We start from the raw sequence: 115343 nt of genomic DNA, 5'->3' as shown, positions 1-115343 counted from the left end.
CATAGAAAACTCTCTCCTCTTTGCTGATTCAATCTCGCAAGAAGAAAGGTGACGATCTTTCAATTGTTAGCATGAAAAAACCCTTATGCATTAAAAAGCACAAGGGAGAAAGGTATGACGAATAAGCGTCAATCTAAACTATTTTTTGAGCACTATTTTAAAAGCCATACAAAAAAAGCGCTCGGTCATAGTTCATTTCATAACAATGAATGACGATCGTACCTCCATCTTCTCCCATCCAGACTGTAACTGTCGGCCTTGGAATTTCACCAAGTCAGCCATGCAAATAAATTTGCACAGGTCGCGGGCTAAAGAGTTTTGCCTAAACCATTCGAGTTAATGAATAAACATTAACGGTTTACCACTCTATTACCGCCGGTCGGGATTTTCACCCTGCCCCGAAGATGAATCACTATTATTTTATACTACAGTTTTACTATAAAGAATTATCAACAAAAAGTAAATAGGTCTGCTCAAAAAAACCTATTAGATTTGTATGTTTTGTTTTAAAAAAAAATGGAGCATCCTCACCGAACAGGAATGCTCCATTTCTTACTTTTATTTTCTTTGACTAAGGCATGTATTGTTTATTTGGCCCTACAGGCTTTGGTAAATACGTTTTTAAATCAAAGCCTTCCCAGCTTCCTTGGACCACATTATTTAGGCGTAATTGTTGGTCAAAGCTAGCAGCCGTTAACATCATGGCCTCAATCAGTTGTGTGGCACGAATCGGTTCCATTGATGTTAAATCAAGTGGAAGATCAAATGCAACGACTACGCCCTCTGCTTCCTCTGTGACCGTATATGTTACGTTTTCAGGAACAACCGACACATAGACATCATTATTTTTATTTTTCATCAGTGTGAGCGCCTCTGTGACATTTGCAAATGTTTGACGGAAATCTGGTGATAAATATTCTGCACCTGTACCATCTTGGTATAAATAATAATTATAATGCTTGGCGTTCGTTAAAGACATAGGTGGACTTGGCTCACCTTCTTGAGAAAACTCATAAGGTGTTCCATCTTCATTTTGAATCTCAACTTCCGTATATTCAGAATCAGAGAATGTATCCTCCAAAGTTCCTTTGTACTCATTGACAGTAGCAGAAGCAACATCATAGCTATTGTCCTTTGGCAGTACATGGACAAGCTTATCGTCCTTCTCCTTCAGCTCACCTTTGTAAGGATGGTAATCAGTAAATCCTTTAGCTTTCTCATCTATTTGAGGCGCGTATTTTTCATACATCTGTAAAGTAGAAGGTTTTTCTGTTCCAAAATCCGTTGCTACTCGCTCATTTGGTATCACATACGTCATTGGTACACTTTCCGCATCTCGCCCTGCTAAGCCAATACGGAAAACGACAGCATCTTTCACATCTTCCTCATAGACAGATGACCGTAAAGATAACATGCGCTCATGCTCTGCTACGATAGGAGATTGGAGTGCTTCGTCTTGCGTAGCAGCCTCCTTTGGAGAAAGATCTTCCTGTACAGTAGAATAGGCAGCCGTATCGGTAGTACTAGCTTGATCTTTATGTCCAACATCATTATTCATGACCATTGAGCCTACAAGTATCGTTAACACAAAAACTGCTGCAACGCTCATAAAAATTGGCATTTTACGAAGCTTAGATCGTGTTGTTCGTTCTTCTTGGATGGAGGAATTACTTTGCTTTTGTTCATCCTCTTTTGGTTGTTGTATCGCTTCTTGAAGGTAACTGTTATCCTGCAAGCGAGCATCTGCCATTAACCGATTTAATATGTCCTCTTTTGAACGGTGGTCAGAAAGCTTAGGGGCATTGTTCAATACATGTTCAAGCTGCTCATCATCAAATGGCTTATGCGTCATTGCCGTTTCGCCTCCTGTTCTCTAATCGGCTGTAGCTGTTGCCTTAAAAATTTTATGGCTCGATGCTGGGTTGTTTTTACCTTAGCTTCTGTCCAATCTAATATTTGAGCAGTTTCTGCAATCGATAAATCCTGAAAATAGCGCATAATAATGACCATTTTTTGGTCCCCTGTACAGTTTTCCAGTGCTGATGCTACTTGCATAAATTCATCACTGGCCTGTAGCATATCTTCCGGTGATGGTGTGGTTGAATGGAGCTGTTCCGTTTCCCAGTCAAAGAAATCAAGTGAATGCTTCTGGCGTACAGCCTGCTTTCTAAAATGATCAATCGCTACATTTTTGGCAATAGCAAAAAGCCATGTTTTCTCACTACTATTACCTGCAAATTGATCATATGAGCGCAATACTCGTACGTAAACTTCATGTGCTAAATCTTCAGCCAATGTACGGTTTTTTACTAAATATATTAAAAACTGGAACACGTCTTGGTGATATGCATCGTATAGTCGATGGAACACGGAGTCATTCAAAGCACTCCACCCCCGTTCTATAATATTTGTCGTCTTACATTCGTGAAAGTTACAGCCAATTAATAGCAATACATGTTATTAATCGAACGGTAAATAAAACGTAAAGGTCGTACCTTCTTTCAGCACACTGTCTACCATAATATTACCTGAGTGTGCCTTCACAATATTTCTCGCAATGGCTAAGCCGAGACCCGTACCACCTTTGGAACGGGTACGTGCCTTATCTGCTTTATAAAAACGTTCAAAGACATAAGGTAAGTCATCATGAGGAATGCCGTGCCCTGTATCTTGAACAGATATTTTAGCGAATGTTGGTTCCTGCTCAACTTTTACAGTGACTGCACCTTCATCCGTATGTCTAAGTGCATTATCTACTAGATTGGTGAGCACTTGTTCAATACGATCCTCATCGATATTAATCATGGCATCGTCATTAAATTCACTTTCAAACAATAGACGAACGTGTTTTTCCTTTGCAACCTGTGCAAATTTTTGAGTAATACGTTCGAATGTAGAATTAATCGGTAATTCATCTTTATACAGCGTCATATGTCCCGACTCCATGCGTGCTAAATCTAATAAATCTGTTACAAGACGCCCCATACGCTTCGATTCATCATAAATGATTTTAGTAATCTCATTACGTTCTTCCTGATCCTGAATAAAATCATCATCCATTAATGCTTCAGAATATCCTTGCAGCATGGCAATTGGTGTCCGTAGCTCATGAGAGACATTGGCGATAAAATCGGATCGTAGTTTTTCTAAGCGATGTTGCTCGGTCATATCACGAATAACAGCCACAGCACCACGTATCATGTCACCACTATAAAGAGGGCTAATAGTAAATGTATAGTAGTTACCATCCATTTCAATTTCCTCTTCTAGTTTATCCTCAAACATTAGCACATGATCAAGCATATGATACAGCTCTGGAGGAATAGGTTTAGCACTTTGTGAGCCTTTATTGACAAACCATTTTTGCATAAGACGTTCAGCTGGTGGATTACTTAATAATATTGTAAGGTCACGGTTAAATGTAATAACTGCATCTGTCATAGATGTCAAAATATTTGAAAGTTGTTCATTTTCTTGATTGATGACCTCTAAGTTATGCTTTAATTGACGACCCATTTGATTGAAGGCAACAGCAAGTTGACCAATTTCATCATTTTGAGTTGTTGGCATTTTCGCTTCAAAATTACCCTTCGCAATTTCAAAAGCCAACTCTCGCATTTTTCTAAGTGGTGACGTAATACGTGAGGAAAGGAAAAACGCGAAGAATGTCGTCAGCACAAATGCAATGAAAGCCGCCAAAAAAACAATTTTCGTTGTTTCCTTAGACGTTTTATGTAGTGCATCTGGGCTTTGATAGATGAAGACAGCTCCGTGTACTGCATTTTCAACATTTAATGGGAAACCTAGCACGACATAAGATTCCATTTTTTCTTGATCTGTCGAAGAAGGCATCATCATTTCTTTCGTAATAGGCTCATCTGATTGAAATACTTCTCGAAACGATTTATTGGCTAAAATAGTCTCTTGTATTTCTTTTTTGTTGACACCCTCCTGCATGGCAAAGGATACTTCAACATGATTGATTGCAATTAATGCATTGGTTCCTGTAGGTAAGATATCTTTTAATAATTCCGAAGTAGATTCCGCTGTTTCATTGTCATCCACTATACTTGCTACCGTTGCAGCTGTTTGCCGTAAAGATATTTCGGCTTGCTGCATATGATAGTTTTGAAGAAATTCAAGCATCAATACCGTGAAAACAAATAATACAAATGAAACGAGAAGCAATATGGTTACCCATAGCTTCCCGACAACACTATTCCATATTCTATTCATTGACAACCTCAAATTTGTATCCAACGCCCCAAACCGTCACAATCATTTTAGCAGCGTTTTCAGAAACTCGGTTGAGCTTTTCACGTAAACGTTTTACGTGTGTGTCAACTGTACGTAAATCACCAAAGAAGTCATAATGCCAAACCTCTTTTAGTAATTGTTCACGGTCAAATACTTTGTCTGGCGATTTTGCTAAAAAGTATAGTAATTCATACTCTTTCGGTGTTAAATTAACTTCAATGCCCTCTGCCGTTACACGGTGTGCATCATGATCGATCATTAAATGCTGGAACACTACTAAATCTTTTGAAGAAGAGGCATTTGTCGTTGGTGAGAAAGCCTGTGAACGACGTAAAATAGCCTTCACACGTAACACAACCTCACGAGGACTAAATGGCTTTACAATATAGTCATCTGCGCCAAGCTCAAAGCCTTGTACACGATTCGCTTCCTCGCCCTTTGCAGTTAATAAAATAATCGGCGTTGCTGCGCGTTCTCGAATTTCCGCACACACTTCTAGCCCGTCTTTTTCAGGCATCATAATATCAAGTAAAATACAGTGGTACTCTTTTTCTAAAGATTTTTCGATCGCTTGTTCACCATTTTCTGCCTCGTCAACAAGGTATCCTTCTCGCTCTAGGTACATTTTTAATAATCGGCGAATACGATCCTCATCGTCTACTACTAATACTGAAATATTTTCTGACACTTTCACGATCCCTCTCTTCCAATCTTTCTCTAACTTCTATTGTACATGGTGTGACACATATTGAAAAGAAAAGAAAGCCTCTTCGCCACAGCGAAAAGGCTTGTTATTTTACAAGTTACGCGTAAGAGTGTAAACCTGCAAGAATTAAGTTAACAGCAATTAGGTTAAATAAAATAATTCCGAAACCAATTAATGCCAACCAAGCAGATTTTCGACCTTCCCAGCCTTTTGATAGACGTAAATGTAGGAATGCTGCATAGAATAACCATGTAATAAGAGCCCATACTTCTTTTGGATCCCAACCCCAGAAACGACTCCAAGCAATTTGTGCCCAAATCATCGCAAAAATTAAAGCACCTAGGGTAAATACAGGGAATCCTATCAGCACCGAACGATAACCAACTTCATCTAATAATTGCAAATTAACGCGTTTAACAAGTGGTTGGAAAATGGCACTAATTCGACGACGAGCGATTAAACGAATTAATAAATACAAGATTGACCCTACCAATAATGACCAAAAAACAGTTGTTAATTTTTTGGCATTAATTAATGCAGGCATTTCTACTAGCGGTGACATGCCATGTTCTTCAACTGCTTCATACTCATTCATACCGAAAATTGGCGGTAAATTGTAAATAATTTTACGAGTAGTTCCTTCTTTATCCACATAATTATAGCTAGACTCATAATCCATAGCACCGAATGTAGATGTCACTGCGACAAAACCAACCACTACTACAAGACAGTACATCACGGCTTCTAACCAAAAACGTTGTTTAGAAGGCTTTGTTAAATCGACTACTTTTAATAAATAAATGAGCCCTGCTACAGCACTAATGGCTAAAATAGATTGTCCTAATGCTGCTGTGATAACGTGAATCGTTAGCCAATGACTTTGTAACGATGGTACTAACGGACTTACTTCTTTCGGGAACATTGCTGCATATGAGATGATTAATAATGCAACAGGCAATGCAACTAGCCCTAGTGCAGTCAAACGATAAATAAAATAAATTAAAATAAACGCGCCAACAATGAACATACCAAAGGCAGTCGTAAATTCAAACATATTACTTACTGGTGCATGTCCTGTATAAATCCAACGCGTAATAAAATAGCCTAGCTGTGATAAGAAACCAATAATGGTTACCACAATGGCAAGCTTGCCCCATTTGCCAGTATTTTTACCAGTAGCATTTGCTTGCTTAATTGAACCACCAAATAATAATGTCGCAACTAGATAAGCAATAAAAGCTACAAATAATAGGTTTCCACTTATGTCAATCAAACTCATAAGGTGTTGTCACCTTCCTTTTCATTAATGCCACCATTCGTGGACTCTTCGCCAACCTCATCTTTCTCTAACTGATCTTGATACGGAGGCAATGCAGCAAATGTTGTAACAGCATCTAAATCCTTTTTCATGCTGAACATATTTTTGTTAACATGGGCAGCCATTAACACACGGCCATCTGGTTCCACTTGAATCCATAAACGTCTGTGATTCCAGTAAGAACCAATAACTACACCAATCATAAAGATGACGCCCCCAACAAATAAGATAGGAATTGTACGATCTTTACGTACTGTAATGCCTGACATATCACGCATTTCTGCTGCTGCAAATTTCATTCTGTATTTATTTTCACCAAGTGGCTCTAAAGGAGGTTGCATAATTTCAACAAAGCTCACTTCGCCTTCAGGTGTTTCTGGTGTTGTCATTTTAAATAAGAATGCTGGGTTATTTGGAATGGATGTTTTTGTTTGTGGCTCCCCATTTTCAAATCCATCAAAGTCGGGTGTATAGACAAGAATTTGAACGGAAGAACCATTACCTAAATCATATTTCTTCTTTGGGTTTGTTAAATCAATTTCCACCGTACCAAGTGATTGTTCAGTCGTTTTATTGATTAATTCGAAATTCATTTGCTTTAATTCATTTAAACGATAATCCATTTGGTAAAGCGCAAAGCCATCTTCCTTTAAAGGATGGTTTACACGAATGGAATAGTCTTTTACTTTTTCTAGATTATCTGTGTCACCTGGCAAAGCATCTTTAGGCTGCTTATACAGTGTAATATCTGTTTGGAAATTTTTCGCAACAACATTTACAGCCTGCTTTACTTGCTCACCCTGTGGTTCATTATCATGTGTCTCTAAAACAAAATCATTGTTTTCAATGAAATAACCGTCCATGCCAGTAATCGCACGTGTCTCGCCCTCACGTACCCAGATTGATTCATCAACATAGAAACCTGGCACCAGACGTAGCATGACCCCACCTAAAAAGATAATGAGACCGACATGGTTTATGTACGGACCGTAACGAGAAAAGCGTCCTTTTTCAGCTAAGAGAGCGCTACCATCTCGACGAACAGAATATCTCATCTCAGACATTTTTTGTGCCACTTTATCAAGCGTTTCCTCTGCGCCTGCTGTCACTTGTCCTTCTGCAACAATGCGCTGACGCTTCATAAAGCTTTCATGTCTTTTCACACGTTGATTCTTCAATGATTTATAAAGTGGTATTCCTCGGTCAAGACTTGCCACAATAATGGATACAGCAAGCATACCAACTAAAATTTGGAACCACCATGAGCTATATAAATCTGAAAGGCCTAACGTATAATAAATTTTACCGAATGTACCATAAACGTCTGCGTAATAAGCTCCCTTCTCCAAATCAGAAGCTTTCACGTAAAACTCTTGTGGTAGTAATGTTCCGATTGAAGCAGCAATTAATGTGATAATAATTAAGGATATACCGACTTTAACACTTGAGAAGAAATTCCATATTTTATCAATAAATGACTTGTTATATGTTTTAGAGCGAATGGCCATACCATCGTAGCGCATATCAACTACTTTATTTTGCTGTTCTTCTTCGGTTAAAGGACGACCACATTTCTCACAAAGCTTCGTGCCGTATGGGTTACTATGACCGCAAGCACAAATGATTTTTTCCATCGTCATATACTCCTTATTCCGGCTTCACTAATTCCATGTACGAAGCGATATTTTCCTCCGTCATTTCACCTGTAATAATCTTAGTCACTTTGCCTTCAGGATCAATTAATACTGTAGCAGGTAATTGACCTACATTATAAGCAGTCATAACACTTTTCGTTTTGTCGATCACTACTGGGAATGATAAACCATACCGATCAACAAAATTCTGCACTTCAAAATCAGTTTGAGCGATATTGACCGCTAAAGTTTGTACACCTTGATCTTTAAATTCTTGATACTGATTGTCCATCGCAGGCATTTCCTTCTCACAAGGCTTACACCAAGTTCCCCAGAAGTTTAAAAATACCCCTTGTCCTTTATAATCCGACAATTTATGTTTTTCACCGTTTAAATCTACTAACGTGAAGTCAGGTGCTTCAGAGCCTACTGCCACTAACTCTACTTTTTCCTTTGTCGCTGTTCCATATACTGTGTACCCGATTGCCAACGCTAGCAGTGCTAAGATGACCGTTCGCAGTACGAGACGCTTTTTCTTTTTCTCCAAGTTAATAAACCCCCTATCCATTACGGCCTAGCGTAAAGTTTGTAAACGCGAAGCTTTTACCTAATGCAGACCCAATGAATTTTTTCATTTTATATACGTCTTTAATTATGTAAAAACTTCTTTCAAATTGACGTCAACAATACCAGATTGTATGTGTAACAGTTCTTTTGAACAAACTGTTACTAGGTGTACTATTCTCACCTATTATAGCAAAATGATACAAAAACACTTAGCTATTAATTATGAATGATTTATGAACGAATTCACCATAAAGAAAGTGTAAACACCCAAATAATAGCTATTGTGGTATCTACTTTCTTTTGGCAAATGTTCTTTAATCAAGCTTTCCAGTCTCCGCTAAGACACGTAATTGCTTGACTTCATGCTTTGATAATTCACGGTATTCTCCTGGTGTAAGGCCGAATAAATCTAAGAATGCAAAGCGTTCACGTTTTAATTTGACAACAGGTGTCCCAATGGCTTCAAACATACGACGAACTTGGCGATTGCGTCCTTCATGAATCGTAATTTCACAAATCGCTTTGCCCGCTTTTTCGTCAAAGGATGTCATACTAACCTTAGCTGGAGCTGTTTTCCCATCCTCTAATTTAATCCCTCTTTGAAGTTTTTTAAGCCCTTCAATTGTTGGAATACCTTTGACACGCGCGATATAGGTTTTATCAATTTTAAACTTCGGATGTGTCAACATATAGGAGAATTCCCCATCATTTGTCAATAGCAATAATCCAGATGTATCATAATCAAGACGACCAACTGGGAAAATACGTTGCGGAATATGGTGAAATAAATCTGTGACAGTTTTGCGTCCTTTATCATCCGTCACAGCCGAAATTGTTCCACGTGGTTTGTAAAGTAAATAATAAACCTTATCTTCCTTTTCCAATTTCACACCTTCTACTTCAATTGTATCGGAATTAGAAACCTTCGTTCCTAACTCACGAACAACTACACCATTTACTTTTACTTTGCCTTCTACTATCAATTGCTCTGCCTTGCGCCTTGAAGCAACTCCTGCATAGGCAATGACCTTTTGTAATCTTTCCATTTTTTCACCTCTAGTTTTCTTTCACATTGACACTTTCGTCATCATTCGATTTCGCTCTTATGAATAGGGTTATCTTTCCCGCTAATCTGTGAAAATTATGTCATACTTTTAAGCATTATTAAAGAAAAACAAATTTCACATTTTTTAATTGAGTATTCCAAATTATTTCTCATTCACAAATTTCTTATCATTTGACCTACATTTTACGTTCCTCATAATCAGTATACTCATTTGGCAAAAAAGCGAATCGACTTAAAAATCTTTATTTTAACAGACAAGAAAGCTATCATTTTGTTAGTGTTTGCTCAATTGTTGAAACATTTTGTAGCACAAAAATTTTTTATCATGTATTGTTACGTCAGCTTTTTCTAGATTGATTTACTCACCTTCCTTCCAAGCAGTTAGTTGTCTAGTAATGCAGATTATAGGAGCACGAAAGAACGGCTCAAAATAAAAGCATATTGCACTGAATCACTTGGCTGTTTATGCTATAGTCATCCGTCATTTAGCAGAGATTCCATACTAAAAAAATCAGCAAATCGTTTTTAACGATCTGCTGATTCAACTTTTACTGGAGTTGCATAAATACGCTCTTCACCAATAAAGATCGACAAGACAGCTTCTTGACGTTTTCTTGATACATGTAAAACTTGCCGCACCTGCTCTTTTTCTTCTTTATTTAATTGTAGGCGAACGGGCTCTTCTAATCGAATAGCTAACTTTTTGTTGACGTTGTATTTGCCCTTCTTCACTACGGTTTCAAGGCTATAGTCTTGCCATACTCTATTAGATAAACCTCGATGTACATTCCAATCATCGGATTCATTTAAAGTGACAACAATGCAGATTTGCCCGTCCTTTTGAAAGGCTGTTGCTAATGTACGTCCAGCAACCTTTGTAAAGCCGGTTTTTCCAGCGAACGCAGTGCCAGTCGCTGATTTTAAAGAACTAACAGGCTGCTCCGTTTCATCATCTATATCTGCAGCCATCCCTGAACCTTCTCTTAATAATCGGTGTTTATTTTCCCAAAGCATTCCGTTTACCGTATTCGCCCGATAAAGAATCGTTGAAGCAATTTTCTCAAATGTTTTATTTTGCAAAGCAAGTCTTAACATCTCAGCAGTATCTCTTGCTGACGATAAATGCTCATCATGATGAAGACCAGATGGGTTCATAAAAACGGTGTTAGTCAGACCTGCAATTAGAGCTCTTTCATTCATTAATTTGACAAAGCCCTCCACAGAACCCCCTACGTGTTCTGCTAAAGCGGTCGCAGCATCATTGCCTGAACGCAGCATTAAACCGTACAATAACGTTTCGACTGTAACTGTTTCGCCAGCCTGTAAATAAATAGAACTCCCCTCAGCCATAGCGGCATTCGGTGATATCACAACTTCATCTTGCAGGTCACTATTTTCGATTGCGACAAGTGCTGTCCAAATTTTTGTTAGGCTAGCAATAGGTAAGCGTTCATCGCTATTAGACCCTATTAAAACGCGGCCTGTAGCGCCATCTAAGACAGCATAGCCACTTCCCCCTCTGGCAAAGCTAGTTTGAGGAAGCATTACCATTAATATCATGAGCATGAACAGTGTTAAACGAAATAACCGAAGCAACGAGCCACTCCTTATTTAATGTGATAGGAAAATATAGATTCATATTTATGTTGAAGGCTACGCATTATACCTAATCATTATTTTGCACTGCTAAATGTCTCTTGGAACTTTGTCATAAATAAATCTGTTTCTTGTTCTGTTTCAACAAGATCCTCTTCAGGTAGAGGCGGCATTTCTTCAATAGTATTTAAGCCAAAATAATGTAAAAATTCTTTTGTCGTTCCATATAGTATGGCACGTCCAGTTCCTTCTGAACGCCCTACCTCTTTAATTAATCCTCGTGATACTAATGTTTGAATTGGTCGTTCACACTTTACACCGCGCAAATCTTCTATTGCTACACGTGTAATGGGCTGTTTGTAAGCCACTATCGCCAGCACCTCCAAGGAGGCTTGGGATAGGGATTGTGCCGTTGGATTCTCTACTAATCTTTGAATCGTATCAGCAAACTCAGATTTTGTAATGAGCTGATAAACGCCTGCAATTTCCTTCACAGTAATGCCTCTTGCTACATTTTCGTCAAAAGCTTCTCTCAATGCACTCATCGCCTGAACAATCAGCTCTTCCTGTTCTCCTAAAAGTTGTGATAGCTGTTTAATCGTTAAGCCATCATCTCCAACAACGAATAATAAGGCTTCAATTCTACTCTGTAACATCAAAGTTTTCGTCATCTTCCCATTCCTCCTTCTGCAAGGTAACCGTTAATTCTTCAAAGTTACCATCTTGTTCTACGACGACGACCTGACGTTTCATCAGTTCTAGAAGGGAAACAAACGTCAGAATAAGTGTCGGCTTATCTTCATAGGGAAAAAGCTCGAAAAATGATGCACGTCCACCTGTTAAGCGTAAAGAATCAACAACAGAACGCATTTGATCTTTTACTGATCTTTCCTGCCTCGCTACTGTCGTTTTTAGTGGTTTCTTTAATTTTTTGCGACGCATCAATTTTTGAAATGCTCCAAGCATGTCATAGATGTTCACATTTAAATCAAACAAAGCCATTTGTTCATCCGAGGCCAGCCCTGTTAAATCAGCTGGAGGCCTTGTAAATACTTGTGATCGGTCCGTTTCAAGCTCTTGCAAATTACTGGCTGCTTCCTTATATTTTTTATATTCAATTAAGCGTTGCACCAGTTCTTCACGAGGGTCAGGGCCGTCCACTTCTAATTCTGCGTCTTCCATTTCACCTTCATGAATCGGCAATAGCATGCGGCTTTTAATTGCCAGCAATGTTGCTGCCATTACTAAATATTCACTTGCTTCATTTAATTCCAGTACTTGCATTGCATGTATATGGTCGATATATTGTTGTGTAATTTCAGCCATTGGGATATCATAGATATCAATTTCCAATCTGTGAATTAAATGCAATAATAAATCAAGAGGCCCTGAAAAGGCTTCTAATTTTACTTCATAAGACATTATTTTACCACCCTGAGATTCTATGTTCTTTTAGTATAGTGGAAAGGAGTCCAAAATGCATCCACAGCATCATACTTTATTTATAGATTACTGTGCTTATTTTAATGGCAATCAAGATTTTTTTGAATGCCATGAAGTGCTGGAGGAATATTGGAAGGAAATTGCACCTGGTGATAAAATGCATCCGCTTGTTGGCTATGTGCAGCTTGCAACAGGTTTCTATCATTGGCGACGTGGTAACAATACTGGCGCTATACGAATTTTAGAAAAGGCACTTCATAATTTCCAAGAAAATGAAGGCCATATTTTTTTCCAGGAAATTGATTATCAGCAACTCCTAACACAAGTAACAACGACCCTTATTTCGTTGAAAACGGGCAATTCCTTTCAAGCTATCCAGCTCCCTCTCTCCCCCAATTTGCTGGAGTTAACGATTGCACGTATACAGCTCTTGCCTTCTAGTAGTTCAAACTATCTTCTTCATAAACATATGCTACGAGATCGCTCACATATTCTTGCAGAGCGGCAAGAAAGCAAACAAAGAAAAAGCAGACGGTGTTAATCGTCTGCTTTTTCATCTTTACAATGGATACATTTTTGAACCAAGCTCCGTGTTGCATCGGTAGCACGTACACTTTCATATTGGCCAAGTTCTGCCACTTCTTGAAGCATTTCCGTTGCTACGCCTTCACCCCTATAGGAAGGGATCACCGATACATGCTGGATGGTAGCTGTATTATGCTCATCAATGACAAGCCCAACAATGCCAACATATTCATCATTCTTTTTCCATAAATATAAAACCCAATTATCGTCATTTTCATAGGAGTGGATGGTCTCTGTAAGCTTTTTTACGTCTTTTTCATTAGGCATAAATGAAAGTAGCCCCATTGCTATTTTCTCTAAAGCTTTCTTATATCGAATTAACATATTTGTCTATTCCCTCTTTTTCTAGCTGTACATAATCTTTGACTATCCTACACGATTTGTACTTTTACCGCAAGCCAATTTCTGTCTTACGAACCAGGTCCGAGAATACCTTTAGACGCCAACACCCAATAGATAACGCCCCACAACAAAATAAAAGTTGAAATGGACGCTAGTAATACCCACTTATTTTTCCTCAAATTTACTCACCCTTTTTTAAAGTTAGCGGGAGATCGTTTTGCACAATATCTTCATAACTTTCGCGGCGAATAGCTAGTTGATGCTGTCCATTTTCTACAAATACAACAGCAGGTCTTGGCACACGGTTATAGTTACTAGCCATCGAATAACCATACGCACCTGTACAGAATATGGCTAACACATCGCCTGAAGCAGCATCTTGTAGTTTCGCATCAATAATTAATTTATCGCCAGATTCACATAATTTACCAGCCACTGTATAGAGTTCATTTTTCGGCTCATTCGCTTTACTTGCAATGACTGCCTCATACTTAGCATCGTATAATGCTGGACGGATGTTATCACTCATCCCACCATCAACCGCAATATATTTGCGCACATCTGGCACTGTTTTTTGTGAACCGATTGTATAAAGAGATGTTCCTGCATCACCTACAAGTGATCGACCTGGTTCAATCCAAATTTCTGGCATCTTCAGTCCAAGCACAGTTGCTTTATTTTTCACAACTGTTATCATATCCTCTACATAAACTTGTGGTTCCAGCGGTGCATCTTCTTCAGTATAACGAATACCAAAGCCCCCACCTAAGTTTAACACAGTACACGTAAATTCGTGAGTCTTGTTCCAATCAGAAATTTTGTCAATCAATTTTTCTCCAGCTAAGCCAAAGCCAGCAGTATCAAAAATTTGTGAGCCAATATGACAATGTAAGCCAAGTAGCTCTAGGAATTCATGGTTAAATGTTTGTTGGAATGCTTCATCCGCTTGACCATTGTTTAAGTCAAAGCCGAATTTTGAATCTGCTTGACCTGTCGTGATGAAATCATGCGTATGTGCTTCCACACCTGGTGTAACACGTAATAAAATACGCATTTTTTGCTGACGGCGCTCCGAAATTTCTTTTAAAAGCTGTATTTCATAGAAATTATCTACAACCATACATCCAATCTTGGAGTCAAAAGCTAGCTCTATTTCAGCAATGCTTTTATTATTACCATGGAAATGAATGCGCTCTGCTGGGAAGCCTGCCTTTAAGGCAGTAAATAACTCCCCACCAGATACAACATCCAAGGATAAATTTTCTTCTGCTGCTAATTGATACACCGCTACACATGCAAATGCTTTTGAAGCATAAGCTACTTCTGCTTTTACGCCTAATTTTTTAAACGTATCGATAAAGCCGCGTGCACGCTTACGAATAAGTGCAGTATCATACACGAAAAGTGGTGTACCATACTCTTTTGCTAGCTCTAGTGTGTCTACCTGTCCAATTGTTAAATGACCATCTTCAGAAATCGCTTGTGTTCCATATAAATGCATGTGCATCTCTCCCTTTTCACATCGTTCCATCTTGTTATTTTCACACTTTGTGGAGGCTTTCGTGGCATCCCATTAAGTAATTATTTCCATAATAAAAACATTAAAAGAAAAATGTATATACCTTACTTTTTCTTGAATGAAAATAATTTTTGCAAAAATCACAAAATACTATATGTGAACTTTATCACATGAAAAAAACGAGTGCAACGGCTCCTATGATCTTTTTCGCTGTTTGGAAGCGACTACATAAGGTCTTAATGCATCGGAAGTCATTGGGAAACGAATGATGACACGAAGCATTGCCGTTGGGAAGAATGGAACAAGCGGCCATAAATAAGGTGCCTGCATAGGTCGTAATGAACATAAATACGTAAACAATAAAAATAAGCCAATAAATAAGCCATTGACACCCCAGAGACCCGTTATAATTAATAACAGCAACCTAAAAATTTTGATCGAGATACTGAGTTCATATGATGGAATGATAAAAATAAGAATAGCTGCTACTGCTGTATACAGAACTACCTCCGCAGAAAATAGTCCTACATCAATTGCAATTTGACCAATGATTACCCCCGCAACCAATCCCATCGCAGTCGATAATGGTGACGGAGTATGAATGGCGGCCATCCTTAAAAATTCAATACCTATATCTGCAATCAATATTTGCAATAATAATGGTACATGTGATTTCTCTTCGGTGCCTAAAAAGGATAAGGCATCCGGCAGTAAGGATTCATTTGTCGCAAATACATACCACAATGGTAATAAAAGTAAACCCATGACAGAACCAAAATACCTCATAAATCGCACAAACGTACCAACTGTTGGCGCCTGTCGATATTCCTCCGCATGCTGTAATAAATGAAATATAGTAACAGGTACTAAAATCACGGATGGAGAGGTATCGACCAATATCGCTATATGCCCTTCAAGCAGATGCGCTGCTGCAATATCAGGTCGTTCCGTATAACGTACAAATGGCACTGGATGGAATTTTTGCTTAAAAAGCCATTCTTCTAATGATTTATCGGCCATCGTCAAGCCATCGTGGTTAATTTGTCCAAGGCGTTGTCGTAAATTTTCGAGCATATCTTCATTGGCAATATCCTTCATAAACGCGATCGCCACGTCGGTTTGGCCGATTTTGGATATTTTATGTAGCTCGAAACGTAAATTACTATTGCGAATTCGCCTACGTATTAAAGCCGTATTTTGAGAAATTCCTTCTGTAAAGCCATCCCGCGAACCACGAATTACCTTTTCATTATCTGGCTCTTCTGGAGAGCGTCCTGGATAATTTCTCAGCTCTGCAACGTAGCAATAGCCACTTTTAGTAATAAAGGTGACTTGTCCACTTAACATGGCTAATAAATAGGCTTTACGCTCTGTTTCCTCTGAACGCCCATGGAAATTAAAATAGGACTCAAAATATTCCTTCTCATCCTCCACATCAATGTCAATGTCTTCATTTGGAAGCATGCTAGAGAGTAACTGTGTTAAAGCTTCTCCGTCCACAAGCCCGCTAATATATGCACAAAGGACCGGCAAATCCTTGACAAATAAGTGTTTAATACCAACGTCAAATGATTCGCCGTCACCAAAATGTTCAATAAGAAAATCTTCGGCTTCTTCTAAGCTGTTAAATAATTTATTTGTCATGCTGTCACCATTTTCTTAGATGTCTTTTTTTATAGCTTCCTGCTCCACGGTAGCGCTTGTAGCCATCCAACTTTTCAGCTGGGCAAGGATTTTTTTCTCTAAACGAGACACTTGTACTTGTGATATCCCTAACCTATTCGCAATTTCTGTTTGCGTGCAATCTGAAAAATAGCGTAAATAAATAATAGACTGCTCTCTCGGTTCAAGTCTCGTGAGTACTTCCTTCAATGGGATATAATCAAATGGTTGCTCAGATTTTTCATCTTTCATTTGATCCATCAATGTAATGGAATCCCCTTCACTTTCATACAATTGCTCATGAAGAGATGCTGGATCTCTCAGCGCATCGGATGCTGTGACAATTTCCTCCGTTGTCACACCAAGTACCTGAGCAAGTTCTTGAATGGTTGGTGGATGTTCATTTTTCTTAATAAATTCATCTGTAGCATGACGAATTTTAAAATTTAGCTCACGAATAGAGCGACTCACCTTCACCATGCCATCATCCCTCAAAAAGCGTTGAATTTCACCAATGATCATAGGGACTGCATAGGTTGAAAACTTCACATCATAGGTTAAATCGAATTTATCTACAGATTTCATCAGCCCTATGCAGCCAATCTGGAATAAATCCTCAAGCTCAACACCTCTCGTTGTAAAACGTTGAACAATGGACCACACAAGTCTCGTATTGCCTTCTACCATTCGTTTACGAGCCTCATGATCGCCCTGCTGTGCGCGTGCAATTAAATCACGCATTTCCTCCTGAGACAATAGCTTATCGGACGACTGTTCTAGCGGCTTCACTGTCTCAACCTCACATTACCGCTGTGCGAACTGTGTAAAATTTCTTCGTAAACGTTACAGTTGTTCCTTCTTGCCATTTAGACATTACTGTTAGCTGATCTGAAAAGCTATCCATAATGGTGAAGCCCATACCCGAACGCTCCATCGCACTTTTCGTTGTAAATAATGGCTCCATCGCTCGACTAACGTCCTCAATTCCTATTCCTTTATCCATGACAGATACCGTTACAATGTCATCCTCACGTTTTGCATGAACTGTAACAACACCCTTACCATTTTCTTCATAGCCATGAATAATGGCATTGGAAACCGCTTCAGAGACAACTGTTTTAAACTCTGATAGCTCATCAATAGTTGGGTCTAATTGTGCAATAAAGCCTGTAACAGCCACACGGGCTAAGGCTTCATTTTCACTAAGTGCTAAAAATGTTAATGTCATTTCGTTATCCATTTACAATCCCCCTTACGCGATCAATCGCTTGTTCCTCTGTTGCATCCATCATCCATGGCCCTAATCCTGAAAATTGAAATACTTTTCGCATTGTTGGCGATGGATTCAATAAAATAGTTCGCCCAGCAACTGCTTCTAACTCACGCATTCGACCAAGCACTAAGCCAACGCCTGAACTATCCATAAAGGAAAGCCCTTCTAAGTTCCAAATGATGGTCGTCACAGTGCCTTGAAAAATTGCTGTAGAAATTTTCGCTCGAATTTGTTCTACTGCATGGTGATCGAGCTCCCCAAACAAACGTATAACGACAGTCTCTCTTGTGACCATTTCTAATTGATAATGCATGAACATCGCCTCCTCCTCGTGCAATTCCACATTCAATGCAATAAATCCTTGCCGCTGACAGAACTAGTGCAAAGTCTTCCGAAATAGTGTCTAATCGACATACTTATAGCTTTTTAGGTTAAGTGCAGTATGGGATAAATCTACATTTTCTAAACGCCATTGCTAGCTAAAGTTTAATGATCCTTAGAACGCAAAAAAGCGAGAGCTCACTTAAAGTGAGAGCCCTCGCTAACGAATCTTTATGCAATTGTATAAGCTTGCTGTATTTTATTGATTGTCTCTTCAACAATTGGTTGATTGGCATATAAATAAGCAATCGTGTCACCATGATTGACATGGTCACCTTTTTTAGCAATCAGCTGAATGCCTGCATCATAATCAAGTACCGATTCCTTTGTTAATCGTCCAGCACCTAGACTGACACTCGCTTCACCTACTAATAAGGCATTAATGGTTTCCACAGTGCCCTCTGCAACAGCTGTCACTGCTACTTTATGAGCGGTTTCATTTTGGACAATATCAGAAACTACGCCACCTTGTGCAACAATGAACTCTTCAAATTTTGCAGCAGCAGAACCATCAGCAAGCACGCGCTTAACCGCAGCAGTCGCTTCCGCTTCATTCACGCCAGCGGCAACTTGGTACATTAAGGAAGAAATAACTATACATTCATCCAACAAATCTTCATGCGTTTCTTCCAAGCGTCCGCTTAATAAGGCATACGCCTCTACAACTTCAAGCTTATTCCCAATCATTTTTCCTAAAGGATTATCCATATCACTAATATGTGCAACAACTTTACGCCCAAGCTTTTCTCCAATGGCCGTCATTGTATCCGCTAAAATCTGCGCTTCTTCTTGCGTCTTCATAAACGCACCTGAGCCGCATTTTACGTCAAGTACAATACCGTCTGCGCCACTTGCAATTTTTTTACTCATAATCGACGCAGCAATTAATGGAATAGAATCGACAGTACCTGTCACATCACGTAATGCATATAATTTTTTGTCGGCTGGTACAAGATTCCCTGTTTGTCCGGCAACTGCAATTTTATGCTGATTGACATTGTCAATAAACTCCTGTGATGAAAGCTCTGTTTTGAAGCCTTCAATGGATTCAAGTTTATCGATTGTTCCACCTGTAATGCCTAAACCCTTACCGCTAAATTTCGCCACAGGGATTCCTAAAGAAGCGATAATTGGTGTGACAACAAGTGTGACTTTATCACCAACTCCTCCTGTAGAGTGTTTATCGATTTTAAAGCCATCAATAGATGTTAAATCAATAACATCCCCTGATTCGATCATGGCCTTTGTTAAATAAAATGTTTCGTCATCAGACATACCTAGTAAGCGTATGGCCATTAAAAGTGAACTTGCTTGATAATCTGGAATGGAACCCGTCGTATAGCCTTCAACAAAATACTGAATTTCAGCTTGAGATAGCTCTATTCCTTGTTTTTTCTTTTCAAACAATTGAACCATATTCATACGAAAAACCCCCTTATTTCAAATCATGTAAGAAACTTTTGCCGAATGGTGGTGCTTCTACATTAAAGTTTTCAGCAACTGTCGCTGCAATATCCGCAAAAGTTTCACGCAAAGCTAGTTCTGCTCCACCATTGAAACGTGGTGAATAGACAATTAACGGTACATATTCACGTGTATGATCTGTCCCATGGAAGGTTGGATCATTTCCGTGATCGGCAGTAATGATTAATAAATCATCCTCTGACATCGCTTCTGTAATTTCTGGTAGGCGTGCATCAAATTCTTGTAGTGCCTGTCCATAGCCTAATGGATCACGACGATGACCAAAGTTGGCGTCAAAGTCCACTAAATTTAAGAAGCTCATCCCACGGAAATCACGGCGGACAACCTCTGCAAATTGATCCATACCATCCATATTATTTTTTGTGCGTACCGAATCAGTGACACCTTCACCATTGAATATATCTGAGATTTTTCCAATGGCAATGACATCTAAGCCTGCGTCCTTTAAAACATTCATCGTTGTACGACCAAATGGCTTCAATGCATAGTCATGACGATTGGCTGTACGTGTGAAGTTGCCTGGCGTACCAACAAATGGTCTTGCAATGACACGTCCTACTAAATATTCAGGCTGTAATGTTAATTCACGCGCCATTTCGCAAATTTTATATAATTCTTCTAATGGAATGATTTCCTCGTGAGCAGCAATCTGTAAAACAGGATCAGCTGATGTATAAACAATAATCGCACCTGTTTCCATATGTTCCTTACCGAAATCTTCAATTACTTGTGTACCGCTTGCTGGTTGATTGCACAGTACTTTACGACCTGTACGTTGCTCTAACTCAGCAATAAGCTCCGCTGGAAATCCTTCTGGATACACCTTAAATGGTTTATCGATATTTAACCCCATGATTTCCCAATGACCTGTCATCGTGTCTTTGCCGACAGATGCTTCTTGCATTTTACCGTAGTATGCTTTTGGCTCTGTAGCCACGTGCATACCTTGCAATGATTCAATATTTGCTAAACCAAAGGACTCCATCACTGGCATTGTAAGCCCATTCATTTTTTCAGCGATATGTCCTAATGTATGTGCACCAACATCACCAAAATTTGCTGCGTCTGGCGCTTCACCTATACCTACTGAGTCCATGACAACAACATGGATTTTGTTAAACGGTTTATTCATAATGGTTGCCTCCTAATCTCATGACTCTATTTTACCAAAAAAATGCGAAAAATAAAGGTCAGACATCCGACTAAAATATAATTTTTACTTATTGAAGAGTTTTAAGCACGTGGATGGAATTGCTTATAGACCTCAGATAATCTTGTTTTACTAATATGTGTATAAATCTGCGTTGTAGAAATATCTGCATGACCAAGCATCTCCTGCACCGCTCGTAAATCAGCGCCATTTTCGACCAAATGAGTAGCAAAGGAATGACGCAATGTATGTGGGGTTAATTCATGTTGGATGCCTGCCTTTAAAGCATGCTCCTTCATTAATTTCCAACACCCCTGCCTTGTTAAACGTTTCCCTCTTTGATTAATAAAAAACGCATCTGTTTTTGGGTGCTTTCCTTGCAACTGACCACGAGCACCGTTTAAATAAGCATTAATCGCCGAAAGGGCATTTTTTCCAAGTGGAATAATTCGTTCCTTCCCACCCTTCCCAAAGACACGGACAAAACCCATCGTTAAATGAATATCGGCTAAATCCAGTGCAATGAGCTCACTGATGCGCATGCCAGATCCATATAGTAACTCTAGCATGGCAAGATCACGTATACCTTGTGGCTTACTTCGATTCGGAGCTGTTAGTAACGCTTCGATTTCTTCGATAGATAGGATATTCGGTAGCTTTTGCTCAATAGTTGGCATTTCTAAATGAACAGTTGGATCTGTTTCTGCACGCTTTTCTCGCAGTAAAAATTGATGGAAGCTCCGGATAGAAGAAATATGACGGGCAACGGTACGGCTTGTCTTCCCCTGTGCTCGCAATTGCTCTAAATGCCGCAAAATAGTTGTTCGTTCCACACGGCTAAAATCAGCCATCCCCTCTGCTTCCTGCAAAAAATGCACATAGCTTTCTAAATCACGGCGATAGGATGCTAATGTATTAACAGATAACTGCCTTTCCACCTGAATAAAATGGATATAGTCCTCTACTGCATATTGAAATTCATTCATCATAACGCCCCCTCACTGTCAATTATTCTCTATTTTATCATGGCCTTAAGAAATGTGCTAAAGCCCCCTCTATTCGACATAATCCAACCATATTGTCGTTACATTATATTTAATCCAAGGCCACTCTATTTAAATGTGTCCAAGTTATTAATAACTCTTTCATTAAGCTCGCCCGAGGAAACTTCTGTTCTTACACTTCGCTTTCGGAACAAAAACATTTGCTGCCTCAAAAAAAAACAAAAAACTGCCCGATTCAATCTATACTTAAGATTAAAACAGACAGCTTTTTGTTATTTTTCTTCATTCGATTCGTCGTTTTTATCATGACAGCGCCAGCATATGCCGTGGAAAGTTAGTCGGTGATCTTTTATAATAAAGTTCCAACGTTTTTCAACAACGGCTTCCACATCTTCAAGTAAATCTTCTTGAATTTCATCAACAGCACCACATTCGATACAAACAAGATGATGGTGGAAATGGGCAGCTCCCTCTTGGCGTAGGTCATAGCGCGATACGCCATCGCCAAAGTTGATTTTGTCGACAATTTTGAGCTCAGTTAATAATTCTAACGTTCTATAAACAGTAGCTAGACCAATCTCTGGTGCTTTTTCTTTTACTAAAAGATAAACATCCTCAGCACTTAGGTGGTCCTCTTCGTGCTCAAGCAAGACAGCAACTGTCGCTTCTCGCTGCGGCGTCAGCTTGTAACTAGCACTATGCAGCTGTTTTTTTATACGATCAATTCGGCTCTCCATGTGACGCCCCCCTAAACTCTTTCCATTATACCAAAGGAGTAAATCCTATTACAAGATAGTGAATAGATTTCTAACATGCTTCTATTTTTTATCTGATCACAATTTCTGTCCATTCAATCCTTCATTTTAACACATAAGCAATAACAATAAACTCAGCAACTATTATGATGAAAAATGCGATAAAATTCAACAAAATTGTTCGACCAGATACTTGTTTCCCGATTTTTCGCTTGGACCAAGCGGGTACAAGTAAATTGCATAGGACTAGCAACAATATACAATAGATGAGCTGAAATGGAAACCACCAAATCGTATAAAGCCAAAAAGCTTCAAGTTTTTGTAATAAAAAAACAGAACTAAAGCCAAAAAAAGTGGCACGTATGGCTACTGTCACACGCACTAAAACTTTTAATACGCTATGTGTTGCTAGTAATAATACAAGACCTATAGAAATAGTGACAGGCAGTACTAAACGAAAAATGGAGTGCCTGTCCCCATCTGCTAAACGAGGCTCTATAAATAATATAAATGGTTCCGCTTTCGGTCCACCAATAATATGAAAGAAAATAACGCCGCAAACAAAACTTACTGCAATGATGGAAGCGTGATAAAAAATAGACACCGTACGAGACATAAACATGCTCCTTTTCTATCAAGGTTTGTACAGCTTATGCTCGTCCGTCTCTATTATGCTAAAAGATTATTTTCTAAATTTGCAGCCAGCCAGAGTACTGCAAATGCCGTTTTAGCATCATATATACGCTGATCTGCCACCATTATTTGTGCTTCTTCCAACGAAACTTCTAATAATTCGACAAATTCATCCTCATCTAAATCTGCTTTATTATCTATTGTATATAATTCCCTCGCTACAAACAAATGAATAACTTCATCCGCAAAGCCTGGTGATGTTGCAAATGTTTGTAAAAAAGTCAGTTTATGCGCTCCATAGCCTGTCTCTTCCTCTAATTCACGACGTGCTGTCACCACTGGCTCCTCACCAGGTTCCAGCTTCCCTGCCGGAATTTCAATGATTGAACGTTCAAGCGCTTTACGATATTGTTCTACCAACACTAGTTTCCCCTCGTCCGTAACGGCAATAACTGCTACGGCACCGGGATGCTTTATGATTTCACGTTTCGCAACCTGTCCATTTGGTAAAGTTACCTCATCAATTTGTAGTTTTATTATTCTTCCGTCATAGATTGGTGTTGTTGTCGTTGTTTTTTCCTCAAACTTTTTCACTGACGATAACCTCGCTTGTTCTTCAGATATGTTCATTGTACCATTACAAGTAGAGAAATCGAAGGAGGACGATCATATGAAAAAAAGACAGCTTGGCATAAGTGAATTGTTTATTTCAGAGATTAGTTTAGGAGGCATGTCTCTTTCGACAGATAAAAAGCAAGCAGCTGCCATTGTCGATATGGCATTAGATGCCGGGATTAATTATATCGACACAGCGGATTTATATGATTTTGGTGCAAACGAAGAAATCATTGGTACAACGTTAGGTAAACGTCGTCATGATGTCATCTTAGCAACAAAGGTAGGAAACCGTTGGACAGAAGGCATCGATGGTTGGCATTGGGACGCATCCCCAGACTATATTAAAGAAGCTGCCCATGCTAGCTTACGACGACTAGGTACAGACTATATTGATGTCTATCAATTACATGGCGGCACAATCGAAGATGATTGGGATGGAATTATTGACACATTTGAAGGACTTAAAAAAGAAGGGCTCATTCGTGAATATGGCATTTCTTCTATTCGTCCAAATGTATTGCAGCGATTTTTACCTGCAAGCTCAGCTAAAAGCGTTATGATGCAATACAGTGCTCTAGATCGTCGCCCTGAAGAATGGTTTGAGTTTATTGCAAATCAAGGTGCATCTGTTGTAACACGTGGCACAGTGGCAAAGGGCTTATTAACAAATAGCTGGCAACAACGTCTACAACAGGTCAATGGTTTTAACGGCTATACGGCAGAGGAATTAACAGCATCGTTAACAGACTTAGCTTTACAATATGATGATTTACATGCGCTGGCCATCGCCTTTAATTTGAAAGAGCCTACGATCGCTTCAACGGTTATTGGCGCAAGCTCACAACAACAGCTAGCACAAACGCTAGCTGCCTATGAAAAAATCAATGTAATCACAGATTTTAATGCAGCCAATAAACTGACTAAAAATGAGCAGTATCAAGAACACCGATGAAAAAATGGCTGGTCTTCATCATCTGTCTTGTCATATTAGTAATTTCCTCTAGTATGACCTATGAGCAACAGAGTATCCTACCAGAATTAGAAGATCTACTTGCCAATAAACCTTTTGAAAAACAATTATCTGTTTTAAAAATTCCCTATTGGGGAACCATCGTTTCCGTTGAAGAACGTGGTTATTTTCCATTTGTAGAGTTTTTAATTCGTAAATTGACACATTTTATTGGGTTTGGATGCATTGCACTTGGTTTGTATTTTGCTTGGGGAAAAAGACGTTTTGCAGCAAGTATTGCCATTGCAGGAACAGCTACAATTGCTATCAGTGATGAATTTCGTCAAAGCTTTACACCAGGTCGCACAATGAGCTTCCAAGATGTCTTGGTCGATACAGCTGGAGCCATTGTTTTTGTTAGTCTCGTTGTTGCACTGAGAAAGATACTTAAAAATAAAAGACAAAAGGCATTACCGTAGCCTTTTGTCTTTATAGTGTTGAATAACAAAATATCCATAGAATTTAAAGTAAAAAAGGTTTGCCGCTCCACAAAAGAGTTCTCTTTTTTACAAAGGTTTCACAAATAAAATGAAGGTGTTCACTACTTTATTGATGGTAGTGGTGATTAATCCCGTCTCCACTCTCTAAAAATAGAAATATTTTATTCACTACTGCTACTGACACTTTTACAGAATGGTTAATGTGGAGTGGAGCCAGCGTCACAGAGAAGACCCTGGAGCGAACGTAAGTGAGGGAAGCAGATCATCGGACGCCCCCTGAAAAGGACGCTGGCGGAACGGAACTCCTCGCCTTGCTAAAAAATCTTTTTTGTGACATTACCATTTTTCACCAAAATAAAGACAAAAGGCACAATTATAGTCTTTTGTCTTAGCCATTTTTTTAAAGTTGGAATCTCCAAAAATAGAGGGAGTTTGTTTCTTTATACAAGGCAGCTCCTGCTTTTTCTAAAACTCGATGGGATGCCACATTATCTTTTTCGGTATCTGCAATAACGTATTTTACATTTAGCTGATGAAGTAACCAGTTTTGAAGAGCTATGATTGATTCTGTCATATAGCCCTGCCCCTGATAAGGAGGAAAAGTATAATACCCAATCACAACTTCCTCTTGGTCATTTGGCATACCTTTTAGCATTATGCCACCAACAGCACAATTTTCCTCTTTTAACACAAGTAACCAGTTCGTATGCCAAAGATAGTTTTGCTCATCTTCTACGACTTTGGAAAGTCTAAAATACAATGCTTGTTTAAGCTCACAATCTAAACGCCCCTCACCCATACTTAATGACAACTGCTTGGCCATTTGTTTCTCATGCTCTATTAGTAATTTTAGATACTCGGCGTTTAAAGGAATTAATCTTATTCTTTCTGTCTGTAATTCTACCATGTTGTTCTCCTAACATAATTTAATTGATACTAAACTACAATTAGGTATATGTTATTGGCAGCGTCTCCCGTTCCATTAAATTCAAAAATCTCTCTTTGTATATCGACTATAACGACATAATTTAAATGCTATAAAAGACAAAACAGTGAACCCACCTATGTGAATTCACTGTTTTTTTCTTAAAATTTAGAGCCTTTATCACCGTATTCGTTTAGTAATTCTTCAAACGATTTATTTTTTTCACGCTGTTTGCGTTCAAACGCTAATTTTGCTTGACGTTCTTCCTCTGCCACCTGCTCTTTTGCTGTTAAATCTTGCTTCGCCGCTTTTAATTTTGCGAGCACATCGCCACCAAGCTGGTCCGCTAATGTGACCGCCTCTTGCTTAGGTAGGCTAGCTGTCGTGCTATTGTCAGTACGTTGCTGCTGTTTTCGTTTCTTTCCCATTACATTCACCTTCTTATTGATATCAAGGGCGCTTTACAACAGTCGCTACGCCTTGACCACCGCCAATACATAATGTGGCTAAGCCCGTTTTTGCGTCACGCTTTTCCATTTCATGTAATAGCGTCACTAAAATACGAGCACCACTTGCACCGATTGGATGACCAAGAGCAATAGCACCCCCGTTAACGTTTAGTTTATCATGATTAAAGCTTAATTCACGATCTACAGCAATTGATTGTGCTGCAAATGCTTCATTTGCTTCAATTAAATCGATACCGTCTAAAGTTGTCTCTGCTTTTGTTAGTGCTTTTTGGACGGCTTTTACAGGACCTGTCCCCATAATAGCTGGATCGACACCTGCGCTGGCATTCGCTGTAATAATCGCCATTGGTTGAATGCCTAGCTTTTGTGCTTTTTCCTTTGACATCACCACAACTGCTGCTGCACCATCATTAATACCCGATGCGTTCGCTGCGGTAACTGAGCCATCCTTTTTAAATGCTGGTCGTAGCTTTGCTAAAGCCTCTGCTGTCACACCTGCTCGTGGAAATTCATCCTTATTGAAAAGAATAGGGTCTCCCTTCCGCTGCGGAATCTCTACAGTAACGATTTCTTTTGCAAACTTCCCTGCCGCAATAGCTGCCTCGGCACGTTGCTGCGAGCGAGCAGCAAAGGCATCCTGCTCTTCTCGTGAAATATCATACACATCACATAAATTTTCAGCAGTAATCCCCATATGGTAATCATTAAAAGCACACCATAGACCATCATGAATCATTGTATCTACTACCTTTTGATCGCCCATTCGGAAGCCTTCTCGTGCATTTTTTAAGACGTAAGGTGCTTGACTCATATTTTCAAAGCCCCCCGCAACAATAATTTCAGCATCTCCCGCTACAATTGCCTGTGTGGCTAAATGAACAGCCTTTAAACCTGATCCACATACTTTATTAATGGTTAAAGCAGAAACCTCATGTGGTAAGCCTGCCTTGATTGCGGCTTGGCGAGCTGGATTTTGTCCAAGGCCAGCTGATAAGACATTCCCCATAATGACCTCATCTACTTGTTCTCCTGCTACACCTGCACGTGCTAACGCCTCTTTAATAACAATGCTACCTAATGTTGTTGCTGGTACGTCTTTTAATGTCCCCTGAAATGAGCCTATCGCTGTACGCACAGCACTCACGATTACTACCTCGTTTGTCATAATCATTCTCCCCTTTTCCCCGTTCAAAAATCAACACTGCATGCATATGCTACTAGCAGATATGTATATTTTAACAAATATTTTGACGATTTTCGATAATAGAAATAATCGCAGTTTTGCCAAAGATATTGTAAAATGTTGACGTGTTTTAAACAATCTTAGTTGGGAACATTACAAATAAGAAACAGCATGTGGAGGTGTTTTATGATGAAAAAGAAGATGCTTTTATTCTCTGGTATTACAACAACGCTAGCCGCAGCTGCAACAGGTCTGTTCGGCTTCGCGCTTTCCAATAAATTAATGTATATTCAACAAAAAGACCCGGAGTTTGTTCGGGAACGAGAAACGACTGCCAAGCGCTTTGATGAAGCTTGGTACAATAATAACTTGAAATGTGAACTCAATATTGATTCACCTAATGGCTACTCAATTCGAGGCATTATGTTTCAGCCTTTGCAAACTAATAACACCATCATCATTTGTCACGGTGTCACTGAAAATAAAATAAATTCCGTAAAATATGCTCGATTATTTGAAAGACTTGGCTATAATTCAGTTATTTTTGACCATCGTCGTCATGGTGAATCTGGGGGCAAAACAACGAGTTATGGCTACTATGAAAAAAATGATCTTGATGCAGTAGTAAAGACAGTGAAAGCCATGATTGGTGAAGACGCTATCCTTGGGATTCACGGTGAATCCATGGGGGCAGCAACTATGCTACTTTATGCTGGAACAGTGGAAGATGGTGCTGATTTCTATATTTCAGACTGTGCGTTCTCCGATTTTTCCATGTTGTTGAAGCAAATCGCCAAAACCGAATTTAAATATGGCTCGATTATTCCCATTCGCTTTGCCGATTTCTTTGTTCGCCTCAGAGATGGCTACTCCTTCAAAAGTGTAACACCTGCTGAAGCCGTGACACATATTGAAAAACCAGTACTCTTTATTCACAGTATTCCTGATACATTTATCCCAGCGTCGATGTCACTAGATCTCTACAATAAAAAAGCAGGTCCCAAAAAATTAAAACTTTTTGACACTGGGGCACATGCACAGTCCTTTAATGAAAATATGGATGAATATGAGGATTTAATTCATGATTTTTTAGAAAGTTTTATTTACCAAAAAATCAATCCCGATTCTTCCTCCTCCAATGTCATTCCATTCCATTTTTAGCACACATGAAAAAAGATCATGTCAAAGGCAGAAAAAGCAACTTTGCAAGGTGAGAGGTTGATTTCCGTTCCGCCAGCGCCCTTTCCAGGGGGCGTCCGATGAGCCGCTTCACTCACTTACGCTCGCTCCAGGGTCTCATCTGTGACGCTAATCCCCTAGGAGTGACGCTGGCTCCACTCCAATCAACCATTCTGCAAAGTGTCTTTACTTTTTTTCATAGTAATATAGCGATTAAATAGCCCATTATTTTTAGAGGGAATAAGCTCTTATTTTCAATGTGGGGAAGTGATGTGTGACAACACCTCTCCATAAAGAGTAGTGAAGACCTTCGCCTTATTTGAAAACCTTTGCTAAAAAGGTAATACTCTTGTAGGTTGGAGTGGAGGCTACTTGACTCCCGTGGGATAACGAGACAGGCGAGCCTCTAAACGGAGCGATAGCGGAGGAAGCGGCTCGGGACGCTCGCCCACAGGAAAGCAAGTAGCCTGCAAGGGAAATCCATTTCTCCCTTTCAATTGACTGTTTTGTTTTTCAACACTAAGAAAACCTTGCGGAATTATCTCCGCAAGGTTTTATAAATGATTATTCTCCAAAAACGATATGCCATTCATCTCGTTTTGCTAAAAATTCTTCAGCTAATGATTGTGCACCTTCCAAGCTATGGCTAGCAGCCCAGCCACACTGCACCTCATTGCATGCAGGAACAGCTGTTGCTTTTGTCACATCAATAAATGTTTTCTCTAAAATAGTTAATAATTCCTCATAATCATTATGATTAATCAGTGATACATAGAAGCCTGTTTGGCAACCCATTGGACTAAAATCAACAATGTGATCAGAGTAGTTACGAATAATGTCAGCAGATAAATGCTCTAAAGAATGTAAGGCAGGCATATCCATATGCTCTTTGTTTGGCTGTTTAAAGCGAATATCATATTTGTACACTTCGTCGCCATTTTGGCCCGTTTTAACACCAGCTAAACGAACATAAGGTGCCTTTACTTTTGTATGATCCAGATCAAAGCTTTCTACATTTGTCTTTTCTTTTTGCAAAATACATAACCCCTTTCCGTATGGTAATTCCATTATACATAGTTTCCCGATAGAATTATATGATTTTCAAGAATTTTTTAAATACTGTAAAAAATATAAAAAAACAACTAGTTAAGTTTGAACTAGTTGCTCTCATCATTCCGATTACTTTTGGAATTTATTCATTTGTGCCATCATTTGACGTACTTGCTTTTCAGACGGCGTACGACCCATTTGTGCCATCATCATACGAATCATTTGCTCATTAATAGGTGGGTTTTCTTTTAAATATTTCATCATAGCTTGACGAGCGAAATAGAAACCAAGTGCCGCTCCCGCTGCTAATGCGATAATTACGATAATAATCCAGCCCCATGTAGGCATACAACCAACCTCCTCCACTACAATATACCGAGAAAAACTCTCCACGCACCATTATACACCAAATGATAGCGTGTTACTATATATTGTAGTGAATTTTCCTAGTGCATTGTATACTTCATCGGCTTTAACCACCCACACTCATTATCCTGTTTATTAAAAGCAATAAACCGTTCACTCATTTTGGCAAGCATTTGAAATAAATCTAAATCTAACATTCGCGAACCTTCACAATAAACACAAATTTTACGATCGACCAAATAAATAGCCATTTTGCCTTTTATCGGATGTTCTAAAAACAAAGCATTGCGGGCTCTTTCTAAATGTGCATATTTGGAATCAAGTTGATGTTCCAACATCGCTGCAATTTCTTCAAAACGAACAGATTCACATATATATGCAAGCTCTTTTAAGGATTTCTCGTTGGCGTCTTCACAGCCTTGCATCATCTCTAACAACTTACGCTCTCTGCCAAAAATAAATGTTAAATGCTCTTCTTTTATCTTATATATAGAATAGGTTCTCACCAGAAATCCTCCTTCGCTCAGTTTCTTTTCCATAAGTATAGCTCATCCAACCTTGTTAATTTGTCAAACGAAGGAAGGATCTATCTTCTATTTTTGTCGAAAAAATTCTAGTTTCGCATCTATAAATGACTTTATGACAAATAGTATTTTTTGATAAAACAAAATAGTTATTTTCCAAAAACAAGAAAAAACAGCTCGTTTTATACGCCAAAAACCCACTTTCGTTACAGCTTAGATGGTTCTCAGCCTCAAGACCTAGATCAAAATCAATTTCAAGTCCGTTTTAGACAATCTTGTAAATAGGTAACATAAAGGTACAAACGAAAGGAGCTAAAACAAATGAAAAAATTTCTTTTATTAACTGGAGGCGTCATCGCAGCATGTGTTGCACTTGCCTTAATAGGACCACTGGCAGGTTTACTATTCTCCGGATTATTTGTAGCACTAGGCATGCATTTCTACATTGCAAGCAAATCAACATTCGGTAAAATTTTCTGGTTTACAGTTGGTCTAATCGGTGTTCTATCAGCAGTGTCTAACATTCCAGCAATGATCGGTCTTGCAGCTATCGCTATTATCTACGTCATCTATAAAAAATGGAATGGCGAAGATGTAAAAATCCCTACAATCGAAGGGAAAAAAGAAGAAGATCCGTTTACAAACTTTGAAAAAGAATGGTCAAACTTAACAAAATAAAAAAGGAGCGAAATTAAATGAATTTATTTCAACGTTTTAGATATACAGTAGAGGCAGACTTACATCAAATATTTGATAAAAAGGAACAAAAAAATCCGATTACAATGTTAAATCAATACATTCGTGAGGCAGAAAAACAAACAGAACAAACAGGTAAATTATTAGAACGACAAGGGCAATTAAAAGAAAAGCTAGAGCAAGAATATAAGCAAAATGCTGAATTACTAGCTAAACGTGAAGCCCAACTAACATTGGCAACAACTAGTGGTGAACAGGATTTAATTGATTTCGCTACAGATGAAGTAACGGCTTACACAGCTCGTAATCATACACTACAAGCGAGCATTGAATCGAGTACACGTGAATACTTCGAGCTAGAGCGTAAATTCGAAACAATGAAGCATAAAATTAAAGATATGAAAGTACGTCAATTACAGCTGATGGGAAAAGAAAATGTAACACGTGCCCACCATCAAATGGACGGCATGATTGCCAAAAACAATAAAACAAATTTTGAAGATTTAGAAGCCTATATCGATAAATTAGCTTACCAAATCGATAAAGATCATGAGGTAACAACTTTCGAGGCAAGACTGGCAGATTTAGAAAAAAAAGCAGCAGAAGATCACTCACCACTGCTAATTGAAAATAAATAACATGTTATAATGAAAGCAATGCGCCAACTTTATAAGGCGCATTCTTTCACGTTTAAAAATAGAGGGTCCCATTCCCTCTCTTATACTATTAGTAAAAGGAAGGGTGACCCTCTTGCAAAATTTCACAACAAATAAGCTCACATTTTGGGTACTATGCTTCTTTTTACTCGTCTTTGTAGAGCTTACTATTTTTAATAATGGCGGAGCCTTCTGTTTATTGATTGGGGCAGTACTTCTTTATTTAAGTTTTTCCAAAAAAGTTCGTTTTTTTAAATGGACAGGAATTTTCTTCATTGCTATTGCTTTGTTTACCATGTGGAGCCTACGTTTATTCGTCGTCATCATGCTCTTATATATGCTTTATCAATACCTACAACGAGAAAACGAACCAAAGGTAGTCGGTGCAGAGCTTTTTGAAAAGCTTCCTACAACTAAAAATGACTTGATTGGCACAATGCCAGCACCTACAGAAGCGTACAAATGGCAAGATGTACAAATTCAACGCCTTGCAGGAGATATTACGATTGATACAACACAAACAATCTTACCTGCTGGCACTAGTCTCATTACAATTCGACAAGGGATCGGGAAAGTTCAAATCTATATCCCCTATGAAATCCCTTTCCGTTTACAGTATACGACGTTATTTGGTGAGCTTATCTGCTTACATAAGGGGCCACAACGCATCTTAAATGAAAGTATTACTTTCGCTGACGGCAACCCTGAGGATGCTAAACGCGTTTTAATTATTCATGTCGCAACCTGGCTGGGAGATTTGGAGGTGCTACGAAAATGATTGCCTTTATCTCAAGATTGTTTACGCTATTTTTCATTTTAATGAGTGCTGTTTTCGGTCTGCTTGTGGCGGTATGGGGCAATCCGGATGAAAAAACATGGGAGCCATTGTGGCAGCAGACGTACGATAATATTCCGCTAGGAGGCATCATCGTAGTTAGCCTGTTTGTACTTAGCTTCCTGTTTGCTAGCTGGATCAGCATGACTGCTCGGGCACGAGAAGCTCAAGCAACACGCATTGTGAAGCAATTAATCGAGCCTGATTTTATTTTCCCTAAAAAACAAGCACTTCCGAAATCATTAAAAAAGGCAATAGTTCAAACAAGTGAATTAATCGATACACAGCGAAAAAGCTTACAGCGACTCTCCAATGAACGAGCAGAAGCAAATGATAAAATTATTCAAGAGCGTATTATTGCTGAACGCCAACGACTTGCTAGGGAATTGCATGATTCCGTATCACAGCAATTATTTGCGGCCTCTATGTTACTCTCAGCATTAACTGAAAATGACGAAAATGCTACTAGCTTAAAACAGGTGGAAAAAATTGTTCAGCAGGCACAGCTAGAAATGCGCGCATTGCTGCTCCACTTACGACCTGTAGCTCTACACAATAAAACGCTAGCACAAGGCTTAGAGGAATTGATTATTGAACTTCAGCAAAAAGTTTATTTCCATATTGAATATGAGCTAGAGGAAATGGCCTTAACAAAAGCAGAAGAAGACCATTTATTCCGTATTGCACAGGAAGCCCTCTCTAACACGCTCCGTCATGCCAAAGCAAGTGAAGTGGAATTACTGCTTGTTGCACGAGATGACTTAGCCATTTTACGAATTCAGGATAATGGGTTAGGCTTTGATGTGGAGGCCGATAAATCAACTTCGTATGGCTTACAAAATATAGCTGAACGAGCTGTTGAAATTGGCTGCACATACAAAATTGTGTCCGTACCTGAAGAAGGAACGATTGTAGAGGTTAAAATTCCGCTACAGAAGGAGGAGGTTCATATCGATGATACAAGTGCTCATAGTGGATGATCATGAAATGGTACGGATTGGCGTTTCAGCCTATCTTTCAGCACAACCAGATATTACAGTTGTAGGTGAGGCTGAAAACGGCAAAGAGGCTGTGGAGCGTGCCCTTGCCCTAAGACCTGATATTATTTTAATGGATAATGTCATGCCCATCATGACAGGAGCAGAGGCAACAGCGGAAATTTTAACGGCATGGCCAGAGGCAAAAATCATGATGGTGACTAGTTTTTTAGATGACGATAAAGTCTACCCTGCTTTAGAGGCTGGTGCGGTAAGCTATATTTTAAAAACTTCTAATGCTAAACAAATTGCCGATGCTATTCGTAAAACTATAGGTGGCGAAACAGTATTAGAGCCAGAAGTCACATCCAAAATGATGCACCGCATGCGCCACGGTAATAATACGCCCCTTTACGAACAGCTCACTGACCGTGAAATGGAAGTATTATTGCTCATGGCAAAGGGTAAAGCCAATCAGGAAATCGCTGACGAACTATACATTGCCTTAAAGACCGTAAAAACACATGTTAGCAATATTTTAGCAAAGCTCGAAGTGCAAGATCGTACACAGGCTGTTGTCTATGCTTTTCAAAATGGCCTTGCCAAATAACACCTACATAAAAAACTGCATGTCAGCATGCAGTTTTTTCATGTATTTAGAGATACTTGATTAGATCCGCAATATACCTTTCCTAATTCTGGTCGTAATCCATAACCATATGTCACACCGATAGCATCAAAATCATTTTCACGAGCCCCAATCATGATAAATTGTTCCTTTGGATACTTGGCAAAATGATGCAGCACCTCTGCAATAATCTCATTTTTATCATAATAAAAAAGTACCGCAACACTCAGTCGATGTTTAAGTTCGCTGAGTGTTGCGGTATTTTAATGTAAATTATAGTGCTTTTACTTTCGCTACGACAGTTTCTACAGTGAATCCGTATTTTTCCATTACTAATTCACCTGGAGCTGATGCACCGAACTTGTCGATTGCAAGAACGTCACCTTCAAAGCCAGTATATTTATGCCAGCCAAATGATGCACCCATTTCAATCGCAAGACGTTTTGTCACAGCTTTTGGTAGGACAGATTCTTTATAAGCTGCGTCTTGTTTTTCAAAGCGATCCATAGACGGCATGGAAACAACTGCCACATCCACACCTTCTGCTTTTAATGCTTTCTGTGCTTCAACAGCAAGTGAAACCTCAGAGCCTGTTGCGATTAAAATAGCATCTGCTACCTCTTTTGTAGCAGGAGATACTGTGTATGCACCTTTCGTAACACCCTCACGAACTGTTTCAATAGAAGCGTCAAGCACAGGTAAGTTTTGACGAGATAATACTAAAACAGTTGGCGTTTTTTCTGATGCTACGGCAAGCTCCCAAGCTACCGCTGATTCATTTGCATCCGCAGGACGAATAACAGATAGATTTGGCATCGCACGTAGTGATGCAAGGTGTTCGATTGGTTCATGTGTTGGACCATCTTCCCCTACTGCAATAGAGTCATGTGTAAATACATATGTTACAGGAAGCCCCATTAATGCAGAAAGACGAACTGCTGGACGAACATAATCAGAGAATACGAAGAACGTACCACCAAATACATTTAAACCACCATGAAGAGCCATACCGTTCATCGCAGCACCCATTGCAAATTCACGAACACCAAACCAGATGTTGCGACCAGCATAATCGTCTGCAGAGAAATCGCCTGCACCCTTCATCGTTGTTTTATTGGAGCCAGCAAGGTCAGCGGAACCACCAAAGAATGAAGGAGTTTTCTTCGCAATAGCATTAATTGCGTCACCAGAAGAAGAACGTGTTGCTACAGATTTACCTGCCTCATATACTGGTAGCTCTGACGCAAAGTCCTCTGGTAATTCACCATTCATCGCTTTTTCAAATTGAGCCGCTAACTCTGGGAACTCTTCTTTATATGCAGCAAATTTAGCATTCCAAGCTTCCTCAGATTGTGCACCTTGTATTTCAGCAGCAGCATTAAATGTATCGTATACTTCAGCAGGAATTTGGAATGGCTCGTGTGCCCATTCATACGCAGCTTTCGTTAAGACAACTTCATCTGTACCAAGTGGCGCACCATGTGAATCTGCTTTACCAGATTTATTTGGAGAACCAAAACCAATCACTGTTTTTACTTCAATTAATGTTGGTTTGCCAGTTGATTTTTTCGCTTCTTGAATTGTGGCATTAATGGCATCTACATCTGTACCATCAGCCACTTTTAAGTAATTCCAGCCATAAGATTCAAAGCGTTTTTGTACGTTTTCTGAGAATGACTTTTCTAAGTCACCGTCTAAAGAAATATCATTAGAATCGTAAAGTACGATTAATTTTTCAAGTTTTAAGTGACCAGCTAATGAAATAGCTTCAGCTGCTACACCTTCCATTAAGTCACCATCACCACAAAGGGCAAATGTGTAGTGGTCAACGATATCATGACCAGGTTTATTGTAAGTAGCCGCTAAATGACGCTCAGCCATTGCCATACCAACTGTCATAGCAATCCCTTGACCAAGCGGACCAGTTGTTGCCTCTACACCTACTGTATGACCGTATTCAGGATGTCCTGGTGTTAATGAATCCCATTGGCGGAAGTTTTGAATTTCTTCCATTGGTAAACCATAGCCTCCAAGATGAAGTAAGCTGTACAGAAGCATAGAACCATGACCAGCTGATAGTACAAAACGATCACGGTTATACCATTTTGGATTTGCTGGATTATGGCGTAATTGTTTTGTCCATAGCGTATAAGCCATTGGCGCCGCCCCCATTGGTAAACCTGGGTGACCAGAATTTGCTTTTTCGATAGCGTCGATTGACAAAGTTCGAATAGCATTAATTGCTAAAAGATCCGCGTGTTGAGTCATTATATTGTGACATCCTTTCTCGTCCTATATTGTTCTTTTACAGTTTAGTCAACATTGCTTTAGAAAACAATGCTTTTGTTATACTAATTGCGTTTTCATACATACTTTATTGAATTGTGTCACATTAATTTAGAAATTTATTTTTTTTAGCTTGTCTTACTTTCTCTGGTGTCACATCATTACCTTCTGCATCTACCACTTTTACATTTTCAATCGTATCTCGCATAGTCGCTCTAAACGTATCTAAGTACTCCTTGCGAAGCGCTGTTCGCTCCTTAGCCTCTGCTTCTGTTAATTGACCACTTTTGGCCTTAGCAGAAAGTTCATTAATTCGGTTAATTTTTTCCTTTGATAACATTGTTACACACCTTTCAATACCTAGCTTAATGACTTCAGTATGCAAAGTATAGCATGCTTTCCCTTAAAATGCAGTTATACCAACCCTTAATAACACTTCTTAGCCATAATTTACATGACTTCCAGATGTTAGTCGTGTATAACTAATAATAAAAGGAAAAAATTTATATTTATTGGAGGAAATTAAATGAACATCACAACACAGCGATTACTTATCCGAAAATTTGAAGCCCAAGATTGGCAGGCTGTTTATAGCTATATGTCTGATGAAACGGTGATGCATTATATGCCCGAAGGTGTTTTAACGGAAGAACAAGTCCAAAAATTTATAACAGAAAATAGCGCGGATCAAGCTAAGCATTTTGCCATTACTTTACACGATCAACCAGAAGTTATTGGTCATTTAGTTTTTCATCGATGCTTTGGCGAACATACCTATGAAATTGGATGGGTATTGAATCCTGCTTATCAGCAACATGGCTATGCATCAGAAGCTGCTCAAGCCCTATTAGATTATGGATTTTCCAAATTGAAGCTTCATAGAATAATAGCAACATGCCAACCGGAAAATATAGCTTCTTACCGAGTGATGGAAAAGATCGGTATGCGGCGTGAAGGATTTTTTAAAAAATGTATACCGCATGGTGACAATTGGTGGGATGAATACTATTACGCAATCTTGCAGGAAGAATGGCATAAAACTCTATAAAATGACCGTGTTACATAGTAACAACATTTGGTCATTCAGTAAAAAGAGTATAAAATAAATGGCTAACACTTCAGACAAAATGGAGGGATAAACCTGAGGAGTATGATCAAAATGTTGAGAAACAAATTAGGGATAACCAAAGCTATACTTGCGAAAGAATGCGGTGTTGTTAGACAGACTATTAATTATATTGGAAATGATAAGTACGAGCCATTAGCTTTGAAGATGGCTAAAGTCCTCAATAGCCGTATTGATGAGGTGTTTATGTATGACTAAATTTCTTCCTGATTCGATCATTACCATGAAAGATTTTGTGAAAGAAGACTCGATATTATTACGAAAACAAACCGAAGAAGTGACGACACCCTTGAACCAAGAGGATCGAAATACTTTATTAGCGATGCTGCAATATCTCAAAAACAGCCAAGATCCAACGCTAGCAAAAAAATATAAGCTTCGCCCTGGAACTGGGTTGTCTGCAAATCAAATAGGTGTAGACAAACGGATGTTTGCTGTACTATTTGATCATAATGAAATGGTGTTTATCAATCCCAAAATCATAAGTCATTCCCTCAATATGATTTATTTACCTGATGGAGAAGGCTGCCTGTCGGTTAATCGACCTGTCCATGGTTTTGTGCCAAGATACGAGCGCATTAAAGTCAGAGCATATGACATTGATGGTCAAGAATTCATCCTGCCGTTTCAGGGCTATGGGGCGATCGTTGTCCAACATGAAATCGATCATTTAAACGGCATAATGTTTTATGATCGAATAAATAAAGAGAATCCTTTTCAACTACCTACTAACATCATCATCGACAGTTTGACTTCCTATCAATAGCGTTTTTTACTGTGAATCAGAACCACCAGTATAACTGGTGGTTTGCTCTGCGCGTGAAACGCTGGGGTACTGGCCCATGTCTAAAGACATTCTGAATGGTCCGCCAACCGCACTCCGTTTTCACACAAACCGCTAAAGCGGCTTACTTATTTTTTCTTTCTCTTGATTTCTTCTCCTGTGAATGGGTCAATGAATTCTTTCATCGTCATTTGATCTTGCAGGATATCTTCTTGTAATTGATTTTTTATATACTCCTGTATCTTTTTCTTATTTCGACCGACTGTGTCCACATAGTATCCTCGACACCAGAATTGACGATTACCATATTTATACTTTAAATTCGCATGTCGGTCGAAAATCATTAGACTACTCTTCCCTTTTAAATAACCCATGAACGCAGATACACTCAATTTCGGAGGAATACTTACCAACATATGAATATGGTCAGGACAGGCTGTTGCCTCTATGATTTCTACATCTTTTCTTTCACATAATTGGCGCAATATTCTTCCAACATCTGCTTTAATTTGACCATAAATAATCTGCCTTCTATACTTTGGCGCAAAGACGATATGATACTTACAATTCCACGTTGTATGTGCTAAACTTTTATTATCCATTTATGGTGGCTCCTTTCGTACGAAGTCGGTTGACTAGACCTGACTTTATTGTACGTTTGGAGTTTTTTTATTGTCCATAGCTAAAAGCTTTCCGGAACCCCCTGCATAGCAGGGGGTTTTCAAAGCACACAATAAAAAAAGATTAGCAGGCAATATTATTTGCCTGCTAATCTTTCTTGATGTTCTTGGAAGCGACGATGAACAGTCGCTTTACTTACTTCAAAGCCCAACCCTCGAAGCGTGATCGAAATTTCCTCAAAGGTAAATCCACGTTTGCGTAGCTTGACAATTTCATCTACAGGTAAATCCTTTCGCTCCTGCCCATGGGGATTCCCTCGGTTCGATAAATTATTTTCAGGACGGTAGCCATTTTCTACAGCACGTCGCATGCCTCGACGTATTTTAGCGTTATGGATTCTTCGTTGATACTCCTCCACGATTGCTAAAATCTCAAGCAGCATCGTATCCATTTCATTTAGTTGAACGGGTCCTGCATCGCGCATGGAAAAAACATCTGTTGCTGATTTTTGCAATAAATGCAACACAGCCATCCTTGCGTTCCCACGTCCTAATCGTGTTTCATCTTGTACAAAAAGGGCATTAATTCCCTTTTCTTTAATGAAATCAAGCATTTCAAGCAAGCCATCGCGTTCCACATCATAGCCGCTATGCTTATCCTTAAATACACCCTTTACCTCATAGCCTTGCTCTCTAGCGTAGCGCAGCAACTCTTCCTGTTGACGCTCTAATGAGGAGCTTTGTGTTTCTTTTTCAGTACTTACACGGCAATAGACAACAGCCGACAATTGTTTATTCATCATTGTTCAGTTCTCGCAATTTCAATAGTATGGATGGGATTGGCTTGATCACCCAATACAGGAATAACTAGAGACTTTCCTGCCACAATTTTAATATCTGCTAATTCATTTTCTGTTTTGACCAGCTTAATCCAATCATCTGTACTCATCTTACCACGGTATTGCTCTGCTAACGACCACAAGCTATCCCCATGTTCAATTTGAATTTCTGCGTAATTAACATCTCCTGGATCAGTTATGTAAAGGTATCCTGCAAATAGTAGACAAGCTCCTAATAAAATGGAGATATGTGTATTTTTCTTTAACCATGTCATAGTTACAACCCCTTTTCTAGAATGTTTATTCGGAATGTATGTTCTCATAATAAAGCGAACAAATGTTTTTGTCAAACACTTTTCGAACCTATGTTTGCATACATGTTCGCATTCTGTTATACTATCAAATAAGAAGAATGATATTAGAAAAAAGAGGTGAGCACTCATGAAAAAAGTTTCGAAAAGACAAGAGGACATTTTGGCTTTTATTAAAGAAGAGGTACGAGCTAAGGGATATCCACCATCAGTACGTGAAATCGGGGAAGCAGTCGGACTTGCTTCAAGTTCAACTGTTCATGGTCATTTAGCTCGATTAGAACAAAAGGGCTTTATTCGTCGAGATCCAACAAAGCCACGTGCAATTGAAATTTTAGAGCCTGAAGAGTCTATTCAAAAGCAGCAAGTCATTCATGTACCACTTGTGGGGAAGGTAACTGCTGGTTCTCCAATTACTGCTATTGAAAACATTGAAGAATATTTCCCATTACCAGATACGTATGGTACAAGTGAGGATCAGTTATTCATGCTAGAGATTATGGGGGAATCTATGATTGAAGCAGGAATTTTAGATGGCGATTTAGTTATTGTGAAGCAAAAGGCAACAGCTAATAACGGAGATATTGTTGTGGCGATGACAGCAGAGGATGAAGCAACGGTCAAACGTTTCTTCAAGGAAAAAAATCATTTCCGCTTACAGCCTGAAAATTCATCTATGGAGCCTATTATCGTCGATCAAGTTTCTATTTTAGGACAAGTTGTAGGACTATATCGTCGTGTACATTAATCATTTAAAGTAGGTTTTGAGGATTATGTGTTCCTTCTAAGAGCATGTATCCTCTTTTTTACGCAAAAAAAGAATCCATATATGGTTGGATTCTTTGTACAGTCCCCTGCTACGCTTCCTTTTTGAATTTTAAGCTAGCTTCAACAAAGGCTGAAAATAGTTTTTGTGCAGGCTCATCTCCTGCTATGGCTAGTTCCTCGGGATGCCACTGAACAGCCAAGCAAAATGGCAAATCTTCATGAACAACCGCTTCGATAATGCCATCACTCGATTTTGCTGCTACTTTTAATTTCTCTGCTAATACATTAACTGCCTGATGATGAAATGAATTTACCGCAATTTTATCTTGTTGTAAAATGGTCGCTAATAAATTCTCCGCCATAATTTGTACATAATGAGTAGCTACAGCTCGAGCAGATTGCTGTACATGCTTGAGCAGCTTAGTACTAAAATGGTCACTATCAATATCCTGAAATAAAGTACCACCTAGTGCTACATTTAGTATTTGAATGCCTCGACAAATACCCAAAATAGGCATCTTTCGTGTGAATGCCGCTTCAATTAATGCTAACTCTACCATATCTCTTGCTGGATGAATTTTCCCTAGTTTTGGTGCAGGCTCTGCCCCATACAGAAATGGATGCACGTCATAGCCTCCAGATAACAATAAACCATCTGTAAGGGATAGAATTTGTGTGGCATCCTCCTCTACGCCAAGTGGAATAATAAGAGGAATCCCACCTGCATCAATGATACTTTTACTGTAAGCAGCATTTAATCGAGAGGATAAATCATCTTCCACAAAGGCTGTAATGCCAATAATCGGTTTCACTTGCTTCCCTCCATATGCTTGAAGATTGAACAATTACCAAAAACCTAAATACCAATTGATTAATGAATCCCCATAAAAATAGACAATAATGGCGGCTAATGCAATAGAAGGTCCAAAAGGAATGGGTGTTTTTCTCCCCTGCTTGTTCTTCGTTAACACGACAAGCCCGACAATCATGCCGATAACTGCAGCTACAAATAATGTTAACAGTGTATGCATTGTACCAAGAACAAGTCCAATTAAAAAGAATAATTTAATATCGCCTCCACCCATGCCCCCGTTTGATATCACAGCAATACTATATAATATGCCGAAACCAACGACTGCACCTACAGCACAGTCCCACCAGGGTGTTAATGGCGACAGTACTCGTCCAATAACAAGGAAGGGTAAAAAAAATAAAAGCACCTTATCTGGAATCAGCATATAGGCTATATCAGAAACAACAATGATAACTAATAATGAAATAAAAAATAGGGCTACTATAAACTCTATGCTCCAACTAAGCTGCCGATAAGCAAAGGCAAACAATAGTCCTGTTAATAATTCCATTACTGGATAAATCCAAGCTATTTTATTACCACAGCTCCGACATTTTCCACCCAAAAACAAATAAGATAAAACTGGCACTAGATCAAGCGCCGTCAGTTGCCTTTGACATTTAGTACAATGTGAAGGAGGTTGTACAATCGACTCCTTCTGTGGCACACGTAAGCCTACCACATTATAAAAAGAGCCAAAGACAAGCCCAAATAAAAATAGAAAGATTGTATAAGCCATTTCCAATTTTCTGTCCTCCTAAACTAATAGGCGCCCATACGAATGCAGTATGGAACGCCTATCAATGCAATTATTACTCTCCTTCGTAATAGAACGTCGTCACCTGGACGGTAGCTTGTAAAGTAAGATCCGCATCTTTTTCTAATTGCTCCTGCTCTCCAGGCAATTTGAATTCGATTGTATCCGTTTTCATCACACGCTGTAATTGTTCAATTTCCTGTAAAAAGCTCTCTAGAGAATTAAAATCAAGCGCCTCAACCTCTAATATAAAAGTAATCAGCTTTAAATTCGATGGTAAGGAATCCTTTGAAATAGATGAAATCGGTGAACTCGTAATATTGGTATCCTGCTCACCATTAACCTCTTCTTCAGCTTGCTCCAACATATTAAGGTCTTGCGATACATCTGATTGCGAAACAGCTGCATCATCATTTTGAACTGTTAATGACTTTATGCGTGTCCCTGTCACTTCCTCAATCTCAGCTAAATCTAGTATGATCTTTTCAACGGCTCTTGTTGTAGGTAGCCTCTGTCTTAATGCTAAAACATTGATAGTCGGCTGGCCCTGCTCCATGTCTAATTGAGCTAATTGTTCTTTTACACTAGAAATCTCTTGCTGCATCTGTGATACATGACTCTCTTTTGCTTCTACTTCATTTAATCTTGGTAATAATAAATAATAATAAAGCGCAAATAAAATAGAAACGATTAAAGTCAATAACAAGATAATAGATGAATTTTTACTACTCGTTAATTTATTCATGAGCGTCGTCCTCCAGCTAAATACATAAAGTCGATTGTCGCCGTAATGGACACTGAATAACGTGGTACTTCTTTAAATTTTTGTTCAGGCGTTAATTCCTTATGTTCGCCAAGCTCTATATCGAAGTTTGACACTGTATTAATTTGTGCGTCTGTAAAAAAACTACTCATTAAAAGTCGCTCTACATATTTCGATATATCGGTCATCGTTTCAAAATCCACTTCAATATTAACTGTATTCTCCCCAAAAACGTAGCTACGCAAGTACGTTTGAGTTGGTAGTAAAGTTTTCGTTTCATCAATTAATGGGGTTACAGGATAAGAAACACCTTGAATATAGGCAACAGATTCCTCCAATGATCCCTGATCAACACTTTGTCTTACATCTAACTCTTGCTGTAATTGTTCAAGCTGTGTCGTTAATGTCTTTTCCTCAGCAGTTAAACGTGACAAATCACTTTTAGATGTAAAAAATATAAATAGTAAATAAGCTACTATTAGACCCACAATGACAATTACCAAGCTATAAAAAAGCTTTGGTGAAGTAGACCGTTTTTCAAGCTGTGGTAAGAGGTTTATATCTGGAACCATTAATGAACCTCCTTCAAAGCTAAGCCTAGCAATGTTGAAAATTCTTTCTTAAAATGAGGAAAGAACTTCTCAATTTTTGCTCCATCAACAATCATCAAAGGTGTCTCTAAATTAGAAGATAATAAGGTTCCTATTGATTTAAGTAACGGGTTATCACCAAGCATTATGATTTCATCTACTGTTTTTTCCCCTTTATGTAAAGAAAACTTAAAGAAATTCATCATCCGATCAATTTCTAAAACCTGATCCATGACGACCATCTGGTAATCTTCGGTTTCACCATTGTAGAGAAATTGGTAGCTAAATTCATTGACTTTTTTGCCCTGCCATTGTGCCATATCTGTTTCAATCGATTGATAACGTAAAAACTCAACCTGTCCATTTGAAAAGATACTAATGGAAAGTTCATTGATAGACCACTCAGCAATTAAATATGTTTTATTAGGCACTAACATTGACATATGTTCTAACAAACGTATATTGCATAATGCACGAATATCGGCAGCTTCAGGGTCCAAGGAGACATCTAACAGCATTCCTACTATTTTCGTAATTTCCTCTGAAGGTGCTGCAAATAATATCGCTTTGCCGTCCTCCGCATCGGGATCATAAACATCAATTAACGGGTCCTGAAAAGGTAAATGAATAGAATGGCCCAACTCCATTTCAGCATATCCTCGTAATTCCTGAGGTTTAACATCTTTAGGATGCTCGAAACTTTTTAATAAAACAGTTGTGTCAGGCACAAACATACGAACAGCCTGTTTTTTTCCTGTCCACTTCACAACCTGTTCTTTAATAATTTCAAAAAGAGCCACCTCATCTATGATTGCTCCATTTTCAACGATATCAGCTGGTAAAGGATATTCATAGCCATGCCAATGACTAGGCTCAGGTCCTTTCGCCACAATCGCACGTAGCACATAATCCTTCAGTTCAATCGATACATGCGACTTTCTCTTTCTCTTAAACATGTGAAAAGACCTCCTTTTCCTATTCAGTATAAATCATTTTATCAATTAGTCATCCATTCCCCAGCCAGAAACGCAAGAAAATTATCGTTTCTGAATGGGTTGGGAGGACTGATTATTGAGTTTTAGTATTTTCTGTTTTTTTCTTGTCTACTCCTGCACTTTTTAATAGTTTATTAAGCTCTTCTTCAGATATTGTTATTGCACCTGCAGTTGAGCTAACTTTGAGACTCTCTGTTTTAATCTCTTCAAACCTACCATATGAAATTGACCATTTTTTTCCACTTTCGTTATACGTTACTTTATCATTGCTTCCTAGCTCAATACCATCTACAAACGCTGCTAATTCATCTTTCACACACTCATTATCTGAATTGTCTCCTTTACAAGCGCCATCAATATAAGCAATCTTAGCACCAGATAGAATATTTGATGCTTCTGCTAAAATAGCACGGTCCTTTGACTTATTAATAATATTACCAATTGCAGGCACAGCGATTGCTGCGATAATTGCTAAAATAACAATTACAGCTAAAAGTTCAACTAATGTTAAACCCTTCTCATTTTTCAATAGTTTTTTATTTTTCCATTTTTTAAACATAGAGAATTCCTCCTTAGTAGTTTTATATGAAGTGTGAAAACACGGTCTTCTAATTCAATTTCTGGATAGGCTTTAGATAATTAAAAATTACATATTTTCATATAGTTGGAACATTGGTAAGAATATAGCCGCCACAATCACTCCTACAACAAGAGCAAGTACTATAATCATTAAAGGTTCGATAAGTGACTTCATTGTATCGACGGCACGGTTTACTTCTTCCTCGTAAAAATCAGCAATTTTTTCAAGCATATAATCCAAGGAGCCTGTTTTCTCACCAATTGCTGTCATTTGTGTAACAAGGGGTGGAAATAGCCAGCTTTTTTCAAGTGGCTCTGATAATGTGCCACCCCTTTCTAAATTATCGCGAGCCTCCAGTACTACTTTTCCCATAACTGGATTACCTCCGACTTTTTCAACAATCGTTAAAGCTTGTAAAATCGGCACCGAGCTACTAAAAAGAGTAGATAGAGTTCTCGTCATTCTCGCTATAATATCTTTTTGTAAAAGTTGGCCAAAGATAGGCATGCGAAGTAACAAAACATTAACTGTATAATGAAACTCTTTATTACTTTTATAAAAATAGCGTGACCCCACTACTAACACTAATGGCCCTAAAATCACGAGATACCAAAACTGAATCAACCAATCACTTATACTAACAACAATAACTGTAATTAGCGGCATTTCTAAGTCCATATCTTTAAATGCATCCATAAAGGTAGGCACAATAAAAACCATTAAAAACATGCCAACCACCAGTGTTAAAAGGGATAATATTGCTGGATAGGTCATTGCCGATTGAATTTTTTTCTTGATGTTATATTGCTTTTCTAGTGTGCTTGCCAGACGATCTAATGTGTCGTCAACGTTACCAGTAGCCTCTCCAGCACGCATCATATTGACAAAAAGTAAGGGAAACACTTTGGGATGTTTACCTGCTGCATCTGAAAATGCCATCCCACTCCGAATATCCTCTTCAACTTGCATCAATGCTCGCTTTAGTGGTTTATTCCGTGTTTGCTCACCCAAAATACGCGTCGCTTCAACGACAGGGACACCAGCACGAATTAATGTCGCATACTGCCGACAATAAATAACAAACTCTTGGTGCTTCACTTTTGTACCAATGGCAATGTCCTTATGTAAAATGCTATTTGATTCTTGAAGCTCTCGCGCATTTATTCCTTGTGCACGAAGCTTCTCCATAGCAATTTTTTTATTTGGGGCTTCAATAATGCCCTTTTTAGGTGCTCCTGTTTTGGTGCGACCACTATAACGAAATACAGTCAACTATAATCACCAGCGTTCATGTATGGGCGTGCATCTTCTAGCGAAATCTTACCTGTGGTAATCAGGTGCTGCATCGAAGATTCTAATGTGTGCATGCCCAATGCTTTACTTGTCTGCATTACGCTTGGAATTTGGTGGATTTTTTCATTGCGAATTAAATTCGAAATGGCAGGAGCTTGTACTAAAATTTCTGTCGCAGCAATGCGCCCTTTTACATCTTTACGAATAAATAAACGCTGAGAAACAATACCTTGCAGTACATTCGCAAGCTGCACTCGAATTTGACTTTGCTGATGCGGTGGAAATACATCAATAATACGGTCGATTGTAGTTGGTGCACTACTTGTATGAAGTGTCGCCATTACTAAATGCCCTGTTTCAGCAGCCGTGATAGCCGTTGAAATCGTTTCATAATCTCGCATCTCTCCAACTAAAATAATATCTGGGTCTTGACGCAATGATGCTCGTAAACCATTTGCAAAGCTCATTGTATCGACACCAACCTCACGCTGATTAATGATAGACTTTTTATGAGTATGCAAGTATTCAATTGGATCCTCTAACGTAATAATATGTTTTGATCTTGTCTCGTTGATATAATCAATCATTGCTGCTAATGTAGTTGATTTACCTGAGCCTGTTGGACCAGTTACTAAAATTAAACCTTGTGGTTTTTCCGCAAGCTTATATAACACTTGTGGCATATTAAGTGCTTCAATAGAAGGGATTTTAGCTTCAATTAAACGAGCCGCTATTGTTACTTCATTTCGCTGATGATAGGCATTTACACGGAATCGACATTTCCCAGGCAATGAAAAGTTAAAGTCAGTTTCTCCCTTTTCCTCAAACTCCTGTTGTTTATGTACAGGAAGAATGGCATTTACCATTCCCTTTAATTCTTCAGAATCTAATGGATCTGCACCATAATGTTCCAACTGCCCATGAATACGATATACTGGCGGAATACCTTTTGTTAAATGAAGATCCGATGCTTTTTCTTCAAACGCACGTGTTAATAATTCAACGATTGAATATGATGTCATTTTTATCACCCCTAATCTACACTTGCAACACGTAAAATTTCTGATGTTGTTGTTTGACCTGCTACCACCTTTAATAGTCCATCTACTAATAGGGTGTGATAGCCTTTGTCATTCATATAATCACGAAGAACCAAATCACCTTCTCGATTTAAAATCATGTCCTTCACTTTTCGATCCACTGGAAGGATTTCATGAATCGCCATACGTCCTCGATAGCCTGTATGATTACATGCAGGACAACCACGTCCCCTTTTACCTTGGGTAACACCTTCCAGCCCATTTTCCTCTAGTATTTCTAATTCACGTGAGGTGAATACATATGGTTCAGCACAATCACGACAAACTTTACGTACAAGTCGTTGAGCCATAATGCCTACAAGTGAGGAAGAGAGTAGAAATGGTTCAATGCCCATATCATGTAAACGTGAGATGGATTCTACTGCACTATTAGTATGCAGCGTACTTAACACTAAATGTCCTGTAAGTGAAGCACGTATAGCAATTTGCGCTGTTTCAAGATCACGAATTTCCCCTACCATCACAATGTCAGGGTCCTGTCGTAAAATCGAACGTAACCCTACCGCAAACGTTAAGCCAACCTCTTCTTTTACTTGGATCTGATTGATGCCATCTAATTGGTATTCCACAGGATCCTCAACCGTAATAATGTTGACGCCTTCCTCATTTAAATGCGAAAGAGCTGCATATAACGTAGAGGATTTACCAGAACCCGTAGGTCCAGTAATAAGCATCATGCCGTTGGGACGGCTTATCATTTTCCTGAATAGTACTTCATTCGTAGCACTAAAGCCTAATTTCTCAATATCATTGGACGAATTGGTTAAATCTAAAATACGCATAACAACTTTTTCTCCAAAGACAGTCGGTAATGTGGCTAATCGTATATCAACTGGTCTAAAATTGACATTCGTTTTTATACGCCCATCTTGTGGAATACGATTTTCTGTAATATTTAAATTGCCCATTATTTTAATACGAGCCAATACTACGTTTTGCATATGCTTGGGCAATGACCTCTCTGTACGAAGCACTCCATCTACTCTGTAGCGCACACGTAGCTCTGTTTCTTGTGGATCAAAATGAATATCACTAGCTCTTTGTGCTACACCATTGGCAATAATTTGATTTACTAAACGAACAATGGGTGAATCTTCATTCTCAATCTCGTCTTGTGTTTCAGTACTAGTTGCCGCTAAATCTAACATTGCAGCATCCATCGACTCCTGCAAATCATAATATTTGGTAATTGTACGATATAGATCATCTTTTGCAGCAATGCTTGTTTCGATCTGACAGCCTGTCGTCATACGGACTTCTTCGATAGCAAAATAATCCATCGGGTCTTCCATCGCAATAAACAATTTATTTTTCTCTTTGCGGATAGGCATAATATTTGTCCGCTTTGCCAACTCAGCAGGAATTAATTGCAATAATTCAGGGCTGATTGAAAATTGATTTAAGCTAATATGAGGGATACCAAGCTGAAATTCTAAAACTTCAATGAGCTGTTGCTCCGTTAAGACGTTTTCTTTAATGAGAAAATCACCTAGTTTCTCATTTTTCAACTTAGTAGTTAGTGCATACTCTAGCTGTTCTGCTGTAATAACGCCTGATTCAACAAGTAAATCCCCTAAACGTTTACGACCTGGCTTCATCGCCATAAAAATACCTCCAATCATTATGGACTTGTTTGTACAAAATTACCGCCCTTATCATAATAACCATAGACAATTTCCGGTCCATCTTCTTGCTCAGATTCTTCAGGTGTTGAAGGTTTTATATCAGGTAAGCCGTTGCCATCTAAATCCATCTCTAAATCAGGATCTGCTATACTTTGTCCTGCGTTTTTTGCTGGTGGAGTGACTGTAATAGGCTCCTGCGATGAACGTGTCACAATCCGATTTTGAGGCGCATAGTAATCTCTGCTAATGAACTGTTCTTCCATTGCACCGTTCTCTACAATGGAACGATAAACTTCAACTCTCACCCCTTCTTTCCCCTCTTGTTCCACACGCTCTTGACCAGCCTTTAAATCTTCTGAATAACGGTAAATAGTTCGTGGCTTAACGATTTTATCTTTACTGATACGAACCGTTATATCCTTGTCTTTTACTGCTGTAAATATTTCTATTTTTAATTGATTGCCCTCAATTATAGCTTGCATTTTGCCAAGCTGATTAGAACGATTAATAAATTGTAAGTCTTTCGCTAATGCAGCATTGACATCCGCTTCAATCCCCAGTTGTAAATAGTTAGGCTTTGTTTGTTGAGAATGTCTTTCTAGAACTTCATACTCCGTCTGAAGAATTACACTATAGAGGATGGAAGCTACAAAATCTAAACCGGTATCATTCGCAGCTCCTGCCTGTTCCCCTAAAAGTGAAAGCAAGGAGAATGACTGGTTCGGTACAAGTGTGACGTCATTTAATAAAGGAATTAGTTTTGCAATCCCTTGACTATCTGTCGGTACATCCGCAATTTGAAAGGCAATCCTTTCTTGCATTTGCGAAGCATCAGCATTGATTACTGCTTCAACCTCATGTTCTTTCAAATAACTTGCTTGTACTATTATTTTTTGAAGCGTTTTATCAGTATCCAAAATGCCCATTTCGTCTAGTTCCTGAATAACAGTGTCGCTGGCAGTTACAGGAATGGGGATATGTACAATTTTTTCATTTTTCCAAAAGGCATACCATGGTTTTTTTGTCAGCAGTTCAAACTGTGATATGGCTGTAGTAGTATCAAAAATTAATTGTTTCGGGTCAATGGTCTTAGAGATATTAGTACTTTTAACATTTATTTCTGTTTGCTGCCAGTCTTTAATTGCTTTTTCCACAGTTGGTAATAAATTTGCACTATTAACACCCCCGACTTTTATACCTCCAATTGTTGAACTTTTTGTCTCATCACTAGCAAAAACTTTCCCATTTATTATAAAATTAGGTAGACAGACTACAGCTAGTATAAATATTCCAATCAATACTACAGTAATGGTTATAATTTTTTTCATCTGTCAATCCCCCTTAAACATCGCAATTTGTTGGTTTGCAACTTTATGCTCATCCAGATACTAGAATACTATATTTTCCACTACATTACACTACTAAAAACCTAATTTATTTTAAATAACCCCTTCAAAATATATAAAAATTTCACGATTTAGACTAGTTTATCTCTTATATAATGTTATATTATCGTTATGAATACTTTATTACTAGTCGATTAGAATCATGCTTTTTGCACTACTCTTTTCATAATACATAATTCACTAAATAACCATTTGGTTCTTTTGACACAAAAAACTTATAAGGGGCGATATTATTGCAAAAAAATTTTAAAAATGAAGGTGGCTTTTCATTAATTGAAGTCGTTGCTTCTTTAATTCTAATTACAATAATATTGCTTTCATTTTTCGGATTATTTATTCAATCTAACAAAACTTCCAAAACTTCTAGCACAATCGTAGATTCTACTTATCTTGCTCAAAATGAAATGGAAAATATATTTAGAGAAATCAAAGGCAGAACAGAAGAACAACTAGCTGGACAATTACTCTATACAAATACAGAAAATCCTCAATATATTAGTTGTAGTAAAAATAGTAAATTTTCTACTATTTGGAGCTATGAAAAACAGATGGAAGATAGACGGTTTATTCTAACCATTAAGCGCCATTGTCAATATGAATATCTAGATACTATTGTTATCGAAGTTTATGAGAACGATGTACTCAAAAGCAAGATGGAAAATATTTATAGTAGGAAGTGAATACATGAGGTTCATAAAAAATAACAGAGGTTTTACACTCGTGGAAGTACTTGCTGTTATCTTAATTTTAAGCATTGTTTCAACAATTCTTTTTAGTATACTTTCGTCTAGCAAAGAAACTAATAAAAAACAACTTGAAAATAATGAACAGCTATCAGAGTTGTCTTATGTTTTAAAGCTCATTACGAAAGATATGAGAAAAACCATTACGTATGATCCTAATAATTCAACATTTAAAAACAGAGATGGTTCTATTCAATACACATATATCTTTGATGCTGAAAATAATACGATTACTCGTAACAACGAGGTTATTGCAACTAATATACATTCATTTTCCTTAACAAGTATTGGCGACTCTATTTCCATAAACATTGAAAGTATTAACGAACACACAATCTCTACACAACTATCTTTTAGGAGTGGTGACGGTGCAAAAGATGAAAAAAAATCTACTAAATGATGAAGGCTTTTCATTTTTATTAGTTTTTTTAACCATTGTATTAGTGACGATTTTAGGTCTAGGTTTACTTGCTGTATCTTCAAATTCCTTAAAACTCTCTAAACATGAGCGAGAAGATCAATCCATTTATTACATTGCTGAGGCAGGCGTAAATTATGAAAAAGCAATTTTATTAGAAAAAGCGAATGAAGCTTATCAAAGTGCAAAAGCAGAATACGATCGTTTACCAATTCAACAGAAAAAGTATGAAAAATTTGTAGAATTATATGAAGAGAATATTAAAAGCATAATAGAACCACTATTAAATAACGAAAACACTATAAATAATTTTGAAGAACAACTAGGAATGCAACCTATTGCCAGGATTACCCTAAAACAGGATTTAGATACGAATCTTCGATATTGGATAACTTCTATCGGTACATATGGAGAATCGCCTTCACAAAAAAGAGAACTACAGCAAAGTGTGGACTTTGTTCTTGATGCGGAAACAACTAATAATAATGGTGGGGATGATGAGGAAAATTTAAATACTGCTACTCCTGACTTTGCAGTACAAACTAAAGGCAATATTAAGCTAACAGGTGGGGCATCCATAAAGGGAGATGTAGCTACTGACATCGGTATAATTTCATTGGATGGTGGTTCATCTATTTCTGGTACTGTAGGTGCTTCAAGTGATCATTTCCAATATCCGTCTTGGATGGGGGATTTATCAAGCAAACTTACTCAAAGTAGGAAATATCCTGGTTCAAGTATCCTGCCTTTATTTCCATTAGAGAAAATGCAACAATTATCACAATTACCTGTTCCTCCAAATCAAGAAGTCATCAAAGATCCACACAACAAAACCTTCATTATTAATAATGGACATTTTTTAGCTGATAATTGGATGACTAATAACTATACTTTACAATTAAATGGTGATACACATTTCAAACAGTTCAAAGTGGATCAAAATAATACGTTGACTATAAATGTAGGAGATACAGATAAAAATTTATATATTGAAGATTTTAATATACTACAGGGGCATATTAAAATTGTAGGAACAGGAAAGCTCAATGTATATATTAATAATACTTTTAATCTAAAAGGATCTTTAAACAGGAACGGTAATGCTAATCAAATAAATTTATATTATAATGGAGCATCAGCTATCACAATTGCAGGAGAAACACAAAGCGCTGCCTCTCTTTATTCTAAGCAAGCCAATTTAACATTCACAGGGGGGATAGGATTAACGGGGAATATATATGCAGGAGCAACTAAGGTTACTTTTAATGGTGGTTCAAACTCAAATGGTCAACATATTATTGCACCAAATGCTTCTGTCATTTTAGAAGGCGGCGCTCACATTAAAGGAGCTATTATTTCTGATAATTTACTAGCTAATGGAGGTACTTCCGTTACATTTACAGAAGGCACAATCCAACCACCTTCTTCAGGACATACAGAAATTGGCGATCCTATCACTTTAATAAAAGAAAATGAATTAGTAGAACAATAGAAAAAGAGATTCCAAAATGCATTGGAATCTCTTCTTCTTTATTTCTTCAACAACCTACCCGATAGCAGCATGCCAATACCACCAATCGTTATAAATAGAATAGCTCTAATTAATAAATCAAGGGCAGATAAGTCAAAGAAAATTAGCTTAATAAACGCCATGACTAACAGAATAAAACCTGTTGAGCGCAGTGTTTTTAATTGATGTGTGGAGCTTATCCATAGGGAAACGCTTGCCGTCAAAAATAATGTAATGGTTGTCAATGCGATGCTTAGCTTCCAATCAAGGACGTTGTTAAACGTAAATTGATGGATCAGCCCCCATATTGAAATCATCGTGAGCACGATACCAGTGCTTACAATAGCATCTACATATTTCCCCAGACGCACTTCATACAATCGATAAATAAACCCTTTTACTAGAATATCTACGATGATGGCGACAATGACTGCCATATATACGAATCTAGTTATAATATTTAAGCTTTCCATCATGGTCGGCTTGGTGCTGATCATCAAGAAGAATAATAGGAAAAATGAGCCGAGAACTGGTGTTAAAGCACGACCTTTATAGGTTTCCTCTACAAATAGAGAGCCAGTAAATAAGGCAGCTAATACGATACACATCATATATGGAATGCCATTTGTTGCTGCAAAATAAACGGTATCTAGTTTGCCAATATAGGCTAAGAAATAGCCAGTTGTGGCCACTGCTAAAATATCAATCACATACAGATCCTTCATGACCTTTTCAAATGCCGTAAGTGTCTCTTTTGGACGTCTTGCATATAAGTAAATAATAACGAAATAAATAATTGGCATGAACAAGCTTAAATGATCTATGCTGAAAAATGGTTTTGGTTCATGAAAGATGAAATTTAAAAGGAATGTGATGATAAGGACAAATGAAGAAACGACCTTCATCATACTTGCCCGTAGTCGCAAGCTCATCATCACGCCAGCAAAAGCGATCATCGGATAAAGTAAATCATCCACTTTATTTGGTATATTCATTAAAAGTATCGTATTACATAGGGTGATAAATGCTAGTGTAACAGCGCTATCCAATACTTCCTGCCATTTTTGGCGATAGCTATATAACGCCACCGCTCCAAATAAAGCCATTAGGACAAGGAGCAGCATTTCTCCATGCGTAAGTGAACGAATAATAAGATTCATCAGCAATAAACTAAATGAGCCTAAGGAAAATTGAAGCCCTATATGAAGAGGCTTCCATTTGGATTGTGCGTTATACATTAAACACCAAATTACGTAAAATAATGCTAGAATCACCAATAAACCAAATGCGAAGATAACTTGCTTATCAATATTCATAAACGCTACTACACTCACCGCTAGCACCGAGAAGAATGTAGCGATATAGAGAGCTAGCTTTTGCTTGTGCTGATAAATGACCCATTGCAATGAAGCAAATAATATCACGACAAAAAGCAAGATAATGACCGCATTAAAATCCATATATTCTAATAAATAAGGTAGCAATAACGATGTAAAGGCTACAAAAACGGTAAGTGCTTCATTTTTCTTCCAATAACTAATGGCAATACCATAGCCAATATAAAGAAGTGTAATGCCTAGTGCTGGGGTAAGACCAATGATTTCATATAAAATGGCACTTGCGGCAGTTGTTAAAATACCGACAATAAATGCCCCGCCATATAAGGAAATCGTTATAGCAGATGAGCCGACTTTTCTACGTTCTAGTACATAGGCTATAACCGCCAAGCCTACCGATAATGCATAGGCAAGGATGATTTTCACGCCATTCGATAAATAACCATAATCACTAACAAGTTTTAGGCCCCAAAGTACGCCCATTACTAAAATAACCATGAATACTTTTGGCAGTGCCCACATAACACGCTCCTCCATCGATGGCTGCGGTTGCACTTCTTTTTCCGTTACTTTAGTCGGGATAGGCTTCGACTCCAGTGCTGGTTTTGGTTTTATTGGTTCTGATTGCTTGATCATCGACTGTCTGGCATCAAGAGTATTTATTTTTTCGGTACTTTGTGTACCTTTTAACGAAGACAACTCCTGACGTAAATCTGCCATTTCCTCTTCGAGCTTAGCAATTCGTCGCTCCAATTCAAGAGACATTCAATCATCCTCCCCACTTTATCAATTTTCTAACAGTATAACATATTTATCCTTATTGTAAAATTACACTTTTTGTTTAATTTATCTCGGTCTCCGATACATTAAGGCACGCTCACTATCACTGGTGCCTCGTGTCGTTGGATCCACAATAACACCCATTAATACAAGAATGGATAAAACTGTATTTAAAATAGATGACATTTGCTCACTCATTACCCCTGTAAAATCATAGCCAAAAATCGCTGCAACTTGTTGTGCGAGTAAGAGTAACAATGAAAATAGCCCTAGTAGAAATGGAATATGTTGAAGACGAACCTTCCAATTAATTCTCATAAAAGCTCACCTCCCCCCCTCTTGCCACAGTATATGCATAGTGGTTATGTGACACATATGCAAAAATGGAACTCTCGCCATGTTACTAGGATTTTTTAATAATATTTTGCGGCATAAACTATTTTCAGCCATAGCAAGTAAGGCAGGTTTTATCACGCTAGACATGTTCATATATATAGTTAGGTTGCATTCGGTAACGAAATGCCTAACAATTTACTGAAAATGAGGGTGATGAAGATGGTGTATGAGTGGAACGTCTTAAGGGTAGTAGCTTGCCTGAGTATTGTGTTATTACATGCAACGACCAATATTGAAAGTATAAATGGCTATATGGATCAACCCTACTATCAGTTTTTTCGATTATTATTATGTTTCGCTACACCCACTTTTATCTTATTATCCATTTTAATTTTAGCTAAACGCTACCAACATCAGCTACCTCCCCATTTTATAGGACGTCGTTTTCAGTTTATTGTTATTCCGTTTATAGCTGCTGGCATGTTATATGCAGCCAACGCAGCTCTTCATTATGATGAAAGCTTTTGGGAGGCATTATATCGCCATATTATTTTAGGAGATTTTTCGGGATGGTTTGTCATGACTATTTTTCAACTCTATATTCTCTTCTATATTGTCAAGAAATATCAGGTATCCAGCCTCTGGTTTACGCCCATTATGTTCTTACTTGGCATTTTCTATATGACACTAGCAAATGCCAATATAGATTATTTCATACAAAATGAACATTTTATGCGCCTGCTCTTTGTGGGCTGGCTCCCATATTTTGCACTAGCCTATATTATCGGCAGTCATTATGAAAAAATCGCGCACTACCTCGTCCAATATAAATATTTCACAATTATAGCTGTCATACTCGCAATGGCTATTTTATATACAAATTATTATTTAGGTGCCCAACAGATTACATCAAGAAGAATTGATATTATGCTATTCGTGTTGGCGATGGCGTTTTGCATACTGGCGTTTGCACAGGTTTTGCCTAAGCTCCCTTTTATCCCTATTTTAAGTCACTATTCCTTTGGGATCTTTTTAATTCACTGGCTAATTCAAGAATATTTAGCTCCCTATAGCGCATTACTACCCACTAATGCTCTTCAAGTCATTTCTCTTTTTCTATCCAGTTTACTTGTCTGTATGCTGCTCATCAAAATCATTTCATTTATACCTTTTAGTGCTTATCTGATTGGAAAGTCTCATCAAAAATAGCCCTCTCATAATTGAGAAGGCTTTTTGGAAACCTTATTTTGTATAGGACAAGGATGTTTCTGTTGTTTATTTGATTCTTTTTATGAATGGTTGTCCCCTTATTCTTTGATTGAAGTGCATCCATTCCTTGTGTTTTAAATTACTTTTTCCAAATTTGTATCTCATTATATCTATTTATGTATACGTTCTTATAGAGCCCTGTAAAAAAGGCAATTATAATTATCTCATGAAAAATGCCAAGTCGATCTAGACTTGGCTTTTTCATTAAAAGAGTATGTGACCAACCAATGCAGCAATTGGTAGGGAAATAAGTGTACGTAATATAAATAAAACGACTAAATCGAAAAATTTCAACGGAATTTTTGTTCCTAAAATAAGTCCACCAACTTCAGACATATAAATTAGCTGTGATACAGAAACAACAGCAATGACAAATCTAGTAACATCTGATTCGATCCCTGCACCTAAAATAGAAGGCAGAAACATATCGGCAAAGCCTACGACCATTGTTTGAGCCGCTTCTGCCGCTTCAGGTAAGCCTAGTACAGTTAGGATCGGCTCAAATGGTTTTCCTAAAATCACAAAGATACTGGTAAATTCAGCAAGCATTAAGGCAATTGTACCAAAAGCCATAACAATAGGAGCAACGCCAACCCATAAATCAATAACATTTCTAGAACCATCTTTTAAAAATTGGCGCGGATCACGATTTGCATGAGCAATAGCAAGTGCATTTTCTAAGCCATGCGACACAGAATTATAGCCCTCTGGCAATTCCTCACGCGAATAGTCTACTGGAGTACCATCGATATACGTATCTTCCTTTTGTGCAAGAGGATAAATTCGAGGCATAATAATCGCTAGTACAACACCGCAAAGTACTACTGTTAAATAATAAGGAATAAAATAGCGTGCCAAGTGGACGGTATCCAATACTACGATACAGAAGGTGATGGAGACAACAGAGAAGCTAGTAGCAATAATCGCTGCTTCTTTTTTGGTATAGTTCCCCATCTCGTATTGCTTACTCGTCATTAACACTCCAATCGTTCCATCACCGACCCATGACGTAAGAGCATCAATCGAAGAACGCCCTGGGCTTTTAAAAAGAGGTCTCATGATTCTCACCATCATTGTACCGAAAAACTCAAGCAAACCGAAGTTTGTTAAAAATGGTAAAAGGAAACCTGCGAATAAAAAAATGGTAAATAAAAACGTCACAAGTCCACCGTTTGGATCCATCAGTAGCCCACCTGTATTTTCATTGTTGATGGCAGAAGGTCCAAATTGAAAGACAACCATCGAAGCAAAGGCTAAACCTAAAAAGCGAGTAATCGTCCAAAACCAATTGACATAAAACAATGTATCTAAAATACTAGGTTCTTTCATATTTTTTCGAGGAATCCATTTAGCGATAAGTGCGCCAAACGCGGAAATTGCAAACATAATAATCGTAAAATAACTAATGACAGGAGCCACTACACCTGCTAAAATATTTGCTAAAATGGCAATCGGTACTTTCCAGCCCTCATCCGTTAATACAGGAGTCATAAATAGAAAAATACCAATTAAAGAAGGAATGATGAAATAAATATATGTACTAACAGAATACTTTTTCATTTTTGACTTAAACCTCATTTCTTAGTATTGCTTAAACTTGTAACTATGTATGATGCATTCCCCTATTTTATCCTTCACTATACTTCGTTTGCTGTAATATTCTATAAGTTAAACATGTAGTGTTCATTCAATACCTCCCTCCTCTTTCTGTTATAGTACTATTACAAAAACAATGAAGTTTTGAGCTTTAAATAGAAAAACAATGACTCTATTCATGTTTTTATAACATAATCGTGTTATAAAACTATTGTAAACGCAACAACACATATGGTTCAACTCTACAATTTTCTGAATTTTTATACATCGTTAGTATAGTTTTTTTCTTTAAAACTAGTATATCAATATTATATTATGATAAACAGAAATTTTAATAGGAAGGAAACGAGGCTGGGAAGAAAATCGATTATTTCGAAAATAGCGAAAATAGATAATAACTTTTCCGCCTCTTTGCATAGTGTTAAAAAACAAAACCATCCATAGCATTTTTGTGACAGGTGAAAACGGATTTCCGTTGCAGGCTACTTGCTTTCCACTCCAATCCATAAAAATGTTACCTTTTTAGCAAAGGTCTTCAAATAAAGTGAAGGGTATTCACTACTCTTTATGGAGAGGTGTTGTCACTCATCACTTCTCTACAATGAAAATAAGAACCTCTATTCTTTAATTATACAAATAACGGGCTATTTTGAGGGAAAAGACACTTTTGCACATGGTTGATTGGAGGGGAGCCAGCGTCACAGGTAAGACCCTAGAGCGAAACGCAGTGAGTGAAGCGGTTCATCGGACGCCACCTGGAAAGGACGCTGGCAGAACGGAAATCAACCCCTCGCCTTGCTAAAGGTTCTTTTTCTGCTATTGACATCACCTTTTTTCAACAACATGAAAGTGAATAAACCACACGACTGTTTATTCACTTTGGGGAATTGTCAATGCTTCATGAGGTTAGCCAAGTCTTTTGATTTTGGGACAAGAGATACAAAAGTCATTCGCTTCATCAGAGGTGTGATAATAGAAACAACATGTTTTTCTCAAGCGTATTGGTTGCTCTGATTCCTTGATTGTCACTTTGGGACCACAATAATTTGTCAAAGGATTTTTCCTTTCGCCAAAAAGAGAACCTGGCGCTTGATTGACAATATAGTGATAGTCTTCTTGTATACGAGCCTTTTCTTGTTCACTGGCCCCTTCGCTTATTTTTGTTTCATATAGCCAATTGACATAAATAGCTGTATTTTCCCATAAGATTGCTTTTGGGATTTTACTTATTTTTGTTAATGACTGCCACACTTTCGCTAGATTACCTGCAAAGATTCCTTGGAGAACCTCATCACGCCATGCTTCACGATCTTGTGTTGGCACTGACACTGAGCTATCGATTAAGCGAATGTTTGGAAGCCATGGTTTCGCATGATATTCTGCTTCCACCCAGATATTCTCGATACCAACATATAGCCCCTTATCATATCTTGACATAGCATAGAATGCTGAAGCCATCGTTAAGACGCTATAGCGCTTTGCAAATAACGATGCTGTAACTAATGTAGAAGTGGAATGAAAGAAAGGTGCGATTTTTTGTAAATAGGCTAAGGCTTGTTTAGTGTCTAATAAATTTTGGGCTAGTAGAGAGTAAGCAGCATCTACCGCTGGCTCAATTGTCAATCGATAATCACGTAATAGTACTGCTTTTTCTTCAGCTGACAGTTGTAAGCTCAACTGACCCTACCTCCTCTAATTTCTCCACCTGAACTGTTCGTCCCTTGCCATGTGGAACACATAAAGGCGTACCAAATAGAGGGTCTCTCATTATCGTACAGTCCATACGAAAGACAGCTTGTACCAGCTCAGGTGTCACCACTTCCTCTGGCTTACCTTGCGCATACACCTGTTTATTTCGCACAGCTACAATGTGATGGGCATAGCGACAGGCTAAGTTTAAATCGTGTAAGACCATCACGACTGTACGTCCTTCATTTTCATTTAAATCAAATAGTAAATCTAAAATTTCTACTTGATGGGCCATATCTAAATAAGTTGTAGGTTCATCTAGTAATATAAGATCTGTTTTTTGAGCCAATGTCATGGCTATCCATACACGTTGACGCTGACCACCTGATAATGCATCTACTGGTCGATCTGCAAATTCTGTCATCTGTGTTACCTCAAGAGCATTGTTCACAATTTTTTCATCTTCAGTAGACCATTGCTTTAACCAACTCTGATGTGGATAACGACCTTGTTTTACCAATTGTTGAACGGTTAGCCCTTCTGGCGCAACAGGTCCCTGTGGGAGGATGGCTAACCGTTTAGCCACCTCTTTCGTTGAAATGGTATCTAGGGAATCATCTTCTAAGAAAATTTCACCCGACTTTGGTTTTTGTAATCGTGCAAACGTTCGTAGTAGCGTTGATTTTCCACAACCATTGGCACCTACTAGTACTGTAATTTTCCCTTTTGGTATTTGAAGATTCAAATCCTCCAAAATAAGATTTTCACCATAGCTTACATGTAAATCTTGTGCTTCTAAAACATTTTTCAAAATCTCGTCACCTTCTTCTCACGCTTTTAACTGTTATTTCCTGTAGCTTTATTGATTGCGCGTTCTAAATAGTAAATAAATAAAGAATGGTGCCCCAATTGCAGCCGTAAAGACACCTGTTGGTAAATCCTTTGGTAAAAAAGCAGTTCTTGCTACAATGTCGGCTACGATAACAATAATCCCACCAATTATAGCAGTCACAGGTATCAACCCAGCAAAGGAACGCCCTACAAGCATTCTACTCATATGAGGGGCTACTAATCCAACAAAGGCAATTCCACCAGCAAATGCAACCGCAGAGCCAGCTAGCATCACACTAATGAGTAAAAAAAGTAAACGGTACACTTGAACCTTTACCCCTAGCCCTATCGCAATTTCATCTCCTAATTCCTTCACATTTACTGTTCTTGCCAAAATAAACGTTAGTGGCAATAACAGAGCAACCCATGGTAAAAGCAAATAGACATCCTGCATATTAGCCCCGTACAAACTACCTGTCAGCCATAAATAGGCCTTCGTTGTTGCGGCTACATTACTGATCACAAGCAGCATCGTCACAACGGCCTTTGCTAAGGCTGAAATCCCAATACCAATAAGCACCATACGAATAGGTGTGACGCCTTTTCTCCATGACAGTAGGTAAATGATAAAGGAAACAATGCCAGCACCTAAAATAGCAGCTAACGGTAAAAATTGAATGCTGACTGACCCCATAAAGTACACGATAAAAATAATCGCCCCCATGGATGCACCACTCGTTACACCGATAATATCTGGAGCAGCAAGTGGATTACGGATAATCCCTTGTAAAATTAAACCAGCAACTCCTAGCGCTGCACCAACTAATAATGCCATCAATACACGTGGGAGCCTTAATGTATGTAAGACAAAATCGTACTCTCCATTACCATAGCCCAATAATTCCCTCACCACTGTGATAGGATGGATAAATTCACTACCTGCAGATAAACCAAGGACTGTTATGATGACTAATAATAAGCTTAATAATAGTAAAATCCAACTAGTTCTTTTGGCAATTTGAAAAGATATACGTTCAGATTTCGTTCGAACTGTCCTATAATTAGACATTTTTCGCTAACCCCTTTCGTGCAATATAAATAAAGAAAGGAGCTCCGATAAAGGCAGTCATTACACCAATTGGCATTTCTAATGGCATGATCACATATCTCGCAGCCATATCAGCTAACAGCAGCAATATTGCTCCTAATACTGCACTGTACGGAATAATCCAACGATAATCCGTACCAACAAGCTGAATTGCAATATGAGGGACAATCAAACCAATAAAGCCAATTGAACCTGCTACAGCAACTGAACTACCTGCAAGAATGATAATAATGAGACCGAGTGTGATTTTCGTAATCATAGTTCGTTGTCCTAAGCCTTTTGCAATATCATCACCTGATTGTAAAATATTTATAGAACGACCCATACCTATTGCCACAACTGTGACCACTAAAATAAACGGTAAAACTGGTATAAGCATGTCAATGCTACGACCTGATACAGATCCCGCTAACCAAAAAAGAACACTTTGTAAGCCTTGTTCATCAATCACTAAAAGCCCCTGCGTAAACGAGACAAATAGAGCTGTAATCGCTGCACCAGCTAATACTATTTTAATCGGTGTTAAACCATCTCTTCCTAATGACCCTAGGAAAAATACCATAGCTCCCGCAGCACCTGCACCTAAAAAGGCAATCCACATATAGCTCATTAAAGAATTAATGGAAAAAAGAGTAATGGCACTAACAATAAAAAATATCGCTCCTGCATTAATCCCTAAAATATCAGGAGCTGCTAAAGGATTTCTTGTTAATGCCCGCATTAATGCTCCCGCGATGGCAAGACTTGCGCCAACTACTGTAGCGATCACAGCTCTTGTAAATCTCGATGTCCGAATAATAACATGCTCCTTATTAGCAGCATCAAAATGAAAAATGGCATCATAGATTGACGAGAAGGGTATGGACGTTTGACCAATAGCTATGCTGATTAAAAATGCCAGCAAAAGGATCAAACAACTGATGAATAAGCCTACTTGTTTCATCGAGGTACTGGAAAGAATAATTCTCATTTTACGCCAACTTTCTTGATCCACAATTTATCTTATGAAAGGGATTGTAGGTTTCTAATATGTCAATCCCTATAATGAGAGGGCTGTCATTCAAGTATTCTATAACACTTTAAACAGCCCTAGTCTCTTTTACTATTTTTCTAATTCGAACTTGTCATAAATATCGTCTAGCATTAAATTAGCACTAATAAGTCCACCAGCTAGATTCCAATTAATTTCATCTACTTGATAAACTTGATTTGCCTTCACAGCATCAAGCTCTTTCCATAGTGGATGGTTTGTCCACTCTTCATAATTTTTCTTGACTGCGTCATCATTTTCCATAAACATATAAATAACATCGGCATTCATTTGTGTAATACTTTCTTTATCCGTTAGCTTCACGATTTCCAATGAGTCATCTGTTAAATTTTTAGGACCTTGGAAGCCAAGCTCAGACAATATAGAACCTGCATATCCTGTTACATAAATACGTGCATGGTCTGCTCTGAAGTTAACAACAGAAACATGGAATGGCCATTTATCGCCAAGCTTCTCTTGAATTTTTGTTTGGAAATCAGCTACTCGTGTATCCCAATCTCCTAGTAACTCTTTCACCTTTTCTTCCTGATCCATTGCTTGACCCATCATTTCAGCTGTTCCCTTGAAATCAAAAACCGTTTCATGAGCAACTGTCGGTGCAATTTGTGATAACTGATCATAAATTTCCTCATGACGAACTTTCGATGCAATGATTAAATCTGGTTTAAGTTTTGCAATTTCTTCAAGATTAGGTTGCGTTTCTTGTCCAACAATCGCAACGCCATCTAAATCTTTTTTCAAATAATTATAAAAAGGTGCTTCAGCCCAAGATTCTACTGCCCCCACTGGTTTAATGCCCATCGCTACTGCTACATCTGTAGCCCCTTGGTATAGAGTAACGATTTTTGTAGGTGTTCCTTCAATTGTGGTAGTGCCCATAGCATGTGTAATCTCACGGCTAGAAGATTCTTCTGTGTTACTTTCTTCTGCTTTGTCATTTTCTTGTGAACTACTACCGTTCGATGCTTTATCTCCACATCCCACCAATAAAAGCGAGAATGTTAAGAATAGCGCAAAAAGAATAGAAACTTTTTTATTGCGTAGTGATAATTTCGACATACATTTCCTCCTAAAATATAATCAATAATGATATTCATTATCAATTAAAGAGTATACTGTACGACTGTTTTATTGACAATATCTTTTTTTTCAAAAAACATACTTTTTTAATAATTTTTTATCTTGATTAGCCTACAGCTCCCTCCCATATAGTTTAGAAGGTGTAGGATTTTTGTATTTATTATGAAAATCTCGTCGCAATGATGCTGAGGTGTAATGGATAATTGACTAAAATTCATGGCATTTATTTAAAACAATAGCTCTAAGCAATGTCATTTTGACGTTGGGAGAGGCTTTCAGTAGCTGCTTCTTTCACCCAATATTTATCTAAGCCAGCTATAGATTTTCTACCATTTCAGTGACTTGTTAGATTTACCTATTCAATAATAGGCAAATAAATAGACCCTATCGACGTATATCTCATATCTTAATAATGAACTACAACTTATCAAAACAGGAGGTAATAACATGTTTCAACGAAGACGCCATCCGGCAAAAGGTCCACACTGCTGTCCGCCACAAACAATGCCAACGCAATTTGATCCACCACAATTTTTACCACCAGAGCAATATGTTCGCACAAATTATATCCATACGGTTGTTCCACATGTACAACCAGCACATGTCACAACAGTGAATAAACATATGATTGATCATCAATACTATTTCCCATGCACAGAGTCTGTTGTTAATGAATGCTGCGAAACACATACCCTATGCGGTATGCCGCATAACCCTTGTCATATGCCACACCATCGTAAACATATGGGCCGTTAACAATAACGCTGGGGTGCCATGCTGCCCTATCATGCTCTGGAACTATAGACAAAAAAACGAGTACCTTCCAAGTGAAGAGGCACTCGTTTTTTTATATTTTTATTAATTCTTAGTACATTTTTAAATATTGATCGCGTTCCCATTGATGAACGGTTGTACGGTACATATCGAACTCGATTTCTTTTGCTTCTTTAAAGTTTGCGTAAATATGCTCACCTAAAGCTGCTTGCGCTACTTTATCTTTAGCAAGTAATGTTAAAGCATCATCAAGTGCTGCTGGTAAGTTTTCAATACCATTAGCTTGACGCTCTTCTTCCGACATAACATAGATATTGCGATTAATAGCTGCTGGTGGCGTTAAGTTTTGACGAATACCTTCAAGACCTGCTTCTAAAATAACAGCCATTGCTAAATATGGGTTTGCTGAAGGGTCCACAGAACGTACTTCTACACGAGTTGAAAGTCCACGTGCTGATGGGATACGAATTAGTGGTGAACGATTTTGCGCAGACCATGCTACATAACATGGTGCTTCATAACCAGGTACTAGACGTTTATAAGAGTTTACTGTTGGATTTGTTACAGCTGTGAAACCTTGTACATGTGCAAGAACACCCGCCATGAATTGCATAGCTGTTTCAGAAAGACCTAATTCTGTAGCTTCATCATAGAATGCATTTTCTTTACCTTTAAATAGTGACACGTTAAAGTGCATACCAGAGCCTGCTTCGCCAAATAATGGTTTTGGCATAAATGTAGCGTGCAAGCCATGCTTACGTGCAATTGTTTTAACAACTAATTTGAAAGTTTGAATGTTATCACAAGCTGTAACAGCATCGGCATATTTAAAGTCAATTTCGTGTTGTCCTGGAGCTACTTCATGGTGAGATGCTTCAATTTCAAAGCCCATTTCTTCTAGCTCTAATACGATATCACGGCGGCAGTTTTCACCAAGATCTGTTGGAGCTAAGTCGAAGTAACCACCATGGTCATTTACTTCTAACGTTGGTTCGCCTTTTGCATCTAATTTGAATAAGAAGAATTCTGGCTCAGGCCCTAAATTAAAGCTTGAGAAGCCCATATCTTCCATTTTTTTAAGAATACGTTTTAGGTTGTTACGTGGGTCACCAGCAAATGGTTCGCCTTTCGCAGTGTATACGTCACAAATGAGACGTGCCACTTTCCCTTTTTCAGAAGTCCAAGGGAATACTACGAAAGTATCAAGATCAGGATATAAATACATATCAGATTCTTCGATTCGAACGAAACCTTCAATAGATGAGCCATCAAACATCATTTTGTTTTCTAGTGCTTTGTCTAATTGACTTACAGGAATCTCAACATTTTTGATTGTGCCAAGAATATCTGTAAATTGTAAACGAATAAAGCTTACGTTTTTTTCTTCGATGAGACGTTTAATGTCCTCTTTTGTGTATTTACCCACAGTTTTCCACACTCCTATAATTTGTCTAGCTTTTATGTTTACCCTACCCTATTTATTAATAGAATCGAGATAAATCCCCTCGTCGGATGGATGATTTTTGCATGCGCTGAGCTTGACGCATTTCTTCGCGCATGATTTGGCGTAATTCTGAATCACTTAAATCTTGTTCATCTGTAGCAACAGGATCTTTCTTTTTAGCAAATAATTTTTTAATTTTCGCCATATTCATACCCTGCTCTAAGTAGTCTTTAATTTCAAGCAATGTGTCGACGTCATTTAATGAAAACATTCGACGATTGCCTTCTGTTCGGTGCGGCTCAATTAAATGGTGTTCTTCATAATAACGAATTTGTCGTGCCGAGAGTTCAGTTAATTGCATCACAATACTCATTGATAATAACGGCATAGTTCGTCTAATTTCACGACTCATTTAAGTCCTCCTCCAATACCCGCTTATCATATAACGAAATTTTTTCACTGTCAACCAACCATGTGAGGTTTCCTGACATGCAAGGCATTATTTTTTTCAATCCGATAGAAAATTGTAAAAAACTATTCAAAATTAAGGTTTATTTATTTTCATGTTACTTTTTTTGAATGGCTTGAACAGCACTACAAATAGCAAATTTAACATGTTCATATGTTAGTCCACCCTGGATAAAGGCTGTATATGGTGGACGGATTGGACCATCTGCTGTCAGCTCAATGCTGGAGCCTTGAATAAATGTTCCCGCAGCCATAATGACATCATCTTCATAACCAGGCATATAAGCTGGTTCTGGAGCATAATGGGCGTTTATTGGAGAATTGGCTTGTATTTCACGACAGAAGGCAATCATCTGCTGTGCAGTTTGGAATGAAACGGATTGGATTAAATCCGTACGATTTGCATCATAGCTTGGAGAAGTGCTCATTCCGATTTCCTCCAGCATAGCTGCTGTAAAGATCGCACCTTTTAAGGCTTGTGATACGACATGTGGGGCTAGGAAAAATCCTTGATAAAAATCTCCTAATGTATTTAATGTTGCCCCTGCCTCTGCCCCAATACCTGGAGATGTCATACGATACGCACATTTCTCTACTAGATCTGCACGGCCAGCAATATAGCCACCAATTTTCGCCAATCCTCCACCAGGGTTTTTAATGAGTGAGCCTGCCATTAAATCAGCACCAACCTCTGTAGGTTCCTTCGCCTCTACGAACTCACCATAGCAGTTATCTACAAAAATAACGGCATGTGGAGCTAATTTGCGCACCTTTGCGCACATATCAGCAATTTCTGCAATCGTAAAGGATGGACGTGTCGCATAGCCTTTCGAACGTTGAATGGCAATCATTTTTGTTTGCGCAGTAATGGCTGCTTCTACACCTACCCAATCAATTGCTTTATTTTCCACTAAATCCACATGTCGATAGCCTATTTTATAATCTTTCAGTGAACCGGTATCTTTGTTACCACCATCGACAATGGATTGCAATGTATCATATGGCTGACCAGAAATATAAAGCAGCTCATCACCAGGACGAAGGACACCGAATAGACTAAGCGTGATTGCATGTGTTCCTGAAATAATTTGTGGTCGTACAATGGCAGCCTCCGCCCCAAAAACTTCCGCATAAACACGCTCTAAATTATCGCGTCCCTCATCGTCATAGCCATAGCCATTGGATGGATGTAAATGGTAGTCACTTACTTGATGCTTGCGAAATGCTGCTAGCACCTTCTGTTGATTATAAAACGCCATTTCTTCTACCTTTGCATGATAGGGTCGAACTTGCTCCTCTATTTTTGACGCTAAGGATAGCGTTTGTGCTGATAAATTAGATGTAAACGTCATTCTTTTCTTCTCCATTTCACAATTGTCCCGCATTTCAATCAGTAAGATCTATCGACTCTCTAAATTGACTTCACTCATTCTAGAATTCCCTAAATAACTACTGGTATATCAACGCTTTTGACGAATGTTTTTCTTTATTTCAATAACATCTTATCAATTTGTATGAACCCCTGCAAAACTTGCCTATTGTTTCTAAGCGAATTTTACGCTAAGCTAATGTGCGGACTTACTTCAAGAAGCGTATGTAATGACTGATTTTGGCTATTAAATTCATAGATTCTGTTACGTCAAAAAAAGTCTTTTAACTTTAAAAAAAGAAGTTCATTTATTGATAGAAGGGGTGAAAGGGATGGCTTGGGAGGTTTTTAGTATTATTGGAACAATTGCCTTTGCTATTTCTGGGGCAATCATTGCCATGGAAGAAGAATACGATTTATTCGGTGTATATATACTCGGTATTGTCACTGCTTTTGGTGGAGGAGCTATTCGAAATTTACTCATCGGGCTGCCTGTCACAACCTTATGGGGACAGGATATGATGTTTCAAATTGCACTAGCTGCGATTACGATATTTTTTATCTTCCCACATCATCTGATTCAGCATTGGCATCGTTGGGGCAACTTCACAGATGCCATTGGCTTATCCGCGTTCGCTATTCAAGGTGCACTCTATGCAGTGAAACTAGATATGCCAATTAGCGCAGTCGTTGTAGCTGCTGTTTTAACAGGTTCAGGTGGTGGTATTGTGCGAGATTTATTAGCTAGACGGAAGCCACTAGTTCTCCGTGATGAAGTCTATGGTGTTTGGGCTGCTCTCGCAGGGCTTGTTATCGGATTTGAAGTTTTGACAGGAGACATTTTCCTTTATGTATTATTTGCAGTGATTACAGCATTACGCATTCTTTCCTATATGATGAAGTGGCGTTTGCCTTTGCGTAGGTTGAATCGGGCATAGATACTGTAATTGAATAAAAAAATGAATAAGCGCAAAGAGTTCATTAACTATTTGCGCTTATTTGTTATTCAGTAACTATTTAGCCAAAAGATTCATGGCTTCTTCTAATGTCACCATATTTTTCATCATAGAACAAGCAGCATCTAAAAGAGGAAAGGCTAGAGCAGCACCAGAGCCTTCGCCTAATCGCATGTTCATATGCAGCATTGGCTCTACACCAAGTAATGATGCGGCAATTTTAGCCCCTGGTTCCTCTGAAGCATGGGAAGGTATGATAAAGTCTTTTACTTTCGGTTCAATTTGATAAGCAATAAGCGCAGCAATAGTCGAAATAAAACCATCAATAATAACAGGTTTTCGGTGACTTGCGGCAGCCAGCATGATACCAGCCATAGCCCCAATCTCTAGCCCTCCAACTTTAGCTAGAACATCAATAATATCGTTAGGATTGGGTTGGTTGAGAGTAATTGCTTTTTCAATTACTGCTGCTTTATGAGCAATCCCTCCTTGACCAACTCCTGCACCAAACCCTGTTATTTCAATAGGGTCATAGCCAGTCAAAGCAGCTAATATGGCAGTGCTCGGCGTTGTATTACCAATGCCCATTTCACCTGTTCCAAGTAGGTTGGCTCCTTTTGTGATTTCATCTGTTGCCACATGAATCCCCACTTCAATGGATTGAATAGCCTCTTCTCTTGACATAGCAGGGCCCTGTGCCATGTTATCTGTGCCATGTTTAATTTTATGAATGATGACACCTGCATCAAGCGGAATATCTTCTTTTACCCCAACATCTACTGTTACTACCTTTGCATTGGTAATGCCCGCAATCGCACAAACGCCTGTACCTCCCTTAGGAAAATTTAATGTTTGAAAGACCGTAACATCTTGTGGATTCGTTGTTATGCCTTCCTCACAAACGCCATGATCTGCTGCACAGACAATCATCACTTTTTTGTCGACCATTGGATATAGTTGTCCTGTTATGCCTGAAAGCTGTACGGCAAGTGATTCTAGTTTACCCAAGCTACCTGGGGGCTTACAAAGCGCATCAATTCGCTTTCTAGCTTGCTCCATACTATCCATATCAGCCCCTGGGATATTTTGAATCGTGTCTTGTAATAATTGCATTATTGTTTCTCCTCTCGTTCTACATGAAGACAAAATAAAAAGTCTGTAGTTTATTGTCATGACAAATAAACTACAGACTTTTCCATCATCTATATACTTCTGAAGCAAGTAGGCAGGTCTCCTGGCTCAAGCTCAACATATCATCGTGCCTTCCCAGCGATTCGCTAGTGGCATTTACGATGACACTCCCTTATACAGTGGCGGGTCCGCTAAAGTTTTTCACTTTATTCCCTATTCTCCCTATTGGGCACCTAATGCTTTTATTAAACTATTTATAATCTACGACAGCGTATTTTTTCTGTCAATATTAGAATACTTGCCTTGTACCATTTCTTCGGTTACCTATTCTTTTTCTATTTCGCTTAGCAATGTTGAGCCTAATAATAGGACCGCTCCTATTATTTGTAGAAGCGCCATTTTTTCTCCTATAATCATCGTGGAAATTACTAATGATGTCAGTGGATCAATATAGCTAAGAATGGCTATACTTTGTCCTTTTAACTGTGACATGCCTAAAAAGAACAATAAAAATCCAACCCCTGCATGGACAATGCCTAATGTAATTAATAATAGGACTGACTCAAAACTGATTTTCATGACCTGAAATCCTGTAGTTCCAATTAGATAGAAGCCAAGGAAAAATGCTGCTAAAGAAAGTTGAATCATTGTATTTTCTGGTTCCTTTAAGCCGCATATAAATTTATTTGTCAATGTTAGCGCTGTGTAAAAGCATGCCGCGATAAGACCGTAGACAATGCCTATAAAATGCTCACTGTCCCCAGTGCCTTGACTTTGGACAATCAAATATAGTCCAATAAGGGCCACACAGACATATATTATTTTTCTGCCAACTAGCTTCTCTTTTAAAATAATTGGAGATAAACAGATAACGAGTACTGGTGCAAAATAATAACTCAATGCAGCATTGGCAATCGTTGTTGCTTTATAAGCCTGAAATAAAAAAATCCAGTTCCCACTCAAGGCGATACTAGAAAGTATTAATTTCCATTTATTTTTTATAATCTCTAATTTCGAAAAACTTTCCTTTTTATAAATAAAAATCACTACTAAAAAATGAGCACCTATTAAACTCATCCAAAAAGCGATTTCACTTGAAGATAAAGGAATATACTTGGCAAAAACACCAACTGCTCCAAAAATAATCATGGATAATACAAATGCTAATTTTCCGCTCATTACAAATTCCTACTTTCTACGTATAAAGTATTAACCTATACAGTAGAATCTATTGAAAATGAGCAAACTGTTATTGTATGCCTAAACAGTAGATTCTACTGTAAAGACATTGTTGGGGGTGCTATTGAACGAAACATACAAAATCCCTCCTTCACCTATATAATTGTAACATATTTCTGAAAATTAAAGAGTAAGTTTTATAAAGAAAGGGGTCACTAATCCCTTCATACTATTATGAGTATGTACAATGTAAGATAGGTCATAAATTTTCTTTGAGGAGGAGTTAGGATGAATGCAAGAGAATTGAGAAATGCTATTGCGGAGACTTGTGAAAATTATGATAGTCACTACGCTCAGTTAGTGAAACCAATCAATCAGTTATTAATGAATGTCAATGCTAACATAAGTAACGAAACAGCGAATATAATCATCGAAAATCTGAAGTTATATTATAGCGGGGATAAATACATGACGGAATGTCACTTCGATGAGAGTGAAAATTTCTTAAAAGATGGTCTTGAGCTTCTTCAAAATGGGGATCTTGCGAATGGTGCTTTACAAATATATGGTGCTGGTTTAAATTTTTCCAGTTATGCTTCAAAGGTTCGTGGGCAAAAAAATGTGAATCCGTATAGTAACTTTGAAAAAAATTTCAGCCTCATCATGAACACACTCCGAAAATAAGTATATAAAAAAGGTGATGTCAATGATAGAAACAGCCACTTTGAAAGGCAAGGGGTTGATTTCCGTTCCGCCAGCGTCCTTTCCAGGGGGCGTCCGATGAGCCGCTTCACTCACTGCGTTCGCTACAAGGTCTCCTCTGTGACGCTAAATCCTCTAGGAGTGACGCTGGCTCCACTCCAATCAACCATATGTAAAAGTGTCTTTTCTCTTTCATACGAGCCGTAGTGAAGACCTTTGCTAAATTTTTATAGATTGGAGTGGAAGGCTACTTGACTCCCGTGGGATAAAGAGACAGGCGAGCCCCTGCACGGAGGAAGCGGCTCGGCGCTCGCTCACAGGAAAGCAAGTAGCCTGCAACGGAAATCCATTTTCACCCTTCACAAAAATGCTATGGATGGTTTTGTTTTTCATTTTGGCATTTATTTAAATTCTAATTCTCCATCGTAAGCTAGCATGCCGCCTTCAAGATTTGTTACATCAAATCCTTGCGCTTCTAAATAAGCACATGCATTAGCAGAACGAGCACCAGCCTTACAAACAACAATATATGACTTTTCTACGTCTAATTCCTCTAAACGTTCCGGGATTGTCCCAAGGGCAATGTGCTTGGCACCAGGAATCATGCCGTGTGCTACTTCATCCTCTTCACGTACATCAATAATATATAGGTCCTCATTTGCATCTAATCGTTCTAGTAATTGTGTTGTTTCCATTGATTTCATGAACTTTTTTCCTCCAAAATTTCAAATTCCACTTACATTATAGCTTGTAACAAAAAAAACAGCCAGTGTGGTGAACACAAGCTGTTTAACAATTTTTTATCCTTCTGTCTCTAAAAACTCTATTTGTTTTGCTGGAACGAATGTAGAAATGGCGTGCTTGTAGATTAGGTGCTGCTTATTTTCAGCATCCATTAATAAAACTGTAAAATTGTCATATGATTTCACAGTCCCTTTTAACTGAAATCCATTTAACAGAAATACAGTTACAAAAACACTGTTTTTACGTAGTTGGTTCAAGAACGTATCTTGCAAGTTGATTGATTTCATCAAATAGCCTCCCCACTAACTTTCTACCTCTTCACTCCTATAGTAGCATGTTCTACCAATTTATCAATTAGTAATTTTTAGAAATTTTTCTTAATTTTTATAATTGTTCATCCGTCGTAATAAAATGGACATCCATTTTATTGCGAAAATAGGTAAGTTGTCTTTTTGCATAGCGGCGTGAATTTTGTTTTAAGCTATCAATAGCTTCTTCGAGGGTACATTTGCCATCCAAATAATCATATAATTCCTTATAGCCAATTGCTTGTATGGACTGCACATTTCGAATATTTTGCTGCCATAAACCTTTGACTTCTTCTAAAAGGCCATTGTCTATCATTAAATCAACACGACGGTTAATGCGGTCATAAAGCACTTCACGGGTCATATTTTGACCTAACCCCAAAATGACATGCTTATATAGAGGTACTTCCCCTCGGTTTTGTGCTTCAGCTGCTTTGGATACACCGCTTAATTCCAGCATTTCTAATGCACGAATGACACGACGCGTATTGTTTGGATGAATCGTCTCCGCTGTTTGAGGGTCTAGTTGTTTTAATTTATCATGCATTGCCTCAGGGCCAAGCTTTGCTAATTCATCATAGTAGGCTTTTCGTGCTTCCTCATCAACTTTCTCATCAGTAAATTGGAAATCATAGAGGACCGCTTGTACATATAAGCCTGAGCCACCTACTATAATGGGTAATTTTTGTCGAGATTGGATTTCTGCAATTTTTGCTCGGACTAATTTTTGATAATCCGCTACTGAAAAAGATTCTGTCGGCTCTAAAAAACTGAGTAGATGGTGTGGTACGCCCTCCATCTCTTCTTCCTTAATTTTAGCAGTCCCAATATCGAGTCCTTTATAAATTTGCATGGAGTCACCATTAATGACTTCACCGTTATATTTTTTCGCCAGTTCAATGCTTAAAGCTGTTTTACCAGAGGCAGTTGGTCCTACAATCGCTACGACCTCTGCCTGCTGTAATTTAGTTTCTATCATATTTTTCTAACCACCGTAATAATACTTGAAAGACCGCTTCTTGATTGTCTTCATTTAAAATTTCATGCCGTTTGTCCTCAAATAAATAAACCGTTACATCTTTTACTCCTACTGTTGCCAATTGTTCAGCAACTGTGTAAACGCCCAGCCCCTGTTCGCCAACCGGGTCTTTACTTCCGCTTATCAAGAGAATGGGAAGATTTTTTCTCATTTTTGCTAATTCTTTTTTACGATTAAGTGTTGCAAAGCCCGTTGTTAAATCGACAAAAAATTGATTGGTTGGAATAAAGCCACAATATGGATCATCTATATACTTCTGCACCTCTTGTTGGACAGAACATAGCCAGTCATAGGCCGTCTTTGGATTTGGAAACTGTTTATTAAAGCTACCAAAACTCAATTGATTTAGCAGCTTACTTTCAGTTTCTTTCCCTAGCCCCTTAGCTAATACCTTGGCTACAATATTTCCAACAGCATGCAGAGCTGTCACATTTCCCGTACCACAGAGAATAACATTGTCTACTTGTTCACCATACAGTTGAATATATCGTCTAGTAATGAATGACCCCATACTATGACCAAAAATAATGAATGGTACATTTGCGTAAGGTGCATGTAATTGCGTGACCACTTCATGGGCATCTTTTACCACACGCTCAAAGCCGTTCTTTTCAGCAAAAAAACCTAACGTGCCATTATAGGCTGCCGTTTCACCGTGACCACGATGATCGTGCATCGTCACGACATAGCCTGCCATATTGAGTGTTTTAGCAAATGTTAAATAGCGACCACTGTGCTCTGCCATACCATGCAAAATGTGAATATGACCAATACATGGCGTTGTGGGCTCCAATGTTCGAGTAAAGACAAAATGTCCATCCGACATTTGAATATAACGCTCCATCCCTTACTCCCCTTTTTTCACAAAATTTGTTGCATCCTTAATGGCTTGCTCTAATTCAGCCATATACTTGTGTTTCTGTTCATCCGTATAATTCAAGTGTTGTTGCATCACTTGAATTACTTGCTGCTTATAAAGCTTGACGGCCTCAATATCAAAGTAAAGCAAGCCTGTACGACGAATAAAGAAGTCGCTCGGTGTATAGACCATTTCCTCTTCCATGCCATACAGTAGCATAGCGTGTAAAGCTAGAGGCATTGTACTGCCATGTTCATGTAAAAATTTAACACGATTAAATAATCCATCTACATTTGTGCCATACTTTTGGACAAGCTGTTTGGCTTCATCATAATTTAAGCCGTATTGTACACCTTCTCGTGCTTTATAAGCCATATAGTCAGGGAAATTAATCGCGTTGATTCCTTTTGCACCAGACAGTGAGAGCTCACGTGTTAAACAAGCACTTGCATGCTTATAACGACGAGCTTTTACAATTTTATCGACAATTGTTTCAGCCATTTGACGATAGCCTGTGAGCTTACCGCCAGCGATTGTCATTAAACCACTTGGCGCTGTCCATATTTCATCTTTCCTTGAAATTTCAGAAGGGTCCTTTCCTTTTTCATAAATGAGCGGGCGTACTCCTGCCCAGGATGATTCAATCGTTTCTCTTGTAATAGTAGCAGTTGGAAAGATTTTTTTAGCAGCCTCAATTAAATAATCTACATCTTGCTGTGTAGCAACAGGGTGTACAAGATTTCCCTCAAAGACTGTATCCGTTGTCCCTATATAGGTTTTGTCATCTCGCGGAATTGCAAAAGCCATACGCCCATCAGGAATATCAAAATAAACAGCTTGCTTCAGTGGAAAATCCTTTTGGTTGAGGACAATATGAACGCCTTTTGTCAGACGCAATTGCTTGTTATCTGTTACTTTATCTTTCTGTCGTACGTCATCTACCCAAGGGCCCGTAGCATTGACAATTTGTGCTGCATGTACATCGAGTATTGTTCCCGTAACATGATCCTTCACTTTAATGCCAACAAGCTTTTTCTTTTTGTAGATAAATTCCGTCATCTCTGCATAATTGAGACACAATGCTCCATATTCTGCAGCCTTTTTCAATACTTCAATCGTCAGACGTGCATCATCCGTACGATATTCAACATAATACCCTCCACCCACAAGTCCATCTTCATTAAGTAAAGGCTCTAATGCTAGGGTTTCTTGGACGTTTAACATTGTTCTACGTTCATGTTTTTTGACACCCGCCAAGCGGTCATAAACCTTTAATGCTATAGATGTTGTAAACGGACTAAGTGAGCCCTTCTTATATAAAGGTAATAGCATTTTTTCAGGTGTTGTGACATGAACCGCATTATCATAAACGATTTCACGTTCACGCCCCACTTCCGCTACGACACCCACATCAAATTGCTTTAAATAACGTAGGCCACCGTGAATCAGCTTGGTTGAACGGCTCGACGTACCAGCTGAAAAATCCTGCATGTCAATTAATGCGACAGAAAGGCCTCTTGATGCGGCATCTAATGCAATTCCTGCACCTGTAATACCACCACCAATGACTAATACGTCAAAGCTATAGTGCTCTAGATAATATAAAATTTTTGGACGATGCTCAAATGAAAACATACCTTTCTCCCCCAATAGCTATGATTTAAAAATTCGTGTGGCCTCTACAGCCTTTTGCCAGCCAGTGTAAAGAGCTGTGGCTTGCTCGTCCTCCATTTGTGGTTGGTAGGTTTGGCCACTCACCCATAATGCAGATAAGGTCTCTTGGTTTGGCCAAAAGTTTGTGGCAAGACCTGCTAAATAGGCTGCACCTAGTGCTGTTGATTCATTAAGCTGTGCTAGCTCAACTTGTAGCTGTAAAACATCACTTTGGAACTGCATTAAAAACTGATTTTTAACAGCCCCACCATCGACACGGAGTACTTCAATCGGGGTACCCGCTGCATCTTCCATTGCATCCAGTACATCCTTTGTTTGATAGGCTAATGATTCAAGTGTTGCCCGGATGAAATGCTCTTTTGATGTTCCTCGTGTTAAGCCAAAAATGGCACCACGAGCATCTGTATCCCAATAAGGAGTTCCTAGACCAACAAAGGCAGGGACAATGTAGACACCATCCGTGTTCTTCACCTTTTTAGCATAGGTTTCGGAATCCTCAGCAGTACGAATCATAAGTAGCCCATCTCGTAGCCATTGGATTGCTGACCCTGCTACAAAAACACTACCTTCTAATGCATAGGTCACTTTTCCATCTATCCCCCAAGCAATAGTCGTCAGTAAACCATTTTCAGAGGTCACTGCTTGCTGGCCTGTATTTAATAGCATAAAACAGCCAGTACCGTAAGTGTTTTTAGCCATTCCTTTTGTAAAGCAAGTTTGACCAAAAAGAGCGGCTTGTTGATCACCTGCAATCCCTGCAATCGGAATTTTTTCACCAAAGAAAATACTTGGTGCTGTTTCCGTGTATATTTCAGATGAATTTTTCACTTCAGGTAGCATTGACATTGGAATAGCTAAAAGCTGACAAAGCTCATCATCCCATTGCAATTCATGAATATTGTAAAGCAATGTTCGAGCTGCATTTGAATAGTCGGTTACATGAGCCTTTCCTTTTGATAATCGCCAAACAATCCAAGAATCAATCGTCCCAAATAGCAAATCTCCATTGTTAGCCATTGCGCGTGCGCCATCCACATTGTCTAAAATCCATTTAATTTTTGTTGCAGAAAAATAAGCATCTAGGCGTAGCCCTGTTTTTTGCTGAAAAAGCTCTTCATGGACTTGATCTTTTAAGGTATTCACAATGTCCTGTGTTTGGCGCGATTGCCAGACAATCGCATTGTAAATGGGCTGACCTGTCTTTTTATCCCATACAACTGTCGTTTCGCGTTGATTGGTAATGCCAATGGCATGTACCTCACTTGCTTCGTGCCCACTTTCGGTTAAGACAGCCGCAATAACAGCTAGAATAGAACCCCAAATTTCATTTGCATTATGCTCTACCCAGCCAGCCTTCGGAAAAATTTGCTGAAATTCTTTTTGTGCGACATGAACAATTTCACCTTTTTTATTAAATAAAATAGCCCTTGAACTTGTCGTTCCTTGATCAATCGCTAAAATAAATTCGCCCATTCAACTTCCCCCTTGTCACTACATAACCCGTTTGAACATTTTTTCAACTTCATACGATGTAAAATGAATAAGCACTGGACGTCCGTGAGGGCATGTAAATGGATTATCTGCATTGCGTAAATCTCGTAGCAATGTTTCCATTTGTTCTTTTGTTAAATAATGATTGGCTTTGATCGATTTTTTACAGCTCATCATAATCGCCGCTGCTTCACGTAATTTTTTGACATCGGCCTTTTTCGTTGTTAGCACCTGTTCAATTAAATCCTCAATGATTTCCTGCTCTTCTCCTTGTGGGAACCAACTTGGGTGCTCACGTACAACAAAAGATGACTGACCAAATTCCTCTAAAAATACACCTACAGCTTCTAGCTCATGCTTGTATTCTCGTAAAATAAGTGCTTCATCGGCCGCATAGTGGAAAGTTAGTGGAAGCAATAATGCTTGACGTTCATGCGGATTGACTTGACCGACCTTTTCACGGAAAAATTCATATTTAATGCGTTCCTGTGCAGCATGTTGATCAATTAAATAAAAACCATCTTCCATTTGTGCAACAATGTATGTGCCATGGATTTGCCCAACTACTTCTAGTTCAGGAAATGGTTCTTTCGTAGACTCATCCTCAATTACTTCTTGTTGTTCTACACTGGTTACTTGTTCAACAGTCTCAGTCTCCAATCGCAGATCGGGCTGCCAGCTATCCTCTATCACAGTAGGTACAGGCTCTGGCACGACCAACTGTTCACGATTGCTCTCTTGAATGGTTTGGACATCATATAGTTTCTCAACAATTGCATGCATCTTCTCTACATCTATTTTGGGAGCAGGCTTCCAAATATTAAGTTGCTCATTAGTAGGTTTGACACTTTTTTCTTTCTTCTCCATCTGAGGTACACGAATAACGCTGCGTATTTTTTCACGGATGGTTTCCTCGATTAATTTCAAAAGCTCTGGCTCTTTACTTAAACGAATTTGATGTTTCGCAGGATGCACATTGACATCTGTTAAATAAGGATCTCCCTCTATATAAAGGACAACAATCGGATAGCGTTCGATGGGTAAATACGTATGGTAGGCATCCACAACCACTTTTTGCACTAAATAATGCTTGACCCAGCGACCATTAACAAACAGAGACATATAATTTTTGGAAGCACGTGTCACCTCAGGTAAGGACACAAAGCCAGAAATTCGATAATCATATGATTCGCCTTGGAACGGCACCATCTTCTTGGCATTATGTAAACCGTAAATAGCAGCCAGTACTTGTTGCACATCTCCTCGCCCATTGGTTTGCAATAATTGTTGACCATTATGCAGTAATCTGAATGCAATTTGTGGATTGCTAAGTGCTAGGCGATTCATTAGGTCTATCGTATGCCCAAGTTCAGTTTGAATAGTTTTCATATATTTTAAGCGTGCGGGCGTGTTAAAAAATAGCTGAGATACCGTTAAATCCGTACCTTTACGCAAAGGACCAGGCTTATGTGTTAGGATATGTCCACCTTCAAGCTCTAAATGCGTTCCAGATTCACCATTTGATGTTATGAGCGTCATTTTAGAAACAGAAGCAATGGATGCCAATGCTTCCCCACGGAAACCGAGTGTACGAATGCGGAATAAATCATGTTCCTGATGAATTTTACTAGTAGCATGGCGAGAAAATGATATCAATGCATCCTCTTCATCCATACCATTACCATTATCTATTACTTGAATGGAAGTGAGACCCGCTTCTAGTAAAAAAACATCAATGGACGTACTCCCCGCATCAATGGCATTTTCCACTAGCTCTTTGACAACAGAAGCTGGTCTTTCTACTACCTCTCCTGCTGCGATTTTATTGGATAGCCACTCGTCCATAATTTGTATGTTTCCCACTAACGTATCACTCCTTTATCTATTTTTTTACGTTGATTAGCTCTTGCTGTAGCTCATATAAAATATTCATTGCCTGCATAGGTGAAGTGCCTAAAATATTGACTTTTTCTAATTTTTTTAGCACCTCTGCCTCGGCTGGTGAAATCGGCTCTTCCTCTGCAAATAAAGACATTTGTAAGGGTTGTTCAGCCATGACCTGTGTTTCAGCAACTACTTCTTTCCCAGCCTCAAAATTCTCCAGTAAAACACGCGCTCTCGCTAAAATTTCTTCTGGCAATTGTGCGAGCTGTGCCACATGAATACCATAGGATTTATCAGCGGCTCCTTTTTTCACCTTATGCAAGAACACAACCGTTCCATTTTTTTCAGTAGCCGATACATGGACATTTTGTAAGCGAGGTAAATCCTTTTCCAGTGCCGTTAATTCATGATAATGCGTAGAAAACAACGTATTTGCACCGATTTTATCATGAATATATTCCATCATCGATTGTGCCAAACTCATGCCGTCATAAGTCGATGTGCCACGTCCGATTTCATCAAATAGCATCAAGCTATTTTTTGTTGCATGCATAATAGCATGTTGTGATTCAAGCATTTCTACCATAAATGTGGATTGTCCTGCTGCTAAATCATCAGCCGCTCCAATGCGCGTAAAAATTTGATCGGTAATAGGCAGTTTCGCCTTTTCAGCAGGTACATAACAGCCCATTTGCGCCATAACAACAATTAAGGCTACTTGGCGCATATAAGTACTTTTACCAGACATATTCGGCCCTGTAATAAGCATCATATTATGCTGCTCTTCTAGCACACAATCATTTGGTACATACATTTGCTTATTTAACATTTTTTCAACAACTGGATGTCGTCCCTCTATAATTTCGAGCGCACGTCCACCATGAAATTCTGGTTTTGTAAAACGATATTTTTCTGAAACACTTGCAAAGCTTAGTAAAACATCTAGCTCACTAATACTTGCTGCAAGTGCTTGTACACGTGGGATATATGCCTTTAATGCCTCTCGAATTTCCACAAACAGATTGTACTCTAATGTTAAGCTTTCTTCCTCTGCATTTAAAATTAATGCTTCTTTTTCTTTTAGTTCGTGTGTAATATAGCGCTCTGCATTCGCCAACGTTTGTTTGCGCTCATAGCGTGTTAAGTCAGCTAAATGAATATTCGATTTTGTAATTTCAATATAGTAACCAAAAATTCGATTATAGCCTATTTTTAAATTTTTAATGCCTGTTTTCATTCGCTCTTCTTGTTCAAGTTGGGCAATCCAATCTTTACCGTTGCGAGCAGCATAGCGTAGTTCGTCTAAGCGCTCATTGTAGCCATCACGGATGACATCCCCTTCTTTAATGGTAATAGGCGGATTATCAGTGATCGCCATTGCTAATAAAGCCTCGACATCTGTGCATGTATCAAGTGCTGCACCTAATTGCTGTAACGTCTCTTTATTTGCCCCCATCAGCTGCTGCTGAATAGCTGGCACTTGGCGCAATGAATCACGTAATTGTGCTAAATCACGTCCGCCTACATTGCCAAACGCAACACGACCAGCCAAACGCTCTAAATCATAGACTTGTTTTAAGGAAGCTTGTAGCTCAGTGCGCACAAAATATTCTTCCAATAAATCCGTGACAATCGCCAGCCTGTCCTCAATCGCTGTACGAGTAGCCAGTGGCTGATGTAGCCATTGTTTTAATTTTCGCCCACCCATTGCTGTCACGGTATCATCTAATAGCCATAAAAGTGTTCCTTTTTGGTCTCCACCACGAATCGATTGAATCAACTCTAAGTTTCGTTTGGAGCTAGAATCAATGCGTAAATAATTTTTAATTTCATTAAATGAGAAAGCTTGAATATGCGATAAAGAGCGCATTTGTGTTTGATCGATATACGCTAACAAACGAAGACAGGCAACTTGTAATGGCTGAGGTACGGCTTCTAAATAGCTTGCTGCTTTGTCCATAGGCATTTCATCCACTTCAACTGACAGCACAATCCCAGCATGAACGGCGTGCTCTGCTAATAGTAGCTGTAAACTATCCGTTACAATAAGCTCTCGAATACCATAAGCCTGCATTTGCATTAAGAGGGCTTTTCCATCGCCTTCAATAGACGAAGCCACTGCTTCACCTGTCGATAAATCTAAATAGGCATAGCCAAATGTCGTGTCATCTAATTGCTCTGCTGCCCCAATAAAATGGTTGGTTTTACCGTCAAGCGCCTTACCTTCCATAATGGTTCCTGGTGTGATAAGCTGAACCACTTCACGTTTGACCACACCTTTTGCTTGCTTTGGATCTTCTGTTTGTTCACAAATCGCCACTTTATAGCCCTTTTGCACAAGTGTTTCAATATAATTTTTAGCCGAATGATGCGGCACACCGCACATTGGTATTCGCTCTTTTGCGCCTGCATCTCGGCTCGTTAATGTAATCTCTAAAATTTGTGAGGCATTGATGGCATCCTCAAAAAACATTTCATAAAAGTCACCTAATCTAAAAAATAAAAAGGCATCTTTGTAGTCTTCCTTTACCTGTAGATACTGTTGCATCATTGGTGTATATGTTGTCATATAATTATTTACCTCGCTCTTACCATATAGATATTTTTATTATAACAAAAGATACATGCGAAACGCTTCCTTCACCTTTTTTAAGATGCTAGCATTTCGCATGTATCAAAAAATGATGTTTTTTAGACTTATCTTGGTCGTTCATCAGGAAACGATGAGGACTCTAACACATACCTGCTTTCTCCATCAGAGCTGGAAGATGAGCTGGAGCTTGATGAGGAGGATGAAGAACTTTCATCATTAAAGCTCCAATCTTCTTCATAGTCTAATGGATGGACACTAATACAAATTGTTGTTTCACCCATTACTTCGACAACTACTTCACGTTCTACAACAATTTCAAACTTCGTACCACATGGAGAGATAATCGCTTCAATACAATTTGGTTCTTGTATCACACGTACACGAACATCATCACCAACGCTAATTTCACCTTCACGATAATGAAGCTTCACTTTGTCTTTATAGTGAACCGTTTCGGAAAACACAGCTGTTTTCGAATGGTTACTATAGGCATACCACACATTGACATCAAATTTCCCAGTTACTTCTACAAATTTCCCGACTCTTTTCGCAGAGCAAGTATGATTGATTACCCAGCATCCTAAAATACTTGTCGGTTTATTTGTTGGTGATAATGTTACACGTTCTTCCGTTCTCTTCTTCCCTTTGGCAACTACTGCTTTCGTCACGATTTGTCGTAAACGTTTCAGCGCAATTCCTCCTTCGACTCTTTTCACTCCATCATATGCAGGTAGCGCCCATTGGGTGAACATATATTTTTAGGGAATGAAAAGTATCGTCCAAATCTTTTTCCGTGAGAGGTCTGCTATAGCGTGGGAATGCTTCAATAGAAGAAGACATGAAAAAAGCTCGAATGCTGTCATTCGAGCTTTGATTTCGAGGATTTATTAAGAGCAGCTACCTGGTTGAGTATTTTCTACGTATGAACCCGTTTCACCACGAAGAACATCGCCACCAGTTGAGCGAACAATTTCATTTGTAACATTATTTGCGATGGTATTCGATACCAGTTGCAATAAATCATTGACATCGCCTTGTGATTCTTTAAATTGTTGCACAACTGGGATAGCATTAATTTCTTCTTCGATTTTAGCAATTTTATCTTCAATCATTTTTAATGCTTTTTCTTTCCCTAAGTGTTGGAAATTAACCGCCTGTTTTTGTAAGCTTTTTAAGCTTGCAATACGTTCACGTACTTGTTGATTTTCATTAATTTGTGCTTCTGCCTTTTTGAAAAATTCAACCTCTGGTGTATTTGCAATCATATGTGCAATTTCATGTGATTTTTTAATTAAATCTTCTTTTGTATATAACACTTGTGTCATTTACGCTTCCACCTTTTCATTTTTTACGACTTCCACAAATTCACCAGTAAGTGAATAAGATGTAGTCTCTATTATTTTTACTTTTACTAATTGACCAATTACTTCTGCTGGTGCTTTAAAGTTAACTAAACGATTTTTCCGCGTATAGCCCGCTAGCACATCGTCTCGTCGTTTACTTGTACCTTCAACTAATACTTCGACAACCTCACCATTTAAACGTTCTAATGCTTTGCGTGAGTATTCACCCACCACTTCATTTAAACGTTGAAGACGCTCTTTTTTCACCTCTTCAGGTACATTGTCGACCATTTTGGCAGCTGGTGTTCCTTCACGAGGAGAATAAATATACGTAAATGCAGCCTCAAAGCCAACTTCACGATATAAGGACAATGTTTCCTCAAATTGCTCCTCTGTTTCATTCGGATAGCCAACGATAATATCTGTTGTTAATGTTACTTCAGGTATTGCGGCTTTAATTCTGTCTACTAAACCAAGGAAATGCTCACGTGTGTATTTACGCGCCATAATTTTTAGGACGTCATTCGAGCCAGATTGAACTGGTAAATGGATATGCTCCACTAAGTTGCCACGCTTTGCAAGGACTTCGATTAAATGATCATCAAAATCACGCGGATGACTCGTAGTAAAACGGATACGTGGAATATCGATCTTTCTTAATTCATCCATTAAATCGCCAAGACGATAGTCGATATCCTCAAAATCCTTCCCGTAAGCGTTGACATTTTGTCCCAGCAGCATAATTTCTTTATAGCCCGCAGCCGCTAACTCACGAACTTCGGCAATGATTTCCTCTGGACGACGACTACGCTCTTTACCACGAGTATATGGAACGATACAATACGTACAGAATTTATCGCAACCATACATAATATTAACCCAAGCCTTAATGGAGCCAAGGCGTTTTTTCGGCAGATTTTCAATGACATCGCCTTCTTTAGACCAAACCTCAATCACCATTTCCTTCGACATATAGGCTTCTTTTAAAATGTTTGGTAAACGGTGAATATTGTGCGTACCAAATACCATATCGACGTGTGGATAGCTTCTTAAAATTTTATTAACAACAGATTCCTCTTGCGACATACAGCCACAAACCCCGATAAGCATCTCAGGGTTTTTTCGTTTATATTTCAGCAGGAAACCCAGTTCTCCAAATACTTTGTTTTCTGCATTTTCACGAATAGCACATGTATTCAGCAAGACAACGTCAGCCTCTTCAATCATCTCTGTTGGTGTGTAGCCAAGCTGCATAAAAATCCCGGCCATCACTTCTGTGTCATGCTCATTCATTTGGCAGCCATAAGTACGAATATAGAAGGTGCGATCTTTGCCCATTCCTGCGAACTCTTCTGCAATGCTAAAATCCTTATGATACTTGACATCTTCTTTGCCACGTTTTTTAGCATCTTTTAAGGAAGGTGCTGTAAAGACCTTCTCAAAATATTTACTATAATCCTTTTCAGGCTTGTCTTCTTTTTTTGGTTGATTGACCTGTTGATTAGCTAAGCGTTGTTCCTCATTCATCGCAATCAGGTAACTCCTTTCAAACGAAATCCATGCACTTGAATTCCCATTTTATTATTATACTGAATAGTTGATACTTCCTACAAGGTTTGCGCCTCAAATGTCGTGGTTTCGACTTAATTACATGATGATAGGAGTAATTATCCATCAGCTTTGGCGTTCTATCCTTCATTTAGGGTTTTATATCCTTCAGTTTTGAAGCACTATCCTTTCGTTTACATATGCTAACCATCGCTTTCATTAAAATACTTGCTGTACTTTACATGTAAGTACTGATTATACAATTTCAGCTTCATCCAACGCTTAATATTCATATCTTCTTTATAAAGTAATGCATCTGTGTATCGTCCTTCTTTCACTAATTGCTTTGCTTCTAATTTTAATTTTTCATTGTTCATGTGTTTAAATAAAGTTTTTAGCGGAAGTAGTGACCATAGATGCTTAGTTTGGACATACGTTCGTTCATGATGAACGCCAAGCAAATAATCATCCACCATATACTGCATTAAATTATGACCGCTCGCCGTCACATAGTAGCTGGAAGCCCCCGCTCGCAAATTCATTTCAAATAGCTTATAGTTCCCGTCTCGAGCATCATATTTCATATCAAAATTAGCAAAACCTGTATAGCTAATGTCCTCTAAAAAGTATCCAATGGAATCCATTAGCTGCTCGTCGTAGTCTGTCATGACAGCTAAAGAAATACCTTTATTTTGCGGAGAAGGGTCTTCAAGCAGTTTATTGCTGACACACATCAATTTGACTTTGTGATCTCTTCCTACAAATACATCTAGTACACGAATAGAAGAATCATCACCTGGAATAAATTCTTGAACAATCAAGGAATCTTCATAGCTAGAACGATAAATACTGCGAATAATGTGCTGCATCTCACTGGCGTTATTTGCAAGAAATATTTTTTTCTTTTCGGGAAATGAACAGTGCGTATATGTCACTGAATTGGAAGGTTTAATGATAATGGGATACTGGAAAGGGAGTTCGCTGACTGCGTGATGCTCATTAGTTATGATCATGGTTTTGGGGTAGTTTAGCTTATACTGATCACAAAGCTGATAAAATTTTTCCTTCGTTTGCACCTTCTTTAGTAAAGCTTGATCTATATAAGGTAAAATAAAATATTTTTCAAGCCGTTCTTTATTTTCAATGATAAGCTCTGCATAATAGCAGTCACAAACGATTAAAATCAATTTATTCTGTTGGCACTGCATAGCAACCCCGATTAAAGCTTGTACAAAATGGACAGGGTCATCTAGATGCTCTACATAGTGAAAATCCAGAATGCTACTATTTTGCGTAGCAATTCCCTGTGAGCCTCCCAAAATGAGTGAACGCATTGTTGGCCCTTTTACAGTGGGCTCAATAACAAGACTCTTGATACGATACGCTTCATAAAAAGAGCGGGCCACCCCGTAGGCATGCTGACCCGATTGTATAATAATAGGTAAAAAGGGTTGTTCTTTTATACATGTCAATTTGACTCGCCTCACATTATAAAAATGATTTTAATCATTTGTATGCAAGCTACATTATACTTATGTAACAGAATGAAAAGGCACTATTATGTAACTTTAGTGCCTTTTCATAGTGTTGAAAAACAAAACTAACTTTTTAGCAAAGGTTCAAGTGAAGGTATTCACTACTCTTTATGGAGGGGTGTTGCCACACATCACTTCTCTACATTGAAAATAAGAGGCTATCCTCTCTTATATATAAATAATGGGCTATTTTGTTCAGGAAAAGACATTTTTACAGAATGGTTGATTGGAGTGGAGCCAACGTCACTCCTAGGGGATTAGCGTCACAGCTGAGACACTGGAGCGAACGGAGTGAGTGAAGCGGCTCGTCGGACGCCCCCTGGAAAGGACGCTGGCGGAACGGAAATCAACCCCTCGCCTTTCAAAATGGCTGTTTCTGCTGTTGACATCACCTTTTTTCCATCACGTTAATGCTATCATTTTTTTGACTCGCTCCTCAAAAGCAACAATTGCTTGAACACCATGACTTTTTAGTAGCTCGGTATTAGCACTTGTATATTTACCTAGATCATCAGGGAAATGCGCATCAGAGGATATAGTAAAAGCCACTCCATGGTCAAGTAAGGTTTGTAAAAAACGAGGGCCTGGGCACATTTCCTTTACAGGGTAACGATAATACAGCCCAGCATTGATTTCAGTGGCAGTTTGAGTTGTCGTTAGGGCCTGGGCAATCCGTTTATACCAGGCATCAAGAAAAGCATGATTCTCCACCTGATAATTAAATACTTTAAAATTATCTAAATGTGCAACAAAATCAAACATATTGGAATGAATCATTTGCTCGACAACCTTAAAAAATTGCTCATAACTTTGTTGTAAAGCAGACTGATCCATTTGCTCAAAAAGATGTTGTGTTTGAGGATTATCAAAGCCCCAGCCGTCAACAAAATGGACAGAACCAATCACATAATCCCAAGGATAACCAGCTAATAAAGCAGCTAATTGCTCTTCCCCGCCAATAAAATAATCTGCCTCTATACCCAGTCTCAAAGTAATGCCATGTTGACGCCATTTTTCCTTCGCCTGTTGGATGGTCGTCACAAAGGCATCTATATTCTCTGTCATCACGCGATCTAGCCAATAGCGCTGTACTTGACCAATCTCACTATCATCCAACCTCATAAAGCGTTCGAAATAGGCACGCGTTTCTTGAAAACGATATAAATGATCGACAATGCCTACCTCACGCAAGCCAAGCTGCTTGGCCTGTTCGAGATATAAATCCAACCATTCCTCACTATAACAGCCCTTTTGTACTCGCTGTGCTAACCGCTGTACTTGATAGAACATTTGTTGCTTGGAGCCTTTTTTCGCCTCATCCTCATGCTGGAAAAACTCCAGTGCCTGTGATGTACGCTCTAGCCAGCGAAATGAATAGGGTCCCTCTTCTAAATGTACATGATAATCAATTGTCATCAGCTTTTCCCTCCATTACATACCGTCCATTTTTCCTCATAGGCTTGCCATTCTAATGGACAAGTGCTTTCACAAAGAATTTCTGTACATTCATCAAGATGACAAATTCGAAAAAATGATTTGCCATTTATTTTGGTTGCATCGGCTAATAAATAACTCACTTTACTATGCTTGAGCATCTTCTTAGAAATAAGGGATTCATCCAAATCGTAATCATAAACAATGCCCTCACTAATACCACCGCACGATAAAAATGTCTTATCAAAATTCATATTATCAAGCATCTCTAAAGTCATAGCGCCTGCAACTGAAGATTGTTTTGGATTCGCAGTGCCTCCCAGTAATATGACCTTGCCTGTCATACGTCGTTCTTCTATGGCTAAATTAAATTGTATTGCTGCTGCAATCGAGTTCGTTACAACCGTTATATCATCAACCGCTAGTAAAAAATCTGCCATATGGACCGTTGTCGTACCTGTATCAATTGCAATGGTATCGCCATCACAAATACGTTTTGCTGCCATACGAGCAATTTGGCGCTTTGCCTCTTTTTGCATTTGCAGCTTGCGTAAAAATACGGGCTCGTTGCGCACGTTCGTATATTTAATAGCCCCACCATGGACTCTTGATAATAAATGCTGCTGCTCTAATTCATCAAAATCTCGGCGAATTGTTTCTGGTGCCACCTGAAGAGCATCGGCAATATTGGCAACAATGATTTTCCCGTCTCTCTCTAATTGCTTTAATATAAAATCAAATCTTTCAAGTTTGGCGTACGTCATGATAGTGCAATCACATCTTCTTTTGCGACATAACAGTTATAGGATTTGCCCATTTCGATCGAATAGCCTTGTTGATGTAGTTGTTCCATTGTAAACACCGTTTCACCATCAAATGTAGTACGAATAATATTGCCACTCATTAATGATTGTTTAGCGATCCCTACTAGACACATATCTCCTTCTCGTTGATTGAGATGCAGTGCTTCTGGTCGAATGGCAAATTTAGAGGCTTGCTCGATTAAAGATTCTCCAAGCATGTTTTCTAAAGTCTCGCGTGTAAAGACATTATAATGCCCAATAAAGTTTGCAATAAATTCATTATTCGGTCTTGTATAAATCTCTGTTGGTGTACCGTTTTGAGCAATGCTCCCATTATTCATGACAAATATTCTGTCTGAAACGGCCATAGCCTCTTCCTGATCGTGTGTTACCAAAATCATTGTCATATTGAGCTTACGTTGAATAGCTCGTAAATCTGCTTGTAGCTTCTTGCGAATTTGAGCATCGAGTGCACTAAGGGGTTCATCTAATAGCAGCACTTTAGGACGGACGATTAACGCACGTGCCAGAGCAACACGCTGCTGTTGCCCCCCCGATAATTCTTTCGGGTAAGCATTGGCTTTCTCACTTAGATGAACGAGGGCTAGCATTTCTTGAACACGCTGCTCGATGTCTGCCGCATTGACTTTTTGCATGCGCAAACCAAAGGCAACATTTTCTTGCACAGTCATATTAGGAAAGAGTGCATAGGATTGAAAGACCATGCCCACTTGACGATCCTTTGGCTGTACGCCACTCATATCTTTTCCTTCAATTGTAATTTTACCAGACGATGCATCTGTTAAGCCTGCCACAATGCGTAAAATGGTGCTCTTGCCACAGCCACTAGGACCTAACAATGTAATAAATTCACCCTTTTGGATATTCATCTGAATATTGCTTAAAACCGTTGCTTGTCCGTATTTTTTATGAAGCCCTTCAATAATAAGATAACTCATAGATTTGTAGCACCTTTCGATCGTTTTGTTACAATGGCAATGACAAATGTTAATAGACCCATTAGCACGATATAGATAAAAACAACTGCACTTGCAATATGTCCACTTGTGCTAAGCTTTTTCATTAAGTAAATTTGAACTGTTTCAAAGCGAGAACCAACCACAAGGTTAATCAAAACAAATTCACCAAATAAGACGGAGAATGATAACAAAGCACCTGCAAATAAGCCTGGATAAACGGTAGGCAGTAGAATTTTTGTGAAAGCCTGTCTTTTCGATGCACCAAGCAATTGGGCCGCATCAAGTAGCTGCCTTGCATCTATATTTCTTAAACTATTTCTTGTTCCTTGATAGATATAAGGAAGAATACCCACCACATAGGCTCCTAGAACAACGAATATCATTGGTATACCTATTTGGCTATACACTCGAATGAGCCCTACAGCTAAAATGATTCCAGGGAAAGAATAGACCATGACCACTGCTATCTGTATCCATTTTTCGTATGTAGGAAAGTACAAGACAATAACGAAAATGGCTGGCACAATGACAAGGAGTGCAATACTAACCGCACCACTTGCTAATAACACAGAACGGCCAAATGCCTGGATAAAATCGGTATCCTGAAACAATGTGGCAAGCCATTTTAGTGTAAGTCCTTCTGGTAATATCGTTTTATTCCATTTCGATGCAAATGCATAAAGCGTCGTTGCCAATACTGGCAATAGTAAATACCCTACTAACAGGAGGAAAAAGAAATCAGCCAAGCCTCGCTTTTTCATTTTACTTTCCTCCTTGTTTTAGAGATGCTCCACTCACTAATTAGCATGGCTGTCACCATTGTCACTGCTAATATAACTGCAATGGCACTAGCTAGCTCTGGCTGAGCAAAAATATCACCTTTTATTAAGGAACCTATACGAATTGCCACTAAATTATAATTACTGCTTGTTAGAGCATAGGCAGAGGCATACGCTCCCATTGCATTAGCGAATAACACACTAAACGTTCCTACAATCCCAGGTAACATAACTGGCAAACCAATCTTCAGCCAAAATTGCCAACTAGACGCTCCTAATAAAGCTGCTGCCTCCTTCCACTGTTGCTGAATCCCATCATAAATGGGATATAACAACATAAGCGATAATGGCAGCTGGAAGTAAATATAAATAAGTAACAAACCGCCCCAGCTATAAAGAGAAAAGGATGTCAAAGCATCAATGTCCCATTTTTCAAATAACAATGTAAATAGACCACTATTACCAAGTAAAACGATAAAAGCAAATGCTAGTGGTATACCTGAAAAATTGGATGTTAAGTTCGTTAGTATTAAAATTTTCTCCCGTACTGGCTCAGTCAACTTCATCATGGCATAAACAGCGAACAATGTGACTACTAATGCAATGACAGCCGATACAACAGACAATGTAATACTATTTTTAAAGCCTTGCAAAATATAGTCGTTCGTAAAAATAGACTCGTATTGTGTTAATGTAAAGCCCTCACTATTTTGAAAGCTCGTAATAAGCATATACAGTAAAGGTACTAGGAAAAATAATAAGAGTAGAACAAGAAAAGGCGAAAGCCAGGCAATGGACTGCCGCTTCGATATCAACACAACCACTTCTTTCTATAATTACTTATGGCATAAGAGGGATAGTAGTCGCTCCAACCTAAAAGGAGCGACTACTCTTAGTTACACCTCTTTTGCTGTATACATACCTTCTAGCAAAAGAGGCACCATATCATCCGCAGGCTCCATATTTAATAAATGACAGCACAGTGGTGCAATTTGTAGTTGCGAAATAATCCCTTCTTTTATACCAGCCTTGACGGAATCCGAAATGACAAACAGTGGGACATGACGATCCTCATGCGTTGTTCCACCATGATTACCATCACTTGTCATACCATGGTCAGCCGTCACAATTACCTCATAGCCCTGTGCCATACACTTTGGAATAAATAACGAGAGTAGGGCATCCATCGCTAACACACGATTGCGATATTGTGCAGAATCCGCCGTAAATTTGTGGCCATCATCATCAACATTCATAGGATGAATATAAAGGAAATCAGGCTGCTTTTGATCCATTAACCAAGCTGCATCAGCAAATACATGACTATCTGGATAATGATCCTCAAAATAGAACAAGCCATTGTCAATCGGTAATTGCGTATCAAGCTGTAGCCTGTCCTCCATATAGTTAAATGGTGCTCTATTATAAAGCTCACTCACCCAATGATAGGCGGAGGCTGCCGTGGACAAACCATGCTCCTTCGCGACATGAAAGACACTTTTCTGAGTCGATAAGCGTACCGTCATATTGCTAGTAACGCCATGAACAATAGGGGGTGTCCCCGTTAAAATCGTCTCATATAATGGCCTTGATAATGATGGCACCTCTGCGCAAATCTTATAGCGAGCAGCCACCTGACGCTCCACTAAATGATGCAAGAATCCCATATGTGTACAGGCTGTATCAAAGCGCAATGCATCGATGACAATAAGAACCACTTTGTTATTTTGCATGGATTAACACCTGCTCTTGATAGAGTTGAGGGATTTGCTTTGTTGTTTCTTCCCATTTCTTTTGATCTTTTACTGGCTGTGCATTCGTATACATATCTGCTGGTAATAATAAATCCTTTACATCTTGTGGAAGTTCTACGTTGTCTCGAATCGGGCGCGCATAGCCTTTTGCTAAATTTTCTTGACCAGCGTCAGATAGAATGTATTCACGTGCTAGCATGGCAGCATGGGGGTTTTTGGCATATTTATTAATAATTGTTGCATAACCAGAAGTAACAGATCCTTCCTTTGGTATCACTACGTCGAAGCGCTCCTCATCGATTTGGTGACGATAGCCTAATGCATTAAAATCCCATAAAATCGCTACATCAATTTCACCTTTTTCTAAGTTCGCTACTGATGGATCCCCCTGTAAACGACCTTGTTTCGCTAATTCAGCAAAGAAATCAACGCCCGGCTGGATGTTTGACTCATCTCCACCAAAGGCCATAGCTGCTGCTAAAATAGCAAACTGCGCTTGGTTAGCTGTTAATGCGTCCCCAATGCTGACTGTATAATCCCCATTTTTCAGATCCTTCCATGAGGTCGGGGCATTCTTTACATTATTTGTATCTGTTAAAAAAGAAATTGTTCCAGTATAGCCAACAATCCAGTTTCCTTCATCGTCTTTTGCCCAATCCGGTATTTCATCCCAGTAGGAAGTTTTATATGGTAATGTTAAGCCCTTGTCCTTGGCGATTGGTCCAAAAGCAATTCCAACATCCCCAATATCTGCTGTCGCATCATCTTTCTCTGCTTCAAACTTCGCTAATTCCTCAGCACTCGACATATCCGTATCCTTGTGTTTAATGCTATATTCGGTTCCTAACTCTTCCCAAGTTTCCACCCAGTTCGCCCATGTATCTGGCATACCAACAGAATTAACAGTGCCCTCTTCCTTTGCCTTTTCTGTAATTTCTTCAAGCGATAAATCCTTGTTTACCTCATTTGCACTAGATGAACTGTCAGAACAAGCTGCCAACATGGAAATGGCTAATGCACCGATTAGACCTTTTTTCCACAATTTTTGAATTGCCATGTGTTGGACCCTCCATTTGTTTTGGTTTATTTTTATTTGCTTACAATCCTAATGGTATAAAACAAACATTAAGCAAGTATGGAGGTCTTAAAAATATTTAGTAAAAATTATTGAGAAATTATAAATATCTATGAAAATACCTAATAAGTGAAGGGGCATTGTAAAGCTGAATGAAGGAGATTAAGAAGAAATCTAGTTTTGTATGTGTACGTTGGCTTTACCAGACGTACACATACCTAGATTATTTGGAGAGACCTAAAAAATCTGCATATGTATGCGGCTCATTTTCCTTTAAAATTGTTAAAAATGTAAACGCCAGTTGCACAACTGACCACCATCTCATATTGTAGGACATCTCAAAACGAGAAGGTTCTAACGTAAAGACATCTTGAAAAATCGTGAGCGGCTCGATTTGCTCATCTTTTAAAATAGATAGAAAGCCCAGAAACAACGTATGATCCTTCACTTCAATCAGTTTGTCATCTACAAGAGCATCAATATTTTCAGGTTGCTGAAAATTACACTGTGTAGCTACATAACGCTCTAATTCCTGAGCACGCTTTCGATCTTCACGTTCCTTTTTCTTTGCAATAAAATCAATGACGTTATTCACGTGCATCGCCTCTTTTTTTCTTTTATTGTAGCATTTTTTAAAAGAACATTGCCCGCACCGCCCCCTACAATTTTTACATGAAACCTTTAATTGTGCTTTTACTCGCGATTGATCGCTAAATAATTACTAACAATAAAAAAAGACATCTTATAATTAAGACGTCGCAATGGTGATTATCACTTTTCCTCCTCCCGTTATTGAATCATTAGCCAACGTTAGTGTTCCACCATGTTTTTGAATGATGGACTCGGCAATATAAAGCCCCATGCCATGATGGTCTGCTGCATTTCTACTTGGATCTCCCCGATAAAATTGCTTTGTGGCTCTCTTTAAATCTTGCGATGAAAAACCAGCCCCACTATCCATCACAGTAAAATGAATAATATCGGACTCTCCCTGAACAGATAAAGTGACTTTGCTATTATGTGGCGTGTGCTCTATAGCATTAACAATCAAATTTAATAAAGCCCGATAAAAAAGCTCCTCCTCTATCATAAAGGCATCAGGCAGTTTATCCTTTTCTACACTAACTTCAAGATTTTTTTCTAAAGCAAGCGCCTTCATTTGCTGTTCTAGCTGTTGTATAAATGAAGCCAGCTCTACAGTTGTTTTTACACCACCAACACTTTGCTCCATATTGGATATATCCATTAATTGCTTTGTAAATTTTTCAATTTCTAGCGTATTTTTTAATATATAAGTGTTGTATTCTTTTTGTACTTCATCTTGAACAGTATCCAATAAAAGTTCCGCATTTCCTCTAATAATCGTAAGAGGTGTTTTCAAATCATGAGCAAGTGTAGAAATTTGTTCTCTGCGTGCTCTCTCTGCCTGCCATTGTTGTGTCAATGAAGTATTTAATGCCTCCTTCATCTGCTCAAAGGAAAGTGCAATATCATCAATTTCTCGAATCCCAGATGGTTTTATATGAAAATCTAAATTTTGATGTTGGATTTTTTCAATGGCTTCTTGTAGGCCCAACATTTTTCGTTTAAGTCTTCTGCCGAAATGCACAGCAAGTACCGTTGCCTGTACGATAACGCCTATAATAAACAATAGTAAAGCCGTTAATTGGGGATTAGGTAAATATTTTCTCATAACAGGTGAGCGATACTCAGGGACTAAACCATAGCGTAAAATACACACTTCCTGTTCTCGCTCAACAAATGCATAAAATCGAACATTACTTTTCGTCTCTCCCTTTTGCTTTAAACGCCATGCATGGGAAGCCTCTTTTTCTGTTAAAGTACCAGAAAGAAATTCCCCCTTATTAGAAATCACTGCGTAGTCTACAAGATCAGGAATCATATCATCTGTGACCTCACTGCTTGTAGCAATACGGTCTTTCGCTAAAGTGATTTGTGTTTCAGCATAATTGGCTGGCAAAATAATAGTAGCTGAAAAAGCAAACATAAATAAACCGATTAATAGTGCCCCTAATAAAATGATACTTAAGCAAAGAAAGAATAAATATCTCAGGAAAAATGTATGAAGGTGTGTTCCTTTCCTCGGTTTTATCATCTCCATTTATAGCCGATCCCCCAAACCGTATCAATAACATCTATGCCAAACGCATGTAGCTTTGACCGAATATTTTTGACATGTTCTGTTATCGCTGTACTGTCACTTTTGCCATCAAACCCAAAAATTGATTCGTATATCTGTTCTTTTGAGAAAACTTGCCCACGATGCCGTGCTAAAAATTCACATATTTCATACTCACTTTTAGTTAGCAGGACGCGCTCATTCTGAACAAACAATTCTTTACCAGAAAGATTAAAATGAACTTTATCACTATAAAGGATGTTCCGCTTCTCTCTGCTTTCCCGTCGGATATGCGCATTCACCCTTGCCCGTAGCTCTCCAATACCAAATGGTTTAATCAAATAATCATCTGCACCTAAGCCTAAACCATACATCACATCTTCTTCTAAGGATTTAGCTGTAAGAAAAAGAATCGGACAATCTACAGCATGCCGAATTTGCCCACACAATGTAAAGCCATCCATAATAGGCATCATCACATCAAGCAAAATTAAATCAAAGAAACCTAAATCCATCTTTCCTACTTCTGTCGGTTCGGACACAATGGTTACTAAGTGATTATCTTTATAAAGTGCATTCTTTATCAACATTAAAATATCTACTTCATCATCCACTACTAATATATTTGCCATAATTCACCCTCTAATTTTCAGATGCTCTACCTTCCCATCTCCAAAACCATAAACAAGACAGCGCAAAAGTCAATATGATACCCCCTAAGCACGCCATTATGCCAGTTTGGATACTTGTTTCGAGCAATTTTATATCGGTTCCCATCGATGTTAAAATCCATAATGAAACAAAATGACCGCTCCATCCATAAGGTAAAAAGGGCCAAATATGATCCCCTAAGCCTGTAAGCAATAGGGCGACCAACAGCGCTTCTACAATACCTAAACCAATCGAAGCGCCTTTACCAAATTGGAGGCTTACAAATAAATGTAACATATAGAAAATCACATGACTGCCGAATAGAATACATGCAGCCATACTATAAAATGAATAGCTCAAATCTACTTCATGTAATAATTCTCTAAAGCCAAAACTAAAAATAGCTATAGATAGAAAGATGGCTCCAAAGCTAAACAATAATAATAAGATGAGCTTGCTCATGTATGCCTTTATTTTTATGTTTGTTGTAGCTAGCATACCTTGGAAACGACCAGCGTTTGCTTCTTGCTCAGATGCCATAGCACATACTAATCCTATAATAATCGGTAGCCCACAAGCTAACCCCTGAAAATAGGCAGTTACTTTTCCTTGAAAATCCCATGGCGAATAGGAGTAGTAGGCTAGAAATAGCCCAGAAATAGCAAGGGGGACAAGTATATGTGTCAGCAAAAAAGGTGTTCGTTTTGTTTTAAGGCATTCCACTCTCAATAATCGTAACATGTCCATCCGCTAGTTCGCCTCCCTTTTTTGGAACCACTTCGCAGTTAGAAAGCTAATCATCATAAACCAAGCTAGTGCTATCAGTAAGCCCGGAAGTATAACGCCTTTATCCAATAAAGGACTACCTTGTGGTACTGGTAGACCGTTTGGTAATATGCCAAGTGTAGAACATAATAAACGTGCACCAATTGCAAATGGATAATAATACCATAGTTCCCCATCCGCAAAGGCAACAATCCCTAAGATATTGGCTACTACATTGAGTAAGATGGTCAAATAGGTGCCTAATTTAGCTGCTAGGAAAAGACATAAAGGTATTTGCCACAAAAACGTCAGGAAAATAACAAAAGTACTTAGTAAACTGCTCGCTATTGGTAAACTATGACCGAATAGCCAGCCCCCAGCCGTGATTCCCCCAAAGAAAATAATCGTAATCACAAGAAGCCATATGCTTAATGATACTATTTTTCCTAGCCAAATCTTTTTAAGATCAAGTGGTAAAGCAAGAATACTATGGTATTTTATTTTTTTATCCTTTTCGACCACTAAGGCACAGCAAATCGTCAGTGCGCCTGGTAGCAGCATAGTATACCACCAGTTATAAGCACCTGTTTGAAAATACACGCCACCCATCAGCACGGCACTTATCAGTAAGGTCACAAGGGGCGTAAGCCAAAGTAGCTTGGCAATAAATGTTCGCTTCCATTTTAATTTTTCCGCTTTCATTATGGCTATCATGCTAGTAACCTACCTTTCTATTGGTAGCAACAACCTGCATAAATAGTGATTCTAATTCCTGACCTTGTGGTGCCGGTCCCTGATAGCCAAGCTTGCCATCAGCAATAATGCCAATGTCATCCACGACCTGTTCCACCTCAGACAAAATATGACTAGATAAAATAACGGTGATGCCTTGCTCTGGAAATGAGCGAATAAGCTGACGAAGCTCCTGTATACCAATCGGATCCAGTCCATTTGTAGGTTCATCTAAAATTAACAGCTTTGGCTTGTTTAACAGCGCAATCGCTATACCTAATCGTTGCTTCATACCTAAGGAAAACTGCCCGGCCCGTTTTTTCCCTGTTTTCGTTAAATCTACAATTTTTAATACTTCTTCAATACGACTTTGCGGTAGACCTAACGCTATCGTGCGAACTTGTAAATTTTCCGTTGCTGTTAAATTGTCATACAAGGGAGGTGTTTCAATTAACACGCCGATGTCCTGTAAATCATTTCGTGTCCATGTATGTCCATTAAAAATGATATTTCCGGCATTTGGTCGTAACATACCTGTCATCATTTTTAATGTTGTGGATTTCCCCGCTCCGTTTGGTCCAAGTAAACCGTAGACTGTATTACGTTGGATTTCTAACGATACATTATCTACAATTTTTTGCCCTTTAAACGACTTATTAAGATTTTCAGTCTTCAATATTAAATCTTTCATCATTAGTCATCATCCTTTCGATGACCTTAGTGTAAAAAACAATTATAAGGATTTTATAAGGATTCAATATCAAATACTCGCGATGGCTGTGCTTTTACTCGCGATTCATCTCTAAATACTCGCGGTAGCTAGGCTTTTACTCGCGATTCCTTACTAAAGCATAAAAAAAGCATTTGGAATGTCCTCTCATTCCAAATGCTTTGATTCTATCATTTTTACATAAATTCTTTTACTAAATCATTGAAATCATTTTCGCTCATTTTAATATCGATATCTGTTAATGGTAGCTCTGAGTAGCCAGGTACTTTTTCTTGATACGATGTTGTTTCAGTATCATGATAAATAACACCTGTTACTAAGCCCTCATTCTCCATCACTGTACGCATTGCCATACCACGATCATTGTGATCATAGCCTTCTACATCCGCTAGTTTTGTTAAATTCTCTTTAAACCAATCGTATGTGTTCACTTTGTTATACGTTACACAAGGTGAAAAGACATTGATAAATGAGAAGCCTTTATGGTTGATACCAGCTTCGATTAAAGCTGTTAACTCTTTAATATCAGTAGAGAAGCCTTGTGCCACAAATGTTGCACCACTTGTTAATGCTACCTCTAATGGTTTCAATGATGGTTCAATCGCTCCACCTGGTGTAGATTTTGTAATAAATCCAGCAGCAGAACGTGGCGATGTTTGACCTTTTGTTAAACCATAAATTTGGTTATCCATTACAATATACGTAATATCAATATTACGGCGGATAGCATGAATTGTATGCCCCATACCGATAGCAAATCCATCACCATCACCACCAGAAGCGATGACATGTAGATCACGATTGGCCATTTTTAATCCTTGTGCAATCGGTAGTGCACGACCATGAATACCATGGAATCCATAAGAATTAATATAGCCTGAAATACGTCCTGAACAACCAATTCCTGAAATCACAGCAAGTTCATTTGGCTCAATTCCGACATTTGCTGCAGCACGTTGAATAGCTGCTTGTACAGAGAAGTCTCCACAACCTGGGCACCAGTTTGGTTTCACTGTATTACGAAAATCCTTAAATGTTGCCATTAGCGAGTCAACTCCTTCACACGATTTTCTAATTCACCTGGCAAGAATGGCGTACCATTATATTTAGTAATTGTCGCGATTTTGTCGTGACCACCAATATTCATCTTCATAATATTAGCCAATTGACCCGTATAGTTATTTTCTACAACGATTACTTTTTTCGCTTGTGCTACAAGAGGTGCCATTTCCGCAGATGGGAATGGGTGAATTAAACGAATATGCGCATGATTCACTTTCATTCCTTGCGCATTAAGTCGTTCTTGCACTTCCTCGATAGCTCCTCTTGTTGAGTTAAAGCCTACTAATAAGATATCCGCTTCCTCATGTGGTGCATTGACAAAGACAGGGTTATCAAATTTCAAACTCTCTAATTTACGGAAGCGTTTATCCATTTGTGTTTGACGATTGCCCGTTGCCTCAGATGGCTTCCCTGTTTCATCATGTTCAACACCTGTAACGTGGTGAATACCATGCAATGTACCTGGTAAAACACGAGGTGAAATCCCATCTTCAGTATCTTCATAGCGTTTGAAGTAGGCTTTATCGACAGCCTCATCAAGGTCATCAATCACAATTTTACCTCGACGGATTTCAATTTTATCGTAATCAAACGGTTCTACCGATTGTTTCCCTAGAGACAATTGTAAATCTGTCATTAAAATAACTGGTAATTGCAATTCCTCTGCAATATTAAATGCTTGGATTGTATCAAAAAATGCTTCCTCCATTGTTGAAGGCGCAATGACTACTTTAGGGATTTCTCCATGTGTTCCGTAAAGCATAGCCATTAAGTCCGATTGTTCTTGCTTTGTTGGTAGTCCAGTTGAAGGGCCCCCACGTTGCGTATCTACTACTACTAATGGTTGCTCTGTCATACCTGAAAGACCAATTGCCTCCATCATCAATGAAAGACCAGGGCCTGCTGAAGCAGTAAAGGAACGTACACCACCAAAGTTAGCTCCGATTGCCATTGTTGCCGCAGCAATTTCATCCTCCGTTTGGATAACTGTCCCACCGAATTTCGGTAGCTTCTTAATTAAGTATTCCATAATTTCAGAAGCTGGCGTAATTGGGTATGCTGCCATAAAGCGTGTCCCAGCAGCTAATGCACCAAGTGCCACTGCATCGTTACCAATCATAAACATACGACGTTTGCCGTCTGCAGGTGCAAGCTCCCATTGGCCTACACGTTCACCCAAAAGCTCATTCATAATTTGACGACCACGTGTAATGGCTTCCATATTTTTTTGAACGACCTCTTCGCCCTTTTTCCCAAAAATATCATCGACAACATTTTGGAACACTGCATCCTCTAGGTTAAGCAATGACGCTGTTGCTCCAATGGCTACCATGTTTTTCATTAACGATGTACCAAGCTCTGCTGCTATTTCTGTAAATGGAACAGCAAATAATGGTGCCTTTGAATCTTCTGGTTTGACCGGGTCAAATTTTGCATCCGCTAAAATAACACCGTTTTCTGTGAGCTCTTTATAATTGACATCGATTGTTTCCTGATCGAATGCCACTAAAATATCTAAATCATCCGCAATTGCACGCACTTCTGTTGGACGAACTGTAATTTTATTATTCGTATGGCCACCTTTAATTCGAGAAGAGAAGTGACGATAACCGTATAGGAAATAGCCTAGACGATTCATTGCCATTGAGAAAATCTCACCTGTACTCTCAATCCCTTCACCCTGTTGCCCACCGACTTTCCATGAAAGCTGATGTAACATGTCAACAACTCCTTAAATCCAATGTGTACTATTATTTTTCCTTCATAAGTTTAACACGAAGAAACCTTCTGCACTATTGTTTCTCAACGATTTAGGCGAAAATCAGACCTTTGACTGAAAATCCTGTTCATAAAGTTGTAATTTTCAAATCCAAGCAAAATCACACCTCTATTTCAAGTGACATGTATCATATGTAAACAGGAAAACGAAAAAATGCCTTGCCACGTTATTATGTGACAAGGCATTTTAGTTCATTACTTTTTTATCGAATACGTTTTTCCACGAGCAGCTTCAAGGCTGTACGTTCTTCACCAGCAATTAAAATATCGGCAAACGCCGGTGCGCAAATTAAATCTGTGCCACTTGGCGCTACAAATCCGCGTGCAATGGCCACTGCTTTTACGGCTTGGTTAAGTGCACCTGCCCCAACTGCTTGCATTTCTGCCTGCCCTTTTTCTCTGATTACCGCGACTAATGCACCTGCAACTGAATTTGGATTAGAGCGTGATGATACTTTTAATGAATCCACAATTATTCCTCCCCGTTTCGCGAATAGTGTTTACGCTCAACAACTCATGTCCCCCTTTTTGGACCTCAAGTTATTGTCCGTAGCACATTTTATGCTCCGCAAAACGGAAATAGACTAGTTTCACAAATAAACCTGTATCCACAGCAAAAGAGTCGTAAACCAACATACTTCGACTTATTTATCCTTGAAACGGATAATCCTCATTTATATAAATGCGTTCACAGGCAGTAGCTTTCCCTGTTCGATCATCCATCTCTACAAAGAAACCACTTAAAACCTCTCGACCTTTTTTCGGTACTTCAAAACGGGATGGCATATTTGTTTGGAATTTATAAATGACACTATCCTTCGTCATGCCTAAAACCTCATCATATGGACCTGTCATACCTACATCCGTAATATAGGCTGTGCCGTTCGGGTAAATTCTTGCATCGGCCGTTTGTACATGTGTATGTGTCCCCACAACCGCAGAAGCCTTGCCATCTAAATGCCAGCCAAGGGCAATCTTTTCACTAGTCGCTTCCGCATGAAAATCTACGAAAACAAGTGGTGACGTTTGACGGGCTTCCTCAATTAGCTTATCTGCCATTGCGAATGGGTCCTCATGAGGAGGTAAAAATACACGACCATGTAAATTAATGACAGATAATGTCACACCGTTTTTAGAAATTTGCACCATACCTTTACCAGGTGCCTCACTTGAAAAGTTAGCAGGACGAATTAAATAATCCGCATCATCGATAAAATCGAAAATATCTTTATTGTCCCATGTGTGATTACCCATTGTAATTACATCTACACCTATTTGTAGCAGGCTACTATAAATATTATGAGTAATGCCACGTCCTGCCGCAGCATTTTCACCATTGGCAATGACAACGTCTGGATTATATTTCTTTTTTAAGCGAGGTAAATATTTTTCCACCGCATCTCGACCAATTGAACCTACAATATCGCCAATAAATAAAACCTTCATTTTTTAACCACTCTTTCTTTCCATTACGCCTCTAAATCATTATGCTTTAGAGACTTTAACTTCGCACCTGAATACCATCACTAATTGTAACGCTAGGAGGAGGATTACGCAAAATAAAATATCAATTACGTCTCGGCGTAATTGCCGCTGATACTTCGCTTTTGCGCAGATAAACAATGCTTCCAGATTTTTTCGAGCTAACAAGTAGAAGTTAACCTAAGACCGTCACGACCTGTGACAACAATTAACTGACCAGCATCGTGCAGGCTTTCTTCAATATCAATAACCTCCGTCAGTATCCTTGGAGCAACATGATATTGGTCACACCGTTATTGCTCCTTTTGATGTCTCCCTATTTCAGTTGGCGTCTTCATTGCAAAAAACATCGGCTAAATCAAGATAAATCTAACAACGCGAAATCACTTGATGCTTTTTCACATTTATATAAATTAGTGTTGAAGATAATGTAAACCAATTGTTTTTAATAAGCTTTAAAAAAACAATTTGTTTCATCTTTCGTTTCATTAACTTAACCTTTAATACGTCTGGATAAGCCTTTAAAAAGGATTGAATCTCATACTTCATCTCTTGTGCAGTAGCACTTTGATGAAGAATAATCAATAGCCCCTCCAATTGGTAATTCAGAAAGCTATTTTTCACTTCCGCATAAACCTCTCCATCCTGTAATTCCTTCAAAAGCTTTTTATACAATACATCATAATTGTGTCGTAAATAGACCATGGCTTTTTTTGTTAAAGAGCTTTGATTCGTCACATTATAATAATAAAGCTGTCTTGGCACATAACAGATGGTCTGATTTTTTATGACAGCCCTTGTCAGAAATACTGTATCCTCTGCAAAGCTCATCGCTTCATCAAACCGTAGCCTATGGAAATCTAAAAAGGATTTTTTATACAATTTACAGCTGGCAAAACCAAAATGTGTTTCCCCTATTTCAGTAAATAATTTGTGTAAACAATCTATGGCACTGTAAGTACAGTAGCTGTTGGATGGATAATATAACGACCTGCTGCCCTCCGCTGCATGCCAAAATAAATCGCATTTTGCAATAGCAGAGCCTGTCAGCTTACATGCTTGATACAATTCTTCAAGCATCGTTAGCTCTAGCCAATCATCTGCATCAACAAAGGTAACATATTGACCGTTGGCATGGTCTATTCCAACATTTCTTGCTTTACTAACACCACTATTGGCATTCGTAAAAATGGTCATACGTGCATCAATTTGTGCAAACTTTTGTAAGATCGTTAATGATTGATCTTCACTGCCATCATTAACGACAATAATCTCAATATCCTTTAATGTTTGCTGACAAATGCTTGTTAAACATTTCTCCAAATAGGGCTCAGCATTGTAAACAGGTACAATAACACTCACTAAGATTTTGGACGCCAAAATATTGCGCCTCCTTTACGAAAAAGCTCTATCCACTTTGATTTTTGTTTTTTCGTCAAAGCAATACAAAATAGACTGATACCTGCCAGTAGCGTGTAGTAAAAAATAGATAGGCTAATAGATAGCCAAGTAACTGAAGGGTTTGTTAGTTCCCATAAAAGTTCACTACAGCAAATAGCAACAACAAAGGCCAATACTAGCCTGCCAATAGTTCGCCAAAACCTAAAGATATCCAAGCCAATTTTCTTGTGGTAATACATATTCATAATCACTACATTTCCAATAAATAATGAACAAGCTGTAACAATCGCTGTACCGATTTTGCCATAAAAATAAATAGCCGGTATTGATACAAAAATATTTGCGATGGCAACAATGATTAATAAAATGGTTCTAAATTTAAACAAGTTTTTTGCCTTCAACACATTAAGACCTAGATTTTGTATGAGATCAATACTAAACGGCACCATAATAATGAGGACAATCGCATAAATGGCAATAAACTCTTGACCTAGCCACAATACTAGAAACTCTTGACCAAAAAGAAAAAAGCCCCCTAATATATAGCCCACAACTAAAAATTGAATCGCGCCAACTTTTACGAATAGCTGATTTATTTCTACTAAGCCATCTTCTTTTGTCACAAGCATAGAAATACGAGGTAAAAACAATCCGCTAATCGCTAAAGCCAGTGACATAAAGATCAACACAATTTGAATCGCTACTGCATAGATGGCAACATCCTCGGTCCCCTTAAATATGCCTAATAACACTTGATCTGTTTGCCAATAAATTTTATCAACAATCACAGTAATAAAAATAAAAAATGAATAGATGAAAATTTCCTTTATGAGAGTTGTATTTTGGAGACTAAATGTGAATTGGATGGAAAGCACCTTCATGCAATAAATGGCATCTAACAGTAAAAAAAGTATGTTGTAAATAGCAATAATACAGATCAATGTCACCGCATCTGTTCCCTGTAAAAGAAAAAACAACATTGTCAGGGGCTGCACAACCACCTGTAATAATGTCGTTAATTTAATAAAAATAAATTTTTCATATGCTTGTAAGATGGAAGTGAAGACACCTAACGGAAATTGCATTGCTAAACTAATCGTCATTATAAAGCCCATTAGCCTTGCCTTTTCTAATTGTTCCCCAGATAAGCTTTGCCCAAAAATAATATCCACATGGGAAAATAAGAAAAATCCTATCAATAAAGTAAGACAGCCGATACCAACAAATAATTTCAGAAAAAATCCATTTAATGCTGCTTCTAATGTTGGATCTGCTGCTGCTCGATTTCTAGCAATATAGCGTACAATAGCATTACCTAACCCCAAATCTAAAATGGAGAGATAACCTACGAGTACGATCATTAAGGAATATAGACCAAATTCTTTCTGACCAAGGAGTGATATCATAATAGGTGTGAAAATGAGTGAAGAGAGCATTGTACAGCCGATTGTTATATAAGAAAGAATGGCTCCAATCTTTATTTCTTTCATGAGCACACCTTTCTATTAGTTAGGATGGACTTTCCTTTAGAATTGCTGGATATAATGATTGATATTGCGCAACAACCTGTTGAATTTGAAAATTTGCTAACACATGTTCACGACCAAGGCTCGCTTTTTGTGCATATTGCCGTGAACTGTAATTTAAAGCTGTATTAATCCCACTTGCTAAAGCCTCTGCATCCTTGGCAGCTACAACCTCACCACTATTCCCGACCAAATAAGCACAATCCCCAACATTTGTTGTGACACAGCATGTGCCGCTTGCCAATGCCTCCACTAGCACATTCGGTAGCCCCTCTCCTACTGAGGACAAAACGAATACATCAGCTGCTGCCATTAATTGTGGAATATCCTCTCTACTGCCTAATAAGAACGTCACTTCCTCTAACTGGGCCGACTCAATCAGTTGTAGTAAATCCCTATTGGCATCATCAATTTCAAAGCCTACTAAAAACAAATAAAAATCTTGCCGTTGCTGCCTTAGCTTTTTTACACTAGCCATCAAATTTTCATAATCCTTTAATGGGTCCCATCTGCCAACATGCAATAAAATGGGTTGATTGATGATGTCAAATTGTTCTACAAAATATTGCCTCTTCGTGCTTGGCTTATATTGATCTGTGTTGATGCCATTAACAATGACACGATGCTGCTTACCACTGTAGCCAATCGCTTCATGGATTTCTTTTACTTTTGGTCCACATGAAATAATAGCATCTACACGTTTAGACAATTTTGCACAAAGCTTGGCAATAAAAATTGTCCGGCGTTTATTATCTTGTTTATTGAGATTACTATGGTGAATTCCCCAAATTAATTTCTTTTTTAGCAATATCGCTAGGATATATCCTAGTAAATTAGCATGATACATCCATGTTTGAATAATGTCGCTTTCTTGACATAAACGATAGCAATTCATAAACGCGTTGACACGATTGCTACGCAGATCGCATATCGTTACCTTAATATTTAATTGCTTTTCTATTAACTCACCATACGTTCCCATCTCCGTTAAACAGATGACCTCTACCTCATAACCATCCCGATCCATGTTTTCTAAGAGACGATAAAGCATGGCCTCTGCTCCACCAAGGCCAATGGTCGTGATGATATGCGTAATTTTAATCTTCTTTTGAATAGTCTCATCCTTCGATTTAGTTTCGTTATATGTAGAGCGTGCACAATTTGCTTGAAATCGCTTGTGCATCAAGCCCTTTCATTTTGATATGGTCATGAATCATTTGGTGATCCACTTGACCATTTTGAGTTACAATGGCCTGAAGCCAACTATCAATCTCTCCATGTAAATCTAGATAATGCACTAAACCAATATGTAAATCTACTTCTCTCGGTAAAGTGGATGAAACAATAGCAGGTATCCCGCAAACTTGTGCCTCTAAAAGGACAATCCCAAAGCCCTCGAAGTGTGATGGCAGGAGAAATTTATCAAAGAGTTGAAGGAGCGTGAGTATATCTGCACGCTGTCCTAAAAATCGTACACAGTCCTCTACATTTTTTTGTTGGACGAGCTGTCGAATTTCTTGCTCTAAAGGCCCATCCCCTATCAAAAATAGTTGAAAAGGGATACCTCGCTGTTTTAAATAGACGGAGAGTTCAATTAAAAAAGAATGATTTTTCACTGGTACAAAGCGTCCAATATGCCCTAACACTAATTCATCATCTTTTATACCTAGTTCTTCTCTCCATTTTTTTCTCTCTTCAAATGATATACATTTTACTTTTTGAAGTTCAATTGGGTTTGCTATTACTTCAAAAGGCCTTTTACTAAAGCAAAATTCCCCCGCCTTTTGACTACATGCCACTAATTTCGTTGCATTGTAAACACTTAGTCTTTTCAACAATGCTAACATAATCTTATTGTTCCACTCCTCGGCAACATTCGTATGGCTGTGTAAAACACGGCATTGAACACCCGCTAAACGAGCTGCCAGCAATGTAAAGACCGCTCGATAGCCTGTATGATCGTGAATTGCGTCATATTGTTGCTGCTTTAGGATTCGATAAAGTTTCCTCATATAAGCAAGTGGTCCTTGCTGGGTAATGTATGTTTCGTAAAATATCTTGGAGCCTTGTTGAACTAATGTCTCATGGTATTGCCCTTTATTAAACGATAGAAAATCAAAATGGTACATTGATTTATTCGTATTCGTCCAAATGTCGACAACCATCGATGTAATACCGCCGAAATCTGTTGTTGGAATAATATGCAGAATTTTTTTCAAAGCTATTTTCCATCCTTATTCTTTGCCATAATAATGCTCGTACGTATTGCCCTTTATCTTATAGTTATTCAAGATAACACCTAAAATATTAGCCTTAGAAACTGTTAAGATTGACTTCGATTTGATAACGGCTGCTTGCCCAACCGCCCCTGTATTGACAATTAAAAGGGTGCCATCACATTTATTCGATAAAATTTGTGCGTCCGATAAAAAAAGTAACGGTGGTGCGTCCAAAATAATGATATCGTATATATTTTTCACTTCAGCTAGGAGGGAGGTCATCGTTTCTGAAGCTAATAACTCTGTCGGATTGGGGGGAATTGGCCCACTCGAAATGATATCTACTCCTTCGACGAAAGTTTCTTGAATCACCTCTTGTAGTGCAGATTGCCGTGATAATACTGAGGAAAGCCCTAGAATATTGTCGAGATAGAACGTATGATGCAAAGTAGGTTTACGCATATCAGCATCTACAATCAGCACGCTTTTACCCTCTTGCGAAAATACCACACCAATATTCGCCGCATTTGTAGATTTTCCCTCGCCAGCAATGGAAGAGGTTACTAAAATAGTCTTCACATCTCGATTAGGCTGTGAAAACTTAATATTTGCGCGAATTGTTCGATATTGCTCTGATGGAATCGACGACATATCGGAAACGGTGATCAGCTTTCGAGCCATTGGTATTTTCTTTGTTTTTCTCTTAAAAAACATTAGGATGGCCCCCTGACCCTCAGTTTTTTTCTCGTCAGTAATTCGATATTACTGACGACCCCAATCACTGGTAATGATAAAACCTCCTCAATATCTTGCTCTGTTTTAATAGTCTTATCAATCGTTTCTAAAAAATACGCTAGCACAATAGCCAAAGCGAAACCGCAAATAGCAGCTATGATAAGATTCAGCATTTTATTTGGCTTTACTGGTACAGGCTGCTCACTGCTTTGGGCAACAAAAAGAATATTAATATTGTCCACATGCATCAAGACAGGAATTTCCTCTTTAAACACTTCTGCAATTGAATTGGCGATTTTCACTGCATTCTCTTCATTTTTATCCTGTACGCGAATATTCACCACCTGAGAATTATTGGCGCTCGAAACCTCAATTTGCTTCATTAATTCATCTGGTGTCGTATCAAGTGACAGTACATCAATAACCTTCGCTAAAATAACAGGACTTTTAATAATCACATTGTACGTATTAATGAGCCGCAGATCCGTATCAACATTTTGTGCACCTACTAGTTGCTGATTTTCATAGCTGTTTTGATTGACCAATAATTGCGTTTCCGCTTCATATATCGGCGTCTGAATATAATAACTTATCAATATAGCGATGCCCATAGATAGAATCATGAGCATGAGGATGAAGAACCAGCGTTTTAGCAATACTTTTATGAGACTTTGTATTGTCATTTCTTCATTCACAAATGGATCCCCTCCTAATAGACAAATCGTGCACAATATTAATAAAGTATATTAAACAAGCCTACTGGTTATTCGGACAAAGTCGCTCTTTCGCCTCTATCCCTTATACTTCCACTTACAACAAATACAAGGAGATGAAGCATATTAAAATAAAGTATTTCAAATGTAGAAACCCCCAATACGGCAACCACGACCAAGGCTGTAAAAACGATAAGCTGTTCATTCATCTGACGATAACCCTTGGCAATGGCAAAAAGAAACAAACAGTAGCTAACCAGTGCCAGCAAGCCTGCCTCCTGTAAAATATTAATCAATGTATTATGTGCATGTGAAACACCTATAGACCACAATGATTCAACACCGTGTCCCCAAAAATGAAAATGCTCAAAAACATATTGCCAAATTTCAAGGCGACCATCTGTTATGTTCGTAGATTTTTTCTCCATTTTTAATAGAATACTTTGTACCGCTTCTTGCATCATGTCCATTTTCATCATCACCATTACTACAACTACACCTAAACATGTAAACAGTGCGACCAACTTTATGAAGGGCAGGAAGGTTTTGTTCATGCTTTTAACAATCCAAACCATGACAACAACTGTGGCAAAAGCAACGGTTAATAATGATGTACGCGCATTTGATAGCAAAATAACATACAAACTAATTAAATAGACGACCGTATAAAGTATAAAAAACAGCATGTATTTTATCTTTTGTTGTCCATGTAGCATCTGTATTGTCACGTTATACAGTCTCATTAATACAACTATCACTAAACCAATCATAGAAAACCCCATTGTATTTGGATTTTCAAATACACCAGCAAAAGCTTCAAACATATAATGTGCTTGCTGAAAACATAGCATTAAAAATGGGATATAGGCGATTAGCACACTATTTAACACGATTTCTAATACTTGTGCTTTCACAAGATCATTAAAAAAAATAGAAACAGCTATAAACAGGCACAATAATTGTAAACTGTTTTTCAATAAAATCATGTCCTGATTCATACCTGCTGCTATGACACAAAAAAATGTATACAGACTAAAGAAAACACAGGCTTGTACATTGTGAATATGTATTTTTTTATGCAGGAGTACAGATACCACTATGATGAACAAGCCGATTACTAAAGATAATTTATGATAAATACCAGCGACTGGCTGCATGAGACTCATAAAAATAAGTGTGCTAAACATTAATGTGTAGACTATTTTCATGTGATTGTCACGCTCAATCCTACAAAGACATATGAAAGAAATACCATCGTTTCCTTAAAGCCATATCATCCAATTCGAGTGACAAAATTGGCTTGTTTGCTAAAATGCTTGCATTATTCGTTAAGAGGCGATTAATTGAATCTCCCTCTTTCTTTCTCTCCAAATATTGCAGTGCTGCTTGATAGTAGAAGCATCTTGTACGTAGATTGTGGGCATCAGAGCCTATCGTATGAATGTAATTGGCCCTCACTAAAGCAAGTGATAATCGCTGTACTTCCTTACCATACAATCCGGTTAAACTACCCGCCGTCAATTGTGTAAACACCCCTTGTTGAATGAGGGCATTCAGCTTCTTTGGATTTTCTCTAATAGCCATATTTCGTTCAGGATGGGCCAAAATGGGTTTATAACCCGCTATTTTTAATTGTCTTATCATCTCTACCGTATAAGCGGGGATAGTGCTAGAAGGAAGTTCCAATAAAATATAGTTGGACTTTGCTAATGTATGGAGCTGTTGTTGCTGAAGTAGTGTAGGAAGCTCATCATGTAAGCGTATTTCGTGGCCAGTATGGAGTGTTATTGGTATTTGCTCATGCTGTAACAATTGTTGTAAACCCTTGACTCGCTCTTCGACTTTTTTATATGGGACATGATATTGTGGGTGCATGGCATGGGATGTACAAATGATTTCTGTAATTCCTTCTTTAGCAGCTTGCCTTAACATATTCAAGGAATCTCTTTCATTTTTCGGTCCATCATCTACACCGTATAATACATGTGCATGGAGATCAATCAGGATCATCACATCTTTCATCGTTAATCAAAATATAGCCTTGTTCTTTTTTATGATAAGGGCTCCTTAAACATGACTCTACTGAAAGTAAAAAAGAGGCTCTCTAGATATGAATCTAAAGAAACCTCTAACTTTCAATATTATTTCGCGTACTCCACAGCACGTGTTTCGCGAATGACTGTTACTTTAATATGACCTGGATAGTCTAATTCTTCCTCAATACGTTTGCGGATATCGCGCGCAAGACGATGGGAGGCTAAATCATCAATTTTTTCAGGTTGTACAATAATTCGAATTTCGCGTCCAGCTTGAATTGCATAAGATTTTTCTACGCCATCATAGCTTTCTGAAATTTCCTCTAACTTTTCAAGTCTGCGGATATAGTTTTCAAGTGTTTCACTACGTGCTCCTGGACGAGCTGCTGATAATGCATCAGCTGCTGCGACTAATACCGCAATGACAGATGTTGCTTCTGTATCACCATGATGCGAAGCAATACTATTAATAACGACTGGATGTTCCTTATATTTCGTTGCTAATTCCACACCGATTTCGACGTGGCTACCTTCAACTTCATGGTCAATTGCTTTCCCAATATCATGTAATAAACCTGCGCGACGAGCTAATGCTACATCTTCACCAAGTTCAGCAGCAAGTAATCCTGCTAAATGTGCGACTTCAATTGAATGTTTTAGGACGTTTTGTCCATAGCTTGTACGATATTTCATGCGGCCTAAAATTTTCATTAAATCCGGATGTAAGTTATGAATACCAATTTCAAATGTAGTTTGCTCACCCGTTTCGCGAATTTGTTCATCCACTTCACGACGAGCTTTTTCCACCATTTCCTCAATGCGAGCTGGGTGAATACGACCATCCTGTACAAGTTTTTCAAGTGCAAGTCGAGCCGTTTCACGACGAATTGGATCAAAGCCCGATAAAATAACGGCTTCTGGCGTATCATCAATAATTAAATCAATTCCTGTTAACGTTTCCAAAGTACGGATATTACGGCCTTCTCGACCAATAATACGACCTTTCATTTCATCATTCGGCAAGTTCACAACAGAGACAGTTGTTTCTGCTACGTGATCTGCAGCAAAGCGTTGTAGTGCTAATGATAAAATTTCACGTGCTTTTTTATCTGAGTCTTCTTTTGCACGTGTTTCAGCTTCCTTCGTCATCACAGCTATATCAGTTGTCAGTTCTTTTTCTACTTCATTGAGGATAATTGATTTAGCTTCTTCTCTAGTTAAAGCAGAAATACGTTCTAACTCTGTTTTCTGTGATGCAACGAGCTCATCCACTTTGCTCTCCATCTGTTCAATATGCTGTTGTCTTTCAGCTAGAGCTTGTTCTTTACGCTCTAAGCTTGCTTCTCTCTTATTTAGAGCATCATCCTTGCGATCAAGATTCTCTTCTCTTTGCAATAAACGGTTCTCTTGTTTTTGAAGTTCTAAACGACGTTCACGAATGTCATTTTCGGCTTCAGTACGAAATTTGTGAGTTTCATCTTTGGCTTCAAGTAGTGCTTCTTTCTTCATTGCCTCCGCTTCTCGTTTTCCTTCTTCAACGATTGTTTCAGCGACATGTTTAGCACCAGTGATTTTTGAGTCATTCACTTTTTTCATGTAGATATAGCTAACAGCGGCACCAACGATGAGTCCAAGCAAAGCGGAGATGATAGTAATTCCATCCATATGAACACCTCCTCTTGCTATTTGGGTATTACAGTTTCAGTCGGCGCATACATCTATGTCACTTTGGCAAAAATGTGCTAGATTTTACTTGTGCAAAATCCGTTTTATTAGCCAAAGCTTTCGCTTCATTCAGTAGGTGTTTAGACATCTATTGAAAAGGAACAACAACCACCCATAACAAGGAAATCTTAAAAAGTGTAATGTCCATTTCACTATAAACATTTGCTAAATGAAGACAAAATGTACTGCCTATTTAAAGTCATAATTCAGAAATTATACATATTTAATTGTATAGCTAGCCTCAAACTCTGTCAAGGTTAGTCAGGCGTCTGCTCGCCCCATCGGATAAAAAAAAGTAAGTCCTATCCATACAGTGAATTTTTTCCCTATTACTTTTACACTAGAAAAAAATTCACCTTCAAAACAATTACCATAAAAACAGTACATTAGAAATAACACGTCTAA

The 115343-nt window shown here is 38.5% G+C and carries 117 protein-coding genes and 2 riboswitches (1 of these 119 cut by a window edge); of the genes, 20 read left to right on the top strand and 97 right to left on the bottom strand.

Going from position 1 to position 115343, the window contains the following annotated elements; all coding sequences use genetic code 11:
- The 12 genes from V6670_RS06240 to V6670_RS06185 form a co-directional block, all read right to left on the bottom strand.
- Nucleotides 1-3, bottom strand: the beginning of a protein-coding gene (locus tag V6670_RS06240) for an ECF transporter S component (protein ID WP_338653171.1). Its footprint begins 585 nt before the window's first position; only the first 3 of its 588 coding nucleotides appear in the window; its start codon is at nt 1-3; its stop codon lies beyond the left edge, outside the window.
- A gap of 219 nt (nt 4-222) precedes the next feature.
- A riboswitch (FMN riboswitch) is annotated at nt 223-410 on the bottom strand.
- A gap of 161 nt (nt 411-571) precedes the next feature.
- A complete protein-coding gene (locus V6670_RS06235; RefSeq protein WP_338653170.1) occupies nt 572-1852 on the bottom strand; it encodes an RNA polymerase subunit sigma in 1281 nt (426 codons plus the stop codon).
- Nucleotides 1849-2403 carry an RNA polymerase sigma factor SigX gene (sigX, locus tag V6670_RS06230; protein ID WP_080717168.1) on the bottom strand — a complete coding sequence of 185 codons (555 nt, stop codon included), beginning with the start codon at nt 2401-2403 and terminating at the stop codon, nt 1849-1851. The genes V6670_RS06235 and sigX overlap by 4 nt, the downstream gene beginning before the upstream one ends.
- Before the next feature lie 57 nt (nt 2404-2460).
- Nucleotides 2461-4236, bottom strand: coding sequence for an ATP-binding protein (locus V6670_RS06225; RefSeq protein ID WP_058843275.1), 1776 nt, complete (start codon nt 4234-4236; stop codon nt 2461-2463).
- Nucleotides 4229-4945, bottom strand: a complete 717-nt coding sequence (locus V6670_RS06220) for a response regulator transcription factor (RefSeq protein WP_004232215.1) — start codon at nt 4943-4945, stop codon at nt 4229-4231. Before V6670_RS06220 ends, V6670_RS06225 begins: the two co-directional genes overlap by 8 nt.
- Nucleotides 4946-5060: 115 nt before the next feature.
- Complete coding sequence (ccsB, locus tag V6670_RS06215; RefSeq protein ID WP_036127900.1) at nt 5061-6242, bottom strand: c-type cytochrome biogenesis protein CcsB; 1182 nt, start codon at nt 6240-6242, stop codon at nt 5061-5063.
- Nucleotides 6239-7915, bottom strand: coding sequence for a cytochrome c biogenesis protein ResB (locus V6670_RS06210; protein WP_338653168.1), 1677 nt, complete (start codon nt 7913-7915; stop codon nt 6239-6241). Before V6670_RS06210 ends, ccsB begins: the two co-directional genes overlap by 4 nt.
- A gap of 13 nt (nt 7916-7928) precedes the next feature.
- A complete protein-coding gene (gene resA / locus V6670_RS06205) occupies nt 7929-8462 on the bottom strand; it encodes a thiol-disulfide oxidoreductase ResA (protein WP_036127905.1) in 534 nt (177 codons plus the stop codon).
- Between the two features lie 334 nt (nt 8463-8796).
- Nucleotides 8797-9528 carry a pseudouridine synthase gene (locus V6670_RS06200; RefSeq protein WP_036127908.1) on the bottom strand — a complete coding sequence of 244 codons (732 nt, stop codon included), beginning with the start codon at nt 9526-9528 and terminating at the stop codon, nt 8797-8799.
- 545 nt (nt 9529-10073) lie between these two features.
- On the bottom strand, nt 10074-11144 hold the full coding sequence (locus tag V6670_RS06195) for a serine hydrolase (RefSeq protein ID WP_338653167.1): 1071 nt from the start codon (nt 11142-11144) through the stop codon (nt 10074-10076).
- A gap of 77 nt (nt 11145-11221) precedes the next feature.
- Nucleotides 11222-11815, bottom strand: coding sequence for an SMC-Scp complex subunit ScpB (scpB, locus tag V6670_RS06190; RefSeq protein ID WP_338653166.1), 594 nt, complete (start codon nt 11813-11815; stop codon nt 11222-11224).
- Nucleotides 11787-12566: a segregation/condensation protein A gene (locus V6670_RS06185; RefSeq protein ID WP_058843273.1), complete on the bottom strand. Its 780-nt coding sequence runs from the start codon at nt 12564-12566 to the stop codon at nt 11787-11789. Before V6670_RS06185 ends, scpB begins: the two co-directional genes overlap by 29 nt.
- A gap of 55 nt (nt 12567-12621) precedes the next feature.
- Between V6670_RS06185 and V6670_RS06180 the strand changes: the two genes are divergently transcribed.
- Nucleotides 12622-13128 (top strand): DUF309 domain-containing protein, encoded by a 507-nt coding sequence (locus tag V6670_RS06180; RefSeq protein WP_036127917.1) that lies wholly within the window; start codon nt 12622-12624, stop codon nt 13126-13128.
- On the opposite strand, the gene V6670_RS06175 is transcribed toward V6670_RS06180, so the two are convergent.
- The 12 genes from V6670_RS06175 to V6670_RS06120 all read right to left on the bottom strand — a co-directional run bounded on the left by V6670_RS06175 (nt 13125) and on the right by V6670_RS06120 (nt 23970).
- Entirely contained in the window at nt 13125-13496 is a 372-nt protein-coding gene (locus tag V6670_RS06175) for a GNAT family N-acetyltransferase (RefSeq protein ID WP_036127920.1), read from the bottom strand. The genes V6670_RS06180 and V6670_RS06175 overlap by 4 nt on opposite strands.
- Nucleotides 13497-13695: 199 nt before the next feature.
- Nucleotides 13696-15015, bottom strand: a complete 1320-nt coding sequence (lysA, locus tag V6670_RS06170) for a diaminopimelate decarboxylase (RefSeq protein ID WP_036127923.1) — start codon at nt 15013-15015, stop codon at nt 13696-13698.
- Between the two features lie 213 nt (nt 15016-15228).
- Nucleotides 15229-16677, bottom strand: a complete 1449-nt coding sequence (locus V6670_RS06165; protein ID WP_036127928.1) for a spore germination protein — start codon at nt 16675-16677, stop codon at nt 15229-15231.
- Nucleotides 16678-16692: 15 nt separating this feature from the next.
- A complete protein-coding gene (sigF, locus tag V6670_RS06160) occupies nt 16693-17484 on the bottom strand; it encodes an RNA polymerase sporulation sigma factor SigF (RefSeq protein ID WP_036127932.1) in 792 nt (263 codons plus the stop codon).
- A 10-nt stretch (nt 17485-17494) separates the two neighbouring features.
- A complete protein-coding gene (gene spoIIAB / locus V6670_RS06155; RefSeq protein WP_036127935.1) occupies nt 17495-17935 on the bottom strand; it encodes an anti-sigma F factor in 441 nt (146 codons plus the stop codon).
- Nucleotides 17928-18281 carry an anti-sigma F factor antagonist gene (spoIIAA, locus tag V6670_RS06150; RefSeq protein ID WP_036127938.1) on the bottom strand — a complete coding sequence of 118 codons (354 nt, stop codon included), beginning with the start codon at nt 18279-18281 and terminating at the stop codon, nt 17928-17930. Before spoIIAA ends, spoIIAB begins: the two co-directional genes overlap by 8 nt.
- 239 nt (nt 18282-18520) lie before the next feature.
- Nucleotides 18521-19771, bottom strand: a complete 1251-nt coding sequence (locus V6670_RS06145; protein ID WP_036127942.1) for a thymidine phosphorylase — start codon at nt 19769-19771, stop codon at nt 18521-18523.
- Between the two features lie 13 nt (nt 19772-19784).
- Nucleotides 19785-20966 (bottom strand): phosphopentomutase, encoded by a 1182-nt coding sequence (deoB, locus tag V6670_RS06140; protein WP_141903554.1) that lies wholly within the window; start codon nt 20964-20966, stop codon nt 19785-19787.
- 101 nt (nt 20967-21067) lie between these two features.
- On the bottom strand, nt 21068-21970 hold the full coding sequence (gene xerD / locus V6670_RS06135; RefSeq protein WP_036127949.1) for a site-specific tyrosine recombinase XerD: 903 nt from the start codon (nt 21968-21970) through the stop codon (nt 21068-21070).
- A gap of 290 nt (nt 21971-22260) precedes the next feature.
- Entirely contained in the window at nt 22261-22725 is a 465-nt protein-coding gene (locus V6670_RS06130; protein WP_004232171.1) for a Fur family transcriptional regulator, read from the bottom strand.
- A gap of 121 nt (nt 22726-22846) precedes the next feature.
- Entirely contained in the window at nt 22847-23359 is a 513-nt protein-coding gene (locus V6670_RS06125) for a hypothetical protein (protein WP_036127953.1), read from the bottom strand.
- A 53-nt stretch (nt 23360-23412) separates the two neighbouring features.
- The gene (locus V6670_RS06120) at nt 23413-23970 is read right to left on the bottom strand and encodes an NUDIX hydrolase (protein ID WP_089932069.1); all 558 of its coding nucleotides are present in this window, start codon (nt 23968-23970) and stop codon (nt 23413-23415) included.
- A 76-nt stretch (nt 23971-24046) separates the two neighbouring features.
- Here V6670_RS06120 and V6670_RS06115 point away from each other — a divergent pair, with 76 nt between their 5' ends.
- Both V6670_RS06115 and V6670_RS06110 read left to right on the top strand, forming a co-directional pair.
- Nucleotides 24047-24946, top strand: a complete 900-nt coding sequence (locus V6670_RS06115; RefSeq protein ID WP_338653155.1) for an aldo/keto reductase — start codon at nt 24047-24049, stop codon at nt 24944-24946.
- The gene (locus tag V6670_RS06110; RefSeq protein ID WP_338653153.1) at nt 24943-25422 is read left to right on the top strand and encodes a VanZ family protein; all 480 of its coding nucleotides are present in this window, start codon (nt 24943-24945) and stop codon (nt 25420-25422) included. The genes V6670_RS06115 and V6670_RS06110 overlap by 4 nt, the downstream gene beginning before the upstream one ends.
- A 421-nt stretch (nt 25423-25843) precedes the next feature.
- Here the strand turns inward: V6670_RS06110 and V6670_RS06105 are convergent, their stop codons facing one another.
- The 3 genes from V6670_RS06105 to V6670_RS06095 form a co-directional block, all read right to left on the bottom strand.
- Complete coding sequence (locus V6670_RS06105; protein WP_338653151.1) at nt 25844-26350, bottom strand: GNAT family N-acetyltransferase; 507 nt, start codon at nt 26348-26350, stop codon at nt 25844-25846.
- A gap of 179 nt (nt 26351-26529) precedes the next feature.
- A complete protein-coding gene (locus V6670_RS06100) occupies nt 26530-26796 on the bottom strand; it encodes a YqkE family protein (RefSeq protein ID WP_338653149.1) in 267 nt (88 codons plus the stop codon).
- A 22-nt stretch (nt 26797-26818) separates the two neighbouring features.
- Nucleotides 26819-28003: an acetyl-CoA C-acetyltransferase gene (locus V6670_RS06095; RefSeq protein ID WP_186436103.1), complete on the bottom strand. Its 1185-nt coding sequence runs from the start codon at nt 28001-28003 to the stop codon at nt 26819-26821.
- Between the two features lie 207 nt (nt 28004-28210).
- Between V6670_RS06095 and V6670_RS06090 the strand changes: the two genes are divergently transcribed.
- Nucleotides 28211-29182 (top strand): alpha/beta hydrolase, encoded by a 972-nt coding sequence (locus V6670_RS06090; protein WP_141903547.1) that lies wholly within the window; start codon nt 28211-28213, stop codon nt 29180-29182.
- 582 nt (nt 29183-29764) lie between these two features.
- On the opposite strand, the gene V6670_RS06085 is transcribed toward V6670_RS06090, so the two are convergent.
- The 3 genes from V6670_RS06085 to sirA form a co-directional block, all read right to left on the bottom strand.
- A complete protein-coding gene (locus tag V6670_RS06085; protein ID WP_141903546.1) occupies nt 29765-30268 on the bottom strand; it encodes an S-ribosylhomocysteine lyase in 504 nt (167 codons plus the stop codon).
- Between the two features lie 111 nt (nt 30269-30379).
- A complete protein-coding gene (locus V6670_RS06080) occupies nt 30380-30598 on the bottom strand; it encodes a YneF family protein (RefSeq protein ID WP_004232154.1) in 219 nt (72 codons plus the stop codon).
- A gap of 98 nt (nt 30599-30696) precedes the next feature.
- Entirely contained in the window at nt 30697-31155 is a 459-nt protein-coding gene (gene sirA, locus V6670_RS06075; protein ID WP_170829784.1) for a sporulation inhibitor of replication protein SirA, read from the bottom strand.
- A 306-nt stretch (nt 31156-31461) separates the two neighbouring features.
- Here sirA and V6670_RS06070 point away from each other — a divergent pair, with 306 nt between their 5' ends.
- From V6670_RS06070 to V6670_RS06050, 5 genes are all read left to right on the top strand, one after another.
- Nucleotides 31462-31818 (top strand): ABC transporter permease, encoded by a 357-nt coding sequence (locus V6670_RS06070; RefSeq protein ID WP_089932065.1) that lies wholly within the window; start codon nt 31462-31464, stop codon nt 31816-31818.
- 17 nt (nt 31819-31835) lie between these two features.
- Nucleotides 31836-32474 (top strand): PspA/IM30 family protein, encoded by a 639-nt coding sequence (locus V6670_RS06065; RefSeq protein ID WP_141903545.1) that lies wholly within the window; start codon nt 31836-31838, stop codon nt 32472-32474.
- A 112-nt stretch (nt 32475-32586) separates the two neighbouring features.
- On the top strand, nt 32587-33270 hold the full coding sequence (gene liaF, locus V6670_RS06060; RefSeq protein ID WP_036128050.1) for a cell wall-active antibiotics response protein LiaF: 684 nt from the start codon (nt 32587-32589) through the stop codon (nt 33268-33270).
- Nucleotides 33267-34307: a sensor histidine kinase gene (locus V6670_RS06055; protein WP_141903544.1), complete on the top strand. Its 1041-nt coding sequence runs from the start codon at nt 33267-33269 to the stop codon at nt 34305-34307. Before liaF ends, V6670_RS06055 begins: the two co-directional genes overlap by 4 nt.
- Complete coding sequence (locus V6670_RS06050; protein WP_036128056.1) at nt 34282-34914, top strand: response regulator transcription factor; 633 nt, start codon at nt 34282-34284, stop codon at nt 34912-34914. The genes V6670_RS06055 and V6670_RS06050 overlap by 26 nt, the downstream gene beginning before the upstream one ends.
- Before the next feature lie 38 nt (nt 34915-34952).
- Here the strand turns inward: V6670_RS06050 and V6670_RS06045 are convergent, their stop codons facing one another.
- From V6670_RS06045 to V6670_RS06035, 3 genes are all read right to left on the bottom strand, one after another.
- On the bottom strand, nt 34953-35111 hold the full coding sequence (locus tag V6670_RS06045) for a hypothetical protein (protein WP_338653133.1): 159 nt from the start codon (nt 35109-35111) through the stop codon (nt 34953-34955).
- A 94-nt stretch (nt 35112-35205) separates the two neighbouring features.
- On the bottom strand, nt 35206-37200 hold the full coding sequence (gene tkt, locus V6670_RS06040; RefSeq protein WP_338653131.1) for a transketolase: 1995 nt from the start codon (nt 37198-37200) through the stop codon (nt 35206-35208).
- Nucleotides 37201-37324: 124 nt separating this feature from the next.
- Complete coding sequence (locus V6670_RS06035) at nt 37325-37558, bottom strand: DUF896 domain-containing protein (protein WP_036128062.1); 234 nt, start codon at nt 37556-37558, stop codon at nt 37325-37327.
- A 186-nt stretch (nt 37559-37744) separates the two neighbouring features.
- Here V6670_RS06035 and V6670_RS06030 point away from each other — a divergent pair, with 186 nt between their 5' ends.
- The 3 genes from V6670_RS06030 (at nt 37745) to def (ending at nt 39110) form a co-directional block, all read left to right on the top strand.
- Nucleotides 37745-38266 carry a GNAT family protein gene (locus V6670_RS06030; protein ID WP_338653128.1) on the top strand — a complete coding sequence of 174 codons (522 nt, stop codon included), beginning with the start codon at nt 37745-37747 and terminating at the stop codon, nt 38264-38266.
- 111 nt (nt 38267-38377) lie between these two features.
- A complete protein-coding gene (locus tag V6670_RS06025; protein WP_338653126.1) occupies nt 38378-38542 on the top strand; it encodes a transcriptional regulator in 165 nt (54 codons plus the stop codon).
- Nucleotides 38535-39110 (top strand): peptide deformylase, encoded by a 576-nt coding sequence (def, locus tag V6670_RS06020; protein WP_141903541.1) that lies wholly within the window; start codon nt 38535-38537, stop codon nt 39108-39110. Before V6670_RS06025 ends, def begins: the two co-directional genes overlap by 8 nt.
- Nucleotides 39111-39256: 146 nt before the next feature.
- On the opposite strand, the gene tnpA is transcribed toward def, so the two are convergent.
- The 3 genes from tnpA to V6670_RS06005 all read right to left on the bottom strand — a co-directional run bounded on the left by tnpA (nt 39257) and on the right by V6670_RS06005 (nt 40862).
- Nucleotides 39257-39730 carry an IS200/IS605 family transposase gene (gene tnpA / locus V6670_RS06015; RefSeq protein ID WP_036129052.1) on the bottom strand — a complete coding sequence of 158 codons (474 nt, stop codon included), beginning with the start codon at nt 39728-39730 and terminating at the stop codon, nt 39257-39259.
- 155 nt (nt 39731-39885) lie between these two features.
- Nucleotides 39886-40551 (bottom strand): recombinase family protein, encoded by a 666-nt coding sequence (locus V6670_RS06010; protein ID WP_058843960.1) that lies wholly within the window; start codon nt 40549-40551, stop codon nt 39886-39888.
- Nucleotides 40548-40862 (bottom strand): LysM peptidoglycan-binding domain-containing protein, encoded by a 315-nt coding sequence (locus V6670_RS06005; protein ID WP_036128077.1) that lies wholly within the window; start codon nt 40860-40862, stop codon nt 40548-40550. The genes V6670_RS06010 and V6670_RS06005 overlap by 4 nt, the downstream gene beginning before the upstream one ends.
- 166 nt (nt 40863-41028) lie before the next feature.
- On the opposite strand from V6670_RS06005, the gene lexA reads away from it, so the two are divergent.
- The gene (gene lexA / locus V6670_RS06000; protein ID WP_004232118.1) at nt 41029-41646 is read left to right on the top strand and encodes a transcriptional repressor LexA; all 618 of its coding nucleotides are present in this window, start codon (nt 41029-41031) and stop codon (nt 41644-41646) included.
- 109 nt (nt 41647-41755) lie between these two features.
- Here lexA and V6670_RS05995 read toward each other — a convergent pair whose 3' ends face one another.
- The 10 genes from V6670_RS05995 to V6670_RS05950 all read right to left on the bottom strand — a co-directional run bounded on the left by V6670_RS05995 (nt 41756) and on the right by V6670_RS05950 (nt 51550).
- Entirely contained in the window at nt 41756-42478 is a 723-nt protein-coding gene (locus V6670_RS05995; protein ID WP_338653123.1) for a gamma-glutamyl-gamma-aminobutyrate hydrolase family protein, read from the bottom strand.
- A gap of 33 nt (nt 42479-42511) precedes the next feature.
- Nucleotides 42512-43264 (bottom strand): prepilin peptidase, encoded by a 753-nt coding sequence (locus V6670_RS05990; protein ID WP_338653121.1) that lies wholly within the window; start codon nt 43262-43264, stop codon nt 42512-42514.
- A 67-nt stretch (nt 43265-43331) separates the two neighbouring features.
- Nucleotides 43332-44021, bottom strand: a complete 690-nt coding sequence (locus V6670_RS05985) for a hypothetical protein (protein WP_338653119.1) — start codon at nt 44019-44021, stop codon at nt 43332-43334.
- Nucleotides 44018-44611, bottom strand: coding sequence for a hypothetical protein (locus tag V6670_RS05980; RefSeq protein WP_338653117.1), 594 nt, complete (start codon nt 44609-44611; stop codon nt 44018-44020). The genes V6670_RS05985 and V6670_RS05980 overlap by 4 nt, the downstream gene beginning before the upstream one ends.
- Nucleotides 44611-45585 carry a pilus assembly protein PilM gene (pilM, locus tag V6670_RS05975; protein WP_338653115.1) on the bottom strand — a complete coding sequence of 325 codons (975 nt, stop codon included), beginning with the start codon at nt 45583-45585 and terminating at the stop codon, nt 44611-44613. The genes V6670_RS05980 and pilM overlap by 1 nt, the downstream gene beginning before the upstream one ends.
- Before the next feature lie 112 nt (nt 45586-45697).
- The gene (locus V6670_RS05970; RefSeq protein WP_338653114.1) at nt 45698-46183 is read right to left on the bottom strand and encodes a prepilin-type N-terminal cleavage/methylation domain-containing protein; all 486 of its coding nucleotides are present in this window, start codon (nt 46181-46183) and stop codon (nt 45698-45700) included.
- A gap of 87 nt (nt 46184-46270) precedes the next feature.
- Nucleotides 46271-47476, bottom strand: a complete 1206-nt coding sequence (locus V6670_RS05965) for a type II secretion system F family protein (RefSeq protein ID WP_338653113.1) — start codon at nt 47474-47476, stop codon at nt 46271-46273.
- Complete coding sequence (locus V6670_RS05960) at nt 47473-48519, bottom strand: type IV pilus twitching motility protein PilT (protein WP_089932048.1); 1047 nt, start codon at nt 48517-48519, stop codon at nt 47473-47475. Before V6670_RS05960 ends, V6670_RS05965 begins: the two co-directional genes overlap by 4 nt.
- Before the next feature lie 11 nt (nt 48520-48530).
- Nucleotides 48531-50195, bottom strand: coding sequence for an ATPase, T2SS/T4P/T4SS family (locus V6670_RS05955; protein ID WP_058843961.1), 1665 nt, complete (start codon nt 50193-50195; stop codon nt 48531-48533).
- Between the two features lie 23 nt (nt 50196-50218).
- Nucleotides 50219-51550, bottom strand: coding sequence for a G5 domain-containing protein (locus tag V6670_RS05950; RefSeq protein ID WP_338653112.1), 1332 nt, complete (start codon nt 51548-51550; stop codon nt 50219-50221).
- 311 nt (nt 51551-51861) lie between these two features.
- On the opposite strand from V6670_RS05950, the gene V6670_RS05945 reads away from it, so the two are divergent.
- Genes V6670_RS05945 through V6670_RS05935 form a run of 3 tightly spaced genes read left to right on the top strand, consistent with a single transcriptional unit; the run spans nt 51862 to nt 54281 of the window.
- Nucleotides 51862-52308 carry a prepilin-type N-terminal cleavage/methylation domain-containing protein gene (locus V6670_RS05945; protein WP_141903532.1) on the top strand — a complete coding sequence of 149 codons (447 nt, stop codon included), beginning with the start codon at nt 51862-51864 and terminating at the stop codon, nt 52306-52308.
- Nucleotides 52256-52771 carry a type II secretion system protein gene (locus V6670_RS05940; RefSeq protein WP_338653109.1) on the top strand — a complete coding sequence of 172 codons (516 nt, stop codon included), beginning with the start codon at nt 52256-52258 and terminating at the stop codon, nt 52769-52771. The genes V6670_RS05945 and V6670_RS05940 overlap by 53 nt, the downstream gene beginning before the upstream one ends.
- Nucleotides 52740-54281, top strand: coding sequence for a hypothetical protein (locus V6670_RS05935; RefSeq protein ID WP_338653107.1), 1542 nt, complete (start codon nt 52740-52742; stop codon nt 54279-54281). Before V6670_RS05940 ends, V6670_RS05935 begins: the two co-directional genes overlap by 32 nt.
- Nucleotides 54282-54319: 38 nt before the next feature.
- Here the strand turns inward: V6670_RS05935 and V6670_RS05930 are convergent, their stop codons facing one another.
- Together V6670_RS05930 and V6670_RS05925 are read right to left on the bottom strand one after the other, a co-directional pair.
- Nucleotides 54320-56401 (bottom strand): DUF2339 domain-containing protein, encoded by a 2082-nt coding sequence (locus tag V6670_RS05930; RefSeq protein WP_338653106.1) that lies wholly within the window; start codon nt 56399-56401, stop codon nt 54320-54322.
- A gap of 81 nt (nt 56402-56482) precedes the next feature.
- Nucleotides 56483-56734 carry a phage holin gene (locus tag V6670_RS05925; protein WP_016991985.1) on the bottom strand — a complete coding sequence of 84 codons (252 nt, stop codon included), beginning with the start codon at nt 56732-56734 and terminating at the stop codon, nt 56483-56485.
- A 237-nt stretch (nt 56735-56971) separates the two neighbouring features.
- On the opposite strand from V6670_RS05925, the gene V6670_RS05920 reads away from it, so the two are divergent.
- Nucleotides 56972-57961, top strand: coding sequence for an acyltransferase family protein (locus tag V6670_RS05920; RefSeq protein ID WP_338653103.1), 990 nt, complete (start codon nt 56972-56974; stop codon nt 57959-57961).
- 264 nt (nt 57962-58225) lie between these two features.
- Here the strand turns inward: V6670_RS05920 and V6670_RS05915 are convergent, their stop codons facing one another.
- From V6670_RS05915 to V6670_RS05890, 6 genes are all read right to left on the bottom strand, one after another.
- On the bottom strand, nt 58226-59581 hold the full coding sequence (locus tag V6670_RS05915) for a YjiH family protein (protein ID WP_058843948.1): 1356 nt from the start codon (nt 59579-59581) through the stop codon (nt 58226-58228).
- Nucleotides 59582-60523: 942 nt separating this feature from the next.
- On the bottom strand, nt 60524-61294 hold the full coding sequence (locus V6670_RS05910) for an IucA/IucC family C-terminal-domain containing protein (protein ID WP_338653102.1): 771 nt from the start codon (nt 61292-61294) through the stop codon (nt 60524-60526).
- On the bottom strand, nt 61272-62117 hold the full coding sequence (locus tag V6670_RS05905; protein ID WP_058843946.1) for an ABC transporter ATP-binding protein: 846 nt from the start codon (nt 62115-62117) through the stop codon (nt 61272-61274). Before V6670_RS05905 ends, V6670_RS05910 begins: the two co-directional genes overlap by 23 nt.
- Nucleotides 62118-62165: 48 nt before the next feature.
- Nucleotides 62166-63206: an iron ABC transporter permease gene (locus V6670_RS05900; RefSeq protein WP_141903525.1), complete on the bottom strand. Its 1041-nt coding sequence runs from the start codon at nt 63204-63206 to the stop codon at nt 62166-62168.
- Nucleotides 63199-64215, bottom strand: a complete 1017-nt coding sequence (locus tag V6670_RS05895; RefSeq protein ID WP_036128167.1) for an iron ABC transporter permease — start codon at nt 64213-64215, stop codon at nt 63199-63201. Before V6670_RS05895 ends, V6670_RS05900 begins: the two co-directional genes overlap by 8 nt.
- 132 nt (nt 64216-64347) lie before the next feature.
- Complete coding sequence (locus V6670_RS05890; RefSeq protein WP_141903524.1) at nt 64348-65355, bottom strand: iron-siderophore ABC transporter substrate-binding protein; 1008 nt, start codon at nt 65353-65355, stop codon at nt 64348-64350.
- Nucleotides 65356-65823: 468 nt separating this feature from the next.
- Between V6670_RS05890 and V6670_RS05885 the strand changes: the two genes are divergently transcribed.
- Entirely contained in the window at nt 65824-66132 is a 309-nt protein-coding gene (locus V6670_RS05885; RefSeq protein WP_141903523.1) for a CotD family spore coat protein, read from the top strand.
- A 109-nt stretch (nt 66133-66241) separates the two neighbouring features.
- On the opposite strand, the gene glnA is transcribed toward V6670_RS05885, so the two are convergent.
- From glnA to V6670_RS05870, 3 genes are all read right to left on the bottom strand, one after another.
- A complete protein-coding gene (gene glnA, locus V6670_RS05880; protein ID WP_036128172.1) occupies nt 66242-67576 on the bottom strand; it encodes a type I glutamate--ammonia ligase in 1335 nt (444 codons plus the stop codon).
- Nucleotides 67577-67631: 55 nt separating this feature from the next.
- The gene (locus V6670_RS05875) at nt 67632-68006 is read right to left on the bottom strand and encodes a MerR family transcriptional regulator (RefSeq protein ID WP_036128174.1); all 375 of its coding nucleotides are present in this window, start codon (nt 68004-68006) and stop codon (nt 67632-67634) included.
- A 154-nt stretch (nt 68007-68160) separates the two neighbouring features.
- Nucleotides 68161-69414 carry a methionine gamma-lyase family protein gene (locus V6670_RS05870; RefSeq protein WP_141903590.1) on the bottom strand — a complete coding sequence of 418 codons (1254 nt, stop codon included), beginning with the start codon at nt 69412-69414 and terminating at the stop codon, nt 68161-68163.
- A gap of 349 nt (nt 69415-69763) precedes the next feature.
- On the opposite strand from V6670_RS05870, the gene V6670_RS05865 reads away from it, so the two are divergent.
- Nucleotides 69764-70369 carry a trimeric intracellular cation channel family protein gene (locus V6670_RS05865; RefSeq protein WP_036128179.1) on the top strand — a complete coding sequence of 202 codons (606 nt, stop codon included), beginning with the start codon at nt 69764-69766 and terminating at the stop codon, nt 70367-70369.
- 75 nt (nt 70370-70444) lie between these two features.
- On the opposite strand, the gene cobT is transcribed toward V6670_RS05865, so the two are convergent.
- Together cobT and V6670_RS05855 are read right to left on the bottom strand one after the other, a co-directional pair.
- The gene (gene cobT / locus V6670_RS05860) at nt 70445-71500 is read right to left on the bottom strand and encodes a nicotinate-nucleotide--dimethylbenzimidazole phosphoribosyltransferase (RefSeq protein WP_338653098.1); all 1056 of its coding nucleotides are present in this window, start codon (nt 71498-71500) and stop codon (nt 70445-70447) included.
- 93 nt (nt 71501-71593) lie between these two features.
- Nucleotides 71594-71770, bottom strand: a riboswitch (cobalamin riboswitch).
- Nucleotides 71771-71842: 72 nt separating this feature from the next.
- Entirely contained in the window at nt 71843-72697 is an 855-nt protein-coding gene (locus tag V6670_RS05855; protein WP_338653096.1) for a DMT family transporter, read from the bottom strand.
- Nucleotides 72698-72985: 288 nt separating this feature from the next.
- Between V6670_RS05855 and V6670_RS05850 the strand changes: the two genes are divergently transcribed.
- The gene (locus tag V6670_RS05850; protein ID WP_338653094.1) at nt 72986-73381 is read left to right on the top strand and encodes a hypothetical protein; all 396 of its coding nucleotides are present in this window, start codon (nt 72986-72988) and stop codon (nt 73379-73381) included.
- A 419-nt stretch (nt 73382-73800) separates the two neighbouring features.
- On the opposite strand, the gene V6670_RS05845 is transcribed toward V6670_RS05850, so the two are convergent.
- From V6670_RS05845 to rny, 38 genes are all read right to left on the bottom strand, one after another.
- The gene (locus V6670_RS05845; RefSeq protein WP_338653092.1) at nt 73801-74103 is read right to left on the bottom strand and encodes a rhodanese-like domain-containing protein; all 303 of its coding nucleotides are present in this window, start codon (nt 74101-74103) and stop codon (nt 73801-73803) included.
- 96 nt (nt 74104-74199) lie between these two features.
- The gene (gene hfq, locus V6670_RS05840) at nt 74200-74430 is read right to left on the bottom strand and encodes an RNA chaperone Hfq (RefSeq protein ID WP_036124674.1); all 231 of its coding nucleotides are present in this window, start codon (nt 74428-74430) and stop codon (nt 74200-74202) included.
- Between the two features lie 97 nt (nt 74431-74527).
- On the bottom strand, nt 74528-75430 hold the full coding sequence (miaA, locus tag V6670_RS05835) for a tRNA (adenosine(37)-N6)-dimethylallyltransferase MiaA (RefSeq protein ID WP_338653088.1): 903 nt from the start codon (nt 75428-75430) through the stop codon (nt 74528-74530).
- On the bottom strand, nt 75417-76334 hold the full coding sequence (locus tag V6670_RS05830) for an alpha/beta fold hydrolase (protein ID WP_338653086.1): 918 nt from the start codon (nt 76332-76334) through the stop codon (nt 75417-75419). Before V6670_RS05830 ends, miaA begins: the two co-directional genes overlap by 14 nt.
- Before the next feature lie 3 nt (nt 76335-76337).
- Nucleotides 76338-77984, bottom strand: coding sequence for a glycerol-3-phosphate dehydrogenase/oxidase (locus tag V6670_RS05825; protein ID WP_141903517.1), 1647 nt, complete (start codon nt 77982-77984; stop codon nt 76338-76340).
- Nucleotides 77985-78002: 18 nt separating this feature from the next.
- Nucleotides 78003-79496, bottom strand: a complete 1494-nt coding sequence (glpK, locus tag V6670_RS05820; RefSeq protein ID WP_338653084.1) for a glycerol kinase GlpK — start codon at nt 79494-79496, stop codon at nt 78003-78005.
- Nucleotides 79497-79514: 18 nt separating this feature from the next.
- A complete protein-coding gene (gene mutL, locus V6670_RS05815; protein ID WP_338653081.1) occupies nt 79515-81377 on the bottom strand; it encodes a DNA mismatch repair endonuclease MutL in 1863 nt (620 codons plus the stop codon).
- Between the two features lie 19 nt (nt 81378-81396).
- The gene (mutS, locus tag V6670_RS05810) at nt 81397-83967 is read right to left on the bottom strand and encodes a DNA mismatch repair protein MutS (RefSeq protein ID WP_338653080.1); all 2571 of its coding nucleotides are present in this window, start codon (nt 83965-83967) and stop codon (nt 81397-81399) included.
- A gap of 128 nt (nt 83968-84095) precedes the next feature.
- Nucleotides 84096-84743 carry an outer spore coat protein CotE gene (gene cotE / locus V6670_RS05805; RefSeq protein ID WP_170829783.1) on the bottom strand — a complete coding sequence of 216 codons (648 nt, stop codon included), beginning with the start codon at nt 84741-84743 and terminating at the stop codon, nt 84096-84098.
- A 135-nt stretch (nt 84744-84878) separates the two neighbouring features.
- Nucleotides 84879-85316: a RicAFT regulatory complex protein RicA family protein gene (locus V6670_RS05800; RefSeq protein ID WP_058844648.1), complete on the bottom strand. Its 438-nt coding sequence runs from the start codon at nt 85314-85316 to the stop codon at nt 84879-84881.
- Nucleotides 85317-86861, bottom strand: a complete 1545-nt coding sequence (gene miaB / locus V6670_RS05795) for a tRNA (N6-isopentenyl adenosine(37)-C2)-methylthiotransferase MiaB (RefSeq protein WP_338653078.1) — start codon at nt 86859-86861, stop codon at nt 85317-85319. It lies immediately after the preceding gene.
- 224 nt (nt 86862-87085) lie between these two features.
- Entirely contained in the window at nt 87086-88354 is a 1269-nt protein-coding gene (locus V6670_RS05790; RefSeq protein WP_338653077.1) for an ATP-grasp domain-containing protein, read from the bottom strand.
- Between the two features lie 465 nt (nt 88355-88819).
- Nucleotides 88820-89833: a histidinol phosphate phosphatase domain-containing protein gene (locus V6670_RS05785; protein WP_338653075.1), complete on the bottom strand. Its 1014-nt coding sequence runs from the start codon at nt 89831-89833 to the stop codon at nt 88820-88822.
- Nucleotides 89833-90615, bottom strand: coding sequence for a DeoR/GlpR family DNA-binding transcription regulator (locus V6670_RS05780; RefSeq protein ID WP_141903510.1), 783 nt, complete (start codon nt 90613-90615; stop codon nt 89833-89835). Before V6670_RS05780 ends, V6670_RS05785 begins: the two co-directional genes overlap by 1 nt.
- Nucleotides 90612-91613, bottom strand: coding sequence for an ABC transporter ATP-binding protein (locus V6670_RS05775; protein ID WP_141903509.1), 1002 nt, complete (start codon nt 91611-91613; stop codon nt 90612-90614). The genes V6670_RS05780 and V6670_RS05775 overlap by 4 nt, the downstream gene beginning before the upstream one ends.
- Nucleotides 91610-92395, bottom strand: a complete 786-nt coding sequence (locus V6670_RS05770; RefSeq protein ID WP_141903508.1) for an ABC transporter permease subunit — start codon at nt 92393-92395, stop codon at nt 91610-91612. Before V6670_RS05770 ends, V6670_RS05775 begins: the two co-directional genes overlap by 4 nt.
- On the bottom strand, nt 92392-93237 hold the full coding sequence (locus V6670_RS05765; protein ID WP_170829782.1) for an ABC transporter permease subunit: 846 nt from the start codon (nt 93235-93237) through the stop codon (nt 92392-92394). Before V6670_RS05765 ends, V6670_RS05770 begins: the two co-directional genes overlap by 4 nt.
- 72 nt (nt 93238-93309) lie before the next feature.
- Nucleotides 93310-94146 carry an alkaline phosphatase family protein gene (locus tag V6670_RS05760; protein ID WP_338653071.1) on the bottom strand — a complete coding sequence of 279 codons (837 nt, stop codon included), beginning with the start codon at nt 94144-94146 and terminating at the stop codon, nt 93310-93312.
- Nucleotides 94136-95224, bottom strand: coding sequence for an extracellular solute-binding protein (locus V6670_RS05755; RefSeq protein ID WP_141903506.1), 1089 nt, complete (start codon nt 95222-95224; stop codon nt 94136-94138). Before V6670_RS05755 ends, V6670_RS05760 begins: the two co-directional genes overlap by 11 nt.
- A gap of 241 nt (nt 95225-95465) precedes the next feature.
- Nucleotides 95466-95843: a 2-oxoglutarate ferredoxin oxidoreductase subunit beta gene (locus V6670_RS05750; RefSeq protein WP_338653069.1), complete on the bottom strand. Its 378-nt coding sequence runs from the start codon at nt 95841-95843 to the stop codon at nt 95466-95468.
- Between the two features lie 147 nt (nt 95844-95990).
- Nucleotides 95991-97364 (bottom strand): HAMP domain-containing sensor histidine kinase, encoded by a 1374-nt coding sequence (locus V6670_RS05745; protein WP_338653067.1) that lies wholly within the window; start codon nt 97362-97364, stop codon nt 95991-95993.
- Nucleotides 97355-98014: a response regulator transcription factor gene (locus V6670_RS05740; protein WP_141903503.1), complete on the bottom strand. Its 660-nt coding sequence runs from the start codon at nt 98012-98014 to the stop codon at nt 97355-97357. Before V6670_RS05740 ends, V6670_RS05745 begins: the two co-directional genes overlap by 10 nt.
- Before the next feature lie 10 nt (nt 98015-98024).
- Nucleotides 98025-98780, bottom strand: coding sequence for a lantibiotic immunity ABC transporter MutG family permease subunit (locus V6670_RS05735; RefSeq protein WP_141903502.1), 756 nt, complete (start codon nt 98778-98780; stop codon nt 98025-98027).
- 3 nt (nt 98781-98783) lie between these two features.
- The gene (locus tag V6670_RS05730) at nt 98784-99512 is read right to left on the bottom strand and encodes a lantibiotic immunity ABC transporter MutE/EpiE family permease subunit (RefSeq protein ID WP_141903501.1); all 729 of its coding nucleotides are present in this window, start codon (nt 99510-99512) and stop codon (nt 98784-98786) included.
- A 1-nt stretch (nt 99513) separates the two neighbouring features.
- Nucleotides 99514-100221 (bottom strand): lantibiotic protection ABC transporter ATP-binding protein, encoded by a 708-nt coding sequence (locus V6670_RS05725; RefSeq protein WP_141903589.1) that lies wholly within the window; start codon nt 100219-100221, stop codon nt 99514-99516.
- Nucleotides 100222-100436: 215 nt separating this feature from the next.
- On the bottom strand, nt 100437-101303 hold the full coding sequence (locus V6670_RS05720; protein WP_036121248.1) for a 2-oxoacid:ferredoxin oxidoreductase subunit beta: 867 nt from the start codon (nt 101301-101303) through the stop codon (nt 100437-100439).
- Nucleotides 101303-103042: a 2-oxoacid:acceptor oxidoreductase subunit alpha gene (locus tag V6670_RS05715; RefSeq protein WP_036121251.1), complete on the bottom strand. Its 1740-nt coding sequence runs from the start codon at nt 103040-103042 to the stop codon at nt 101303-101305. The genes V6670_RS05720 and V6670_RS05715 overlap by 1 nt, the downstream gene beginning before the upstream one ends.
- A gap of 262 nt (nt 103043-103304) precedes the next feature.
- Nucleotides 103305-103571, bottom strand: coding sequence for a stage V sporulation protein S (locus V6670_RS05710; protein ID WP_004224903.1), 267 nt, complete (start codon nt 103569-103571; stop codon nt 103305-103307).
- A gap of 178 nt (nt 103572-103749) precedes the next feature.
- Nucleotides 103750-104547, bottom strand: coding sequence for a TIGR00282 family metallophosphoesterase (locus V6670_RS05705; RefSeq protein ID WP_338653061.1), 798 nt, complete (start codon nt 104545-104547; stop codon nt 103750-103752).
- Nucleotides 104548-104952: 405 nt separating this feature from the next.
- The gene (locus tag V6670_RS05700; RefSeq protein ID WP_338653059.1) at nt 104953-105963 is read right to left on the bottom strand and encodes a glycosyltransferase family 2 protein; all 1011 of its coding nucleotides are present in this window, start codon (nt 105961-105963) and stop codon (nt 104953-104955) included.
- A complete protein-coding gene (locus V6670_RS05695) occupies nt 105945-107474 on the bottom strand; it encodes an oligosaccharide flippase family protein (RefSeq protein ID WP_338653057.1) in 1530 nt (509 codons plus the stop codon). The genes V6670_RS05700 and V6670_RS05695 overlap by 19 nt, the downstream gene beginning before the upstream one ends.
- 19 nt (nt 107475-107493) lie before the next feature.
- The gene (locus V6670_RS05690) at nt 107494-108693 is read right to left on the bottom strand and encodes a glycosyltransferase (protein WP_338653055.1); all 1200 of its coding nucleotides are present in this window, start codon (nt 108691-108693) and stop codon (nt 107494-107496) included.
- Entirely contained in the window at nt 108650-109729 is a 1080-nt protein-coding gene (locus V6670_RS05685) for a glycosyltransferase (RefSeq protein ID WP_338653053.1), read from the bottom strand. The genes V6670_RS05690 and V6670_RS05685 overlap by 44 nt, the downstream gene beginning before the upstream one ends.
- A gap of 15 nt (nt 109730-109744) precedes the next feature.
- Nucleotides 109745-110443, bottom strand: a complete 699-nt coding sequence (locus V6670_RS05680) for a CpsD/CapB family tyrosine-protein kinase (RefSeq protein ID WP_141903497.1) — start codon at nt 110441-110443, stop codon at nt 109745-109747.
- Nucleotides 110443-111159, bottom strand: a complete 717-nt coding sequence (locus V6670_RS05675) for a Wzz/FepE/Etk N-terminal domain-containing protein (protein WP_338653051.1) — start codon at nt 111157-111159, stop codon at nt 110443-110445. The genes V6670_RS05680 and V6670_RS05675 overlap by 1 nt, the downstream gene beginning before the upstream one ends.
- 68 nt (nt 111160-111227) lie before the next feature.
- Nucleotides 111228-112385, bottom strand: a complete 1158-nt coding sequence (locus tag V6670_RS05670) for an O-antigen ligase family protein (protein WP_338653050.1) — start codon at nt 112383-112385, stop codon at nt 111228-111230.
- Between the two features lie 19 nt (nt 112386-112404).
- Nucleotides 112405-113199, bottom strand: a complete 795-nt coding sequence (locus V6670_RS05665) for a CpsB/CapC family capsule biosynthesis tyrosine phosphatase (RefSeq protein WP_338653048.1) — start codon at nt 113197-113199, stop codon at nt 112405-112407.
- Between the two features lie 119 nt (nt 113200-113318).
- Nucleotides 113319-114878 carry a ribonuclease Y gene (rny, locus tag V6670_RS05660; protein WP_036121270.1) on the bottom strand — a complete coding sequence of 520 codons (1560 nt, stop codon included), beginning with the start codon at nt 114876-114878 and terminating at the stop codon, nt 113319-113321.
- Between the last annotated feature and the right edge of the window lie 465 nt (nt 114879-115343).

This window comes from Lysinibacillus sp. Y5S-8, from assembly GCF_036894365.1.
Taxonomy (GTDB): domain Bacteria; phylum Bacillota; class Bacilli; order Bacillales_A; family Planococcaceae; genus Lysinibacillus; species Lysinibacillus fusiformis_D.
This window is presented reverse-complemented; position numbering and strand designations above follow the sequence as displayed.

Coding starts and splice junctions, on each gene's coding strand:
- V6670_RS05960 (WP_089932048.1), bottom strand. CDS start 48,519: ATGACATCATATTCAATCGTTGAATTATTAACACGTGCGTTTGAAGAA.
- tnpA (WP_036129052.1), bottom strand. CDS start 39,730: ATGGATAATAAAAGTTTAGCACATACAACGTGGAATTGTAAGTATCAT.
- V6670_RS05830 (WP_338653086.1), bottom strand. CDS start 76,334: ATGGAGCGTTATATTCAAATGTCGGATGGACATTTTGTCTTTACTCGA.
- V6670_RS05785 (WP_338653075.1), bottom strand. CDS start 89,833: ATGACAATTGATTATCATGTACATTTAGAAGAGGGACCCTATTCATTT.
- V6670_RS06125 (WP_036127953.1), bottom strand. CDS start 23,359: ATGTCTCGTACGGTGTCTATTTTTTATCACGCTTCCATCATTGCAGTA.
- V6670_RS05740 (WP_141903503.1), bottom strand. CDS start 98,014: ATGGCAAATATATTAGTAGTGGATGATGAAGTAGATATTTTAATGTTG.
- V6670_RS05735 (WP_141903502.1), bottom strand. CDS start 98,780: ATGGACATGTTACGATTATTGAGAGTGGAATGCCTTAAAACAAAACGA.
- V6670_RS06080 (WP_004232154.1), bottom strand. CDS start 30,598: ATGCCTACATGGGGCTGGATTATTATCGTAATTATCGCATTAGCAGCG.
- V6670_RS06025 (WP_338653126.1), top strand. CDS start 38,378: ATGTTGAGAAACAAATTAGGGATAACCAAAGCTATACTTGCGAAAGAA.
- V6670_RS06165 (WP_036127928.1), bottom strand. CDS start 16,677: ATGACAAATAAATTATTTAACAGCTTAGAAGAAGCCGAAGATTTTCTT.
- V6670_RS06070 (WP_089932065.1), top strand. CDS start 31,462: ATGAAAAAATTTCTTTTATTAACTGGAGGCGTCATCGCAGCATGTGTT.
- V6670_RS05890 (WP_141903524.1), bottom strand. CDS start 65,355: ATGTCGAAATTATCACTACGCAATAAAAAAGTTTCTATTCTTTTTGCG.
- V6670_RS06005 (WP_036128077.1), bottom strand. CDS start 40,862: ATGACATGGTTAAAGAAAAATACACATATCTCCATTTTATTAGGAGCT.
- V6670_RS05855 (WP_338653096.1), bottom strand. CDS start 72,697: ATGAGCGGAAAATTAGCATTTGTATTATCCATGATTATTTTTGGAGCA.
- V6670_RS05780 (WP_141903510.1), bottom strand. CDS start 90,615: ATGACGTACGCCAAACTTGAAAGATTTGATTTTATATTAAAGCAATTA.
- V6670_RS05775 (WP_141903509.1), bottom strand. CDS start 91,613: ATGAGTTATCTTATTATTGAAGGGCTTCATAAAAAATACGGACAAGCA.
- V6670_RS06145 (WP_036127942.1), bottom strand. CDS start 19,771: ATGAATATGGTTCAATTGTTTGAAAAGAAAAAACAAGGAATAGAGCTA.
- V6670_RS05705 (WP_338653061.1), bottom strand. CDS start 104,547: ATGAAGGTTTTATTTATTGGCGATATTGTAGGTTCAATTGGTCGAGAT.
- V6670_RS06200 (WP_036127908.1), bottom strand. CDS start 9,528: ATGGAAAGATTACAAAAGGTCATTGCCTATGCAGGAGTTGCTTCAAGG.
- pilM (WP_338653115.1), bottom strand. CDS start 45,585: ATGTTTAAGAGAAAGAGAAAGTCGCATGTATCGATTGAACTGAAGGAT.
- V6670_RS05930 (WP_338653106.1), bottom strand. CDS start 56,401: ATGTCTCTTGAATTGGAGCGACGAATTGCTAAGCTCGAAGAGGAAATG.
- V6670_RS06095 (WP_186436103.1), bottom strand. CDS start 28,003: ATGACAAACGAGGTAGTAATCGTGAGTGCTGTGCGTACAGCGATAGGC.
- V6670_RS05750 (WP_338653069.1), bottom strand. CDS start 95,843: ATGCACGTGAATAACGTCATTGATTTTATTGCAAAGAAAAAGGAACGT.
- V6670_RS05730 (WP_141903501.1), bottom strand. CDS start 99,512: ATGATAGCCATAATGAAAGCGGAAAAATTAAAATGGAAGCGAACATTT.
- rny (WP_036121270.1), bottom strand. CDS start 114,878: ATGGATGGAATTACTATCATCTCCGCTTTGCTTGGACTCATCGTTGGT.
- V6670_RS06225 (WP_058843275.1), bottom strand. CDS start 4,236: ATGAATAGAATATGGAATAGTGTTGTCGGGAAGCTATGGGTAACCATA.
- V6670_RS05845 (WP_338653092.1), bottom strand. CDS start 74,103: ATGAAATCAATGGAAACAACACAATTACTAGAACGATTAGATGCAAAT.
- V6670_RS05970 (WP_338653114.1), bottom strand. CDS start 46,183: ATGTTTAAAAAATGGAAAAATAAAAAACTATTGAAAAATGAGAAGGGT.
- V6670_RS05770 (WP_141903508.1), bottom strand. CDS start 92,395: ATGAAAAAGCGAGGCTTGGCTGATTTCTTTTTCCTCCTGTTAGTAGGG.
- cobT (WP_338653098.1), bottom strand. CDS start 71,500: ATGCAATTATTACAAGACACGATTCAAAATATCCCAGGGGCTGATATG.
- mutS (WP_338653080.1), bottom strand. CDS start 83,967: ATGACAACATATACACCAATGATGCAACAGTATCTACAGGTAAAGGAA.
- V6670_RS06115 (WP_338653155.1), top strand. CDS start 24,047: ATGAAAAAAAGACAGCTTGGCATAAGTGAATTGTTTATTTCAGAGATT.
- V6670_RS05680 (WP_141903497.1), bottom strand. CDS start 110,443: ATGTTTTTTAAGAGAAAAACAAAGAAAATACCAATGGCTCGAAAGCTG.
- V6670_RS05720 (WP_036121248.1), bottom strand. CDS start 101,303: ATGGCAACATTTAAGGATTTTCGTAATACAGTGAAACCAAACTGGTGC.
- V6670_RS05940 (WP_338653109.1), top strand. CDS start 52,256: ATGAGAACGATGTACTCAAAAGCAAGATGGAAAATATTTATAGTAGGA.
- V6670_RS05885 (WP_141903523.1), top strand. CDS start 65,824: ATGTTTCAACGAAGACGCCATCCGGCAAAAGGTCCACACTGCTGTCCG.
- V6670_RS05850 (WP_338653094.1), top strand. CDS start 72,986: ATGAATGCAAGAGAATTGAGAAATGCTATTGCGGAGACTTGTGAAAAT.
- V6670_RS06105 (WP_338653151.1), bottom strand. CDS start 26,350: ATGGTAGAATTACAGACAGAAAGAATAAGATTAATTCCTTTAAACGCC.
- V6670_RS05695 (WP_338653057.1), bottom strand. CDS start 107,474: ATGAAAGAAATAAAGATTGGAGCCATTCTTTCTTATATAACAATCGGC.
- V6670_RS05745 (WP_338653067.1), bottom strand. CDS start 97,364: ATGGAGATGATAAAACCGAGGAAAGGAACACACCTTCATACATTTTTC.
- V6670_RS06175 (WP_036127920.1), bottom strand. CDS start 13,496: ATGTTAATTCGATATAAGAAAGCTTTAGAGAAAATAGCAATGGGGCTA.
- V6670_RS05760 (WP_338653071.1), bottom strand. CDS start 94,146: ATGCAAAATAACAAAGTGGTTCTTATTGTCATCGATGCATTGCGCTTT.
- miaB (WP_338653078.1), bottom strand. CDS start 86,861: ATGAATGAGGAACAACGCTTAGCTAATCAACAGGTCAATCAACCAAAA.
- V6670_RS05670 (WP_338653050.1), bottom strand. CDS start 112,385: ATGAAAATAGTCTACACATTAATGTTTAGCACACTTATTTTTATGAGT.
- V6670_RS06235 (WP_338653170.1), bottom strand. CDS start 1,852: ATGACGCATAAGCCATTTGATGATGAGCAGCTTGAACATGTATTGAAC.
- V6670_RS05985 (WP_338653119.1), bottom strand. CDS start 44,021: ATGAATAAATTAACGAGTAGTAAAAATTCATCTATTATCTTGTTATTG.
- V6670_RS05715 (WP_036121251.1), bottom strand. CDS start 103,042: ATGTTACATCAGCTTTCATGGAAAGTCGGTGGGCAACAGGGTGAAGGG.
- V6670_RS06210 (WP_338653168.1), bottom strand. CDS start 7,915: ATGGAAAAAATCATTTGTGCTTGCGGTCATAGTAACCCATACGGCACG.
- V6670_RS05900 (WP_141903525.1), bottom strand. CDS start 63,206: ATGTCTAATTATAGGACAGTTCGAACGAAATCTGAACGTATATCTTTT.
- lexA (WP_004232118.1), top strand. CDS start 41,029: ATGAAAAAAGTTTCGAAAAGACAAGAGGACATTTTGGCTTTTATTAAA.
- sirA (WP_170829784.1), bottom strand. CDS start 31,155: ATGGAAAAGAAACTGAGCGAAGGAGGATTTCTGGTGAGAACCTATTCT.
- V6670_RS05950 (WP_338653112.1), bottom strand. CDS start 51,550: ATGAAAAAAATTATAACCATTACTGTAGTATTGATTGGAATATTTATA.
- cotE (WP_170829783.1), bottom strand. CDS start 84,743: ATGTTCACCCAATGGGCGCTACCTGCATATGATGGAGTGAAAAGAGTC.
- V6670_RS05915 (WP_058843948.1), bottom strand. CDS start 59,581: ATGAAAAAGTATTCTGTTAGTACATATATTTATTTCATCATTCCTTCT.
- V6670_RS05865 (WP_036128179.1), top strand. CDS start 69,764: ATGGCTTGGGAGGTTTTTAGTATTATTGGAACAATTGCCTTTGCTATT.
- V6670_RS05920 (WP_338653103.1), top strand. CDS start 56,972: ATGGTGTATGAGTGGAACGTCTTAAGGGTAGTAGCTTGCCTGAGTATT.
- V6670_RS05870 (WP_141903590.1), bottom strand. CDS start 69,414: ATGACGTTTACATCTAATTTATCAGCACAAACGCTATCCTTAGCGTCA.
- V6670_RS05825 (WP_141903517.1), bottom strand. CDS start 77,984: ATGTTTTCATTTGAGCATCGTCCAAAAATTTTATATTATCTAGAGCAC.
- ccsB (WP_036127900.1), bottom strand. CDS start 6,242: ATGAGTTTGATTGACATAAGTGGAAACCTATTATTTGTAGCTTTTATT.
- V6670_RS06180 (WP_036127917.1), top strand. CDS start 12,622: ATGCATCCACAGCATCATACTTTATTTATAGATTACTGTGCTTATTTT.
- V6670_RS05875 (WP_036128174.1), bottom strand. CDS start 68,006: ATGAGTCGTGAAATTAGACGAACTATGCCGTTATTATCAATGAGTATT.
- V6670_RS06035 (WP_036128062.1), bottom strand. CDS start 37,558: ATGTTATCAAAGGAAAAAATTAACCGAATTAATGAACTTTCTGCTAAG.
- V6670_RS05800 (WP_058844648.1), bottom strand. CDS start 85,316: ATGACACAAGTGTTATATACAAAAGAAGATTTAATTAAAAAATCACAT.
- V6670_RS06030 (WP_338653128.1), top strand. CDS start 37,745: ATGAACATCACAACACAGCGATTACTTATCCGAAAATTTGAAGCCCAA.
- V6670_RS05955 (WP_058843961.1), bottom strand. CDS start 50,195: ATGAAGCCAGGTCGTAAACGTTTAGGGGATTTACTTGTTGAATCAGGC.
- V6670_RS06100 (WP_338653149.1), bottom strand. CDS start 26,796: ATGGGAAAGAAACGAAAACAGCAGCAACGTACTGACAATAGCACGACA.
- xerD (WP_036127949.1), bottom strand. CDS start 21,970: ATGAATGAATTTCAATATGCAGTAGAGGACTATATCCATTTTATTCAG.
- V6670_RS05925 (WP_016991985.1), bottom strand. CDS start 56,734: ATGAGAATTAATTGGAAGGTTCGTCTTCAACATATTCCATTTCTACTA.
- deoB (WP_141903554.1), bottom strand. CDS start 20,966: ATGAATAAACCGTTTAACAAAATCCATGTTGTTGTCATGGACTCAGTA.
- V6670_RS05665 (WP_338653048.1), bottom strand. CDS start 113,199: ATGAAAGATGTGATGATCCTGATTGATCTCCATGCACATGTATTATAC.
- glpK (WP_338653084.1), bottom strand. CDS start 79,496: ATGGGCGAATTTATTTTAGCGATTGATCAAGGAACGACAAGTTCAAGG.
- scpB (WP_338653166.1), bottom strand. CDS start 11,815: ATGACGAAAACTTTGATGTTACAGAGTAGAATTGAAGCCTTATTATTC.
- V6670_RS06090 (WP_141903547.1), top strand. CDS start 28,211: ATGAAAAAGAAGATGCTTTTATTCTCTGGTATTACAACAACGCTAGCC.
- V6670_RS05690 (WP_338653055.1), bottom strand. CDS start 108,693: ATGCACAAGCGATTTCAAGCAAATTGTGCACGCTCTACATATAACGAA.
- V6670_RS05980 (WP_338653117.1), bottom strand. CDS start 44,611: ATGGTTCCAGATATAAACCTCTTACCACAGCTTGAAAAACGGTCTACT.
- V6670_RS06055 (WP_141903544.1), top strand. CDS start 33,267: ATGATTGCCTTTATCTCAAGATTGTTTACGCTATTTTTCATTTTAATG.
- spoIIAB (WP_036127935.1), bottom strand. CDS start 17,935: ATGGATAACGAAATGACATTAACATTTTTAGCACTTAGTGAAAATGAA.
- V6670_RS06130 (WP_004232171.1), bottom strand. CDS start 22,725: ATGGAGAGCCGAATTGATCGTATAAAAAAACAGCTGCATAGTGCTAGT.
- spoIIAA (WP_036127938.1), bottom strand. CDS start 18,281: ATGCATTATCAATTAGAAATGGTCACAAGAGAGACTGTCGTTATACGT.
- V6670_RS06050 (WP_036128056.1), top strand. CDS start 34,282: ATGATACAAGTGCTCATAGTGGATGATCATGAAATGGTACGGATTGGC.
- V6670_RS06185 (WP_058843273.1), bottom strand. CDS start 12,566: ATGTCTTATGAAGTAAAATTAGAAGCCTTTTCAGGGCCTCTTGATTTA.
- V6670_RS06110 (WP_338653153.1), top strand. CDS start 24,943: ATGAAAAAATGGCTGGTCTTCATCATCTGTCTTGTCATATTAGTAATT.
- hfq (WP_036124674.1), bottom strand. CDS start 74,430: ATGAAATCAATCAACTTGCAAGATACGTTCTTGAACCAACTACGTAAA.
- lysA (WP_036127923.1), bottom strand. CDS start 15,015: ATGCATTTATATGGAACACAAGCGATTTCTGAAGATGGTCATTTAACA.
- V6670_RS05755 (WP_141903506.1), bottom strand. CDS start 95,224: ATGGCAATTCAAAAATTGTGGAAAAAAGGTCTAATCGGTGCATTAGCC.
- V6670_RS05725 (WP_141903589.1), bottom strand. CDS start 100,221: ATGAAAGATTTAATATTGAAGACTGAAAATCTTAATAAGTCGTTTAAA.
- def (WP_141903541.1), top strand. CDS start 38,535: ATGACTAAATTTCTTCCTGATTCGATCATTACCATGAAAGATTTTGTG.
- V6670_RS06065 (WP_141903545.1), top strand. CDS start 31,836: ATGAATTTATTTCAACGTTTTAGATATACAGTAGAGGCAGACTTACAT.
- V6670_RS05895 (WP_036128167.1), bottom strand. CDS start 64,215: ATGAGAATTATTCTTTCCAGTACCTCGATGAAACAAGTAGGCTTATTC.
- miaA (WP_338653088.1), bottom strand. CDS start 75,430: ATGATAGAAACTAAATTACAGCAGGCAGAGGTCGTAGCGATTGTAGGA.
- V6670_RS06010 (WP_058843960.1), bottom strand. CDS start 40,551: ATGATGAATAAACAATTGTCGGCTGTTGTCTATTGCCGTGTAAGTACT.
- tkt (WP_338653131.1), bottom strand. CDS start 37,200: ATGACTCAACACGCGGATCTTTTAGCAATTAATGCTATTCGAACTTTG.
- V6670_RS06085 (WP_141903546.1), bottom strand. CDS start 30,268: ATGGAATTACCATACGGAAAGGGGTTATGTATTTTGCAAAAAGAAAAG.